Source organism: Sphingomonas echinoides ATCC 14820, from assembly GCF_000241465.1.
Taxonomy (GTDB): domain Bacteria; phylum Pseudomonadota; class Alphaproteobacteria; order Sphingomonadales; family Sphingomonadaceae; genus Sphingomonas; species Sphingomonas echinoides.
In genome coordinates this window covers 1,981,333-2,092,886 of record NZ_JH584235.1, presented here as the reverse complement: position 1 = coordinate 2,092,886, position 111,554 = coordinate 1,981,333, and the positions used below count along the sequence as shown (strand labels likewise).

Annotated in this window: 114 protein-coding genes and 1 tRNA gene (1 of these 115 running past the window's edge); 58 read left to right on the top strand and 57 right to left on the bottom strand. The window is 66.0% G+C overall.

The window, feature by feature from the left end; genetic code table 11:
• Positions 1-195 carry the 3' portion of a YnbE family lipoprotein gene (locus ON00_RS09825; RefSeq protein WP_010405417.1) on the top strand. Its footprint begins 39 nt before the window's first position, so only the last 195 of its 234 coding nucleotides appear in the window; its start codon lies off the left edge, out of view; it ends in the stop codon at positions 193-195.
• On the top strand, positions 195-569 hold the full coding sequence (locus ON00_RS09820; RefSeq protein ID WP_010405415.1) for a YdbL family probable chaperone protein: 375 nt from the start codon (positions 195-197) through the stop codon (positions 567-569). Before ON00_RS09825 ends, ON00_RS09820 begins: the two co-directional genes overlap by 1 nt.
• Positions 570-579: 10 nt before the next feature.
• On the opposite strand, the gene ON00_RS09815 is transcribed toward ON00_RS09820, so the two are convergent.
• Positions 580-1,143: a TlpA family protein disulfide reductase gene (locus ON00_RS09815; RefSeq protein WP_029622615.1), complete on the bottom strand. Its 564-nt coding sequence runs from the start codon at positions 1,141-1,143 to the stop codon at positions 580-582.
• A gap of 19 nt (positions 1,144-1,162) precedes the next feature.
• Here ON00_RS09815 and argH point away from each other — a divergent pair, with 19 nt between their 5' ends.
• Genes argH through ON00_RS09790 form a run of 5 tightly spaced genes read left to right on the top strand, consistent with a single transcriptional unit; the run spans position 1,163 to position 5,786 of the window.
• Positions 1,163-2,533, top strand: coding sequence for an argininosuccinate lyase (argH, locus tag ON00_RS09810; RefSeq protein ID WP_010405411.1), 1,371 nt, complete (start codon positions 1,163-1,165; stop codon positions 2,531-2,533).
• The gene (locus ON00_RS09805) at positions 2,530-2,784 is read left to right on the top strand and encodes a hypothetical protein (protein ID WP_010405409.1); all 255 of its coding nucleotides are present in this window, start codon (positions 2,530-2,532) and stop codon (positions 2,782-2,784) included. The genes argH and ON00_RS09805 overlap by 4 nt, the downstream gene beginning before the upstream one ends.
• A 14-nt stretch (positions 2,785-2,798) precedes the next feature.
• Complete coding sequence (gene lysA, locus ON00_RS09800) at positions 2,799-4,067, top strand: diaminopimelate decarboxylase (protein ID WP_010405407.1); 1,269 nt, start codon at positions 2,799-2,801, stop codon at positions 4,065-4,067.
• Positions 4,060-4,839: a precorrin-2 dehydrogenase/sirohydrochlorin ferrochelatase family protein gene (locus ON00_RS09795; RefSeq protein WP_010405406.1), complete on the top strand. Its 780-nt coding sequence runs from the start codon at positions 4,060-4,062 to the stop codon at positions 4,837-4,839. The genes lysA and ON00_RS09795 overlap by 8 nt, the downstream gene beginning before the upstream one ends.
• Positions 4,836-5,786: a zinc transporter ZntB gene (locus tag ON00_RS09790; protein WP_010405405.1), complete on the top strand. Its 951-nt coding sequence runs from the start codon at positions 4,836-4,838 to the stop codon at positions 5,784-5,786. The genes ON00_RS09795 and ON00_RS09790 overlap by 4 nt, the downstream gene beginning before the upstream one ends.
• Here the strand turns inward: ON00_RS09790 and ON00_RS09785 are convergent.
• From ON00_RS09785 to ON00_RS09695, 19 genes are all read right to left on the bottom strand, one after another.
• Positions 5,761-6,318, bottom strand: coding sequence for a response regulator (locus ON00_RS09785; RefSeq protein WP_010405403.1), 558 nt, complete (start codon positions 6,316-6,318; stop codon positions 5,761-5,763). The genes ON00_RS09790 and ON00_RS09785 overlap by 26 nt on opposite strands.
• Positions 6,315-6,719: a flagellar export chaperone FliS gene (locus ON00_RS09780; RefSeq protein ID WP_010405402.1), complete on the bottom strand. Its 405-nt coding sequence runs from the start codon at positions 6,717-6,719 to the stop codon at positions 6,315-6,317. The genes ON00_RS09785 and ON00_RS09780 overlap by 4 nt, the downstream gene beginning before the upstream one ends.
• Positions 6,716-8,182, bottom strand: a complete 1,467-nt coding sequence (gene fliD, locus ON00_RS09775; protein ID WP_010405401.1) for a flagellar filament capping protein FliD — start codon at positions 8,180-8,182, stop codon at positions 6,716-6,718. Before fliD ends, ON00_RS09780 begins: the two co-directional genes overlap by 4 nt.
• Positions 8,183-8,237: 55 nt before the next feature.
• Positions 8,238-9,365 carry an EscU/YscU/HrcU family type III secretion system export apparatus switch protein gene (locus ON00_RS09770; RefSeq protein WP_010405400.1) on the bottom strand — a complete coding sequence of 376 codons (1,128 nt, stop codon included), beginning with the start codon at positions 9,363-9,365 and terminating at the stop codon, positions 8,238-8,240.
• Complete coding sequence (gene fliR, locus ON00_RS09765; RefSeq protein WP_010405398.1) at positions 9,365-10,147, bottom strand: flagellar biosynthetic protein FliR; 783 nt, start codon at positions 10,145-10,147, stop codon at positions 9,365-9,367. Before fliR ends, ON00_RS09770 begins: the two co-directional genes overlap by 1 nt.
• A 127-nt stretch (positions 10,148-10,274) precedes the next feature.
• Complete coding sequence (gene fliQ / locus ON00_RS09760) at positions 10,275-10,544, bottom strand: flagellar biosynthesis protein FliQ (protein WP_010405396.1); 270 nt, start codon at positions 10,542-10,544, stop codon at positions 10,275-10,277.
• A gap of 123 nt (positions 10,545-10,667) precedes the next feature.
• On the bottom strand, positions 10,668-11,522 hold the full coding sequence (gene fliP / locus ON00_RS09755) for a flagellar type III secretion system pore protein FliP (RefSeq protein WP_010405394.1): 855 nt from the start codon (positions 11,520-11,522) through the stop codon (positions 10,668-10,670).
• Positions 11,519-11,779: a flagellar biosynthetic protein FliO gene (locus ON00_RS09750; RefSeq protein WP_010405393.1), complete on the bottom strand. Its 261-nt coding sequence runs from the start codon at positions 11,777-11,779 to the stop codon at positions 11,519-11,521. The genes fliP and ON00_RS09750 overlap by 4 nt, the downstream gene beginning before the upstream one ends.
• A 5-nt stretch (positions 11,780-11,784) precedes the next feature.
• Complete coding sequence (gene fliN, locus ON00_RS09745) at positions 11,785-12,075, bottom strand: flagellar motor switch protein FliN (RefSeq protein ID WP_010405391.1); 291 nt, start codon at positions 12,073-12,075, stop codon at positions 11,785-11,787.
• Positions 12,072-13,040 (bottom strand): flagellar motor switch protein FliM, encoded by a 969-nt coding sequence (locus ON00_RS09740; protein WP_010405390.1) that lies wholly within the window; start codon positions 13,038-13,040, stop codon positions 12,072-12,074. The genes fliN and ON00_RS09740 overlap by 4 nt, the downstream gene beginning before the upstream one ends.
• Positions 13,041-13,043: 3 nt before the next feature.
• A complete protein-coding gene (locus tag ON00_RS09735) occupies positions 13,044-13,634 on the bottom strand; it encodes a flagellar basal body-associated FliL family protein (RefSeq protein ID WP_010405388.1) in 591 nt (196 codons plus the stop codon).
• Positions 13,635-13,652: 18 nt separating this feature from the next.
• Positions 13,653-16,220 carry a flagellar hook-length control protein FliK gene (locus ON00_RS20160; protein ID WP_083834091.1) on the bottom strand — a complete coding sequence of 856 codons (2,568 nt, stop codon included), beginning with the start codon at positions 16,218-16,220 and terminating at the stop codon, positions 13,653-13,655.
• A gap of 51 nt (positions 16,221-16,271) precedes the next feature.
• Positions 16,272-16,697 (bottom strand): hypothetical protein, encoded by a 426-nt coding sequence (locus tag ON00_RS09725; protein ID WP_010405386.1) that lies wholly within the window; start codon positions 16,695-16,697, stop codon positions 16,272-16,274.
• Positions 16,690-18,018, bottom strand: coding sequence for a FliI/YscN family ATPase (locus ON00_RS09720; protein ID WP_010405385.1), 1,329 nt, complete (start codon positions 18,016-18,018; stop codon positions 16,690-16,692). The genes ON00_RS09725 and ON00_RS09720 overlap by 8 nt, the downstream gene beginning before the upstream one ends.
• 118 nt (positions 18,019-18,136) lie before the next feature.
• Positions 18,137-18,892 carry a FliH/SctL family protein gene (locus tag ON00_RS09715; protein ID WP_010405383.1) on the bottom strand — a complete coding sequence of 252 codons (756 nt, stop codon included), beginning with the start codon at positions 18,890-18,892 and terminating at the stop codon, positions 18,137-18,139.
• Complete coding sequence (gene fliG / locus ON00_RS09710; protein WP_010405381.1) at positions 18,885-19,892, bottom strand: flagellar motor switch protein FliG; 1,008 nt, start codon at positions 19,890-19,892, stop codon at positions 18,885-18,887. Before fliG ends, ON00_RS09715 begins: the two co-directional genes overlap by 8 nt.
• On the bottom strand, positions 19,889-21,628 hold the full coding sequence (gene fliF, locus ON00_RS09705; RefSeq protein ID WP_010405380.1) for a flagellar basal-body MS-ring/collar protein FliF: 1,740 nt from the start codon (positions 21,626-21,628) through the stop codon (positions 19,889-19,891). The genes fliG and fliF overlap by 4 nt, the downstream gene beginning before the upstream one ends.
• Positions 21,629-21,633: 5 nt before the next feature.
• Positions 21,634-21,996 carry a flagellar hook-basal body complex protein FliE gene (gene fliE / locus ON00_RS09700; protein ID WP_010405378.1) on the bottom strand — a complete coding sequence of 121 codons (363 nt, stop codon included), beginning with the start codon at positions 21,994-21,996 and terminating at the stop codon, positions 21,634-21,636.
• Positions 21,993-23,261: a sigma-54 interaction domain-containing protein gene (locus tag ON00_RS09695; protein WP_010405377.1), complete on the bottom strand. Its 1,269-nt coding sequence runs from the start codon at positions 23,259-23,261 to the stop codon at positions 21,993-21,995. Before ON00_RS09695 ends, fliE begins: the two co-directional genes overlap by 4 nt.
• A 254-nt stretch (positions 23,262-23,515) precedes the next feature.
• On the opposite strand from ON00_RS09695, the gene ON00_RS09690 reads away from it, so the two are divergent.
• Entirely contained in the window at positions 23,516-24,325 is an 810-nt protein-coding gene (locus ON00_RS09690; RefSeq protein ID WP_010405376.1) for a flagellin N-terminal helical domain-containing protein, read from the top strand.
• A 199-nt stretch (positions 24,326-24,524) separates the two neighbouring features.
• On the opposite strand, the gene ON00_RS09685 is transcribed toward ON00_RS09690, so the two are convergent.
• Complete coding sequence (locus ON00_RS09685; RefSeq protein ID WP_010405375.1) at positions 24,525-25,418, bottom strand: SDR family NAD(P)-dependent oxidoreductase; 894 nt, start codon at positions 25,416-25,418, stop codon at positions 24,525-24,527.
• 94 nt (positions 25,419-25,512) lie between these two features.
• Entirely contained in the window at positions 25,513-26,184 is a 672-nt protein-coding gene (locus ON00_RS09680) for a TetR/AcrR family transcriptional regulator (protein WP_029622606.1), read from the bottom strand.
• A 139-nt stretch (positions 26,185-26,323) separates the two neighbouring features.
• Here ON00_RS09680 and ON00_RS09675 point away from each other — a divergent pair, with 139 nt between their 5' ends.
• Complete coding sequence (locus tag ON00_RS09675; RefSeq protein ID WP_010405373.1) at positions 26,324-27,637, top strand: spinster family MFS transporter; 1,314 nt, start codon at positions 26,324-26,326, stop codon at positions 27,635-27,637.
• Positions 27,634-29,280: a carboxylesterase/lipase family protein gene (locus tag ON00_RS09670; RefSeq protein ID WP_010405372.1), complete on the top strand. Its 1,647-nt coding sequence runs from the start codon at positions 27,634-27,636 to the stop codon at positions 29,278-29,280. Before ON00_RS09675 ends, ON00_RS09670 begins: the two co-directional genes overlap by 4 nt.
• A gap of 54 nt (positions 29,281-29,334) precedes the next feature.
• Here the strand turns inward: ON00_RS09670 and ON00_RS09665 are convergent, their stop codons facing one another.
• From ON00_RS09665 to ON00_RS09655, 3 genes are all read right to left on the bottom strand, one after another.
• Positions 29,335-30,939: an AMP-binding protein gene (locus ON00_RS09665; RefSeq protein ID WP_010405371.1), complete on the bottom strand. Its 1,605-nt coding sequence runs from the start codon at positions 30,937-30,939 to the stop codon at positions 29,335-29,337.
• A 63-nt stretch (positions 30,940-31,002) separates the two neighbouring features.
• Positions 31,003-33,294 carry a TonB-dependent receptor gene (locus ON00_RS09660; RefSeq protein ID WP_010405370.1) on the bottom strand — a complete coding sequence of 764 codons (2,292 nt, stop codon included), beginning with the start codon at positions 33,292-33,294 and terminating at the stop codon, positions 31,003-31,005.
• 208 nt (positions 33,295-33,502) lie between these two features.
• Positions 33,503-34,339, bottom strand: a complete 837-nt coding sequence (locus tag ON00_RS09655) for a helix-turn-helix transcriptional regulator (RefSeq protein ID WP_010405369.1) — start codon at positions 34,337-34,339, stop codon at positions 33,503-33,505.
• Between the two features lie 95 nt (positions 34,340-34,434).
• Here ON00_RS09655 and ON00_RS09650 point away from each other — a divergent pair, with 95 nt between their 5' ends.
• Complete coding sequence (locus ON00_RS09650) at positions 34,435-35,322, top strand: SDR family oxidoreductase (protein WP_010405367.1); 888 nt, start codon at positions 34,435-34,437, stop codon at positions 35,320-35,322.
• Between the two features lie 127 nt (positions 35,323-35,449).
• Here the strand turns inward: ON00_RS09650 and ON00_RS09645 are convergent.
• Positions 35,450-35,524: transfer RNA gene (locus ON00_RS09645), tRNA-Thr, on the bottom strand.
• 82 nt (positions 35,525-35,606) lie between these two features.
• Between ON00_RS09645 and ON00_RS21320 the strand changes: the two genes are divergently transcribed.
• Positions 35,607-35,741, top strand: coding sequence for a hypothetical protein (locus tag ON00_RS21320; protein ID WP_281047990.1), 135 nt, complete (start codon positions 35,607-35,609; stop codon positions 35,739-35,741).
• Here ON00_RS21320 and ON00_RS09640 read toward each other — a convergent pair.
• Complete coding sequence (locus ON00_RS09640; protein ID WP_010405364.1) at positions 35,731-37,524, bottom strand: aminopeptidase P family protein; 1,794 nt, start codon at positions 37,522-37,524, stop codon at positions 35,731-35,733. The genes ON00_RS21320 and ON00_RS09640 overlap by 11 nt on opposite strands.
• A 233-nt stretch (positions 37,525-37,757) precedes the next feature.
• On the opposite strand from ON00_RS09640, the gene ON00_RS09635 reads away from it, so the two are divergent.
• The 4 genes from ON00_RS09635 to ON00_RS09620 all read left to right on the top strand — a co-directional run bounded on the left by ON00_RS09635 (position 37,758) and on the right by ON00_RS09620 (position 42,971).
• Positions 37,758-39,572 carry a methyl-accepting chemotaxis protein gene (locus ON00_RS09635; RefSeq protein ID WP_010405359.1) on the top strand — a complete coding sequence of 605 codons (1,815 nt, stop codon included), beginning with the start codon at positions 37,758-37,760 and terminating at the stop codon, positions 39,570-39,572.
• 53 nt (positions 39,573-39,625) lie between these two features.
• Positions 39,626-41,701 carry a S9 family peptidase gene (locus ON00_RS09630; RefSeq protein WP_010405357.1) on the top strand — a complete coding sequence of 692 codons (2,076 nt, stop codon included), beginning with the start codon at positions 39,626-39,628 and terminating at the stop codon, positions 41,699-41,701.
• A gap of 7 nt (positions 41,702-41,708) precedes the next feature.
• Positions 41,709-42,284, top strand: coding sequence for a DedA family protein (locus ON00_RS09625; protein WP_010405354.1), 576 nt, complete (start codon positions 41,709-41,711; stop codon positions 42,282-42,284).
• A 105-nt stretch (positions 42,285-42,389) separates the two neighbouring features.
• The gene (locus ON00_RS09620; RefSeq protein ID WP_010405351.1) at positions 42,390-42,971 is read left to right on the top strand and encodes a YbhB/YbcL family Raf kinase inhibitor-like protein; all 582 of its coding nucleotides are present in this window, start codon (positions 42,390-42,392) and stop codon (positions 42,969-42,971) included.
• Positions 42,972-43,032: 61 nt separating this feature from the next.
• Here the strand turns inward: ON00_RS09620 and ON00_RS09615 are convergent, their stop codons facing one another.
• From ON00_RS09615 to ON00_RS09595, 5 genes are all read right to left on the bottom strand, one after another.
• On the bottom strand, positions 43,033-43,584 hold the full coding sequence (locus tag ON00_RS09615) for a YcxB family protein (protein ID WP_010405348.1): 552 nt from the start codon (positions 43,582-43,584) through the stop codon (positions 43,033-43,035).
• A gap of 37 nt (positions 43,585-43,621) precedes the next feature.
• On the bottom strand, positions 43,622-46,321 hold the full coding sequence (gene ppc / locus ON00_RS09610) for a phosphoenolpyruvate carboxylase (RefSeq protein ID WP_010405347.1): 2,700 nt from the start codon (positions 46,319-46,321) through the stop codon (positions 43,622-43,624).
• A 55-nt stretch (positions 46,322-46,376) separates the two neighbouring features.
• Positions 46,377-47,213, bottom strand: a complete 837-nt coding sequence (locus ON00_RS09605; RefSeq protein ID WP_010405346.1) for a hypothetical protein — start codon at positions 47,211-47,213, stop codon at positions 46,377-46,379.
• A gap of 21 nt (positions 47,214-47,234) precedes the next feature.
• The gene (locus ON00_RS09600) at positions 47,235-47,780 is read right to left on the bottom strand and encodes a hypothetical protein (protein ID WP_154651306.1); all 546 of its coding nucleotides are present in this window, start codon (positions 47,778-47,780) and stop codon (positions 47,235-47,237) included.
• A gap of 115 nt (positions 47,781-47,895) precedes the next feature.
• Complete coding sequence (locus tag ON00_RS09595) at positions 47,896-48,462, bottom strand: HNH endonuclease (RefSeq protein ID WP_010405344.1); 567 nt, start codon at positions 48,460-48,462, stop codon at positions 47,896-47,898.
• Positions 48,463-48,597: 135 nt separating this feature from the next.
• Here ON00_RS09595 and gluQRS point away from each other — a divergent pair, with 135 nt between their 5' ends.
• From gluQRS to ON00_RS09560, 7 genes are read left to right on the top strand one after another with little or no spacing between them, the layout of a single operon-like run.
• On the top strand, positions 48,598-49,467 hold the full coding sequence (gluQRS, locus tag ON00_RS09590; RefSeq protein ID WP_010405342.1) for a tRNA glutamyl-Q(34) synthetase GluQRS: 870 nt from the start codon (positions 48,598-48,600) through the stop codon (positions 49,465-49,467).
• Positions 49,468-49,476: 9 nt separating this feature from the next.
• Positions 49,477-49,719 (top strand): twin transmembrane helix small protein, encoded by a 243-nt coding sequence (locus tag ON00_RS09585; RefSeq protein WP_010405338.1) that lies wholly within the window; start codon positions 49,477-49,479, stop codon positions 49,717-49,719.
• Between the two features lie 38 nt (positions 49,720-49,757).
• Positions 49,758-50,351, top strand: a complete 594-nt coding sequence (locus tag ON00_RS09580) for a cob(I)yrinic acid a,c-diamide adenosyltransferase (RefSeq protein ID WP_010405336.1) — start codon at positions 49,758-49,760, stop codon at positions 50,349-50,351.
• 34 nt (positions 50,352-50,385) lie between these two features.
• On the top strand, positions 50,386-51,645 hold the full coding sequence (egtB, locus tag ON00_RS09575) for an ergothioneine biosynthesis protein EgtB (protein ID WP_010405333.1): 1,260 nt from the start codon (positions 50,386-50,388) through the stop codon (positions 51,643-51,645).
• 1 nt (position 51,646) lies between these two features.
• On the top strand, positions 51,647-52,624 hold the full coding sequence (egtD, locus tag ON00_RS09570) for an L-histidine N(alpha)-methyltransferase (protein ID WP_010405330.1): 978 nt from the start codon (positions 51,647-51,649) through the stop codon (positions 52,622-52,624).
• Positions 52,621-53,388, top strand: a complete 768-nt coding sequence (locus ON00_RS09565) for a class I SAM-dependent methyltransferase (protein ID WP_010405328.1) — start codon at positions 52,621-52,623, stop codon at positions 53,386-53,388. The genes egtD and ON00_RS09565 overlap by 4 nt, the downstream gene beginning before the upstream one ends.
• A gap of 38 nt (positions 53,389-53,426) precedes the next feature.
• On the top strand, positions 53,427-54,296 hold the full coding sequence (locus ON00_RS09560) for a 3-hydroxyacyl-CoA dehydrogenase NAD-binding domain-containing protein (protein ID WP_010405327.1): 870 nt from the start codon (positions 53,427-53,429) through the stop codon (positions 54,294-54,296).
• 6 nt (positions 54,297-54,302) lie between these two features.
• On the opposite strand, the gene ON00_RS09555 is transcribed toward ON00_RS09560, so the two are convergent.
• Positions 54,303-54,932, bottom strand: a complete 630-nt coding sequence (locus ON00_RS09555) for a flavin reductase family protein (RefSeq protein ID WP_010405326.1) — start codon at positions 54,930-54,932, stop codon at positions 54,303-54,305.
• 96 nt (positions 54,933-55,028) lie between these two features.
• Here ON00_RS09555 and ON00_RS09550 point away from each other — a divergent pair, with 96 nt between their 5' ends.
• Genes ON00_RS09550 through ON00_RS09540 form a run of 3 tightly spaced genes read left to right on the top strand, consistent with a single transcriptional unit; the run spans position 55,029 to position 57,790 of the window.
• Positions 55,029-55,787, top strand: a complete 759-nt coding sequence (locus ON00_RS09550) for a cytochrome b/b6 domain-containing protein (RefSeq protein ID WP_010405324.1) — start codon at positions 55,029-55,031, stop codon at positions 55,785-55,787.
• Positions 55,784-56,545 (top strand): molybdopterin-dependent oxidoreductase, encoded by a 762-nt coding sequence (locus tag ON00_RS09545; protein ID WP_010405323.1) that lies wholly within the window; start codon positions 55,784-55,786, stop codon positions 56,543-56,545. Before ON00_RS09550 ends, ON00_RS09545 begins: the two co-directional genes overlap by 4 nt.
• An 18-nt stretch (positions 56,546-56,563) precedes the next feature.
• Positions 56,564-57,790 carry an SAM-dependent methyltransferase gene (locus ON00_RS09540; RefSeq protein ID WP_010405322.1) on the top strand — a complete coding sequence of 409 codons (1,227 nt, stop codon included), beginning with the start codon at positions 56,564-56,566 and terminating at the stop codon, positions 57,788-57,790.
• On the opposite strand, the gene ON00_RS09535 is transcribed toward ON00_RS09540, so the two are convergent.
• Complete coding sequence (locus ON00_RS09535) at positions 57,787-58,206, bottom strand: DUF1801 domain-containing protein (protein WP_010405321.1); 420 nt, start codon at positions 58,204-58,206, stop codon at positions 57,787-57,789. The two genes, ON00_RS09540 and ON00_RS09535, sit on opposite strands and share 4 nt — an antisense overlap.
• A 77-nt stretch (positions 58,207-58,283) precedes the next feature.
• On the opposite strand from ON00_RS09535, the gene ON00_RS09530 reads away from it, so the two are divergent.
• From ON00_RS09530 to ON00_RS09520, 3 genes are read left to right on the top strand one after another with little or no spacing between them, the layout of a single operon-like run.
• A complete protein-coding gene (locus ON00_RS09530; RefSeq protein WP_010405320.1) occupies positions 58,284-59,501 on the top strand; it encodes an argininosuccinate synthase in 1,218 nt (405 codons plus the stop codon).
• 46 nt (positions 59,502-59,547) lie between these two features.
• Positions 59,548-61,302, top strand: a complete 1,755-nt coding sequence (locus ON00_RS09525; protein WP_010405319.1) for a hypothetical protein — start codon at positions 59,548-59,550, stop codon at positions 61,300-61,302.
• A 9-nt stretch (positions 61,303-61,311) separates the two neighbouring features.
• Positions 61,312-62,928: a hypothetical protein gene (locus ON00_RS09520; protein ID WP_010405318.1), complete on the top strand. Its 1,617-nt coding sequence runs from the start codon at positions 61,312-61,314 to the stop codon at positions 62,926-62,928.
• Here the strand turns inward: ON00_RS09520 and ON00_RS09515 are convergent.
• The 15 genes from ON00_RS09515 to flgB all read right to left on the bottom strand — a co-directional run bounded on the left by ON00_RS09515 (position 62,925) and on the right by flgB (position 76,452).
• A complete protein-coding gene (locus ON00_RS09515; RefSeq protein ID WP_010405316.1) occupies positions 62,925-64,058 on the bottom strand; it encodes a GNAT family N-acetyltransferase in 1,134 nt (377 codons plus the stop codon). The two genes, ON00_RS09520 and ON00_RS09515, sit on opposite strands and share 4 nt — an antisense overlap.
• Positions 64,059-64,067: 9 nt before the next feature.
• Positions 64,068-65,462: a glycosyltransferase gene (locus tag ON00_RS09510; RefSeq protein WP_245535553.1), complete on the bottom strand. Its 1,395-nt coding sequence runs from the start codon at positions 65,460-65,462 to the stop codon at positions 64,068-64,070.
• On the bottom strand, positions 65,459-66,367 hold the full coding sequence (locus tag ON00_RS09505; protein WP_010405310.1) for a flagellar motor protein MotB: 909 nt from the start codon (positions 66,365-66,367) through the stop codon (positions 65,459-65,461). Before ON00_RS09505 ends, ON00_RS09510 begins: the two co-directional genes overlap by 4 nt.
• Before the next feature lie 253 nt (positions 66,368-66,620).
• A complete protein-coding gene (gene motA, locus ON00_RS09500; RefSeq protein WP_010405307.1) occupies positions 66,621-67,484 on the bottom strand; it encodes a flagellar motor stator protein MotA in 864 nt (287 codons plus the stop codon).
• A gap of 128 nt (positions 67,485-67,612) precedes the next feature.
• Positions 67,613-68,533 carry a flagellar hook-associated protein FlgL gene (gene flgL, locus ON00_RS09495; protein ID WP_010405305.1) on the bottom strand — a complete coding sequence of 307 codons (921 nt, stop codon included), beginning with the start codon at positions 68,531-68,533 and terminating at the stop codon, positions 67,613-67,615.
• Between the two features lie 8 nt (positions 68,534-68,541).
• The gene (gene flgK / locus ON00_RS09490) at positions 68,542-69,888 is read right to left on the bottom strand and encodes a flagellar hook-associated protein FlgK (RefSeq protein ID WP_010405303.1); all 1,347 of its coding nucleotides are present in this window, start codon (positions 69,886-69,888) and stop codon (positions 68,542-68,544) included.
• Positions 69,885-70,229: a rod-binding protein gene (locus tag ON00_RS09485; protein WP_010405301.1), complete on the bottom strand. Its 345-nt coding sequence runs from the start codon at positions 70,227-70,229 to the stop codon at positions 69,885-69,887. Before ON00_RS09485 ends, flgK begins: the two co-directional genes overlap by 4 nt.
• Positions 70,226-71,299 (bottom strand): flagellar basal body P-ring protein FlgI, encoded by a 1,074-nt coding sequence (locus ON00_RS09480; RefSeq protein WP_154651304.1) that lies wholly within the window; start codon positions 71,297-71,299, stop codon positions 70,226-70,228. Before ON00_RS09480 ends, ON00_RS09485 begins: the two co-directional genes overlap by 4 nt.
• Positions 71,300-71,448: 149 nt before the next feature.
• Positions 71,449-72,132: a flagellar basal body L-ring protein FlgH gene (locus ON00_RS09475; RefSeq protein ID WP_029622599.1), complete on the bottom strand. Its 684-nt coding sequence runs from the start codon at positions 72,130-72,132 to the stop codon at positions 71,449-71,451.
• 11 nt (positions 72,133-72,143) lie between these two features.
• On the bottom strand, positions 72,144-72,932 hold the full coding sequence (gene flgG / locus ON00_RS09470) for a flagellar basal-body rod protein FlgG (protein WP_029622597.1): 789 nt from the start codon (positions 72,930-72,932) through the stop codon (positions 72,144-72,146).
• A gap of 12 nt (positions 72,933-72,944) precedes the next feature.
• Entirely contained in the window at positions 72,945-73,688 is a 744-nt protein-coding gene (gene flgF, locus ON00_RS09465) for a flagellar basal-body rod protein FlgF (RefSeq protein WP_010405297.1), read from the bottom strand.
• 23 nt (positions 73,689-73,711) lie between these two features.
• Positions 73,712-74,959, bottom strand: a complete 1,248-nt coding sequence (locus ON00_RS09460; RefSeq protein ID WP_010405296.1) for a flagellar hook protein FlgE — start codon at positions 74,957-74,959, stop codon at positions 73,712-73,714.
• Between the two features lie 33 nt (positions 74,960-74,992).
• Positions 74,993-75,679, bottom strand: coding sequence for a flagellar hook assembly protein FlgD (locus ON00_RS09455; protein ID WP_010405295.1), 687 nt, complete (start codon positions 75,677-75,679; stop codon positions 74,993-74,995).
• Between the two features lie 3 nt (positions 75,680-75,682).
• A complete protein-coding gene (gene flgC / locus ON00_RS09450) occupies positions 75,683-76,093 on the bottom strand; it encodes a flagellar basal body rod protein FlgC (RefSeq protein ID WP_010405294.1) in 411 nt (136 codons plus the stop codon).
• A 2-nt stretch (positions 76,094-76,095) separates the two neighbouring features.
• Complete coding sequence (gene flgB, locus ON00_RS09445; RefSeq protein WP_010405293.1) at positions 76,096-76,452, bottom strand: flagellar basal body rod protein FlgB; 357 nt, start codon at positions 76,450-76,452, stop codon at positions 76,096-76,098.
• 235 nt (positions 76,453-76,687) lie between these two features.
• On the opposite strand from flgB, the gene ON00_RS09440 reads away from it, so the two are divergent.
• From ON00_RS09440 to ON00_RS09405, 8 genes are all read left to right on the top strand, one after another.
• On the top strand, positions 76,688-77,341 hold the full coding sequence (locus tag ON00_RS09440) for a motility protein A (protein ID WP_040601614.1): 654 nt from the start codon (positions 76,688-76,690) through the stop codon (positions 77,339-77,341).
• Entirely contained in the window at positions 77,338-77,889 is a 552-nt protein-coding gene (locus tag ON00_RS09435; RefSeq protein WP_245535552.1) for a flagellar motor protein MotB, read from the top strand. The genes ON00_RS09440 and ON00_RS09435 overlap by 4 nt, the downstream gene beginning before the upstream one ends.
• A 48-nt stretch (positions 77,890-77,937) precedes the next feature.
• Positions 77,938-78,477, top strand: coding sequence for a flagella basal body P-ring formation protein FlgA (locus ON00_RS09430; protein ID WP_010405289.1), 540 nt, complete (start codon positions 77,938-77,940; stop codon positions 78,475-78,477).
• 99 nt (positions 78,478-78,576) lie between these two features.
• A complete protein-coding gene (locus tag ON00_RS09425) occupies positions 78,577-78,864 on the top strand; it encodes a flagellar biosynthesis anti-sigma factor FlgM (protein ID WP_010405287.1) in 288 nt (95 codons plus the stop codon).
• On the top strand, positions 78,861-79,217 hold the full coding sequence (locus tag ON00_RS09420) for a flagellar protein FlgN (protein WP_010405286.1): 357 nt from the start codon (positions 78,861-78,863) through the stop codon (positions 79,215-79,217). The genes ON00_RS09425 and ON00_RS09420 overlap by 4 nt, the downstream gene beginning before the upstream one ends.
• A gap of 99 nt (positions 79,218-79,316) precedes the next feature.
• Positions 79,317-80,222, top strand: a complete 906-nt coding sequence (locus ON00_RS09415) for a hypothetical protein (RefSeq protein WP_010405284.1) — start codon at positions 79,317-79,319, stop codon at positions 80,220-80,222.
• Between the two features lie 48 nt (positions 80,223-80,270).
• Entirely contained in the window at positions 80,271-82,322 is a 2,052-nt protein-coding gene (flhA, locus tag ON00_RS09410; protein ID WP_040602005.1) for a flagellar biosynthesis protein FlhA, read from the top strand.
• Positions 82,319-83,062 carry a sigma-70 family RNA polymerase sigma factor gene (locus ON00_RS09405; protein WP_010405282.1) on the top strand — a complete coding sequence of 248 codons (744 nt, stop codon included), beginning with the start codon at positions 82,319-82,321 and terminating at the stop codon, positions 83,060-83,062. The genes flhA and ON00_RS09405 overlap by 4 nt, the downstream gene beginning before the upstream one ends.
• A 255-nt stretch (positions 83,063-83,317) precedes the next feature.
• Here ON00_RS09405 and ON00_RS09400 read toward each other — a convergent pair whose 3' ends face one another.
• On the bottom strand, positions 83,318-84,583 hold the full coding sequence (locus tag ON00_RS09400) for a NupC/NupG family nucleoside CNT transporter (protein ID WP_010405281.1): 1,266 nt from the start codon (positions 84,581-84,583) through the stop codon (positions 83,318-83,320).
• Between the two features lie 149 nt (positions 84,584-84,732).
• Here ON00_RS09400 and ON00_RS09395 point away from each other — a divergent pair, with 149 nt between their 5' ends.
• The 6 genes from ON00_RS09395 (at position 84,733) to ON00_RS09370 (ending at position 89,031) form a co-directional block, all read left to right on the top strand.
• Positions 84,733-85,404, top strand: a complete 672-nt coding sequence (locus ON00_RS09395) for a queuosine precursor transporter (RefSeq protein WP_010405280.1) — start codon at positions 84,733-84,735, stop codon at positions 85,402-85,404.
• Between the two features lie 134 nt (positions 85,405-85,538).
• The gene (gene argB, locus ON00_RS09390) at positions 85,539-86,438 is read left to right on the top strand and encodes an acetylglutamate kinase (RefSeq protein ID WP_010405279.1); all 900 of its coding nucleotides are present in this window, start codon (positions 85,539-85,541) and stop codon (positions 86,436-86,438) included.
• Between the two features lie 75 nt (positions 86,439-86,513).
• Complete coding sequence (locus ON00_RS09385) at positions 86,514-86,816, top strand: YggT family protein (protein ID WP_010405278.1); 303 nt, start codon at positions 86,514-86,516, stop codon at positions 86,814-86,816.
• Positions 86,817-86,846: 30 nt separating this feature from the next.
• Positions 86,847-87,719 carry a bifunctional methylenetetrahydrofolate dehydrogenase/methenyltetrahydrofolate cyclohydrolase FolD gene (gene folD / locus ON00_RS09380; protein WP_010405277.1) on the top strand — a complete coding sequence of 291 codons (873 nt, stop codon included), beginning with the start codon at positions 86,847-86,849 and terminating at the stop codon, positions 87,717-87,719.
• A complete protein-coding gene (locus tag ON00_RS09375) occupies positions 87,716-88,417 on the top strand; it encodes a Cif family virulence factor (RefSeq protein WP_010405275.1) in 702 nt (233 codons plus the stop codon). The genes folD and ON00_RS09375 overlap by 4 nt, the downstream gene beginning before the upstream one ends.
• Entirely contained in the window at positions 88,414-89,031 is a 618-nt protein-coding gene (locus ON00_RS09370) for a MarC family protein (protein WP_010405273.1), read from the top strand. The genes ON00_RS09375 and ON00_RS09370 overlap by 4 nt, the downstream gene beginning before the upstream one ends.
• Positions 89,032-89,154: 123 nt before the next feature.
• Here the strand turns inward: ON00_RS09370 and ON00_RS09365 are convergent, their stop codons facing one another.
• Entirely contained in the window at positions 89,155-90,930 is a 1,776-nt protein-coding gene (locus ON00_RS09365; protein WP_010405272.1) for a membrane protein, read from the bottom strand.
• Between the two features lie 62 nt (positions 90,931-90,992).
• On the opposite strand from ON00_RS09365, the gene ON00_RS09360 reads away from it, so the two are divergent.
• Entirely contained in the window at positions 90,993-91,421 is a 429-nt protein-coding gene (locus tag ON00_RS09360) for a GtrA family protein (protein WP_010405271.1), read from the top strand.
• A gap of 17 nt (positions 91,422-91,438) precedes the next feature.
• Positions 91,439-92,167: a class I SAM-dependent methyltransferase gene (locus ON00_RS09355; protein WP_029622592.1), complete on the top strand. Its 729-nt coding sequence runs from the start codon at positions 91,439-91,441 to the stop codon at positions 92,165-92,167.
• 157 nt (positions 92,168-92,324) lie between these two features.
• On the opposite strand, the gene ON00_RS09350 is transcribed toward ON00_RS09355, so the two are convergent.
• The 3 genes from ON00_RS09350 to ON00_RS09340 form a co-directional block, all read right to left on the bottom strand.
• Positions 92,325-93,416, bottom strand: coding sequence for a glycosyltransferase family 2 protein (locus ON00_RS09350; protein ID WP_050810909.1), 1,092 nt, complete (start codon positions 93,414-93,416; stop codon positions 92,325-92,327).
• A gap of 60 nt (positions 93,417-93,476) precedes the next feature.
• Positions 93,477-95,567 carry a RelA/SpoT family protein gene (locus ON00_RS09345; protein ID WP_010405268.1) on the bottom strand — a complete coding sequence of 697 codons (2,091 nt, stop codon included), beginning with the start codon at positions 95,565-95,567 and terminating at the stop codon, positions 93,477-93,479.
• 116 nt (positions 95,568-95,683) lie between these two features.
• A complete protein-coding gene (locus tag ON00_RS09340; protein ID WP_010405267.1) occupies positions 95,684-95,998 on the bottom strand; it encodes a CC_3452 family protein in 315 nt (104 codons plus the stop codon).
• A 118-nt stretch (positions 95,999-96,116) separates the two neighbouring features.
• Between ON00_RS09340 and ON00_RS09335 the strand changes: the two genes are divergently transcribed.
• The 7 genes from ON00_RS09335 to ON00_RS09305 all read left to right on the top strand — a co-directional run bounded on the left by ON00_RS09335 (position 96,117) and on the right by ON00_RS09305 (position 101,737).
• Positions 96,117-96,608: a winged helix-turn-helix transcriptional regulator gene (locus ON00_RS09335; protein WP_010405266.1), complete on the top strand. Its 492-nt coding sequence runs from the start codon at positions 96,117-96,119 to the stop codon at positions 96,606-96,608.
• A 63-nt stretch (positions 96,609-96,671) separates the two neighbouring features.
• Complete coding sequence (ccmC, locus tag ON00_RS09330; RefSeq protein ID WP_010405264.1) at positions 96,672-97,412, top strand: heme ABC transporter permease CcmC; 741 nt, start codon at positions 96,672-96,674, stop codon at positions 97,410-97,412.
• A 100-nt stretch (positions 97,413-97,512) separates the two neighbouring features.
• A complete protein-coding gene (gene ccmE / locus ON00_RS09325) occupies positions 97,513-97,947 on the top strand; it encodes a cytochrome c maturation protein CcmE (protein ID WP_010405263.1) in 435 nt (144 codons plus the stop codon).
• Between the two features lie 148 nt (positions 97,948-98,095).
• Positions 98,096-100,150, top strand: a complete 2,055-nt coding sequence (locus tag ON00_RS09320) for a heme lyase CcmF/NrfE family subunit (protein WP_010405262.1) — start codon at positions 98,096-98,098, stop codon at positions 100,148-100,150.
• Positions 100,147-100,674 (top strand): redoxin family protein, encoded by a 528-nt coding sequence (locus ON00_RS09315; protein WP_010405261.1) that lies wholly within the window; start codon positions 100,147-100,149, stop codon positions 100,672-100,674. Before ON00_RS09320 ends, ON00_RS09315 begins: the two co-directional genes overlap by 4 nt.
• Positions 100,671-101,078, top strand: a complete 408-nt coding sequence (locus ON00_RS09310) for a cytochrome c-type biogenesis protein (RefSeq protein WP_010405260.1) — start codon at positions 100,671-100,673, stop codon at positions 101,076-101,078. The genes ON00_RS09315 and ON00_RS09310 overlap by 4 nt, the downstream gene beginning before the upstream one ends.
• On the top strand, positions 101,075-101,737 hold the full coding sequence (locus ON00_RS09305) for a tetratricopeptide repeat protein (RefSeq protein ID WP_010405259.1): 663 nt from the start codon (positions 101,075-101,077) through the stop codon (positions 101,735-101,737). The genes ON00_RS09310 and ON00_RS09305 overlap by 4 nt, the downstream gene beginning before the upstream one ends.
• Here the strand turns inward: ON00_RS09305 and ON00_RS09300 are convergent.
• The gene (locus tag ON00_RS09300; protein ID WP_010405258.1) at positions 101,679-102,185 is read right to left on the bottom strand and encodes a TspO/MBR family protein; all 507 of its coding nucleotides are present in this window, start codon (positions 102,183-102,185) and stop codon (positions 101,679-101,681) included. The two genes, ON00_RS09305 and ON00_RS09300, sit on opposite strands and share 59 nt — an antisense overlap.
• A 78-nt stretch (positions 102,186-102,263) precedes the next feature.
• Between ON00_RS09300 and ON00_RS09295 the strand changes: the two genes are divergently transcribed.
• The 3 genes from ON00_RS09295 to bchO are packed head-to-tail and all read left to right on the top strand — an operon-like array spanning position 102,264 to position 105,801.
• Positions 102,264-103,241 (top strand): magnesium chelatase ATPase subunit I, encoded by a 978-nt coding sequence (locus ON00_RS09295; protein WP_010405257.1) that lies wholly within the window; start codon positions 102,264-102,266, stop codon positions 103,239-103,241.
• A complete protein-coding gene (locus tag ON00_RS09290) occupies positions 103,238-104,929 on the top strand; it encodes a magnesium chelatase subunit D (RefSeq protein ID WP_010405256.1) in 1,692 nt (563 codons plus the stop codon). The genes ON00_RS09295 and ON00_RS09290 overlap by 4 nt, the downstream gene beginning before the upstream one ends.
• A complete protein-coding gene (gene bchO, locus ON00_RS09285) occupies positions 104,926-105,801 on the top strand; it encodes an alpha/beta fold hydrolase BchO (protein ID WP_010405255.1) in 876 nt (291 codons plus the stop codon). Before ON00_RS09290 ends, bchO begins: the two co-directional genes overlap by 4 nt.
• Positions 105,802-105,932: 131 nt before the next feature.
• On the opposite strand, the gene ON00_RS09280 is transcribed toward bchO, so the two are convergent.
• Both ON00_RS09280 and crtD read right to left on the bottom strand, forming a co-directional pair.
• Positions 105,933-106,865 (bottom strand): hydroxyneurosporene synthase, encoded by a 933-nt coding sequence (locus ON00_RS09280; RefSeq protein ID WP_010405253.1) that lies wholly within the window; start codon positions 106,863-106,865, stop codon positions 105,933-105,935.
• Positions 106,766-108,328, bottom strand: a complete 1,563-nt coding sequence (crtD, locus tag ON00_RS09275; protein ID WP_010405252.1) for a 1-hydroxycarotenoid 3,4-desaturase CrtD — start codon at positions 108,326-108,328, stop codon at positions 106,766-106,768. Before crtD ends, ON00_RS09280 begins: the two co-directional genes overlap by 100 nt.
• A gap of 78 nt (positions 108,329-108,406) precedes the next feature.
• On the opposite strand from crtD, the gene ON00_RS09270 reads away from it, so the two are divergent.
• The 3 genes from ON00_RS09270 to ON00_RS09260 all read left to right on the top strand — a co-directional run bounded on the left by ON00_RS09270 (position 108,407) and on the right by ON00_RS09260 (position 111,516).
• On the top strand, positions 108,407-109,519 hold the full coding sequence (locus ON00_RS09270) for a methyltransferase (RefSeq protein ID WP_010405251.1): 1,113 nt from the start codon (positions 108,407-108,409) through the stop codon (positions 109,517-109,519).
• Positions 109,520-109,609: 90 nt separating this feature from the next.
• Positions 109,610-110,536, top strand: a complete 927-nt coding sequence (bchC, locus tag ON00_RS09265; protein ID WP_010405250.1) for a chlorophyll synthesis pathway protein BchC — start codon at positions 109,610-109,612, stop codon at positions 110,534-110,536.
• On the top strand, positions 110,533-111,516 hold the full coding sequence (locus ON00_RS09260) for a chlorophyllide a reductase iron protein subunit X (protein ID WP_029622590.1): 984 nt from the start codon (positions 110,533-110,535) through the stop codon (positions 111,514-111,516). The genes bchC and ON00_RS09260 overlap by 4 nt, the downstream gene beginning before the upstream one ends.
• Positions 111,517-111,554: the final 38 nt, after the last annotated feature.

Sequence of the window (111,554 nt, the reverse complement as noted above, 5' to 3'; positions counted from 1 at the left end):
AGCAACGGCGTGATGAAGAGACTGACGATCCTCGGCCTGTGTGCGGTGTGTCTTGCCCAGACGGCATGCGTCAACGTGACCGCGCCCGACAAACCGATCGTCATCAACCTCAACATCAGCGTCACGCAGGAAGTGGTCTATCGTCTTGATGGCCAGGCCAAGAATTTGATTCAGTCGCAACCGGGGATTTTCTGATGAACAGGCTCAAGATATCGATCGCGATGCTGCTGCTGGTCGGTGGTGCGACCGCGGCGCTGGCGCAGCGCGACCCGGCCTATCAGGCGGCGCGCGCGGCGGGCGAAGTGGGCGAGCAGCCCGATGGCTATCTCGGCGTGGTCGGCAGTGCGAGCCCGGCGGTGCGCGCGCTGGTCAACAACATCAACATCCAGCGCAAGGCGGCGTATACCCAGCAAAGCGCGGCGTCAGGTGCGACGGTCGAGCAGTTCGCCTTTACCAGCGGGTGCAATTTGATCCTGAAGACTGCGCCAGGCGAGAAATATAAGGGGCCAGACGGCGTTTGGAAAACGCGCACCGCCGCACCGCCGGAACGCGATTCTCGTTGTATCTAAGCGACGCGGGTTATTTGGCTTCGGCGAGCGCGGCCTTGGCGGTGGCGCTCGTCCAGTCCATGCCGCCGGTGCTGCGCCATATTTCGTGACCGGTTGAATCGAACAGGATGCTCATCGGCAAGCTGGCATTATAGGCGATGCTGAAGCCGACATCCTTGTCGAGATAGGGCTTGAGCCGCGCGAAGCTGTGCTTGGCGAAGAAGCCGGCGACGGTCGCGCGGTCCTTGTCCTGGCTGATCGTGGCGACGGTGATCGTTGCCGCAGCGGCATCGAGCGTCGGCATTTCCTTGACGCACGGGCCGCACCAGGTCGCCCACAGATTGACCAGCACTGGCTTGCCCTTGAACGCCGCGAGCGTCATCGGCTTGCCATCGGGGCCTTCGAAGGTGACGGTGGGGGCGGCTTCGCCCTTGTGGCTGCGGTCGATCGCTTGAGCGGCAGCGGGTTCGGCCGCCGCCTGGCTGGAATTGGCGGTGGGCGCGAGCGCGTCTTGCCCGTTGGACGAGACTTGCTTATCGCACCCCCCAAGCACTCCGAGCAGCAGGACCGGGACCATCACCGAGCGTAAAGACATATCGGGCGCATCCAATGCGATGTGGGGCGGTCGTTTTGCCGAGGGGCCGACCGCAGTGATGCGGGCGATAAATGCCTCGATCCCATTCGACAAGCGTTTGTGGCGGCAGGACATCGCCGGGTCCAAGGCGCATGTCGCGATGCTGGGCGCGACCGGCATCGTTTCGGCCGAGGACGCCGCCACGATCTCGGCGGGCCTCGACACCGTTGCCGCGCAGTATGCCGAGCATGGCGTGGCCGAGGACATGGTGCTCGAAGACATCCATATGCAAAGCGAGTCGCGCCTGGCCGAGGCGATCGGCCCGGTTGCCGGGCGGCTGCACACCGCGCGCTCGCGCAACGACCAGGTCGCGACCGATTTCAAACTGTGGGTGCGCGACGCGATCGACGAGGTCGATGCGGCGTTGGGGGCGTTTCAGGACGCCTTGCTCGCGCGGGCTGAGCAGCATGCCGACAGCGTGATGCCAGGCTTCACGCATCTTCAGAGCGCGCAGCCGGTGACGCTCGGCCACCATCTGATGGCCTATTATGAAATGATCGCGCGCGATCGCAGCCGCTTTGCCGATGCGCGCGCGCGGATGAACCTGTCGCCGCTGGGATCGGCGGCGCTTGCCGGAACCGGCTTCCCGATCGACCGCGAGATGACGGCGGCGGCGCTCGGCTTTGACGGGCCGACGCGCAATTCGCTCGATGGCGTGTCCGACCGCGATTTCGCGATCGATTATCTGACTTCGGCGACGCAATGTTCGCTGCATCTGTCGCGCCTCGCCGAGGAATTCGTGCTGTGGGCGTCGCAGCCGTTCGGCTTCGTCGCTCTGTCGGATCAATGGTCGACCGGCAGCTCGATCATGCCGCAGAAGCGCAACCCCGATGCCGCCGAGCTGGTGCGCGGCCATGCCGGGCGCATCCTCGGCTGCATGACCGCGCTGATGGTAACGATGAAGGGCCTGCCACTCGCCTATTCCAAGGACATGCAGGACGATAAGCCCCCGGTGTTCGAGGCGCATGATCTGCTCGGCCTGTCGATCGCGGCGATGACGGGCATGGTCGAAAGCGCGACCTTCCGCACCGACCGGATGCGCGGGCTTGCCGAGGCCGGTTTCGCCACCGCCACCGATCTGGCCGACTGGCTGGTGCGCGAAGCGGGCGTGCCGTTCCGCGAGGCGCATCACATCACCGGCCAGGCAGTGGCGCGCGCGGAAGCGCTGGGGGTAAAGCTCGACGCGCTGCCGCTCGGCGATTTGCAAGCGATCGATGCGCGGATCGACGATCGCGTCTATGGCGTGTTGTCGGTCGATGCGTCGGTCGCCAGCCGCACGAGCTTTGGCGGCACCGCGCCGTCGCGCGTGCGGGCGGCGATTGCGGCGGCACGCGAAGGGAAACGGTCATGACACTCATGCGGGTGCCGGGTTTGATGGTCCTCGGGTCGATCGCGCTGCTTGCGGGTTGCGGTTCGGCGACCACCTTGAAACCGCCCAAGGGCCAGCCATTGCCGGTCGCGCCTTATGGGGCGACCGCCACGCCGACGCCTGCCGATTTGATAAAACCGAGCAACCAGGCCCGCCCCGAGCGCAGCGACGAAGTGCTCAAGAACTCGCAGCAGCGGCGCGGCGACGATTTCGATTTGCCGCCCCCCAATTGATTTAGGCTGAAATTATGGATCATTTTTCGCTCGTCGATGGGGCGATGCACTGCGAAGGCGTGCCGTTGTCGGTGATCGCCGAGGCAGTCGGCACGCCGGTCTATGTCTATTCGACCGCGACGCTGAAGCGCCACGCGCGCGTGTTCCGCGAAGGGCTGGCTGGAGCGGGGGATATCCACCTCGCTTATGCGATCAAGGCCAATCCCAATCTCGCGGTGCTGCGCGTGATGGCGGATGCGGGCTATGGTGCCGATGTCGTGTCGGGCGGCGAACTGGCGCGCGCGCTGGCGGCGGGGATCCCGGCCAGCGACGTGGTGTTTTCGGGCGTCGGCAAGACCGTCGCCGAATTGACCACCGCACTGGAGGCAGGGCTCGGCCAGTTCAACCTCGAGCTGGAAGAAGAAGGCGTCGTGCTGGCCGGGCTGGCGGCGGCGCGCGGGTTGGTCGCCAATGCGACGCTGCGCGTGAACCCGGATGTCGATGCCGGCACCCACGCCAAGATTTCGACCGGCAAGCGCGAAAACAAGTTCGGCGTGCCGATCGACCAGGCTCCGGCGATTTTCGGGCGATTGGCGGGCCTGCCCGGCCTCGCGCTGCGCGGCGTCGCGATCCACATCGGTAGCCAGTTGAGCGATCTCGCCCCGCTGGAGGCGGCGTATCGGCGCGTTGGGGAATTGGTCGCGCACTTGCGCGGGCTCGGCTTCCCGATCGAACGCGTCGATCTTGGCGGTGGGCTGGGCGTGCCGTATCGCGAAGGGGATGTCTTGCCGAGCCCCGCCGAATATGGCGCGATGGTCGCCCGCGCGACCAAGGATTGGGGCGTGCGGCTGATGTTCGAACCCGGTCGCGTGATCGCGGGCAATGCCGGTGTGCTGCTGACCAAGGTGATCTGGGTCAAGCCCGGCGCGATCAATCCCTATGTCATCGTCGACGCCGCGATGAACGATCTCGCGCGCCCGGCGATGTACGACGCCTGGCATGATTTCAGGGCGGTCCATCCGACCGGCGACCGCATGATCGCGAACATTGCCGGGCCCGTATGCGAAAGCGGCGACACCTTCGCGATGGGCCGTGACATCGATGCCGTGAAGAGCGGCGACCTCGCCATCTTCCGCACCGCAGGGGCCTATGGCGCGACGATGGCGTCAACCTATAACAGCCGCGCATTGGTGCCCGAAGTGCTGGTCGATGGCGATCGGTTCGCGGTGGTGGCCGACCGTATCTTGCCCGAGACGATCCTCGCCGCCGAACGCATTCCGGAATGGCTCACGCCGGGTGACTGACGACGCTCGTCTGCACAGTCTGCCGCTGTTTGTGCGGCTGGCCGGGCGGCCGGTGATTCTTGTGGGAACGGGCGAAGCCGCCGACGCCAAGCGCCGCCTGCTGGAGCGGGCCGGGGCCGAAATCGTTGGCGAAGCGGCAACCGCAGCGCTGGCTATCGTCGCGGTGGAGGAGCCTGCACAGGCGCAAGCGGTGATCGCGCGGCTGAAGGCGCGCGGCGTGCTGGTCAACGCGGTCGATCGGCCCGATGATTGCGACTTCACGCTGCCCGCGATCATCGATCGCAACCCCGTGATCGTCGCGATTGGCACCGGCGGGGCCTCGGCCGGACTGGCGGCGGCGGTGCGGCAACGGCTCGAGACGCTGCTGCCGCAAACGCTCGGCCCCCTGGCGACCGCGCTGTTCCGCTGGCGGGCCGCGATCCGGCTCGCTTTCCCGTCGCTGGAGGCGCGGCGGCGCGCGCTGGGCGCGGCCTTTGCGCAAGGGGGAGCGCTGGATCCCTTGGCGGCGGGGCCAGACGCGGTCGAGCCATGGCTGCAGTCGCCGACCGCGCAGCGCGACCAACTGGTCCATATCCGTCTGGTCTCGGACGATCCCGACGATCTCACGCTTGCCCAGGCGCGCGCGCTCGCCTTGGCTGACCGGATTTATGCGGCGGCATCCGCTCCGTCTGCCGTTCTGGACCGCGCGCGTGCGGATGCGGTGCGGATCCTCTGCGCAGGTCCGCCCGTTACGCGCGAGCCGGGGCTTTCGGTTTGGCTGGAGAAACTATGAGCGGTTTTGCTTATTGCGTTGCCGACGGCAAGGCGGCGCGGATCGACATTGGCCAGGCCATCGCTACGACCGGCGACCTCGTCTGGGTGCATCTCACCTCGAACAATGAAGATGCGCAGGCGTGGCTGACCGACACCGCCAAGGCCCCCGATTATATCGTCGATGCGCTGACCACGTCCGAATCGCGCCCGCGCTGCGATGCGGTGGGCGATGGCGCGTTTCTCAATTTGCGCGGGCGCTCGAACGAAGCGATGACCACCTCCGATCCGCTCGCGTCGCTGCGGATTTGGGCGGTGGCGGGGCGGGTGATTTCGGTCACCCGGCGGGCGGTGACCGCGATCGACGATGTGGTGAAGCTGATCGAGGGCGGCCATATCCGCGATCCCGGCGATCTGATCGCGGAATTCGCGGTGGCGATTACCGAAGAGCTCGATCCCGAAGTTGCCGATCTCGGCGACCGGCTCGATGATTGCGAAGCCGATCTCGACGCCGACAAGGTGTTCGAACTGCGCCGCGGGGTGACCAAGGTGCGCGTCGCCGCGATCGGCTATCGGCGCTTCCTGCAGCCGCAGCGCGCCGCGCTGGAGAAACTCGCGGCGCTTCCCTGCGACTGGCTGCATGATGATGACCGGCTGCATCTCAGTTCTGCGGCCGACCGCGCGGCGCGCATGGCCGAAGAACTGGAAGCGATCCGCGAGCGCTCGGCACTGATGCATGAATCGCTGACCGATCTGCGTGCCGAACAGATCGATTCGCGCGCGCTGCTGATCTCGATCGTCGCGCTGATCTTCCTGCCTTTGACCTTCCTGACCGGGCTCTACGGCATGAATGTCGAAGGGTTGCCTTATGCCAAGGAGCCGTGGGCGTTCGATGCCATTGGCGGGATTTGCATCGCGATCACCATCGGCATCATCGGCTATTTCAGCGCGAAACGCTGGTTCGGCTGAGCCATTGGATCTTGTCGGTTAGCGTCTTGATCGAGGCGGTCAGGCGCGTGCGATCGGCCTGGGTGGCGGCGAGCGTGGCCTTGGTCTCGCCCAGTTCGATCGCGCGTGTCGCGACGCGGGCATCCAGCGCGGCATTGGCGCGCTTGAGGTCGGTAATCCGCCGTGCGCGGGCCAGCACGCGGGCAATGCGCGCCGCGAGGACATCAAAATCGAGCGGCTTTGCGACATGGTCGTCCGCACCCGCCGCCAGCCCGTCAATCGCGGCAGCGGGATCGCGGTGGCTGGTCATCATGATCACCGGCAAGTCCGCTGTATCAGGATTACTGCGGATTTCGTGCAGCACCTGAAGGCCCGACATGCCGGGCATCACCATGTCGAGCAGAACAAGATCGAACCCGCGCGCGGTAATCAGGTCGAGCCCTTCTGAACCGTTGTCGCTGAGCACCGTCAAATAGTCGAGCTGACCAAGCCGCTGGCCGAGCACGCTGAGGCTGGTGCGGCTGTCGTCAATCGCCAGGATCGTGCCGGTCACGCCGCGCGCACCGTACGCCAGGCCTGGCCGATTTCGTCGAGTGTCGCCGCGACGTCCCGGAACGGACCCGGATTGCTGCCGATGCTGGCATTGACGACGGTCTGCCGCGCCCCGGCATACAGGTTGGCGAGAGCCGGGGCGACGGTGCCGCCGGCGTCAAAATCCAGCCCCGCCTCCAGTGCGAACAGGATCGCGGTGGCGCGGGTGACCTTGTCGCTCTTCATCGCATAATTGCCATTTTCGGCCGCCCATGCCGCTCCGCGCAGCGCACGGATCGCCTCATCATACAGCAGCTGGACCAACGCCGGGCCATCGGCCTCGGCGGTCTGCCCGGCGAGTTCGATCTGCCGATAGGTCGTTTCCGGGTTGCGCCCGAACGCGGTTGCGTAGGCGGTGCTCACCCGGTTTTATTCCACTGCGCGATCTGGTTGGTCAGCGTGGTCTGCGATGCCTTGTATTTGGCCACCAAGGCATCGGACGCCGCATATTGCTTGGTCAAGCGCTCCTGATAGGCGGCGGTGTCGGTGGTGACCTTGGCTTCGGCGTCGGTCACCTTGGTCTTGGCAGCGGTATAAAGCGCCGTGCTGCCGACCAGGCCGATATGTTCGACATTGCCGTTGATGGTCACTTTCTGGTCGACCGCCGCGGTCGAGATCGCATCCAGCGCGGCGGCGATGCCGCCGCCTGTTGCCCCCGTGCCGTTGGCGAACAAGGCTTCCACTGCGTCGGGAGTTTTGGACAGAGCTGCGTTCAGCTTGGTTGAATCGACGCTGAGCGTGCCGTCGCGATTGGTCGACACCCCGATCGAAGCAAGATTGATCGGGTCGCCCGCGGCCGCGCCCGTCGCCAGCGTGGTCAGCGGCAGCGCCCGCAGCGCGCGCGCCAGGCTGGTGGCATTATTGTCGTTGCGCAGCGCACCGGTGGTGGAATCGGTCTCGGTTTTGAGCACCGCTTGCAGCTGATTGTAGGTATCGACGAAATCCGTCACCGCTTGCGACAGCGCCGCGGTCGGCTTGGTATTGCCCAAGGTGACCGGCTTGCCGACCGCCGTGCCGGTGAGTTCGAGCTTCACCCCCTCAATCAGGTCGGACACGCTGTTGCTCGAGCGCTCGACGCTAACGCCGTCCAGTTTGAGCTGGGCGTTGCCGGCCGCGCTGCCGATCGTGGTCGCGCTCTGGCCCACACCGACGTTGAGCGCGGACAGGGCGGGAGTGTCGCTGGAGAGGGTGAACGCCTGATTGGTGCCGGTCGCCCCCTTCAGCGTCAGGCGCGCCGTGCCATTCGCATCGGTGACGATGCTCGCGGTCACCCCGGCCGACGCGGCGTTGATCGCCGATGCGATCCCCGAAAGCGTCTGGTGCGCACTGTCGATGGCGATGGTCACCGGTTGGGCGGCACCGGCGGTAAAACCCGTCAACGCGCCGCTGTCGACGGTTGCGGTGCCGAAGGTGAGCGTCAGATTGCCGGTGCCGACGGTGGCATCGCGGCCGGAGAAGGACGATGCGCTGGTCGCCACCTGCGCGGTGGCGAGTTGGGTCACCTCGACCGACGCGGCCAGACCGGACAATTTCGCACCCGGAAGCGCGGTCGCGGTGAGCACGCTCGTGTTCGAACTGGTCGGCTGCGTCACCAGCGTGCCGCCCTGAACCAGCGTCTTGAGCCCGGAGGCAAAGCTGGTGATGCCGCTTTGCACTTTGGCGACCGAGGAGATTTGCGCGGTGAGCGCATCTTCCTGCTTGGTCAGCGAGGCGTTTTTTGCGGCGAACTGCGCTTGCACCAGCGAGGCGACCAATGACGCCGTGTCGACGCCCGACCCGGCCCCGAGCGAGGTGAGGATCGACTGGGTTGCGGTGGTGGTCACCATGGCTGTGGTCCTGCTCCAAAACTCATGTGTAAGAACGACGGGAGGGCGGTCATGTTTAGGATTCCTTCACGCCATTTTTGTCGAAGCGCGCGCTCGGCGGCACCAGCACCGGCGGCGGCGTGCCGCCCGCTGCGGCGTTGAGCCCGAACACGAAGGCAAGGATCGTCGCCAGCGCGACATAGAGGTCGTCGCGCACCTCCTGGCCCTCGCGGCTGGTGTAATAGACGGCGCGTGCCAGCGAGGGATATTCGAGCACGGGCACCCGCGCCTCCGCCCCCAATTCGCGGATCGCGAGCGCCACCACGCCGCGCCCTTTGGCAACGACGACGGGCACCTGGTCGGATTCGCGATTGTAGCGCAGGGCGACTGCAAAGTGAGTCGGGTTGGTCAGGATGACATGCGCTTCGCTCACCGCCGCACGCATGTTGCGCTTGGCCATTTCGCGCTGGCGCTGGCGCATCGCGCCCTTTGCCTCGGGTGAGCCTTCGGTTTCCTTATGCTCGTCGCGGATCGCCTGTTTGGACATGCGCAATTTGCGCAGCAGCTGGATCAATTGCAGCGGCACGTCGATGCCCGCGATGATCACGAGTCCGCCCGCCATTGCGAACAAAATCCCCATGAAGGTGCCGCCGAGCGCGGCGACGGCCGTGCCGATATTGGTCGAGGCGAGGCCGATCGTCATCTGCGACGCCTGTTGCAGCATGTACCAGCCGATGCTGCCGAGCAGCGCCACCTTAAGCAGCGACTTGCCGAGCTCGATCCACCCTTGCGGTCCGAAGATGCGCTGCAGGCCCGAGGCGGGGTTGATCCGCGATGCCTTGGGTGCGAGCAATTTGCCATTGAAACCAAGGTGGCCAAGCCCGGCCTGGCCAAGGATCGCCGCCGCCAGCGTGACCACCAGGAGCGAGCCGATCGCCGGTGCCAGCTTCCAACCGCTTTGCAGGAGCGGGCGGAAGGGAGAGAAATCCTCGATATCGCGCTGGTCGAACGAAAAGCTCGACGTCATGATCTCCTTGCAGGCGCCGACCAGCGACGGCCCCATCATCGCCAGCCAGGCGCACCCGGCGAGCATCACCAGCGCGGTTGCAAACTCGCGTGATTTGAGGATGTCGCCCTGTTCCGCCGCATCGCGTTTGCGCTTGGCGGTTGGGGCTTCTGTCTTTTCACCATATTCGTCTGCCATCAGCCGAGCACCAGGCTTTGGGTGGCGGCGAGGCCTTCGTTGATGATGACGAGCAGATAATCCCCCATCGCTGGGAAGCCGAGCGCCAGCGCGACGACGCCGACCGCGAGACTGGCGGGCAAGCCGACCGCGAACAGGTTGAGCGACGGTGCCGAGCGCGAGATCATGCCGACGACGAGGTTGAGGCACAGCAGCAGGAAGCCGACCGGCAGCGCCAGCAACAATCCCGCGAGGAAGGTATAGCCACCGAAAAAGGCGATATTTTCAAGTTGTGCGGGTTTGAGCCAGGCCGCCCCCGGCGGCAGCGCATCATAGCTTTTCACGATCATCTCGACCAGGATCAGGTGGCCGTTGACGCTGAGGAACAGCAAGGTCAGCATCATCGAGAAGAACTGGCCCAGCGCCGGGGTCGAGCGACCATTTTGCGGGTCGATGGCGGACGCAAAGCCGATTCCCATCGAGGTGCCGATCACTTCGCTCGCAATCATCGGCGCGGCGAAGGCGATTTGCAGGATGAAGCCCATCGCAAAGCCGACCAGCGCTTCGGCCGCGACCGCCAGAAAGGTGGTGAGCGCGAAGATCTGTGCAGGCGGCACCACCGGATGCACCGAGAGCACCAGCACGCCGATCGCACCCGACAGCGTGACGCGCACCGTGACCGGGATCGAGACCGCGCTGAACACGGGAGCCGCGATGAACGCCGCGCCAACGCGCACCATCACGAAGATCAGCGCCCAGAGTTGCGGCTCGATCGACAGGCCGAAGCCGAGCGGGCCGTTCATCTTCCCCTCCCGCTTGCGGGAGGGGTTAGGGGAGGGGCGTGGCGCGAGCATTGCGCGCAATAACGGAACTCCCCTCCCCCAGCCCCGCCCGCAAGCGGGAGGGGGGAGGAAAGGGCCAGGCCCGCGCTCATCGCACCAGATCCGGGATCCGTTCGAAAATGCCGATCGTGAAATCGGTGAGCAGCCCCAGGATCAAGCTGCCGAACACCAGGATCGACACCCCGACGACGATCAGCTTGGGCACGAACGACAAAGTCTGTTCGTTGATCGAGGTCGCCGCCTGGATCATGCCGGTGATCAGCCCGGCGAGCAGCGCTGGGATCAGGATCGGCGCGGCGGCGAGCGCCAGCACCCACATCGTCTGATTGGCGACGGTCAGGAAATATTCCGCGTCCATCAGAAACGCTCCTTTCCGTTCGCCCTGAGCCTGTCGAAGGGCAGCGCGCCACGGCGACCGCGGCAGGTGCTGCGCGCAGGCTTCGACAAGCTCAGCTCGAACGGTTGTGTGCTGCGCATCGCGTCAATTCACGAACGAATTGGCAAGGCTGCCCATCGTCAGCGCCCAGCCATCGACCAGCACGAACAGCAGCAGCTTGAACGGCATCGAGATGATCGTCGGCGACAGCATCATCATGCCGAGCGACATCAGCACGGTCGCGACCACCAGATCGATGACGATGAACGGCAGGAACACCAGGAAACCGATCTGGAACGCGGTCTTCAACTCGCTGGTGACAAAGGCAGGCAGCAGTACCGAAAAGGGAATGTCGTTCGCCTGTTTGTAAGGCCCGCTCTTGGCGATGCCAGCGAACATGGTGATGTCCTTTTTGCGCGTCTGCTTGGTCATGAAGGTGTGCAGTGGGATCGCGGCGGCCTTTATCATGTCGGTCGCGCCGATCTTGCTCTCGGCATAAGGCTGGATCGCGGTCGCGTTGATCTGGGTGATTGTCGGGGCCATCACGAAGAAAGACAGGAACAGCGACAGGCCGATCAGCACCTGGTTGGGCGGGGTTTGCTGCAGGCCCATCGCCTGGCGCACGATCGCCAGCACGATGATGATGCGCGTGAAGCTGGTCATCATCAGCAGGATGCCGGGCAGGATCGTCAGCAGCCCCATCACGATCAGGATCTGCAAGCTCAGCGCCATCGGCGCATTGCCGCCGCCAAGATCCTTCAACGCGCGGTCGGCGGCGTCGCCGGCTCCGGGGGTGGGCGCGGCGATCGGGGCGGCCTGGGCGAAGGCCGGGTGCGCAACCAGGATCGCGAACACCACGCCGAGCAGCATCAGCGCCAGCTTGCCCCACGGCAGCGCGCGCGCCACCGATGGCTTGATCAGCGCCGGGCCCGAGCCTTTGCGAATGACCTTGACGCTCATCGTGCGTCTCCACCGCGATCGACCAAGGCGACGCCAGTGCGGCTGACCGAGACGAGCAGCTTGCGCCCCTCGAAATCGATCACCGCCAGCCGGACGCTGGGCGAGATCATCATGGTTTCGGTGACCTTGAGCAGCCGGTTGGCGGGCTGACCCGGCAACCGCGACTCCAGCCGACGCCAGGCATAAAGGCACCCGATCATCAGGCCGCACACCAGCGGCAGCAGCACGACGAGCTTGAGGATATAGGACCACATCATGACGATCAGGCCCGCTTCTCTGGGCTGACCAATTCGGTCATGCGCACGCCGAAGCTGTCGCCGACCATCACCACTTCGCCGCGCCCGATCAGCGTGCCGTTGACCAGCACATCGAGCAGTTCATTGGCCTGTCGGTCGAGCTCGATCACGCTGCTTTCGCCAAGCGCGAGCAATTCGCGCAACGTGAGCGAGGTCGAGCCGATCTCGACCGTCAGCTTGACATCGACGTCCTGCAGCAGCCGGAAATTGGCGGCCAGGCTGGCATCGACGGGGAATCCGCCACTCAAGTCGGTCATTGCAATTCACCCCCGAAAGCACGGTCTAGGTCGTAGGAAATATGCGTGAGCTTGATCGCGGCCTTGCCGTTCGACGTGCCGACCGTGCCCGCGCCGAGCCGGTCGCGCCCGACCATCACCGGCACGTCGCCGCCGACCGAAATCGGGATCACGTCACCCGCCTTCAGTTCCATCAGCAAGCTCAGCGACACCATCGGTTCCGCCAGCACGGACCGGATCGGGAAGCGCACGTCCATCACCGCACGGGTGAGGCCGGTGCGCCAGGCCGGATCAGGCTCGGCAGTCTTGCCATGCACCTTGCCGGTCAGGGACGGGCCGTGCGGTTTCAACGCGGTGACCGGGTAGAGCAGGTCGAGAAACACGGGCTTGGCGGTCCCGGAGGCGATGCCGAAGCGCGTGATGACGACGGCGTCATCGGCGTCGAGATCGGTAATCAGTGCGGGGTTCGCTTCGACCCGGCCGGGCGTGAACTCGATCCGTGCGAGCGGCTCCCATGCGGCGCGCATCGGCTCGGCCAGCATCCGGCCGAGCTGGGCGATCATCGCCTCGGCGGCGGGGGTGAATTCGGCGGGCAAGGTGGCGGGTGCCGCTCCGGTGCCGCCAAAGAACAGATCGAGCAATTCCATCACGAAACGCCCGTCGAGCACCGCCAGCGCTTGCCCGGCTGCGGGTGTCCCCGCCGCCGTCATCGCCATTGGCAGCCATGCGGTCAGCCCGTCGGGGCGTTCGACCCGGTAATCGGCCAGGCGCTGCACCACCAGCGGCTCGGCCCAGGTGCGGCACTCGCGGCGCAGCAATGGCTCGAACACGGCGCGCACGCCGCGCGCGAGCCGCGCGGACAAATGCTGCACCGTATGCAGGTCGCCGAACGGGTTGAGGTTGGCCGTCCCCAGCGTGACATGCTCTGCTGTCCGCCGGGGCCGTTCCCGCCTGTCGCTCGCGCTGTGAAGGCCTTCGTTAACCATGCCTCACTGAACAACGAAATTGGTAAAGTAAACGTTACCGACGCCTCCAAAGCCTTCTTTTTCCTTGAGCGTATCGTTGATCGCTTTGGCGATGCGACGCTGCAAAACCTTCTTGCCGTCGCTGGTGAAGACCTGCTCCTCGGTGGTGTCGCCGAGCGCCATCAGGATGGCCGATCGCACCGCGATTTCGTTGGTCTTGATGTTCTCGATCACCGAATCGTCATAGGGCGTGGAGACGGCGACCCCGACCTGCACGAAATGGACGCTGTCCTGCAGGTTGGAGGTGAACTCCTTGTCCATGGCGTAGTAATTCGAGGCATATTTGTCGCCGCCGACCCCGATCGGTGGCTTGGTGCCGCCCTTGGCACCCTCGGCCCCTTCGCCCGAGCCGACGCGCTTCTGCTCGGCCTTGGGGACCAGCCGCGGGCCGGTTGGCTCGGGTGCGGCCTTGCTACCGCCAAGCAGCCCGGCGTGCATGGCGAACACCGCGCCGCCGACGCTGCCGCCGATGAGCACCAGGCCGCCGACGATGAGCAGCAGGATCTTCATCATGCCACCCTTCTTCTTGGGCGTTTCCTTGGGGGCGTCACTCATGGATACTGTCCTTCATCTTCAAGCAAGGCGGTGGTCGACGGGATCGTCAGTGGCGTCGGAGCGCGCGCGGGGCGGCGTTCGCGAAGGCTGCGGCGTTGGGCGCGGCTGCGGGGCGGCACCGTTGCCGCCGCCCGCGCTATCGGTGGTCACGCTGGTATCGCCGATGCGAACCCCGCGCGCGGAGGCCAGTTCGGTCAAGCGCGGCTGCGCCTCGGCGATCAGCGCGCGGGTGGCTTCATGTTCGGTGGTGAAGCGAACGTGGACGCGATCGCCTTCCTGCCGCACGGCGACGTCGACGCTCCCCAGCGCGTCGGGCGAAAGCTTGATGCGCGTGTCATGCGCATTGGCATCGTCGCGGAGCGTTTCGATGTGATCGATCATGCGCTGCAAGCCCGGATCCTGCCGCAGGTCGAGCGGTGCCGCGTTGGTGCTTCCGGTCGCCGCCACGGCGGTTTGATCGGGTAGATTGACGGCTGGTCCGGTGCTGAGCGCGGCGGCCAGTATTGCGGCGTCGCCTTGACCCGGGAGCGCAGGCTTGCTGCGCCATGACGTCGCCGCCGCGATTGCCGCCGCGAAGACTTGACCGGCTGGCTGCGGAGTCGTGCTCACGGTGATGGTTGGCACGGCGGCGTCGCGCTGGGCGACCCAGCTTGGCGGATCAGGCCGGTCTGCCACTGGCGTGGGTGTAGCCAATGGCGCGGATGTAGGTAGCGCGCTCGCGCTTGATGCGGCAACGGTCGTGAGCGGCGCTGCCGGTGCGGACGCTTGTCCGACAGGGGCTATGGCGTCCGAAACGCGCAGCGGTCGGGGCAATGGCGACGCGGCTACGGTGGTCGGGGTTGGAATAAGCGGAGAGGCGACCGCTTGCGCTGGGGCTGTTGGCAGAGGGGATTGCTCGGGAGCCGTCGCCACGATCGCGGGTTGCGGCGGTTTGGGCTGGCCAGTCGTGGCAGCCGAACTCGAATCCGGCAGCGTGATCGACAATGGCTGAGTCTCCAAACCGGTCGGCGCAATCGGGGGCTGCGCTGCGAGCATGTCGCCGAGAGGTGGGCGCAGGGACTGTAGGATCGCATCCGGCTTGGCAGCAGGCGTGCGCCCTGGCGGTGCAGGGCTGGGTGTCTCGGTGCCGTCGTTTGCCGTCTCTGCGGTGTCTGGGGTCTCTGGCGTCGCTATGCGGCCCGGCGTTGCGAACGATGATGGAGCGGCCGGTGCGATCGACGACGATGCCGACTCGAGCGTTGTGATCGAAACCGGGCGCTGGGCCCCACCAAGCGAGGCAAGGGTCGTCACCTCAGGCGATGCCGCTGCATTGGGATCAGCCCCGGTAACGGCGACAGGAGCGGGGGCGATCGTGGGCGCAACCAAGGGTGACGCCAGATTGGCCAGGGATGCGGGTGCCACGTCCTGCGCGTCCACGCGTACGGCTTTGCTCTGGTGGTCCGCGGAGCGTGCTGCTTTCGGTGAGACCGCGGCTGCAAGTGTCGAGGGTGCCGCCGTGGCGTCACGCCCATTTAGAAAGGCCGCCAGCGTCTGGACGCGTGGCCCAGTCGATGCCGCTTGGGCGCTGGCCGCCAAAGCCCCTATCGTCGCGACGGGGGACGCCTGGCTTTCCGCATTGCCGACCGTGAAGGAGGATGTCGGCAGCGACGATAGACTGTCCTCGTTCGTCCGCGTTTGCGACGTCGTGACCGTGCCCGGTGGCTGTGGCGTTGCGTCGGCGATGACCGCGCCAAGGCCTATGGAACCGAGTGCTGCAATTGTCGGCGCGAGCAGCTCTCCGCGCTGCGCAAGCGCGGGCTGCGGCGGGCCTTGCTCGTTAATTTCGGCCTGCGGGGCAGCCGTTTGCGCGGGCGCATTTGCCAGGGCCATTGCGGCGGAGGACGCGCCCGTCCTGAGATCTTGCGCTTTGTCGCGCCAGCCGGGCGTTGCCGGGGCGATCAGAGCGGTTGTGGTGCCCGCAGACCGAAAGGGCACCCCAGTGTTTCCGGTCGCCAAGGGATTGGTGGTCGTCACAGGCGTCGTCGGCGCGCTGGCGTCTTTACCAGTCCCGCTTTGCAGCGCCGCAGGCACCGTGAACGGCGTCGGTGTCGCGACCGTCGGAAAAGCGATCGGTGCCGCCCCGGTCGGTCCCGTGGCAAGGGATATGCCGTCAGCGTCGATCTTAGCAGATACGGATTCGGGGTCTCGATACCCCGCTTGCGGTACCACGTTTAGCGCGGGCCCTTCTGGCAGCGTTGCGGCAGGGGCCTGCACCGGCTGCGCGGCTTTGGATGCGGTCGCCAAGGGGAAGGCCGGGATCGTCGGATCAGCGGGAGACTGGACCGGGTTTTGGACGGCGACGGTTCCGTTTCCGTCAGCCGCGCCGGTTTTGGCGGGGACGATTTGGGGCAAGCCCTTGCCACCCACGGCAACCGCTTGCCGGGCAATCGCCGCCGGGGCCAACGCGGCTGCCGTCGTCGTATCGCGCGCCTCAACCACCGCGCCGAGCGTCTTCTCGAAATGGCCGGACGTGCTGCCCCTGCGGCCGGGGGCGTGTCCGTGGCCGGGGGCGGATGGCGCAGACGATAGGGGCAACAGATCGATCATGCAGGCTCCAACGGGGTCGATTCGCAGCTTCCGATCGACGTCGTCAGAGCTTCAGCAAGGATCGTGCCGAATTTTGCGCGTTGGCGGTGCGGCTTCCATCGCGCGGATCGCCTTGACCACGGCCTCGGCATCGGCGCGGGCGATCAATTTCTCGATCGCGCTTTGGTCGCGGCGAGCCTCGCGCGTCGCTTCGCTGGCGCGCGCGGCGGTTGCCTGGGCCGCGCGCAAGCGGCCTTCGGCGGCTTCGGCCGATTGGTGGAGGCGCTCGCGAAAATGCGCTGCGGCGACCAGCGAAAAGCCCGCAACCGGGGCCGCCGCCGGTGTCGGTGAGACGTTCGCGGTGAGCTGCGCAATGCGCGACCTGAGCATTTGTTCGCTGGCGGCGCGATCGTGCGCGCGCGCTTCCTCGGCCTGGACCAGGCCAAGCTGGAGTGTGCGCACCCGCAAAATGCGGTCGAGCTTGGAGGGCTTAGCCATCGCCGAACACGCCGATCAGCTCGGCGGCGGCATCGGGCAGCGAGACCATCTCGTCGGGGTCCTGCTTGATATATTCGAGCACCGCCGGATGGCAGGCGATGGCGGCGTCGATCGCCGGATCGGCACCCGAGCGATACGCCCCCATCAGCACCAGATCGCGATTTTCCTCATAGGTGGCGAGGTGACGGCGCAGCACGCGCGCGGCCATTTGGTGCGGCTTGTCGACAATGTCGTTCATCACGCGGCTGACCGAGGGGCCGATGTCGATCGCCGGATATACGCCGCGCTCGGCCAGCGCGCGGTTGAGCACGATATGCCCATCGAGGATCGAGCGCGCGCTGTCGACCACGGGATCGTTGCCGTCATCGCCATCGGCGAGCACGGTATAGATGGCGGTGATCGACCCGCCCGAGGCAACGTCGGTCCCCGCGCGTTCGATCAGATTGGGCAGCATCGCGATTGCGGAGGGCGGATAGCCGCGCGCGCTGGCCGGTTCGCCCAGCGCGAGGCCGATTTCACGCCCGGCATGCGCCACGCGGGTGAGCGAATCCATGATCAGCAGCACCTTCTTGCCCTCGGCGCGGAACGCCTCGGCAATGGCGTGGGTTCGCAGCGCGCCGCGAATGCGCAGCACCGGCGAATGGTTGGCGGGCACCGCGATGACGACGGCGCGCTTGCGCGCTTCGCCCGCCACCTTGGTTTCGAGGAAGTCGGCGACTTCGCGGCTGCGTTCGCCGATCAGGCCGATGACGATGACATCGGCTTGCGCTGCGCGCACGATCATGCCGAGCAGCACCGATTTGCCGACGCCCGAACCGGCCATGATGCCGATGCGCTGCCCTTGGCCAACGGTGAGCAAACCATTGATCGCGCGCACGCCGACATCGAGCGGGTGCAGCACGCGACCCCGGTCGAGCGGCGATTGCAATTTGCCCGCAAGCGGCCAGCGCGCCGCACCGCGGATCGGCCCCAGCCCGTCGATCGGCTTGCCCGCGCCATCGACCACGCGACCGAGCAGCGCCGCCCCGACCTCAGCCTCGCCCGGAGGTCCGAGCGGGCGCACCGGTGCTTGCGGGAGCAAGGCGGCCGGGCCGCCGAGGTTCATCAACAAGGTTCGGCCATTGCGGAAACCGATCACTTCGGCTTCGACACCAGATTGCCGGTCACCGACCTGGCACACCGTGCCGACCGGAAGCGTCAGGCCGACGGCCTCCATCAGCAGCCCGTCAAACGACGCCAAGCGCCCGGATACCTTGGGTCGCGGCGCGAAATCGGGCAGGCCGAGCGCGTCGAGATAGTCGCCGGTGAAGCGGTTCAGCATGGCATGCTCTTGGTGTTCCGTTGGTGCTGAGCCTGTCGAAGCACCTCACGCCCCACAAGCGGCGGTGCCACAAGCGATGGCCCTTCGACAGGCTCAGGGCGAACGGTGTGCAGGGCGGTCATGCCCCGGGCACCGCGACATGATCGATCGCTTGGGCCAATTGTTCGAGCCACAAGTCCGGTCCGTCCTCGACGATGGTCGACGCGCTTTCGAGCACGAACGATCCCCGCGCCACGCTGGCATCGCCGACCGCGAAGATCTGGCGGGGCAATTTGCCCTCGAGCAAGGCGACATCGTCGGGGTGAACCCGCAGCATCGCCGATTCGGTGGCATCGGTGAGCAAGTCGGCGGCGGCTTCGATCCGCTGGGCCAGCCGGTCGGACGAAATGCCGGCTTCGCCGACCAGCCGCGTGACCAGGAACAGCACGGTTTCGCGCAAGCGACGCGCAACCGCTTCGCGGTCGATCCGGTCGTTCGACTGCAGCGCCTGGCTGAGCGATTCGAGCAGGACGCGGTCGCGCTCCGCCAGCGCGGTCATTTCGGCGCGCGCGGCATCGCCGCCTTCGACATAGCCGATCGCATAGCCCGCTTCATGCGCGACCGCGACCGGGTCGACAAAGGGCGTTGTCGGCGGGGCCGGGTTGGCATCGAACGGATCCCAGCCTGCGGTCGGATTGGTGCCGGGGGCGGCGGGCGAGAAATGCCGCGGGCGTTCGCCCTCGCTGCCGTGCGGGGAGAAGGAAACCGGCCCGCGCTCGGCGCGCTCGCGCAAGTCGGCGGCGGCAAAGCCCGCGACCCGCGGCGCGAAGGCGGCCTGCAGCGCTTCGGCCACGCCCTGGCTGCGCGCGGAAAATCCGGCGGTGAATTCAGACATAATCGTCTTCACCCGCGCCCATTTGGATGGTGCCGTCCTTGGCGAGGTTGCGTGCGATCTGGATGATCACCTTTTGCGCGTCGAGCACTTCGCTCAGCTTCATCGGTCCGCGCGCCTCCATCTCGTCGCGAATGCCGTCGGCGGCGCGGCTCGACATGCAGCCGAGGAAGCGCCCGCGAATGCTTTCGTCCACGCCCTTGAGCGCGCGGGTGAGGATGTCGCTGTCGATGTTGCGGATGAGCGTGCCCAGATTCTTGTCGTCGAGTTCGAGCAGGTTTTCGAACACGAACATCGCTTCCTCGATCGCCTTGGCGACGTCGCGGTCGATCTTGAACAATTTCGGCATCACGCGCAGTTCGGTCGCCTTGCGACCGCTCGACAGGATCTTGGCGGCATCGCGCGTGCCGCCCAGCGTCACCCCGGCCGATGCCTGTGCGGCCCCGGCGCGGTTGGCGAGCATCGTGCGCAGCGTTTCGACCGCTTCGGGCGTGATCGGCCCCAGCCGCGCAAGCCGGTGCAGGATGTCGGGCTGTGCCGCATCGGGCATCAGTTCGAGCACTTGTGCGCCGACGCTCGGTTCCAGATTGGCGATCAGCACGGCGGCGATCTGCGGATGTTCCTTCTCGATCATCGCGGCGATTTCGCTGGCGTCGAGCCAGTCGAGCAAATCGAGCTGGCACGCATCTTCAGCGGGGACGATCCGTGCGAGCACGCTGTCGGCCTTTTCCTGCCCCAACGCGCGCGTCATCACCGCTTCGATCCGCGGACGCGGGTCGAAGCCGATCGCGGTGCGCTCGCGCGCCTTGCCGACGAAATCGTCGAGCGCATATTCGACCTCGACCTCGCTGACATCGGCGACCGCAAACATCGCCTTGCCAAGCTGCCGCACTTCTTCGGGGTCGAGCTTCTGCAGGATCGCGGCGGCTTCTTCCTCGCCGACCAGCATCATCAACACGGCGGCACGTTCGACGCCGGTAAAGGTGCGCATGGGAGCGTTCATGACTTGATCATGTCCCGAACGGCGAGCGCGGCGCGCGCCGGATTGTCGCGGGTGAAGCCGCGCACCATGCCGATGCGATCGTCATAGTTGCGGGCACTTTCCAGCGCGTCGATGCTGACGGGCTGGTCGGTCGGCGGCGGCGGAGCTTGTCCGCCACCCTGCGCTTCGCTCAGCAGATCGCGACCGAGCGCCGGGCGGTCCTGCGGCGCGACCGGTTCTGGGTCCTTTTTCATCAAGCTCTTGGCGAGCGGCCGGACGCCGAGGAACAAGACCAGCAAGGCGATCACCAGTGCCGTCGCGTTGCGCGCGACCACCGGCAGCCAGCCTGCTTCATACCAGGGCTGCTTGTCGTCCAGCGCGGTTCCGCCAGCGAATTTGCGGCTGATCACGGTGACGCGGTCGCCCCGGCTGGGGTTGAAGCCCACCGCCGTCTGGACGAGCTGGGTGACTTGCTGGATCTCCATGGTGCCGCGCGGCTTACCGGTTTCGGGGTCGCGCAGCAGCACCGCGACCGACAGCCGCGTGATCGTGCCGGGCGCGGTGCGGCTGACCGATACTTCTTTCCCTAGATCATAAGCGCGCGAATATTGGTCGCTCGCCTTCATCGCATCGCTGACCACTCCGGCAGCGGCGGCCACCACCGGTGCAGCGGCACCGGGGGTCGATACGCCCGAGCCTGCGGGCGGTGCCGGGGTCGGCGTCGCGGCGGGCTGCGGGGCGGACAGGGTGGATGCGGGCGGCGGCGTGTTGGACAGCGCGCCCGGAATGCCGCCGGGGGCTTGCGCGTCCTTGCCGTTGCCGGTCCACTGGCCCTGCTCGACGCGGAGCGCGCCTTGCTTGTCATAGCTTTCGCGCGTCGCCTGGGTTTCGTTCAGGTCGACATCGGCCTGGATTTCGGCGGTGAAATTGCCCGCGCCGATCAGCGGGGTGAGCAATTGCACGACCTGGGCACGGTACTTTTCCTCGACGCGCCGCTGGAAGGCGATGCGTTCGTCGCTGGCAATGCCGAGCTGGCTTTGGTTGGCCCCCTTGGTGAGCAACCCACCCATCTGGTCGACGATGGTGACGCCTTCGGGCTTCATGCCCGGCACCGAGGAGGCGACGAGGTTGACGATCGAGGACACTTGCGCGTCGCCGAGCGACCGGCCCGGTTGTAGCTTGACGATCACCGAGGCGGACGGCGCGGCATTGTCGCGCACGAACACCGATTGTTCGGGCGTGGCGAGGTGGACGCGGGCTTCGGCAACGGCGTCGATCTCCTGGATCGACCGGGCGAGTTCGGTCTCGCGCGCCTGGCGCAGGCGTTCGCCTTCGACGGCACGCGACACGCCCATCGGAAGATTGTCGAGGATTTGATATCCGCCGGGCGCAGCCTTGGGCAGGCCTTGCCCTGCAAGCAGAATGCGGGCGCGCGAATAATCGTCTTCCGCAACTGTCAGCGCGCCGGTGCCGGGGTCAATCCGCGAGGTGATGTTGGCCTGTTGCAAGGCGGCCGTCACCGACGCCTTGTCGCTATCGGCAAGGCCGGAGAACAGCGTCTTTTGCGTCGGCGTTGCAAGCATCATCCAGGCGAGCGCGGCAGCGGCGATCAAGCCGACGAGCAGTACCATCGGCAAGCTGCGGCGGACGGCTGGCTGCGCCAGCAGACCCTGGATCTGCTGCAAGGGGTTGGCGAAGCGTTCGGGCACCAGGGCGGCGACACCGGACTGCGGGGCGGGGGTGAGGGCGTTGCTCATCTATCTTAGACCGGCATGCTCATAATGTCCTTGTATGCGGACAACAGTTTGTTGCGGACTTGCAGCGTCGCTTCGAACCCGACCGAGGCTTGCTGACGCGCCATCATCACCTTGGCGATGTCGATCGTCTCGCCGCGTTCATAGGCTTCGGACAGCTTGCCGGCCTCGACCTGGCCCTGGTTCACGCTCTTCAGCGCGTCTTCCATGGTCGCGGCGAAGCTCGCGGGCTTGGCCGCAGCCGCCGGGGCGGCTCCCGATGTGGTGCCAGCCCGGGCCAGCGCCTGGTTGCGTTCGAGGATCTGCGCGCGCAGCGCCATCACCCGGTCGACGCCCATCGCGCCGCCACCGCCAATGCCGTCGATGCTCATGCCCAGGCCGTCCGGTTGGTGGCGGGCACGATGTCATCGCCCTGTTCGCGCGCCTTGGCGAGGCGGTAGCGCAGCGTACGCTCCGAGATGCCAAGCCGCTTGGCGGTTTCGGTGCGGCTGCCGTTGCACGCCGCGAGCGTTTCGCGGATCGCCTGGAATTCGTGCATCTGGACGATGTTGCCAAGCGTCGCGGGCTGCCCCGGCTGGTCGTTGGCGGCGCGCGCGGCGGGGCGATCGAACACAATGTGTTCGGCCGAAATCGTGTCGCCACCGGCGAACAGCAACGCGCGCTGCACGACGTTTTCCAGCTCGCGGACATTGCCCGGCCAATCGTGGCGGATCAGCAGATCGATCGCCGACTGGTCAGGCCAGGGGATCGTCATGCGATTGCCGGCATGGCGCAGGATCAGCGTTGCGGCGAGCGCGGGCACATCCTGCGGGCGATCGGCAAGCGGCTTGGTGGTGAGCGGGAAGACCGAGAGGCGGTAATAAAGATCGGCGCGGAAGCGGCCGGCCGCGACTTCATCCTGCAGATCGCGATTGGCGCAAGCGATGACGCGCACGTCGATCGCCTGCGGCGTGGTCGCGCCGATCGGGACGATCTCGCGTTCCTGCAGCGCGCGCAGCAGTTTGGCCTGCAATTGCAGCGGCAGTTCGGCGATTTCGTCGAGCAGCAGCGTGCCGCCATGCGCGGCGCGGAAAAAGCCTTCGCCGCCCGACGATGCGCCCGTGAATGCGCCCTTCTGATGGCCGAACAGCAATGCCTCCAGCATCGTCTCCGGCAAGGCAGCGCAATTGATCGCGACGAACGGCCCGGCGGCACGCGCCGATTTCAGATGAATCGAGCGCGCCAGCACTTCCTTGCCGGTGCCGGTCGGGCCGTTGATCAGGACGGTGATGTCGGCGGCGGCAACGCGATCGGCGAGCGCGTGGAGCGCCAGGCTTTCAGGGTCGGCGGCCGTCGGCATTTCGGGCTCGGCGAGCAATGCGCGGACGAAGCCCGCGCCAACCGCCGCATCGGCACCGGAAAACGCGATGCGGGCCGGATGGCCGTCACGCGAGGGCACGATGTAACGCCCCTCGGTGCCGATCACGACCGTTCGCGCAGCGGCGGGGGGCGTTTCGCCGTCCGCGACCAGATACAGGTCGCCGCTGCGCAGCTTGCCGTCTTCGAAGCTGCCGATCGCGAAGCCTTGCGCGCGCAAGGTCGAAACCAGCGCATAATGCTGGCGAAGGATCGCGGCGGATGGGATGATGGATCGCATGAAATTCCCCCTGGTCAATCCAGGGAATGCCCTACCCGTGGTAAACGACCCGTTAAGGACGTTGCAAAGCGGCAATATTTTTCCGGCGGCAATCGGCCGTCGCCGCAACATTGTGCACAAGGGTGTCGGTGCGGACAAAAGCGCGTGGTTTGCAAAAGTGCTTAATCCCTGCCGCGACCGGTCGTTACCTGTGATGGCGGCTCGGCTCTCCGATAGGGGGCGGCGGGATTGCCGAACCACGATGGAGACACATCATGACTGTTATCGGAACCAACGTCGCCGCACTGCGCGCGACCAATGCGTCGAACACCGCCAGCGCTGCGCTGGCAACCAGCATCGAGCGTCTGTCGACCGGCAAGCGCATCAACTCGGCCAAGGACGACGCGGCTGGCCTCGCCATCGCTTCCTCGCTGACCTCGCAGATCAAGGGTCAGAATCAGGCGATCCGCAACGCCAATGACGGCATCGCGCTGTCGCAGACCGCAGACGGCGCGCTCGGCGAAGTCACCAACATCCTGCAGCGCGTTCGCGAGCTTGCCGTTCAGTCGGCATCGGGCACCTATGCAGCGGGCGATCGTACCAACCTGCAGGCCGAAGTTACGCAGCTGACCGGTCAGCTGAGCGACATTCAGAGCAAGACCAACTTCAACGGCGTGTCGCTGCTCGGCACCACGGCCGCGACCGTGAAAATCCAGACGGGTTCGTCGGCAACCGATACGGTTTCGCTCGCCGTTGGCGGCCTGGATCTGTCCGGCGTGACCGGTTCCGACATTTCGACCGCAGCCGGTGCAACCACTGCGCTTGGTGCGCTCGACACCGCGCTGGCGGCTGTCAACACGACGCGGGCAACGCTGGGTGCGGGCCAAAGCCGCCTGAGCTCGGTGGTCAACAACCTGACGACCAACGTCGCCAATCTGACCGACGCCCGCAGCCGCATCGAAGACGTCGACTTCTCGACCGAGACGACCAGCCTCGCCAAGGCGCAGATCCTCAGCCAGGCCTCGACCGCGCTGCTCGCTCAGGCGAACCAGTCGCAGCAGGGCGTGCTGAAGCTGCTCGGCTAAGACGGACCGGCCCTGGCACCCGACCCCCTATACGGGTGTCGGGGCCGACCGGGATCTCTTGCGTACGCGCGGGACGGTCCAACGAAAACCCCGGCGATCCAGCAGGGTCGCCGGGGTTTTTGGTGTCGGGGTGTCGGACGAAACCGACGCTAGCGCTGGCGAATGGGCACTCTACCAGCTCCGGTTAAGCTCGTCGCCATCACCGAAGCGTTGCACGGACGCCGACCTCTCCACCCGCACTTGCCAACTCGCGTTCGGCTTGGATGAAGCCATAGGCCGGCACCACTTCTCCCGCGCGGTTCGCAACCGCCGCCCAGTCCTCTACCAGTTGCGCTCCGGCCGTATCGCGCGTGCCGATGTACAGGCCTTGCGACAGCGTGACGTGCGCGGTCGCAAAATGCCCGGCTCCGGCGCACAGGATGGTGCGCGTGGGGGCTTCCTCCCCGGTCAACGCCAACAGCCCGGGGCTGACAAAGGCCGGATCAAGCAGCGCCAGGCTCTCATCGGAGAGCACGCCGCGAGTCATTTGCGTCGCAGCGGTCGGGGCGAGGCAATTCACCCGAATACCGTATTTCTCCCCTTCAATCGCCAGCGTCTGCATCAGACCAACCAGCGCCATTTTCGCCGCACCGTAATTTGCCTGGCCGAAATTGCCGTACAGTCCGGAAGATGAGGTCGTCATCACGATCCGCCCGTAACGCTGCGCGCGCATCGTCTCCCAAACGGCTTTGGTGCAGATCGCTGCACCCATTAGATGCACGTCAACGACCAGCCGGAAATCGTCGAGGCTCATCTTGGTGAAGCTCTTGTCGCGCAATATGCCGGCATTGTTGATCAGAATGTCGATCCGCCCCCAGCGCTGCATCACCGTTTCCGCCATCGCGGCGACCGCGTCTGGCTCGGTCACCGAGGCCCCGATACCGATCGCATCGCCGCCCTCGGCCACGATCGCCGCAGCGACGCTCTCGGCCGCCTCGATCGAAACATCGTTGACGACGACGCGCGCGCCGTGCCGCGCGAGATAGCGCGCGTGCTCCCGCCCGAGCCCGCCGCCGGCACCCGTCACGATCGCAACTCGGTCCTGCAATGACATCCAACCCTCCTATGATTTTGCTCTGCATAGCCGCAGATAAAATCACTCTCAAGAGAGTTAGTGAGTTGTCAGAAAATGGGGTCGGCGTGGCCGCTCAGCGGCAGATTGCCAGGAAACCGCCGGCCATGAACTTGGCCATATGTTCCTTGACCGCGACGAAATCGTCCGAGCGGCTGATCCCGCCCGAGAGTTTGTCGATCCGCCCGGTCCGCGCGAGCGTCAGCATCAGCGAGCCGGTCACGAAGTGATATCCCCAGAAAATCTTGCGCTCGTCGCAATCGGGCAAGGCGCGCTTCAACAGTTCGATCAGCCGCAGCACGACCGGGTCGAAATGCGTGTCCATCAATTCGGCCCCCCATTCCGGCGTATTGGCGACCTGCGCGCCGAGCTTGGCATAGTTCCGCCAGCCTTCGCCTCCCTCGATATACAAATCGAGGTCGGTATCGAGGAATGCGTGCAACGCGCCCTCCACCGTCGGCTTGCCGCCACAGGCCGCTTCATAATCGGCCAGCGCCTTCATGCGCCGCTCACTCGTAACCACGGCACGCCGCGAGAAGACGGCATCAAACAGCGCTTTCTTGTCGGCGAAATAGTAATTGAGCAGCGTGTGATGGACCCCGACGCGCTTGGCGACCTCTTTCAGCGTTACGCCATATAGGCCGTGCTGCGAGAACAGCTCTTCCGCCGTATCGAGGATCAGCTCCATCGTCTCGGCGCGTTGTTCGGCCCTGCGCGGTCGCCGTACCGGTTTCGTCTCTTCGCTCACGAGGACCGTCCTTTCAGCCTCCACGCCGGGCGTCAAGGCGTGATCAATCATTCACACGCGTGAGAGTGAGAGTTGACAGCGCGAAGTGTCGCCCACATGATGCCCTCAACGATAAGACGCACGCCGACGGAGAGGTCGCATGGATATTCTGGCAGCGGAGCCGCGCGTTCGGCCGAACACCGCTGCGGCCGCACGGCGACGGGGCATCGTCCTCGTCACGCTGACGTTCGTCTATGTCCTGAACTTTCTCGACCGCCAACTGCTCGGGATCCTGGCCAAGCCGATTCAGGACACGCTGCACATCACCGACGGTCAGTTGGGGCTGATTGGCGGGCTGTATTTCGCCTTCTTCTACTGCTTCATCGCGATCCCCGTTGGCTGGTTCGCCGACCGGACCAATCGCGTGAGCGTGGTTGCGCTCGCCTGTGCGATCTGGAGCGGGGCGACGATTGCTTGCGGGCTGGCGGCGACCTTCCCGCAATTGGTGATCGCGCGGATGACGGTTGGGTTTGGCGAGGCGGGCGGGGTGCCGCCCTCTTATGCGATCATCACCGACACATTTCCGCCGGGCACGCGCGGGACCGCGCTCAGCATCTACAATCTCGGGCCACCGATCGGAGCGGCAATCGGCATTGCGTTCGGCGCATCGATCGCGGCGGCGTTCGACTGGCGCTACGCTTTTATCGCCATCGGTGGGATCGGCGTGGTCACCGCGATCGCGGTGCGGTTGCTGATCCGCGAGCCAGTCCGCGGTGCCCTGGACGATGCGGCAACGACCCGGCCCGCCGACGCGCTGCCCTTCTGGCGGACGGTCGGGGCGTTCTTCACCAATCCCGTATTGCTGCTCGTGTCGATCGGCAGTGGCGCGACGCAATTCGTGACCTATGGGCTCGGCAATTTCGCGGTGCTGTTCCTGATCCGCGAAAAGGGCATGACCCTGAAGGAAATCGCGGTGTGGTATGCGATCGCGGTGGCGCTCGGCATGGGCGGTGGGATGCTGATCTCGGGGCGTGTGATCGACCGCCTGATCAAGCGATCGCGGCGAGTCTATGCGATCGGGCCGGCCGTATCACTGGCGATCGCGCTGCCCTTCTACGTCGCGTTCGTTTGGGCTCCGACCTGGCCGCTGGCCTTGGTGTTGCTCACCGTGGTGATGCTGCTCAACTATTTCTATCTCTCGGCGTCGGTCGCGCTGGTGCAGGAAGAGGTGCGCCCCGATCAGCGTGTTCTGTCCGGGGCCTTGCTGTTGCTGGTGATGAACTTCATCGGGCTCGGGCTGGGGCCCACCTATGTCGGCGCGGCGAGCGATTATTTCGCTGCGCGCGGCGTGGCGCACGCTCTGCAGATCGCCCTGTACACGCTGGCACCCGCCTATCTGGTCGCCATCGCCTTGTTTTTGTGGCTCGGTCGCGTCCTGCGCCGGAGCGGTTTCGTCGGAAAGGTTGCCGCATGATCGCGTTTCGCCGTTTCAAAGTTCTTGCCGCCCTTGCGCTGGCGCTTCCTGCAGCGACGCATGCGAGCGAGACCGCGCCCATCGTCGCCGCCCCGGCGGGGGCGGTGCAGGGGGCGGCCGACGGGTCGATCCGCGTGTTCCGGGGCATTCCCTATGCAACCCCGCCGGTGCAATCGCTGCGCTGGCGACCCCCGGTAGCGCTGCCGCGCTGGCAAGGCGTCCGCCCCGCCACCGCGTTCGGGCCCGCCTGCGTCCAGCCACAGAGCAAGACGCCGTCGTCAATCTATAGCGGCGATCCGATGCCGGTGAGCGAGGATTGCCTGACGCTCAACATCTGGACGCCCGCCAAGGCGGATAAGGCACCGGTGTTTCTCTGGATTCACGGCGGTGCGCTGGTGGGCGGATCGAGCCGCGACCCGGTGTATGACGGCAAGCGTCTTGCCGAGCGTGGGGTGATCGTCGTGTCGATCAACTATCGGCTGGGCGTGCTCGGCTGGCTGGCCCATCCCGGCCTGAGCGCAGAATCGCCGCAGCATGTGTCGGGCAATTACGGTCTGCTCGACCAGATTGCGGCGCTGCAATGGGTGAAGGCCAATATCTCGGCTTTTGGCGGGGATCCGGCCAGGGTGACGATCGCGGGCGAATCTGCTGGCGGGCTGAGCGTGATGTACTTGCTCGAATCGCCGCTGGCGCGCGGCCTCTTCTCTCGGGCGATTGTCGAGAGCGGCTACATGATCTCGATGCCCGAACTCCGCAAGGCGGTGTACGGAGCGCCCTCGGGCGAGGGGGCGGGGCAAATGCTGGCTGCCGCACTACAGGCACCCGACGTGGCGGCGCTGCGCGGCATCGATGCGCAGACGCTGACCAATGCTGCGGCGGGCATGGGCTATGGCCCCTGGGGCACGGTCGACGGGCGCGTGCTGCCCGAGCAGATGGTCTCGGCCTTCGCCGCGGGCCGACAGGCGGCGGTGCCGCTGCTGGTCGGGTTCAATCAGGGCGAAATCCGGTCGCTGACGGTGCTTGCGCCCAACGCTCCGGCGACGGCCGCCGATTATGAAAAAGGCATTCGCGATCGCTATGGCGATCTCGCCGATGCGTTCCTGCGATTGTATCCGGCGGCCGGCTATAAGCAGAGCATTCTCGCGACGACGCGCGACGCGCTCTACGGCTGGACCGCGGAGCGCCTGGCGCGCACGCAAACCGCGATCGGGCAATCGGCCTATCTCTATCTGTTCGATCACGGCTATCGCGCCGCCGATGATGCCGGGCTGCACGCATTCCATGCCAGCGAATTGCCGTTCGTGTTCGGCACCTTCGATCGCACCCCGCCGCGTTGGCCGCGCGTCGAGGATGTGCCGGTGAACCGCGCGCTGTCCGACGCGATGGCGGATTATTGGGCGAGCTTCGCGCAGGGCGGCCAGCCGGTCGCGGCACAGGCACCGGCGTGGCCCGCGTTCGGCAGCGGCGAAAGCTATCTTCACTTCACCGATGTGCCGCGGGTCGAAACCAAGCTGATGCCCGGCATGTTTGCGCTCAACGAAACGGTGATGTGCCGCCACAAGGCGACCGGCAAGATCGGATGGAACTGGAACGTCGGGCTGGCCGCACCGAAGCTTCCGGCGGCGAGCGCGGAGTGTCCTTGAGCGTGCCGGCGCAGCCCCCGCTTGGGAGGCTGCCTTGGGCGGCTGCGCGCCTCGCTACCGCGCTACCTTGGTTAGCGGGATGGTCCCCGCGGCAAGCTCGGCATTAAGCCGCAGCTTGTCGATCTTGCCGGTCGCGGCGAGCGGCATGGCTTCGATTTGCGCGACCTGGTCGGGAATCCAGAAATCGGCGACCTTGCCGCGCAACAGCGCGATCAGCGTAGCGGGCGTTACGTCCGCCTCCGCCGTCTCGACGATCAGCACGGGGCGTTCGCCCCATCGCTCGTCGGCGCGCGCGATCACCGCGACGTGCCGCACCGCCGGGTGCATCCCGATCAGCGCCTCGATCTCGTTCGGGTTGATCCATTCCCCGCCCGATTTGATCAAATCCTTGGCGCGCCCGCAGATCGTAAGATTGCCCTCGCCATCGATCATCGCGAGGTCGCCTGTGTCGAAAAATCCCTCTTCGTCGAGCGCGTCGCTCTGCGCCTTGAAATAACGGTCGAGCACGCTCGCCCCGCGCACCTTGAGATGACCAAGCGTGTCGCGCTGGCGCGCGAGCGTTACCCCCGCTGCATCGGTCAGCTTCAACTCGACGCCAAGCGGGGGGCGGCCCGACGCGCCACGGCTCTGCGCGGTCGGATAAGGCGGCGATATCGTGCCGGTCGGCGACAATTCGGTCATCCCCCAACTCGTCTGGACATGCACACCCAGACGCTCTTCGATCCGGCGGATCAGCGCTTCGGGACAGCTCGATCCGCCGATCAGGACACGCTCAAGGTCGGGCAGCGTTTCGCCCGTGCGTTCGAGGTGATCGACCAGCCCAAGCCACACGGTCTGCACGCCGACCGCGATGGTCACGCGCTCGTCGCGCATCACCCGCGCGAGACTCGCGCCGTCGAGCATCCGCCCGGGCAGGACGAGCTTGGTACCCGCCCCCGGCGCGGCGAAGGGCAGGCCCCAGCCATTGGCATGGAACATCGGTACGCCGAGCAGCAGCACATCGCGCGCCGTCAGCGCCATCGCATCGGCCTGCAGCGCGCGCAGCGTGTGGAGATAGTTGGAACGGTGGGTGTAGACGACCCCCTTGGGTCGTCCGGTCGTGCCCGAGGTGTAGCACAGCCCTGCGGCGACGGTCTCCGCAAAGTCGCCCCACAGCGTTTCGACACCATGCCGTTCCAGCAGGTCGTCATAGGCCCAAAGCCGCGCCGGATGCGTGCCGATCGGGGTGCCCTGCGGCAGTGGAGCGTCGATCACCACCACATGCGCGACCTCGGGACAGTCGGCGAGGACGTCGCGCAACACCGGCAGCAGATCGGACGCGACGACGATCACGCGGTCCTCGGCTTCGTTGATCATCGTCGCGAGATGCGCGGGCGTCAGCCGTGGGTTGAGCGTATGGCACACAAGCCCGATGCCCATCGCGGCGTAATAGGTTTCGAGATGCGCCTGGGTGTTCCAGGCCAGCGTCCCGATCCGGTCGCCGAACCCCAGGCCAAGCGTGCGCAGCGCCCCCGACAGGCGGTTGCTCCGCAGGCGCAAGGCACCATAGCCGATCCGTCGGACCGCCTGCCCGGCATCGGCCTCTACGATCTGCGTATCACCGAACCACTGTGCGGCATGATCCAGGAACTTCTCGACGGTCAGGCCGTATGTTTGCATGGTGCTTTCGAAACTCGCGGGTAAGGGCCGCCGCCTGCACAGGCGACGGCCAGGCGGTACAGGTCAGAACGTTTTGAGCACCTTGACGCCGTACTGGCGTGGCGGCCCGGCGAAATCGAGGCCGCTGTTGAGTGCCGCGACATAATGCTGGTCGGTCAAATTGGTGCCATAAGCGGTGACGGTCCAGCTCTTGTGCTGGAACGCCACCTGCGCGCCGAGAATGTTGCGCTCGCCGAGCCGATCGCCCTGCGCTGCATTCTCGAACAGCGTTGCCCATTGCGCCGCGATATGTCCGAAATTGACGCGCGGGGTCAGCGTGTCGCCGCTCGCGAAACGATGTTCGTACGAGGCACCAAGGTTAAAGGTGAGGTTGGGCGCGTAGGTCTGCTCGCGCCCCTTTAAGTTGAGGCAGGTCGCGGTGGCGGGGCCGGTGGTTGGCGAACACGGCGCAAATGACCCGCCGGTGCGCGTGTCGAGCGCGTAGAACTGCGCCAACTCACTGTGCAAGGCGTTGATCCCGGCGTCGAAGGTGAAGCTCCCCAGCTTGAAATCGGCCTCGGCTTCGAAGCCATAGATCTTGGTCGTGCCGGGGACGTTGATCTCGAAGCCGAACACCGGCAGCGTCGGATACCCCACGATCACCTGGAAATTTTCATAGTCGTTGTAGAAGGCGTCGATCGTCGTGTGGATGCGGCCGCCGGCGAAATTCGCCTTCCAGCCGGCTTCATACGAACGCACCTTTTCGGGCTGGAATGGCGGTGTGGCCAGACCCGAGCCGACCGGCACGTTGATCCCGCCCGGGCGGAAGCCGGTTGCGACGAAGCCGTAGAGATAGTTGTTGGGGTCGATCACCCAGCCGAGCGATGCCTTGTACGAGAAATTGTTCGATTTGATCTGCTGGTCGTCGCGCAGCAGCAGCCCGTTCTGGTTGATGTCGACATGGTTGGTCGATTGGCTGGCGGTGTAGCGCCCGCCCAGATCAACCGTCAGCCGCGGCGTGATCTTGAAGCCGACCTGGCCGAACACCGCGAGCGACCGCTCGGGGTTGCGCCCTTGCAGTGTATATTGCCCGGCGGCGGTGCCGAGCGGCTGCCCGGCACCGGGCGCGTCGATCACGAATTGGTAGGGCGGCAGCCAGAAATAGGTATTCCAGAGCCCGAACGCGCCGACCAACCAGGTGAACCGCTGGTTATCGGGTGAGATGAGGTTGAATTCCTGGCTGAACTGCGTTTCGGTGGTGGTGTCGAAGAAGATGTAATTTTTCTGCGCGGGCGCAGTTGGCGTGGCGGCGACATTCGCGGTGGCGTTGGTGCCGTCGAGGTCGGCGCGGTACAGCGTGTTGCCGGTCTGGAAGCCGCTGATCGAGCGGAACTTGACCCCACCGGCAAATTGGTAATCGATCTTGAGTACGGTGCGGACGAATTTGTCGCGCGCCTCCTGCGGCATGTTGGCGGTGATATCGAACAGGTCGCGGTAATTGGGGTTGGCGACGGTGCCGCCCGCCAGCGTCAGGGTCTTGGAGCGATTGGTGAACGGGTCGGCCGGATAGGCCCCCATGTCGAGATAATCGAGATCGGTCTTGGACAGGATCGACAGGCGGTCGGTCGGCTTCCACAGGAAGCTGATCCGCCCCGCGATCGAGCGTACGCTGCCGTTATTGCCGGTATAGGCCGCGCCGCCGGGTCCGGTAATGTGGTAGAAGCCGTCGCGCCGCTCGCCCGAAAAGGCAACGCGCGCGGCGAAGGTGTCGCTGATCGGCAAATTGACCGCGCCCTGGCCGTTCAGATCGTTATAATTGCCGTAGCTCGCGGCGAGATAGCCGTGCGAGCCGCCGCCGATGATCGGATCGTTGGTGTTGGCGAACACCGCGCCGCCCGTGGAATTCTGCCCGACCGACGTGCCTTGCGGCCCGCGCAGAATCTGGATGTTCGCGATGTCGAAATAGGGTTCTTCCTGGAAATAGCCCGGAAAGGTCGGCACGCCGTCGCGATAGGTGATGACGCCGGTGGTGGTCTGTGAATTATGCTCGGCCTTGCCGATGCCGCGAATGTTGAACTCCAGCCCCTGGCCGAAATTGTTGACGACGACGCTCGGCACCGCAAATTGCAGTGCGTCGATATTGACGACGCCCTTATTGGCAAGATCCGCCCCGGACAGCACCGACGCAGCGATCGGCGTCTGCGACAGCTTGTCGTTGCGGCGCAGCGCGGTGACGACAATATCCTGGCTGCTATCGCCGGGCGCTTCCGCCGTTGTCGCGGTCCCCACCGGAGCCGGTACCGTTTGCGCGATTGCCGCGCCACTCGAGGTGAAGGCCAGCGCCGACGCGCTCAGCAACCAAGCACAGCTTTTCATAAGAAGACTTCCCCATCCTCATCCTGACGCGCTCTGCGGCGCGATGGTGATGGGATGCCTGAGTTTTTGCCTTAGTGCAACATTCATTCTCTGTAGAGTTAACGAAAATGCGATTTGACGGGCGGACGCGGTGAAGCGGTCTCCGAAGCTGGGAGCCACCTCGACCCTGCGAACCCTCAACACACGGGCCAGGATCGCCCGCGCCTAATCAGTCGTCCCTGGATTCGAGCAAGGTGCGGAGGCGCTCGGCATCCGCTGGCGAGGCGGGGTTATAGACAATCATTCCGAGCTCGGGCCGCCCTTCGACCGCGAAGGACGAGAACTCCATCGCAAGCGGTCCAGCGGTCGGATGATGGATGCGCTTCACCCCTTCGCCGTGCGCGGCGACATCATTGTCTTGCCACAGCGCTTCGAATTCCGGGCTGACCCGACACAACTCCGTCACCAGTTGGGTGACGGCGGCGCTGTCATTGGCCCCTGCGCGCGCTACGTCGGCGCGAAACGCACCGACGACAAAGCGGGCGATACGGTCCCAATCCGCATTGCGGGCGCGGACGTGGTTGCTGTTGAACATAAGGCGAAGGATGTTGCGCTGCTCGCGCGGCAGCTTGGCATAGTCGGTGAGCATCAGAGCAGCGCCGCGGTTCCAGCCAACGACATCCCACATCGCGGTCTTGATGATTGCGGGACTGAGCACCATCCCGTCCAGCACCCGCTGGAGCCGCGGCGAGATGCCGTCGACCGGCTGGTAGCGCGCTTCCGGCGGGCGGCCGAGGCCGAGCATGTAGAGATGCTCGCGCTCCGGATCGGTCAGCAAGAGCCCCTTGGCGATTCGGTCGAGCACATCGGCCGACGGCGCGCCCCCGCGCCCCTGCTCGAGCCATGTGTACCAGGTCGCGCTGATATTCGCCCGGCTGGCCACTTCTTCGCGGCGTAACCCCGGCGTGCGCCGTCGCCCGCCGCCGAATCCCAATGCCACCGGGTCGAGGCGTGTGCGGCGATCCCGAAGATACGCTCCGAGCAGAGAGGGCGCTTCGCTTGCCATGAGCATCCTGTTAGATGTTATACCCTGATACTGTCCCTACTTTAATACGGTAAGAAGCGCGACGATACGCCCCTTCGCTAGAAGGAGACTTTTCCATGCGCATATTCCTGACCGGCGCGACCGGCTTCATCGGCTCACACATTATCCCCCAACTGCTCGATCGCGGCCACCGCGTGCTTGGGCTCTCCCGCTCCGACGCCGGTGCCGAGCAGCTTGAGGCGGCCGGTGCCGAGGTCCACCGCGGCGACCTCGAACAGCCCGAGACACTCGCCAGCGGCGCTGCGGCGGCCGACGCGGTCATCCACTGTGCGTTCGATCACAATTTCGCGACGTTTTTCGAAAATACCAAGAAAGACGAACGCAACATCGCCGCAATGGGCGCGGCGCTGGAGGGGACATCGAAGCCGATCCTGATCACCTCTGGCGTCGGCATTGGCACGCCGTTGAACGGCGGCACTGCGACCGAGGATGTGCTCAACCCGCACCACGCGAATCCGCGCATTGCGACCGAGCTTGCCGGCGCTGCGCTGATCGCGCGACGGATCGACGTACGCACCATCCGGTTGCCGCAGGTGCACGACACCAGCCGGGCCGGGCTCATCACTCCGTTGATTGCCGAGGCCCGCCGCGCTGGAGCAGTGGCGTATCTCGGCGAGGGACAGACGCGCTGGTCTGCGGCGCATGTCCGCGACGTGGCGAAGCTTTACGTTCTGGCACTGGAGAAGGGCGAGCCCGGCGCGCGGTACAACGCCTCGGTCGAGGAGGGGGTGTCGGCACGCGCCATCGCCGAGGTGATTGGAAAGGGGGCCAATCTACCGGTCCGCTCGATCATGCCCGACGAGGTCGAGCGCTATTTCGGCTGGATGGCCCCCTTCGCAGGGCGCGACATGATCGCGTCGAACGCCTGGACCGTGGCGCGGCTGGGATGGGAGCCGACGGGGCCGGATCTGCTCAGCGATCTCGCGGCGCTCGACTATCGCTGATCCGGTTGATGGGGCGGTTCCCAATCAGGGACGAATCGAACATATCGGCCCAGACGCAAATCTGGCCGAAGTCGCTATTGCGAGCAGGGCACCACGAACCCTCTCGGTTCGTGGTTCTGCCCAAAACTGGTGCTGCCGGTGAGGATTGAACTCACGACCTCAGCCTTACCAAGGATGCGCTCTACCACTGAGCTACGGCAGCATGTCCACGAAGCGCCTTACGGCGCGGGCGGAAGCGGCCTAAGAGCCGCTGGAGCGGACATTGTCAAGGAGCGTGTGGCGAAGTGACGACGAAAGACGAGGAAAAAGCTGAACGGCTGGCGGCGGCGCTGCGCGAAAACCTGAAACGCCGCAAGGGCCGCGCCCGCGCCCTGGACGCGGGTGTGACCGCCAGCACTCCGGATGCACCTAAGCAATAGGCGCGCATTTCTCCGCCAGCCAGGCGCGCTCGTCGGCATCCAGATAGCCGCCGATCACCTCGACGACACGCGCATGATAGGCATCGAGCCAGGCGCGTTCGGCGGGGCTCAGCATCTCGGCGACGATCAGCGAGCGTTCGATCGGGCAGAAGGTCAGCGTCTCGAAGCCCAGCATCGTCGCACCGTGCGCGAAGGGGCGTTCCTCGACCAGCAGCAGATTTTCGATGCGGATGCCGTATTCGCCGGCTTTGTAATAACCCGGCTCGTTCGACAGGATCATGCCCGCGCGCAGCGGCTCGGCCGCACCACCGCCGGGATAGGTCGGCGGGGCGATGCGCTGCGGGCCTTCATGCACCGACAGATAGGCGCCGACGCCGTGGCCGGTGCCGTGCGCATAATCGAGCCCGATCTGCCACAAGGGCGCACGCGCGAACGAATCGAGCTGGCCGCCGGTGGTGCCGGCTGGGAAGACCGCGGTGGCGAGCGCGATATGGCCCTTCAGCACGCGGGTGAAGCGGTCGCGCATCTCGTCGGTCGGCGTGCCGATCGGCAGCACGCGGGTCAGGTCGGTCGTGCCATCGGCATATTGCCCGCCCGAATCGACCAGATAGAGCTGGCCCAGTTCGAGCGGCGCATTCGATTCGGGGGTCGAATGGTAATGCGGGCTCGCGCCATGCGCGCCGGTCGCCGAGATCGTGTCGAACGAGGTATCGAGCAACACGCCGGTTTCTTCGCGAAAGGCCTGCAGGCGATCGACGCAAGAGAGCTCCGACAGGCCGCCTTTGGGCGCTTCCGCCTCGACCCAGCGCAGGAAGCGCGCGACCGCCGCGCCGTCGCGCGCGGAGGCAGAGCGGTGGCCAGCGGTCTCGACCGGGTTCTTGATCGCCTTGGCCAGCACCACCGGGTCGCGCAGCGGCAGCACGGTGGCACCGCCCGCCGTCAGCGAATCGAAAATGGCGGACACCGCGCGCTCGGGGTCGGCGGCGATGCGCTTGCCGGAAAAGCCATGCAAAGCACCGGCAAAGGCGTCGCGCGGATGCAGGCGAATCGCATTGCCGAGATGCTGGCGCACCGCATCGGTCACCTTTTCCGGCGCGACGAACAGGTCGGCGGTGCCATCGGCATCGACGATCGCATAGGCCAGAGCGACGGGGGTGTGCGCCACGTCGCTGCCGCGCAGGTTGAGCGTCCAGGCGATCGAATCGAGCGCGGTCAGCACCACCGCATCGGCCTTGGTCTCCGACAGCCAGTCGGCGATCTGCGCGCGCTTGGCGGCCGAGCCGAGCCCGGCATGCACGTCATCCTGCACCGTCAGCACGGCGGTCGAGGGGGCAGGGCGGTCGCTCCACACCGCATCGAGCGGGTTGCGCGCGACCGCGACCAATTCGGCCCCGCGCGCGGCCAGTGCGGCGCGGGCGTCGGCGACCCAGGCGCTGGTGTGCAGCCACGGATCATAGCCGATCCGCCCGCCCGCCGGGGCATGCTCGCCCAGCCAGCGTGCGACATTGCTCGCGGGGACGGCGACATAGGACCAGTCGTCCGCCGACACCTGTTCGCGCACTTGCAGCGTATAGCGGCCATCGGTGAAGATCGCGGCGCTGTCGGCCAGCACCACCGCGCTGCCCGCCGACCCCTGGAAGCCGGTCAGCCAGGCCAGCCGCTGGGCATACGCCCCGACATATTCGGACATATATTCATCGGTCAGGGGCACGACGAAGCCATCGAGCCCGTCTTTTGCCAATTGGGCGCGGAGGGCGACGAGACGGGCGGCATAAGCGGACATGGGGAGCTTTCGGGAGCAGGAGGGTAGGCCAAGGTTAGGCCAAATGGGGGGTGTTTGTCAGGACAAAAGTCCGCAGCGATAGAAGCCGGGCAGTCCGGACGGTGCCATGCCCCGCGATCGCCGCGAAGACTGATCGAGGTCGGCACGGTAGGATGAGAGCCGATGCCCACCGTTCGCGCGCGCGTCGTCTATAATGAGGCGGCATCGCTTTTTCGCTGGAAAGTCGTCCCTTCATGTCCATTGCCAAGCGCCTTCGCATCGGCTCGGCCTTGATCACGGTCACCATGTTGCTGGCCATCGTGATCGCCGCATACGGCATCAATCTGGTCCGGATTGGGGGCCCGATCGGTGAACAGATCCAGGCGGAATCGGATTATGTCGCCGACATCCTGCCGCCGCCCGAATATGTGCTGGAGCCGTTTCTAGAGGCGACCTTGCTCGCCAACCATCCCGACCAGGTCGAGATGCGCGCGACGCGGCTGGCGGCGCTGCGCAAGGCCTATGACGAGCGCCACGCCTATTGGAAGGGGTCGACGCTCGACCCGGCGCTGGTGAACGCCTTGACGCGCGATGCCGATGCGCCTGCCCAGCGGTTTTGGACAGAGGCCGATCATATGATTGCCGCCGCCCGCGCGCGCGACGGTGCCCAGCTCGCCCGCAGCTATGCGAGTCTGTCGGAGGCTTATGCCGCACACCGTACGCTGATCGATGCCGCGGTGACGCTGGCGGGCAAGCAACAGGCTGATCTCAAGGCCCATTCCGAGACCACGCTGACAATTACTGCGATCGCCTTGCTCGCGCTGGCCGTCACGATTCTCGCGCTCGCGATCGGATCGCGTTTGTACCTGACGCACAAGGTCATGGCACCGCTGGCGGATTTGGTCGAGGCGACCGGCGCGTTGGCCGAGGGGGCCGACCGGAGCGTGCCGAGCCTCGAGCGGTCCGACGAGCTCGGCCAGATGGCGCGCGCGGTGGAGACCTTCCGTCGCGCCGCCGCCGACCGCGCCGCGCAGGAGGCGCAGGCCGCGTCTGAGCAAAAAGAGGTTGCGGAGGCGCTCGGCCAGGTGCTGCGGACGATGGCAGCGGGCGACCTGCGCAGCGGGGACGCATTGGCGTTTCCGCCGGGTTATGCGGAGGTCAATCGCGATCTCAATGGCGCGGTGGAAACGCTGCGCACGATGGTCAAGGCGGTGGTCGAGACGACCGCGCAGATCAACACCTCCTCGGAGGCGATGGCCCGCAGCACGGAGGACCTGGCCCGGCGGACCGACAGCAGTGCCGCCGCGCTCGAGCAGACGTCCGCCGCGCTTGGGCGCATGGAGGATCGCCTGCGCAGCACGGTGCAATCCGCCCGCAAGTCATCGGAGGGGTCGCAAAAAACGCTCGTCGCGGCAGGCGAAGTGCGCGCGCGCACCGATGGTGCGATTGCGGCGATGGAGCGCGTCTCCAGCAGCGCGGCCGGTATTGATGATGTGATCGGCGGGCTCGACAAGATCGCCTTCCAGACGCGCGTGCTGGCGATGAACGCGGCGGTCGAGGCCGGGCGCGCGGGCGATGCTGGGCGCGGCTTTGCGGTTGTCGCAGACTTGGTCTCGACCTTGGCGATGCGCGCGGAAGAGGAGGCCAAACGCGCCCGCACTCAACTCAGCGCCACGCAACAGGAGGTTGCGGTTGCGGTGGAAGCCGTCGGCCTGGTTGATGGCGCGCTTGAAACCATCACGACAAGCTGCTCCGAGGCGGTGGTGCTGACGCAAACGATGACGAACGATAACGTCGCTCAGGCCGATGCGATCGGCGAAATCACCAGCGCGGTGGCGCAGCTCGACCAGATCGTGCAGCAAAATGCCGCGATGGTCGGCGAAACCTCCGAAACAGCGGCGACGCTGGCGCGGGATATCACGACGTTGGCGGCGCGCGCAGCCGCGTTCCGGTATGAGGATCGGACAGAGGATGCGCCGAGCGCGCTCGAGCAGAATAGCCGTCCGGCGCCCCGCCGCGCGCCGACCGGGCGTGGGGTTCGCCTGGCACCGTCGCGGACGCTCCAGTAAGTCAGGCCACGCCACGCTCGACTTGGCGCGCGCCAAGCTTGTAGGGTGGGGGGATGACCGAACCGCTCTCGCCCCCCGTCGCCGCAACGCGCCCGCACAGCTTCACCGTCCATGGGCACACGATCGAGGATCCCTATGCCTGGCTGAAGGACCCGAACTATCCCGAGGTCGATGACGCGGATGTGCTCGCCTATCTTGCGGCCGAGAACGCCTATTTCGAAAGCGTGATGGAACCGCACCGGCCGCTGATCGACCGGCTGTATGAAGAGATGAAGGGCCGCATCAAGGAAGACGATAGCTCGGTGCCGCAAAAGGATGGCGACTGGGTCTATTGGACCGCGTTCGAAACCGGCGGGCAGTATCGCAAATGGTGGCGCCGCCCGGTTGCCGCGGGCGAGGACAAGAGCCAGGACGTGCTGATCCTCGACGAGCCGGCTTTGGCCGAGGGCAAGGAATATTTCCGGCTGGGGGCGTTTTCGGTCAGCAACAATGGGCGGCTGCTCGCTTATGCGATCGACGACAATGGTTCGGAACGCTTCGAGGTGCGCGTCAAGGATCTGATCACGGGCGAGCATTTGCCCGATGTCATTCCGGGGATGCTGTCCGAAATCGTGTGGACCGCCGACGACACGGGCTTTCTCTATGGCCTCGCCAACGACCAATGGCGCACCGACAATGCGCGGCTGCACTGGCTGGGCACGCCGATCACGCAAGATATCGAACTGTTCAAGGAAGCCGATGAGGGGTTTCGCGTGGGCGTCAGCGAGACCAGCGACCGCAAGTGGATCGTGCTGTCGAGCGGCGACCATGTGACCAGCGAAATCTATCTGCTGCCCGCGACCGACCCGCTGGCGACGCCTTTGTGCGTATCGCCGCGCAAGGTGGGGCGCGAATATGATGTCGACATGCATGGCGACACGCTGTTCATCCACACCAACGACACCGACCCCAATTTCCGGCTGTGCACCGCGCACATTTCGGCCCCGGGCGAATGGGTCGAGAAGATCGCGCCGTCGCGGCATTTCTACATGACCGGGGTGGATTGCTTCCGCGACTTCTTCATCGTCGACGGGCGCGAGGACGGTTTGGATCAGATCGAGATCCACCGCTATGAGGACGGCATCGCGCCGCAGCGCATCCGCTTCCCCGAGGCGAGCTATGATGCGGGGCTGGGCAACAACCCCGAATATGCGATGAACGTGCTGCGCGTCGGCTATGAATCGATGGTCACGCCGGGCACCGAATATGATTATGACGTGGCGACGGGCGAGCTGACCACGCTGAAGGTGCAGGAAATCCCGAGCGGCTATCAGGCGGCGAAATACCGCACCGAGCGGTTGAAGATCACCGCGCGTGACGGCACCGAGGTGCCGGTGTCGATCGTCTATCCGGCCGATTTTCCGCGCGACGGGTCGCGACCGTTGTTCCTCTATGCGTATGGCGCTTATGGCTATGCGATTCCGCCGGGCTTCTCGACCGGGCGGCTGTCGCTGCTCGATCGCGGCTTTGCTTATGCCATTGCGCATATCCGGGGCGGCGATGATCTTGGCCAGCAATGGTATCTCGACGGCAAGCTGGAAAAGCGCACCAACACCTTCAACGATTTCGTCGATGTCGCGAAGGGGCTGATCGCGGATGGCTGGACGTCGGCGGGCAAGATCGCGATCGCCGGGCGCTCGGCCGGGGGCGAGCTGATGGGGGCGGTGGTCAATTCCGATCCCGACTTGTGGGGCGCGGTGATTGCCGATGTGCCGTTCGTCGATGTGCTCAATACGATGCTCGATGCCGATTTGCCGCTGACGCCGGGCGAATGGCCCGAATGGGGCAATCCGATCGAGGACAAGGCCGCGTTCGAGCTGATCCGCAGCTATTCGCCCTATGACCAAGTGACGGCGCAGGCCTATCCGCCGATGTTCATTTCGGGTGGCCTCAACGACCCGCGCGTGACCTATTGGGAGCCGGCCAAATGGGCGGCCAAGCTGCGCGCCACCAAGACCGACGACAATGTGCTGCTGCTCAAGACCAATATGGGCGCGGGGCATGGCGGCAAATCGGGCCGGTTCGAGAGCTTGCGCGAGGGCGCGGAGGAGCATGCCTTCGTGCTGTGGCAGCTCGGCATCGCGGGGTGAGGCGCGCTTGAGCCTCGAAGCGCTGATCGCGCGCTACGGCCTGCTTGCCTTGTTCGCGGGGGCTGGCATCGAGGGCGAGACCGTGGTGATCGCGGGCGGGTTGCTCGCGCATAAGGGGCTGTTTCCGCTGCCCGGCGCGATGGCGGCGGCGGCGGCGGGGTCGTTCCTGGCCGACCAGATCTTCTTCGCGCTTGGCCGCTATTTCCGCGATCGGCCCTGGGTGCGGCGCGTGCGCCAACGCGCGCTTTTCGAACGCGCGCTGGGGTTGCTGGAGCGCTATCCGATCGGCTTCATCTTCGCTTTCCGCTTCCTCTATGGTTTGCGCACGATCAGCCCGGTGGCGATCGGCACGACCAAGGTTTCCGCGCGGCTGTTCGTGCTGGTCAACCTCGTCTCGGCGATGGTGTGGGGGGTGGTGTTCACGGGCATCGGCTATCTGTTCGGGCACGGTTTTGAAAAGCTGATCGAGCGCTATGTGCCCGATCGCCATGCAATCCTGATCGTAGCGCTCAGCGGCGTCGCGCTCGCCACCCTGGCCGGCGGATGGCATTGGTGGCGCACCCGCAAAAGCCGCGACGCATGAGGGTTTCTACGCATTTCGGCGCAAGGCGGCTTTTATCAGGGTCGCCGGGAACCTGTTGCCCGCTCCGGGGCTTCAAGGCGTAAACTCCAAGAAAAGGTCGCAGCAATGCTTGAACATCTTCCCGAATGGCTTGGCGCTTCGCTCAGCGGCGTGCGGGCCGGGGCGGAGCATCTGACGATCGTTCATCCGGCGCTGGGCATCGGTTTCGTGCCGATCGTGCTGAGCAGCCCGGCCTTTGCCGACTGGACCGAAATGCCGCTGCGCTTCACCGCGGACGGTGCAGGCGTTTCGCCGCCGCTGGCGTGGGACGATGTGCCGCCCGCCACGCAGAGCCTGGCTCTGATCGTCGAGGATGCCGATTCGCCCACCCCCGCGCCGCTGGTCCATGCGATCCTGTGGGGCTTGCCCGCGGGCATGCGCACGCTCGCCGAAGGCGCGATCGTCGCCGATGCCGCGACCGGCGAAACCGGCAAGAACTCCTACCTCTCGCAAAGCTGGCTCGCGCCCGATCCGCCCAAGGGGCATGGCGAGCATCGCTATGTCTTCCAGCTGTTCGCGCTCGATTGCCCGGCCGCTGATTTGGGCGACGCACCGGGACGCGGCGCGGTGCTCAACGCGATGGCGGGCCATGTGATCGGTGCCGGGATGCTGACCGGGTTGTACGCGCGGGGCGAGGTTGTGGGGTAGGGGATATGTCGCGACTAGAGGCCCGCCACTGCTCCAGAACGGCCTCGGACACAAGATCCTCCTAGCGACGGACAAACCTCGCTGCGTCAGGGCTCCTCGCAAGAGCCGCGTTTGTCATCCGCGACATCGCTGCAACTATAAAATCGCGCTCGGCTTCAGGCGTAGCGAAGAAACGGCGCGGCAGGACCATCGCGCTGCTTTGAACCAGAAAAACCCAATATTTGCGGGTTTGATAGAGATCTGTAACGCAAGGCCATCGAGCAGCCATCGTCAGGTCCCCCAGATCGTAGACGAGTGTCTCAGGGGTTAGGCGGAAGGTAAGCACTTGCTCGTATGCCTGCCCGCGCTCGGCGAGGGCCTTTCGCAACGAGGTGCCTGCTAGTCTTTGGATGATCAGCAAACCAAGGCCGAGGCCAACGAAAGCGAACTCGACCGATACCAGGGCGTCCAGCCATGATCCGGAAACCCATGCCCCGATAGGGATGCCGATAGCCAACATGCACACCAAAAGGATCGCCTTCATCTGGCGTGGCGATATGCCCCGGCGAGCCTTGATATAGGCCATCGCCGTGGTGCTTTCCCCCGCGCTCAGAAGTCCCGTCGCTTCCATCATAGTCCTTTGATCCAGCGTTAGGCAGGGGGGGTGAAGCTTACCCGCTATTCCTAAGCGCGGTCGCGATCGCGTTGATCGACAGCAGGATGCCCTCGCCGATCCGCGCATCTTCGTCGCCTGCGCGGCGGCGCTTGATCAGTTCGATCTGGAGCAGGTTGAGCGGCTCGATATAGGGCAGGCGCAGGCGGATCGAGGCGTCGAGCGCGGGGTGCGCTTCCAGCAGGCGCGACTGGCCGGTGACCTGCAGCAGCCCGTCATGCGTCTGCTGCCAGCCGCTTTCGATGCGCGGGAAGATCGCATCGGCGAGCGCACGGTCCTCGACCAGCCCGGCATAGCGCGCGGCGATGCCCATGTCGGACTTGGCGATCACCTGTTCCATATTGGCGAGGCTGGCGGCGAAGAACGGCCAGCCCTGCGCCATTTCGGCGAGCAGGCCCTTGTCGGGAAAGGCCGACAGCGCCTGGCCGACGCCGTACCAGCCTGGCAGCATCACGCGCGCCTGCGCCCAGCTGAACACCCAGGGGATGGCGCGCAGATCCTCGATCCGGTCGGATTTGGTGCGGCTCGCCGGGCGGCTGCCGATCTTGAGGCCGGAGATTTCGGCAAGCGGGGTCATCTGGCGGAAGAAGGTGCGGAAGCCCGCATCGTTGCCGTTGCTGCCGTACACCAGATCGCGATAGGCGGCGAAAGCGGAGGCGGAGAGCGTGTCCATCGCCGCCGAGAAGCGCGCGGTGTCCGCCGCGGACAGCGCGTCGGGCTCCAGGCTGGCGAGCAGGGTGGCCGAGGCCATTGCCTCCAAATTGGTCATCGCGCTTTCCCGCGTGCCATATTTGCCCGCGATCACTTCGCCCTGCTCGGTGATGCGGATGCGGCCCTGCACGGTGCCGGGCGGCTGCGCGCGGATCGCGGCGAAGGACGATCCGCCGCCACGCCCGACCGCGCCGCCGCGACCGTGGAACAATTGCATGCCGACGCCGGCGTCGGCGAACACGCTTTTCAGCGCGGTCGAGGCCTTGGACAGGCTCCAGGTCGAGGTGAGATAGCCGCCGTCCTTGTTGCTGTCCGAATAGCCGATCATCACTTCCTGGAAGCTGCGCGCGGCGGTGATGCCGCGCACTTCGGGCAGCGCGAACCATTCGGTCATGATGGCGGGGGCGGCCTCGAGATCGCCGATCGTCTCGAACAGCGGCACCGCCATGATCGCCGCGCTCGACGCTTCGCCCGAGGCACCGCCGGGGCGGTACAGGCCGACTTCCTTCAACAGGATGTTGAGTTCGAGCAGATCCGACACCGATTGCGCCATCGAGACGATATGCTGGGTGATGCAGGCCGGGCCATAGGTGGCGTGCGCCTGTGCGGCGGCGCGCAGGATGGCGAGTTCGGACTGCGTCTCCTCCGAATAGGCGGCGAACGGGCTGGCGAGCGGGCGCGCGTTGGACAGTTCGTGGCGCAGCAGCGAGACGCGCTGCGATTCGCCGAGGCTGAGATAATCGGCCTCGACACCGGCGACCTTGAGCAGTTCGGCGACGACGCGTTCGTGCACCGCACTGTTCTGGCGCAGATCCAGCGTCGCCAGATGGAAGCCGAAGGTCTCGACCGCGCGCACCAGCCGCCCGAGCGCGCCGCCCGAGGACAAGGCCCCGCCGCCCTGATGGTCTTCCTGCCGCAGCGCGCGCGCGATGATCACGAGATCGGCGCGGAACGCCTGCGGATCGGGGTAGCGTTCGCCCTTGAGCGCGCCGGGGCGGGGGGCGGGCTTGCCGGTGAGCGCGCGGTGCGTCGCGGCGAGGCGCGCGTAAATGCCCGACAGCGCGCGGCGATAGGGCTCGTCGCTGCGGCTTTCGGCGGTGTCGCCGCTCGCCTCGGCCAGCGCCTGCACGCCGGCATCGGCGGGGGCGAGATCGGTCGAGATCGACAGTTCGGCCCCGAGCGCGTGGACCGCGTCGAGATAATAGACCAAAACCGCTTCGCTGGCCTTGGCGAGCGCGGTGGTCAGGCTGTCGGCGGTGACGAAGGGGTTGCCGTCGCGGTCGCCGCCGATCCAGCTGCCCGGGCGCACGAAGCTCGGCACGCGTTCGCCCAGCGCGCGGTCCCAACGCTGGTAGAGCGCGGGGAGGGCGGGCAGGAACACCTCGCGCAAATAGCTGAGCGCGGTTTCGACTTCGTCGGTCACGTACAGCCGCTCGCGGCGCAGCACGCGCGTCTGCCACAGCAAGGCGATCTGGCGCAGGATCGCTTCCTCGACATTGTCGCCATCGGGGGTTTCGGAGGCACCGCCGTCGCGCAGCAGCATCAGCGCGGCGATGCGGTTGCGGTGGTCGATCATCGACTTGCGACGCACCTCGGTCGGGTGCGCGGTCAGCACCGGGGCGATCAGCGCGTGATCGAGCAGATGCATCACCTGCGCCTTGTCGATGCCCTCGCCCGCCAGCCGTTCGAGCGCTGCGGCAAGGTCCGCCCCGCGTTCGGCGGTGACGCCCTGGCGATCCTCGGCGAGATTGGCGAGCATCGAGAACAGCATGAAGCCGCGCACGAAATCGAGCGTTTCGTCGAGGCTGAGCCGATCGAGCCCGAGATCGACATCGGTCCCGCCGCGATGCCGGTCGACCGAGGCGGCGCGGATATATTCGGTCCGCTGATACAGCGTGTCGCCGCCATAAGCGCGGATGACATCGCCGAGCAATTTGCCCAGGAAACGGATGTCGGGATTGTTTGCGATACCGGGAAGGGTTGCCATTAACCCATGCTGCATTGCGGCAGCGCGGGGGTCAACGGTGCATATGGATCATCGCTCAATCGGGACGTGCCACCCTTGCCTTGGCTTCGAAAAAGTCACTGTCCTTTTCCAGCCGCTTGGCGGAGATGCCCTGGTCCTTGAAGCCTGCAGCGAGCGTTTCGTTCTGCGCGACCGCGCTGCTCATATCGGCGGCAAGCGCTGACGCGGCGCGAGAATCGTCGGCACCGGTCGCCAGCAAGTCACTATACAACCCCTTGGCCAGCGCGCTGCTCGCATTGTGCTCGGCCGCCATTGCGAGGGCGGGTGCGCTGCGGATGCCGCTGCGCAACAGGGCGGTTTTCGCCTCCGGGTCAATCGCGAACAGGCCGTTCGAATATTGGACAAGGTTCGCGTTGCGATCAAAGCGCGCCTTGATCGTGCGCGGTAGTCGATCGGCGACGCACTGGTCGTCCGGTGGAATTTTGAGCATCGCCGTTGCCCTCAACATCATCTTCAAGGCTTCTGTGATATTGTCGGTATAGGCCTCGACTTGGCGTACGAGCAGATCGGCACAGGATGGGGGGCGATCGGTGGTGACGGTAAATTCCACGCGGCTCAGACTTTTTCGAACGTTGAGGATCAATGCGAAGGTATCGTTGTCGAGGTTCAACAATAGCGTGCGTTGTTCGACCAGGCCGCTGGGAACGGCGAGCGTCCCGGTGAAAGTGGTCGAGCTTGCGTCATGCGTGAGCTCCGAAACGCCGCCATCATCGGTTAGCGACACCCGATGCGGCTGTGGCGCGCTCCAATGAACAATGAGGGGAATCGTTTGGGAGGTTTGTGCGCTGGCGGCCAGCGGCGCGAGCGCAGCAATCCAGGCGGCGATCCAGCGAAGGCATGTCAGCGCGCGCATCTCAGTCTCCGCAGGTTGATGTCACGAGGTAGGTGACGGGGTTGGCGTCGGCGTCGGAGCTGGCTGCTCCTGTTCCTTGGCGTCGGACAATCCGAGTTGCGTCGAAACCGTACCGATCAACCACAGACCCAACGGCACGAACACGCGCGGCAGGCCGTCGAAATACGCCTTGCTGGTTATAATGGTGGGGATCGTGCTGTGATCAAAAATGGCGTGCGCCACGTCCCGGTCGTGGAGCAGCACCAAAAGGATGATGCAGAGCACGATGCCGACCAGGCCGATGGCCACCACCGCATAATATAAGGCGTCGCGTCCGCGGGAGCGGGCCACGACGCCCGCGCCCAGCGCCAGCAGAAACAGCAAGCCCTTGCTCAGCAATTCGGTTGGCCGATAATCCATCAGCAGCAGCAAGCCGCGCGTCGGCCAGGTATAGCCGTCCAAGGTGCCAAGAGCGAAGCCGATGGTTAGCCACACAAGCAACGCGGTGGCGGCGGTCACGACGCTGACAGTGAACACCGCTAAGATGCGTGCCGATCGTGGATCGAGCGTAGGTACAACCCCTGCCATCGCAGCCCCCCTGCAAGTGCAGAAGGCTTACCACAAAAACAACAGTCGCGAAAGGCCGCCGCTTTTATCTTAATTTTGAACGCAGCAAGGCAGGAACACTGGAACGACCGTAGTCTCAGGCTTCCAGTTCAACATCCCAATACAGCCAGTCATGCCAGGTATCGTGCAGGAAATTGGGTGGATAACGGCGGCCATGTTCCTGCAATTGCCAGCTGGTCGGGCGGATCGCGTCTATGTGCAGCGGCATGCCCGCTTGCTTGGGCGTGCGGCCGCCTTTCTTGAGGTTGCACGGCGAACAGGCAGTGGCGACATTCTCCCAGGTCGTGCGCCCGCCTTGCGCGCGCGGCACGATATGGTCGAAGGTCAGATCATGCGGCGACCCGCAATATTGGCACAGGAATTTGTCGCGCAGGAACAGGTTGAAGCGCGTGAAGGCGGGGAAGGCCGACGGACGCACATAGGATTTGAGCGCGATCACCGAGGGCAGCTTGATGCGCTGCGTCGGGCTGCGCACTTCGCGTTCATATTCGGCGACGATATCGACACGGTCGAGGAACACCGCCTTGATCGCGGTCTGCCACGGCCACAGCGACAGCGGATAATAGCTCAGCGGCGTATAGTCCGCATTGAGCACAAGTGCGGGACAGCCATCCGGATGGCGGATCAGATCGGGATGGTACATCTGGACCCCCTTTTACCACTGAGTGGCGCTTCCTGCCGGGCTTCAAGCCCATTAGGATGACGCTGTGATGACACCGCACCCTGTCGTTAACGATTTCAGCACAGCGCGCGACTCGCGGTCAAGAGCGGTGTTGGGGTGATCGTGCGCGACGTCGTTACGCGCTTTGCGCCGAGTCCGACAGGGCGGCTGCATCTGGGGCACGCCTATTCGGCGGTGCTGGCGCACGATCTGGCGCGCGCCAGCGGCGGGCGCTTCCTGCTGCGGATCGAGGATATTGACGGCACGCGCAGCCGGCCGGAACATGTCGATGCGATCCTGGCGGACCTCGCCTGGCTGGGGCTGGAGTGGGATGGGCCGGTGCTGTTCCAGTCGACGCGAGAGGACGCCTATGCGGCGGCCTTGGCGCGGTTGCGCGCGATGGGGCTGCTCTATCCCTGCTTCTGCACCCGCGCGGAAATCGCGGCGAGCCAATCGGCACCGCATGGGCCCGAACCCGTCTATCCCGGCACCTGCCGCGCGCTGCCGGAGGCGGAGCGGACCGCGCGCATCACGGCGGGCGTCCCGCACGCCTGGCGGCTCGACATGGCGCGCGCGGTTGCGACTGCCGACACCGACCTGATGTGGACCGATGCGATCGCGGGCCCAGTCCGCGCTGATCCACTGGCGCAGGGCGATGTCGTGCTGGCGCGCAAGGATGCGCTTGCCAGTTACCATCTGGCGGTAACGGTCGATGATGCGGCGCACGGCGTAACCCATGTCGTGCGCGGGGCCGATCTGTTCGCCGCGACCGACGTGCATCGGTTGCTACAGGCGCTGCTGGGGCTGCCGACGCCACTCTATCACCATCATGCGTTGCTGGTCGGCCCGGACGGGCAGCGGCTGGCCAAGCGCAACGACGCGCCGACGCTCGAAAGCGTGCGGTTACGCGGCGAAGATGGGCGGGCGCTGGCAGACCGGTTGCGCGCCGGGGGCGCGGGCATTGGCATTGCCCCGCAAAGCGCCTAGATTAGGATCATGAGCACTTTCCTGACAATCCTGCTGGTCGCCGCGATGATCGCGGTGGTGGTCGTGCTGGTCCGCGGACTGGTGATCTTCCTGCTCGGCGCGAGCCAGGATTTGCGCGATGGGGCCACGCCCGGCGAGGCGCGGATCGCCGCCTCGGTGCGCTCCAACAAAATGATGCAATATCGCGTGATGTTGCAGGCGGTCGCGATCTTCCTGGTCGTGCTTTTGATGTGGCTGGCGGGCCGGGGCTAATCCCGGCTTTGTTCGCGGTTTGCGGGTTGGGATAAGCGATGGTCAAGCTCAACCGCATCTATACGCGCACGGGCGATGACGGCACGACCGGGCTGGTCGACGGCTCGCGTGTCGCCAAGGATGCCGCTCGACTGGCGGCGATGGGCGATGTCGATGAAGCCAATAGCGCGATCGGGGTCGCGATTGCGGCGACTGCGGCGGATGGCCCGGCGCCGCTGGCGGTAGCGCTGGAGCGCATTCAGAACGACCTGTTCGACCTTGGAGCCGATCTCGCCACGCCCAAAGCCGCGAGCGAGGGCGACGATTTCGCGCCGTCCGCGATGACGTTGCGGATCGTCGCGGCGCAAGTCGATCGGCTCGAAAGCGAGATCGACCGGATGAATGGGGATTTGGCCCCGCTGACGAGCTTTATCCTGCCCGGCGGAACGCCGGGCGCGGCTGCACTGCATGTTGCGCGCGCCACCGTCCGTCGCGCCGAGCGGATGGCGGTGGCGGCGGCCCGGACCGAGCCTTTCAATCCGCTGGCGCTCGCCTATCTCAACCGCTTGTCGGATTATCTGTTCGTCGCCGCGCGTGTGGTGAACCAAAATGCGGGTGGCGACGTTTTGTGGCGACCGGGTGCAACGCGTTAGCTCGGGCGTAAGTTGGGGAAGAGGGGACGAGACGATGCGAATGCGAGCGGTCCCCGATGCGGCGCGAAGCCCGCTGATCGCGCAATTTCGCGCGGTCCGTGCGCTGTCGGTGGCATTGGTCGCGCCTTTGTCCGATGCCGATGCGACCGCGCAGTCGATGGAGGATGCGTCGCCCGCCAAATGGCACCTCGCGCATACCAGCTGGTTCCTGGAAACCTTCGTGCTGCGCGATTTCGTGGCGGGCTACACGCTCTACGACGATCGTTTCCCGTTCCTGTTCAACAGTTATTATGAAGCCGAGGGCAAGCGCCACGCGCGGGCGCGGCGCGGGCTGGTGACGCGCCCGTCGCTCGATGAAATCCTCGCCTATCGCGCGCATGTCGATGCGGCGGTGGCGGCGGCTTTGCCCGATCTGCCGCAAGCGGCGCAGGATCTGGTGACGCTCGGCTGCCAGCATGAGCAGCAGCATCAGGAATTGCTGGTGACCGACATCGTCCATCTGATGGCGCAGAATCCGGTCGAACCGGCCTTGTGGGCGCCGCCGCGCAAGGTGCCGGTGGAAATGCCGGGGCGGCTCGGCTGGATTGAAGGCACCAGCGGGATCGTCGAGATCGGCCATGACGGCGGCGGTTTCGCCTTCGATGCAGAGGGGCCGCGCCACCCGGCCTTGCTCACCCCGCATGCGCTGGCCGATCGCACCGTCACCAATGGCGAATGGGCCGCGTTTATCGCCGATGGCGGCTATGCCGAACCGCGTCACTGGCTGTCCGACGGCTGGGCGTGGGTGCAGCGCGAGCGGATCACTGCGCCGCTTTATTGGGAGCGGGCGGATGGCGGCTGGACCCGCTTCGGGCTCGATGGGCGGCGCGCGATCGATCCGGCGGCACCGGTCACGCATGTCAGTTTCTACGAAGCCGATGCCTATGCCAGCTGGGCGGGCGCGCGGTTGCCGACTGAGGCCGAGTGGGAAGCGGCGGCGGCACCGTATGATCCGGCAGGCGGCAACCAGATGGATGCGGCGGGCCCGGTCGAGCCGCGTCCGGCGACGGGCGGCCCCGCTTTCTTTGGTGATGTGTGGGAATGGACCGGCAGCGCGTTCCGCCCCTATCCCGGTTTTCGCGCGGTCGAAGGTGCGGTCGGCGAATATAATGGCAAGTTCATGAGTGGGCAGTGCGTGCTGCGCGGCGGATCGTGCGCCACCCCGCGCGGGCATGTGCGGGCGAGCTACCGCAATTTTTTCTATCCGCACCAGCGCTGGCAATTCACCGGCGTTCGGCTGGCGAAGGATCTTTGAGATGTTGAAGCCCGAAATCGAGGACGGCCAGGTCACGCTGGCCGACCCGGCGTTTCGTAACGACGTGCTGCGCGGCTTTGCCAGCCGCCCGCGCGCGATTCCGGCGCGCTGGTTCTATGACCGGCGCGGATCGGAATTGTTCGAGGCGATCACCGATTTGCCCGAATATTATCCCACCCGCACCGAGACGGCGATCCTGCGCGCCTGTTGTGCCGACATTGCGCGCCTCGCCGGGGCAGGGCGCGCGGTGGTCGAATTCGGTTCGGGCTCGTCGACCAAGACGCCGATCCTGCTGCGCGCGGTCGACCCTTCCGCTTATGTGCCGATCGACATTTCGGGCGATTTCCTGCGCGAATCCTCGGCCGGGCTGGCGTCGGCCTTTCCCGGCTTGCCCGTGCTCCCGGTCGAGGCCGATTTCCTCCACCCGATCGCGCTGCCCGCGCAAGTGGCGGACACGCCCAAGCTCGGCTTCTTCCCCGGCTCGACCATCGGCAACATGATCCCGCATTCGAGCGTCGATTTGCTGCGCGCGATGAAGGCGTCGCTGGGCGAGGGCGCGATGCTGGTGATCGGCATGGACCGGATCAAGGATGTGGGCGTGCTGGAAGCCGCCTATGACGATGCGCAGGGCGTGACCGCGGCGTTCAACCGCAATTTGCTCGAACGGATCAATCGCGAATTGGGCGGCACGATCCCGCTCGATGCCTTCCGGCATAGTGCGATCTGGAACGACGATCGCGCGCGGATCGAAATGCATCTGGAAGCGACGCGCGACGTGGCGTTCACGATCGAGCGGCACCCGTTCGAAATGGCCGCGGGCGAGACGATCCACACCGAGAACAGCCATAAATATGGGCCGCGCGATGCCCGCATCCTGCTGCGCGCGGGCGGATGGACGCCGGTTGGGGAATGGACCGATCCCAACGGGCTGTTCGCGGTGATCCTGGCAGAGGCGCAACCCGCGCGGCACGCGCCGTGATCGCGCTCAACCCGACCGCCGCAACCGGGTTCGGGCGCGGCGCGGATGTCTATGCCGCGAGCCGGCCGGGCTATCCGGCCGAACTCGCCCGCTGGCTGTCCGACGATTTGGGACTTGGGCCGGACAGTGCGGTGCTGGAGATCGGCGCGGGGACGGGCAAGTTTACCAGCCTGCTGGTCGATAGCGGCGCGCAGGTGACGGCGTTGGAACCGGTGGCGACGATGCTCGAGCATCTCATCGCCGATTTTCCCGGCGTGCGCCCGCTTGCCGGGCAGGCCGAGGCGATTCCGCTGCCTGATGGCAGTGTCGATGCGGTGGTGTGTGCGACCGCTTTTCACTGGTTTGCCTCCCCTGCCGTGCTGGCGGAAATCCGCCGGGTGCTGCGCCTCGGCGGGGCGCTGGGGCTGGTGTGGAACCTGCGCGACCATGCGGTGCCCTGGGTCGAGCGGCTTTCGGCACTGACCATGGCGCATCAGGACCCCGCTCTGGCGGCGCAGGCGGATGCGTGGCGCGACGTGTTCCCGGCCGAGGGCTTCTCGCCGCTGCGCGAACGCGATTTCGGCTATCGCCATGTCGGCGCGGTCGAGGATGTGGTGGTCGGGCGCACGCTCTCGACCAGCTTCATCGCCGCTTTGCCCGAGGCCGAGCGCGATGCCGTGGTGGCGCAGGTGCGCGACCTGATCGCGGCGACGCCCGAGCTGGCGGAGGATCCGGTGACGTTTCCCTATGTCACCAAGGCCTATGATTGCCGCCGCATCGCCTGACCCCTAAAGCGTTCGCAGCAACGAATGAAGGACGGGATATGCAGACGGTAGGTGTCATCGGCGCGGGGCAGATGGGCGCGGGCATCGCGCAGGTTTCGGCGCAGGCGGGCTTCCACGTCCTGCTGAGCGACGTGTCGCGCGAGCGCGCCGAGGCGGGCAAGGCTGGCATCGCCAAGGCGCTCGACCGGCTGGTGACCAAGGAAAAGATCACCGCTGACGCCCGTGACGCCGCGCTCGCGCTGATCGAGCCGGTGGCGAGCGTTGCCGAGATGGGCCAAGCCTTCCTTGTCATCGAAGCGGCGACCGAGCGCGAGGAAATCAAGCGCGCGATTTTCGCGGAGGTCGGCAAGGTGCTGTCGGACACCGCGATCCTCGCGTCCAACACCTCCTCGATCCCGATTACGCGCCTCGCCCAGGCCGCGCCCGATGCGGGCCGGTTCGTCGGCGTGCATTTCTTCAACCCCGTGCCGGTGATGGGCTTGATCGAGCTGATCCGCGGGCTCGCCACCTCGGATGCGACGGTGCAGGCGGTCGAGGCGTTCGGGCAGAAGCTCGGCAAGGCGATCGTCCATGCCAATGATGCGCCGGGCTTTATCGTCAATCGCATCCTGATGCCGATGCTCAACGAAGCCTGCTTTGCGCTGGGCGAGGGCGTGGCGACGATCCGCGACATCGATCTGGCGTGCCAGCTCGGGCTCAACCACCCGATGGGGCCGCTGACGCTCGCCGATTTCATCGGGCTCGATACGTGCCTGGAAATCACGCGCGTGCTGTTCGAAGGGACGGGCGATCCCAAGTTCCGCCCGGCGCCCTTGTTGGTGAAATATGTCGAGGCCGGCTGGTTCGGTCGCAAGACCAAGCGCGGCTTTTACGATTATACGGGCGCGGAGCCGGTGCCGACGCGGTAAACCGGCTTACTCGGGCCGCCGCATCGCGAAGCGCGCGGCCTCGGCGATTTCGAAATAATCGGCCGGGCCGCCGCCGCGCAGGATCGGGTGCGCAGCGGCGGTGCGATAGGCACCGTCCTCGATCAGACCGGGCGCGATGTGGATGCCGACGACTTCGCCCAGCACCAGCCAGGTGTCGAGCGCCGCGCCGTCGGCACCCTCCAGCCGCAGCGTCTGCGTCAGGCGGCATTCGAAGCTTACCGGGCTGACGGCGACGCGCGGCGGCGCGACCATGCGCGACGGGGCGGCTTCGAGCCCGGCAAGATCGAATTCATCGACGTCTGCCGCAACCGTCGCCGCGCTGGCGTTCATCGCCGCGGCCAGCGCGCGCGTCGCGAGGTTCCACACGAATTCGCCCGTCGCGGTCGCATTGGCGACGCTGTCCTTCCAGCCGATCGAGGAAAAGCCGATGATCGGTGGGCGGTAATTGTACAGGCTGAAGAAGCTGTAGGGGGCCAGGTTGCGCACGCCCGCGGCGCTGAGCGTGCTGATCCAGCCGATCGGGCGGGGTGCCACAATAGCGTTGAGGGGATCGTGCGCCAGGCCAGGGATGGTCTTGTGGCCGTTGCGCGGCTCGTAAAAATGGTGCTCTGTCATCTCGAAGCAGACCTTCCGTGCGGGATTCGAATATCGTGCGCGATCGATCTCGCGTAGCTGTAACCACGCCGCTCCTTGGTTCGAATAGGGTTCTGTATGACCGACACAAGCCCGCCAGACTCGACCAACGCTCCGGCCGCTCCGGGCAGCGCGCTTTATCGCCATCGGCTGACGACGCGCCTGTGGCATTGGCTCAACGTCGTGACGATTTTCATCATGATCGGCAGCGGTTTGACGATCCTCAACGCACACCCGCATCTGTACTGGGGCCAATATGGCGCGAACCCGGATCATCCGTGGTTCAACCCGCCGCATGCGCCGTCGTTTCTCACCATCCCGGCGGGGTATAATCTGGCGATCGCGCGGCGCTGGCATTTGCTGTTCGCGCTGGTCTTCGCCTTCGGGTTGCTGGCGTTCATGGTGTCGAGCCTGATCAACCGGCATTTTCAGAAGGACTTGCGGATCCGGCTGAAAGAGCTCGCGCCCGCGCATTTGTGGTTCGACCTGAAGGAACATCTCGCCTTCCGCTTCCACGATCCCAAAAATCCCGGTGCCTTCAATATCTTCCAGAAGCTGTCGTACGTGCTGGTGATTTTCGTCCTGATCCCGATGATGATCCTGTCGGGGCTGGTGCTGTCGCCGACGATGGTTGCGGCGTGGCCGTGGATGCTCGATTTGCTGGGCGGGCGTGCCTCGGCGCGCTCGGTGCATTTCATCGCGGCGAGCGGCCTCGTGCTGTTCATCATCGTCCATCTGGTGCTGGTGATTCTGGCCGGGGCGTGGCCCGAGGTGAAATCGATGGTGACGGGCTGGTGGACCATTCCCGTCGATCATGACCAGGAGGAAGCGGCATGAGCGCGATCATCTCGCGGCGTGCGCTGCTCACCACGGGAGCCTTGGGCGCGGGCGCGCTGCTCAGCGGATGCGATCAGGTCGCGAACACGCCGTCGCTTCGCAAAATCCTGTTCTCCGGAGAGAAAATCAACCACGGGCTGGCCCGCGCGCTGACCGATCGCAACAGTCTGGCCAAGGAATATCGGCCCGACCAGATGTCGCCCCTTTTCCGCGTCAACGGCACCAGCAATCCCAACACGGCCAGCTATAACGCCATGGCCGCGGAAAATTTCGCGAACTGGCGGCTGGAGGTCGGCGGGCTGGTCAACCGCCCGCTTTCGATCTCGCACCAGGCGTTGATGGCGATGCCGGCGCGCACGCAGATCACGCGGCACGATTGTGTCGAGGGATGGAGCGCCATCGGCAAATGGCACGGGCCGATGCTGGGCACGATCCTGAAGGCAGCGGACGTCCGCACGACCGCGCGCTATGTCGTGTTTACCTGCGCCGATCTGTATTCCGGCCATGCGTATTACGAATCGCTCGACCTGATCGACGCCTTCCATCCCCAGACGATTCTGGCATGGGCGATGAACGACCGGATGCTGAGCGTCGCGCACGGTGCGCCGATCCGGCTGCGGGTCGAACGTCAGCTTGGCTATAAGAATGCCAAATATGTGATGCGGGTCGACGCGGTCGCCTCGCTCGCCGGAATCGGTCTGGGAAAAGGCGGATATTGGGAAGATCGCGTCGATTACGATTGGTATGCGGGCATTTAACGCGTTAGTGGCCTGCGCATGGCACTGCTTGATTTGTTTCTCGCCAAGCGCGTTCAGCGCGGCACGCTCACCGTCCACCACGCCGATGGCAAGACCCTGAACTTCGGCACAGCCGAACCCGGCTTTCCCGATGTCGCGATCCGCTTCACCGACGCCGGTGCTGCTGCTGCGATCGTGCGGGATCCGGGGCTGGGCGCGGGCGAAGCCTATATGAACGGGCGGCTGGTGGTCGAGCGCGGCGACGTTCGCGATCTCGTCCGGTTGCTGATGATGAACGATCCGTGGGAGGCCGGGCAGAACGGCCTCGCCCCGTCACCGCTGCGCCGCATGGTCCAGGCGGTGACGCATCGCATCGGCCGCATCAACATGGCGCGCCGATCGAAGCGCAATGTTGCGCACCATTATGATCTGTCGGACCGGCTGTACGATCTCTTCCTCGACGCCGACCGCCAATATAGCTGCGCCTATTTCACCGATCCGTCCAACAGCCTGGAACAGGCGCAGGACGACAAGAAAGCGCATATCGCGGCCAAACTCGCGCTGAAGCCCGGCATGACCGTGCTCGACATCGGTTGCGGCTGGGGCGGCATGGCGCTGTACCTGCACCAGATGACGGGTGCCAAGGTGCTGGGCGTGACGCTGTCGGAAGAGCAGTTGAAGGTGGCGCGGGAGCGTGCGGCGGCGGCGGGCGTGGCCGACATGGTCAGCTTCGAGCTGATCGATTATCGCCAGGTGCAGGGCACGTTCGACCGGATCGTGTCGGTCGGCATGTTCGAGCATGTCGGCCCGGCGCATTACAGGACTTTCTTCCGCAAATGCCGCGATCTGCTGACCGAGGACGGCGTGATGCTGCTCCACACGATCGGGCGCGCGGGCGGGCCGGGCGTGACCGACAAATGGACGGCGCACTATATCTTCCCCGGCGGCTACAACCCGGCTTTGTCCGAGATCATCTCGGCCAATGAAAGCCTGCGCTTCATGGTCACCGATGTGGAAGTGTTGCGGTTGCACTATGCCTATACGCTCGATGACTGGTACGATCGGGCGGTTGCAGCGCGCGAGCAGATCGTGGCGCTGTATGACGAGCGTTTTTTCCGCATGTGGCAATTCTATCTCGCGGGCGCAGGCGCTGCGTTCCATTTTGGCGGGATGGTCAATTACCAGGTGCAGTTCGCCAAGAACCGCCACGTTCTGCCGATCACGCGTGATTATATGATCGAGCGCGAACGCGCGATGCGCGGTTAGGCAGCGCTGGCGATCCGATTGTCCCACGCGGTCTGCACGATCTCGGTCAGCACCGCAGCATCCACGTCCGCGAGTCGCTTCACATACAGGCACCCCTTGCCGGTGCGATGCTTGCCGAGGCCGGGCAGCAGCGCGGCGATATTGGGCGTGCTCGCGCCGACATAGAGCACCAGCTCGGCCTTGCGCGGGGCGAAGGCGATCGCGGGCGTGTCGCCCTCGCGCCCGCTTTCGTAGCGATAGTGTACGCTGCCGAAGCCGACGATCGAGGGGCCCCACAATTTTGGCTCCAGCCCCGACACCTGCCGCATCACATCGATCAGGGCGTGGGCGTCGGCTGCACGCTCGGTCGGTTCGACGCGCGCCAGAAAATCTTCGACGCTCGCATCGCTCTCGACAGTCTTGTTGCTTGCCGCCATTTGCACTCTCCGAGTCGCTTGCGCGATCGGGCCTCTCGCCCCTAAAGCGCACCGCTGCGGTTCCTCAGGAGTATGCCATGACCGACCAGATCAATCGAGTGGTTCTCGCCTATTCGGGCGGGCTCGACACATCCGTCATCCTGAAATGGCTGCAGCAGACGTACCAATGCGAGGTCGTCACCTTCACCGCCGATCTCGGCCAGGGCGAGGAGCTGGAGCCCGCGCGCAAGAAGGCCGAGCTGGCTGGGGTCAAGCCCGAGCACATCTTCATCGACGATCTGCGCGAAGAGTTCGTCAAGGATTACGTGTTCCCGATGATGCGCGCCAATGCGCTGTATGAGGGGCTGTATCTGCTCGGTACTTCGATCGCGCGGCCGCTGATCGCCAAGCGCCAGATCGAGATTGCGCGGATGGTCAATGCCGATGCGGTCAGCCACGGCGCGACCGGCAAGGGCAATGATCAGGTTCGCTTCGAGCTTGGCTATTATGCGCTGGCACCCGACATCAAGGTGATCGCGCCGTGGCGCGAATGGGATCTGACCAGCCGCACCAAGCTGATCGAATTCGCTGAAGCGCACCAGATTGCGGTGAGCAAGGACAAGCGCGGCGAGGCCCCGTTCTCGACCGACGCCAACATGCTGCACACCTCGTCCGAGGGCAAAGTGCTCGAGGATCCGTGGGATGAAGTGCCCGATTACGTCTATTCGCGCACGGTCAACCCCGAGGACGCGCCCGACGCGCCCGAGACGATCACGATCGATTTCGAACGCGGCGACGGCGTCGCGGTCAATGGCGTCGGCATGTCGCCGGCGACCTTGCTCGAAACGCTCAACGAAATGGGCCGTCGCCACGGCATCGGGCGGCTCGATCTGGTCGAGAATCGCTTCGTCGGCATGAAGTCGCGCGGCATGTATGAAACGCCGGGCGGCACGATCTATCATCTGGCGCATCGCGGGATCGAGCAGATCACGCTCGACCGGGGTGCCGCGCACCTCAAGGACGAGCTGATGCCGCGTTATGCGGAACTGCTCTATAACGGCCTGTGGTTCAGCCCCGAGCGCGAGATGCTGCAGGCGGCGATCGACCATAGCCAGGAGAAGGTCGCCGGGACCGTGCGGCTGAAACTCTATAAGGGCTCGGTGATCGTGACGGGGCGCAAATCGCCCTTCTCGCTCTATTCCGAGAAGGTCGTCACCTTCGAGGACGATCAGGGTGCCTATGACCAGCGCGATGCGGCGGGCTTCATCAAGCTCAATGCGTTGCGGCTGCGCTTGCTCGGACGGCGCGACCGCTAACGCGGGTCTACACGCTGTTTTAACGGCCTGCGTCTAAAGCGCGGGCATGGACTTGGTCGAATTCCGTCGGACGCGGCTGGGCGACGTGCTTTGCGCGTTCGCGCTTGCTGTCGTGCTGTGCGCGGGCTGGGCGTGGCGCGACTGGGCCGCGCTATCGGCGCTGCAATTGACCGATACCGACGATATGATGCGCCTCCAGCAGATCCGCGATTGGATTGCGGGGCAAGGCTTTGCCGATCTTGCCCAACATCGCCTGGGCTGGGGCGCGGGATTGGAAATGCACTGGTCGCGCCTGCCGGATCTGGTTCCGGCCGCGTTTATCGTGTCGCTGACGCCGGTTGTGGGCCGATATTGGGCCGAGCTGATCGCCGTCATCACCTGGCCGACGGTGCTGTTTGCGGGCGCGCTGTGCCTGACGACGCGGATCGCGCGGGTGCTGGGCGGTGCGCCGATCGCGCGGACCGCCGCCGTCGTCGCCGCTGTCGCCTTTCCCGCCACGACGATCTTCGTGCCGGGCCGAATCGACCATCACGGCTTCCAGGTGTTTCTGCTGTTGATCATCGTGCGTGCGCTGGTGGCGCGTCCCGCCATGGAGCCAGGGCTGATCGCTGGCCTGGCCGCCGCCGCCAGCGTCGTCATCGGGCTTGAAACCACGCCGCTGATCGCGGCGGCGGGTGTCGCCATGACGATCGGATGGTTGCGCGCCGGTGCCGGGACCGACGACCGGATGATGGGCTTCGGGATCGGGCTTGGTGCCGGGCTGCTGGCGGCGTCGATCGTGTTCCGGACGTCCTCCTGGGGGTATCCCGGCTGCGATGGCTTCACGATGGTCGCATGGCGCGCCGCCGTGATCGCGGCCTTTGCGCCGATGGGCATGGCGCTGGCGGCGCGCGATATCGCACGCCCGGCGACCCGCGCGATCCTGGGATCGATCATCGTCATCGTGGTCGGCGTCGGCATGGTGCTCGTCGCGCCGCAATGCCTGTCGCCATACGGCATGGTGGATCCCGCGCTGGCCCGCTTGTGGCTGGCCAAGGTTGGGGAGGCGCAGCCGCTGTTTGCGACGCCGTTGCCGATCGCCATTGGCTATGCGGGTGTGATGGTGGCGGGCGTGGTGGCGAGCGCCTGGCGGGTGTCGGTCACGCGCGACCCGCGCTGGGCCAGCCTCCTGTTGGTGCAGGTCGCGGCCTTGCTGGTAACCTGCCTGCAATTGCGCGGTGCCTATGCCGGTGCGATTCTGGCGGCCCCCGCGCTGGCGGCGGTCATTGCGGCGGCGCGCGCGCGCGGTTCGCTATCGTTGGCGGGGGCGTGGGTGGCCTCGGCCGGCATGCTGTATCCGATGGCCGCGCAAGCCGTGGCGGCGCGGACAAGCGCCGCGCCGCCGGGCACGCATGCCGCCGATGCGGCAGCGGCCGCCACCGGCGAAAAGGGGCTCGCCGATCTCGCCATGCTGCCACCGGGGCGGTTGCTGGCCCCGCTCGATCTTGGGGCCTATGCGATCGGCGCGACGCGCTTGCAGGTGGTCGGCGCGCCGTATCACCGCAACAATGCCGGTAATCTGGCGGTCTATCGCTTCTTTCTCGGCCCACCCGACCAGGCCGCACGCGTCGCGCAAACCTGGCACCTGCGCTATGTCGCGCTGCGCGCCGATGATCTTGGCGGGGCAGCGGCAGGGACGCTTGCCGAGGCGCTGAAACGGGGAGCGCCACCGCTGTGGCTGCGGCGCATTCCCACGCGCGAGCGGGCGCTGTTTCTGTATCGCGTTCAAGGCGGCTTGTTTCCGAAGCAACCTGCGCGGTAAGAGCCGCAAATGCAGGGGGATCTCGAAAAGCTGCACTGGTGGCAGACACGCACGTTCGTCGCGCTGATGGCGCTGGTGGCGATCATCCCGTTATTGCGCCCGGAAATCCCGCCCTTGGTCGATTTGCCGGGCCATATGGGCCGCTACCGCGTGCAATTGTCGCGCGATGCGTATCCGTGGCTGTCCGACTGGTATAATTTCAACTGGCAGTTGATCGGCAATCTCGGGATCGACATCCTGATCATCCCGCTGGCCAAGCTGTTCGGGCTGGAACTGGCGGTCAAGCTGATCGTCATGACGATCCCGGCGCTGACCGTTACCGGTTTCCTGTGGATCGCGCGCGAGGTGCATGGGCGCATTCCGCCGACCGCGCTGTTCGCGCTGCCGCTGGCGTACAGTTACGCCTTCCAGTTCGGGTTCGTGAACTTCGCGCTGTCGATGGCATTGGCGCTCAACGCCTTTGCCTTGTGGTTGCGGCTGGCGCGGACCGGGCATTTCCGGTTGCGCGCGGCGATCTTTGTGCCGCTGTCGTGCCTGATCTGGGTGTGTCACACCTTTGGCTGGGGCGTGCTCGGCGTGCTCGCCTGTTCGGCGGAAATGGTCCGCCAGCATGATGCGCGGACCGATCGCGGGCCGATGAGCTGGATCAAGGCGTGGGTTCGCGCCGGGCTCGGCTGCATCCCGCTCGCGTTGCCGATCATCCTGATGGTGGTGTGGCGCAGCGGCGAGCATGTCGGCGGGGAGACTGGTGACTGGTTCAACTGGCGCGCCAAAATCGGCTGGCTGACGATGGCATTGCGCGATCGCTGGATGGCGTTCGATATCGCGTCGATCGCGGTGCTGTATTTGATCCTGTTTCGCGGTTTTCGCGATCCCAATGTCGAATATTCGCGCAACCTCGGGCTGTCGGCGCTGTTCCTGCTCGTCGTGTTCATCGTGTTGCCGCGCATCGTGTTCGGCTCGGCTTATGCCGATATGCGGCTTGCCCCGTTCATGCTCGGCATCGCGATCATCGCAGTGCGCCCCAAAAAGGGCTTGTCGATTCGCGGCAGTGCGACGCTGGCGGCGGCGGGGCTGGCGTTTTTCCTGGTGCGGATCGCGGCGGGGACGGTCAGCTTCTGGATGTTCGCCGATGATTATGATCGCGAGCTGAAGGCGCTCGATCATCTGCCGGTCGGCGCGCGGCTGGTCACCTTCATCGGCACCGAATGCGGCAGCCCGTGGACGATGACGCGGCTCGAACATTTGTCGGCGATCGCGCTCGAGCGGAAGATGGCCTATACCAACGACCAATGGTCGATGGCGGGCGCGCAATTGCTGACGACGCGCTATCTGCCGGCCGGTCGCTTCTCGCACGATCCGTCGCAGATCGTGACCAGCGTGCAATGCCCGCGCGAATGGTGGCGGCCGATCAGCCGCGCGATGGCGCGCTTCCCGCGCGACGCCTTCGACTATGTCTGGCTGATCCGCCCGCCCGCTTATGATCCCAAGTTCAACGCCGGGCTGGTGCCGATCTGGCGCGACGGGACGAGCGTGCTGTACCGCGTCGATCACGGTGCGCCGGGGATCAAGATCAGCGACGAAGCGCTGCGCCCGCGCATTCGCCCGGTGCCGACGCCGTTCTAACCGCGCTTGAACGGCGTCATCGCGCCAAGGAATTCCTGGTCGGATTCGACCGACTCGCGCTCGCGGACCAGAAAATCGGCGATGGCGCGGCGGAAGCCCAGGTCCGGAATATAATGCGCTGACCATGTCGGCACGGGCACATAGCCGCGCGCCAGCTTGTGTTCGCCTTGCGCCCCCGCCTCGACCGTCTTGAGCCCGCGCGCGATGGCGGCATCGATCGCCTGATAATAACAGAGTTCGAAGTGGAGGAAGGGCACTTCCTCGGTACAGCCCCAATAGCGGCCGTAGAGCGTATCGGTGCCGATCAGGTTGAGCGCGCCCGCAATCGGTCGCCCGTCGCGTTCGGCGAAGATCAGCAGAACTTGGTCGGGCATGGCCTCGCCCAGCAACGAGAAGAATTGGCGTGTCAGATAGGGCTGGCCCCATTTGCGCGCGCCCGTGTCCTGATAGAACACCCAAAAGGCATCCCAATCGGCTTCGGTGATGTCGCTGCCGGACACATGGCGGATCGTCAGCCCTTCGATCGCGCCGCTGCGTTCCTTGCGGATCGCCTTGCGCTTGCGGCTGGCGAGCTCGCCCAGGAAATCGTCGAAGGCACCGTAGCCCTGATTCTGCCAGTGGAACTGCGTGCCCTCGCGGATCAGCCAGCCTGCCGCCTCAAAGGCGGGGAGTTGATCGGGACAGACGAAGGTCGCATGCGCCGAGGACAGGCCGTGCTGGTCGGTCACCGCCTCGATCGCGGCGATCAGCGCGGGGGCTTGTGCGGGGTCGCGCAGCAACAGCCGCGGGCCCGGCGCGGGGGTGAAGGGCACCGCGACCTGCAGCTTGGGGTAATAGCTGCCACCCGCCCGCTCCCATGCGTCGGCCCAGGCATGGTCGAACACATATTCGCCCTGGCTGTGGCTCTTGGCATAAGCCGGGGCGATCGCGGCGGGTTGGCCATCAGCCCCATCGACGATGATCGGAATGGGTTGCCAGCCAGTGCGCGCGCGGGCGCTACCCGAGCGTTCGAGGATCGACAGGAAGGCGTGGCTGATGAACGGATTGTCAGGGCCGGCGCACGCATCCCATGCCTCCGCCGGGATAGCGCAGACGCCATCGGCGATACGGGCGGTGACGGCGTTGCTCACGCGCTTAAGCTAGGGCTTTGCGCGCAGCTTCTCAACCGGCGTCGCGGCGAACGACCAACACAAAGCCAGCAACAGGAAGGGCGTGGCGAAGTCGCGGTGGCGTTCGCCAAATTCGAACCACATGCCGAACAGGCCGCATTGCAGTCCGCAGGCGGCGATCAGCAGGATCAACGTGAACGGAACTCGCCCAAGCCGCAGCGCGGCGACGGCGAGCATCGCCAGATGCGCCCCTTGCGCCAGCGGCCACAACGCCGCCGCCAGCGCACGTGGGAAGGGTGGGCCCATTGCCACCAGGCGATTGATCCCGAATTCGGCAATGCCGCAGGCGCGCAACAGCTTGGTGACGGTCAGCCGGAGAAAGGCGACCGGATGCGTTTCGATCCAAATGCGTGCGAGTGCGCTGATCCGCTTGCCATAAGCGAGTTCGGGTATGCCCTTCAGGCTGGCGGGTGGCGGCTCCCAATTGCCCGTGGCATCAGGGTTGTTGCCGATCCACAGGCTGGCACCGCCGGCGGTGGTCAGCGGCACGAAGGCGTGGAAGACGATTGCGTTGCGGATCCACCATGGCAGCAGCACCACCACGGTGACGAGCGCGCCGCGCAGCCCCGCCGCAAGCATTGGCCACAGCCCGATCCGGCGCACCAGCACCAGGCCGAACAGCGCGGCGAGCGGGGCTTCGCCCGGCTGGGTCAAAGCGAGCAGCCCGGCCGGAAGCCCCAGCGCGAGCGCGCCGCGCCAGCCGGATCGACGATCGATCCACGCCAGCGCCAGCGCCAGGATCAGCAGCACGCACAGCCCCTCCTTTTGCGCGAGCGGTGCCGAAAACAGTACGGACGGCCACAGCAGATAAAGCCACGCCGCACGTCGCCCCGCGACCGCGCTGCCGAGCCGGTTCCCCAATAGGACGATCAACCACGCCGCAGCGCCATCGATCAGGGTGCCGAGCGCGAGCACCGAAGGTGTGGCGAACCCGGCAAACGCGCCCCATCCGGCTAAAAGGAGGGGATAAAGCGGCGGAAACAGCGCATACCAGGCACTGCCGAAATACGGCTCGTGAATGACCAGGCCCTCGCCCGCCAGCAGGCCCTTGGCCAAATTGAGATAGCTATTCGGGTCGCCCGTCGAGGTCCGCCCAACGGCGAATAAGGCAAAGGTCACGCGAACGACGATCAGCGCCGTCGCCAATGCGGTGACCGGCAGCCGCGCAGGCGGATCGCGCAACAGCTGAAACCCGACTGCCGCCAGCACGATCCAGCCCAGGGCCACCACGATACTGGCGAGCGAAACGCCCCAGCGCGCGTCGAAATCGGGCAGTGCAGTCAATCCATAGAGAAGAAACACGCCGAGCGTGGCCTGCACGCCCCATGTGACACTCTTCTGGGTCGGGTTCGCTGCGACTGTCACTGACCGAAGCTGGTTGCGCGGTACAGCAAGGTGATCGCAACGCGGCGATTGCGCGGATCGGCAGCGTTGCCCTTGATGATCGGTTCGCGGTCGGCAACGCCCTCAATGCGATTGAAGCGCGTTTCGCCAATACCGCCTGCGGCCAGCCGTCGCCGCGTTGCCTCGGCGCGCGCACTCGACAGCATCCAGTTGTTCATCGCCAGCGGATCGCCATAGCCGAGGCTGTCGGTATGGCCGCGGATCATGATCGGGTTTTCGGTGTCCTTGATCGTTTGCGCGACCAGACCGATCAGCGCCGAAGCGCGCGGTTCAAGCTGCGTCGTGCCCAGGTCGAACATCGAATAATCGGCATCGTCGAGCAGATCGATCCGCAAGCCATCGCGCGTCTGGACGAAGCGGACATGGTTGGACAGCTTGGCGAGATTGGGCGTCGCCGCCATTGCGCGCGCCATCTGGCGCTTCATCGTCTCGAAATTCTTGCGGTCCTCGGCCGACAGCGCGGCGCGATCCTTGAGTGTGCCCTTCTGTCCGGTGCCGACCTGTGCGCCACCGACCGCATCGGCCGGCACCGTCATGGAGCGCGTGCCGGTCTGCGATGCCTTGTGCTGGTAATTGTCCTGGTCGGTGATCGAAGATCCGCCGAACAGGCCCATCGAGCCCGCGCTGTTTTCCTTCAGCTGCACCAGCGTCGGCGAGAAATAGTCGGCGAGCGCCTTGCGCTGTTTTTCGTTGGTTGCGCCAAGCAGCCACATCAGCAGGAAGAACGCCATCATCGCCGTCACGAAATCGGCATAAGCGACCTTCCACGCCCCGCCGTGATGACCGCCATGCCCTTCGATATAGATCTTCTTGTAGATGATCTTGGGCGGCAAATTGGTGCCATGCGGCGCGCGTGCGGTGGCCATTAGCGGGCCCCCGGCGCGGAGACGGTGGGTTCACGCGGAGGCGCGGAGGCGCGGAGACCGAAGAATGGGTTCGCGCAGAGGCGCAGAGGACGCAAAGGCGCGCGCCCGCGCGTTAGCGCGGCTCCACCTTTTTGACCGGCGTTTTTATGCGCCGTTGGCGCGACGGCGAGCATCCTCTCGGCGTCCTCTGCGCCTCTGCGCGAAACCCCCTTCTTCTCCGCGTCTCCGCGCCTCCGCGTGAACCGGGCCACGCTTACCGCCCCCGCAGACCGTCGAACACTTCGGCGAAGCCGGGTTGGTTCGAGTGCGCGATGCCCGAGCGGGCGGCTTCGATGACGAGCGGTTGCGGGTGACCGTGGAGCGAGGCGATGATGATCTGCTTGACGACGTGATAGATTGCGGCATCGGCCTCGATGACCTGCTTCAGCCGGTTGGCGAGCGGGGCGACGATACCGTATGCCAGCAGCACGCCCATGAAGGTGCCGACCAGCGCCGACCCGATCATCGCGCCCAGGATCGCGGGCGGTTTGTCGATCGAGCCCATCGTCTTGACCACGCCCAGCACCGCCGCGACGATGCCGAGGGCGGGCAGCGCATCGGCCAGCGTCGCGATCGTGCCCTGCGGGCCTTCGACTTCGTGGTGATGCGTCTTGATCATATTATCCATCACGTCCTCGACCGCATGGACGTCGAGCGTGCCCGACGAGACGACGACGAGCCGCAGCGTGTCGGCGATCAGGTTGACCAGCGTGTGGTCGGCGAGCAGGCGCGGATATTCGGCGAAGACGGCGGAGGATTTGGGATCCTCGACATGCGGCTCCAGCGCGATCGGCCCTTCGGTGCGCAGCATCTTCATCAGCTTCGACACCAGGAAGATGACGTCGAGATAATCCTGTTTCTTATATTTGGGGCCCTTGAACACCTTCATCAGGCCGCCGCCCAGCGCCTTCAGTTCCTTCATCGAATTGCCGATGATCAGCGCGCCGACCGCGGCACCGCCGATGATCAGCATTTCGTGCGGAATCGCTTCCATCACCGGGCCGAGCGCGCCGCCGGTGATCGCGAAGCCGCCGAAGATCATCACAAGAAGGACGACGATGCCGATGACGGGAAACATGAGTCGCGGGGTACCCCTTTTTGGCCCGCCCTACAGAAGGCGTGCGGTATTTCTGAGGGTTAGCGCGGATACGTCGCCAATCGGTTAACCACGCAGGGTATTTTTGTTCGACCGCGCTGCGCGCGCCGTCATTTCAGATAGTCGAACAGCGAAAGCTGGCCGAGCTTGGTGAAGCTCGCCTGCGTTGCCTGCAGGATCGTCATCGTTTTTTGCAGGTCGACGATCGCGGTGGAAATATCGGTATCCTCAAGCGCGGTGCGGTCCACTTCGCGTGCGCCTGCGGCATCGGTCGCTTGCGACGAGACGATATCGAGCCGGGCGGCGCGCGCACCGACCGAACCCTGCACGTCCGATACCTGGTTGAGCGCCGACTGAATCGCGGTCGCGGCGGTGCCCGATGCGGCGGAGGCGGTTGCCGTGCCACCCGCGTTGAGCGCCGAGATGTAGGTCGACAAGACCGCGAAAATATCGGTCGTGCCGCCCTTGCCGTCTGAGATCCCGCCAAACACGCGCTGCGCGCTGTCGGTCGCGCGGACATCGGTGCCGTCGCCCACGGGAATCGCGGGGACTTCGCCGGTTCCATCGAACGTGACGGTCCCGTCCGCCGCCTGGGTGACCGCGCCCTTGCCCGTCGCCGCCGCGAACAGCGGCTGGCCGCGCGCATCGGTCGTTCCCGCCAAATTCACCAGATCGTCGCGGATGCTTTGCAACTCGGTCGCGATCGCCTTGCGATTGGCGTCGTTCAGCGTGCCGTTGGCCGCCTGGGTGGTTAGCTCGGCGGCACGCTGGAGCTGCGAGGTGACGGCGGTGAGCGTCGTGTCGGATTGCTGCAGCAACGACTTTGCGAGGCTGATATTGCTGGCATAAGCGGTGTTGTCGGCATTGGCCTGTTTGATCGAGCTGAGGCGATTATAGGCCACCACGTCCTGTGAGGGCGCGGTGATCTTCTTGCCCGTCGCGATCTGGGTGTTGAGCGTGTCCGCCTGCGCTGACAGCTTGCCGAGCTGCGATGCGCCGGTGGCGTAGAATTGGCTGGTCCCGATTTGCATGGCGGCCTCTAGTGGATATCGAAAATCGACTGCAGCGTGTCGCGCGCGACCTGGATCACCCGGCTCGATGCCTGATAGGCTTGCTGGAAGCGCAGCAGGTCGACCGCTTCGCTGTCGAGATTGACGCCCGACACGGCATCGCGCGCGGCAACCGCATTGTCGCGAATCGCGCTTTGCGCATCGGCGACTTGCTTGCGATTGGCGAGCGTCGATGCGTTGCTGGAAATCAAAGCGGTCGTGTTGGCTTCGAACGCGCCGCTCGTGCGCAGCGTATCGAGATTGGCGAGATTGCTGTTGTCGCGCACGCCCTTGCCCGCCCCGGCGGCGGCGACACCGCGCGGATCGGTGAGCGACAGCGAAATGTCGGTCGGCGTGGTGCCAACCGTGAACAATGCAGCCCCGCTTTTGCCATCGAGATCGTTGCCCTGCGCCTGCACGGCATTGACGCCATCGGTAAAGGCGGTGGCGATGGTGTTGAGCTTGGTGCGGGCATCGGCAATCCGGGCCGCGCCATCGATGACACCGGCGAGCGCGCCGCCATTGGGCGTGACGGTCGAAACCGCTTGCTGCGTATGGACGGCAAAGGACACCGTGCCATCGGTACCGCGCGCGAAGGTGACGCTGGCCGCCTGATTGGCTTCAACGAAGGTAGGACCCCCGGCATTGCCGAGTTTGACCGTTGCGCGCCCGACCGAATCGGTCGTCACCGTGATATCGGAGATGGCGCTGATCTGATCCAGGATGGCATCGCGCTGATCGGCCAATTGCGCGGCACCATTCGATCCGGGCGTGACGCGGCCGAGCCCCTCATTCACCTTGGCGAGCGAGGCACCGAGCGTGTTGAGCGTGGCAACGGCATTGTCGGCCGTGGCGTCCACATCGGCATCGAGATTGTTGAGCGCCTTGCCGGTCGCGGTAAAGCTGTTCGCAACCGCGCTGGCCTGTTCGAGCAGCGCGCTGCGCGGTGTCGTCGAGGTCGGGTCGGCGGCGACGGCTTTGGCGGCATTGAAGAACCCGGTCAGGCGATCGCCCAACTGGTTGCCGGTCAACGCCGTCTCGATCCGGTCGAGCCAGGCAATGCCGGTTTCGCTCCGCGCGAGGTCGGCACTTGCGTTGCGCACATCGGCCGCGCGCAGCGAATCCGCCGCGCGCGTGACCCCGGCGACCGAAACGCCCTGCCCGGTCGTGGTCGCATTGTTGGCGGTGAGGCTGTTGGCCGGGGCGATCTCGCGCAAATCGGTCGTGCGCTTGGCATAGCCGGGCGTACTCGCGTTCGAGATGTTCTCGGAGACGGTGGTCAGCGCGGTCTGATACGCGCGCACGCCACTTGCACCGATGCCGAGCAGATCACTCACGGCTGATCACCCGGCGGATCGGCCTGCAATCCCTTTTGCGACTTCGCGAGGAAATCGGTCATCGCCTTGCCGATGCCGAGCGGCGCATGCTCGGCCATGCTCTGCGCGAGTTGCGTGCCCTGCATGTCCTTGAAGGTGTCCATGCCCTTCGATCCGAACAGCGTGTCCTCGGCGAGATGCGTCGAATGCATCGCCTTCACCATCATGTTGGTGAAGACGGCTTCGAACTTCTTGCCGGCCGCTTCCAGATTGGCGCGGCTTTGCAGGCGGCTGGTGTCGACGCCTACGCCCGCCGAAATGGCGGGTGCCGCGACTGGCGTGATGGCGGGGATGTCGCTCATAGGATGATCAGCTCCGCCTTCAGCGCGCCGGCTTCCTTCAACGCTTCCAGGATCGCGACCAGATCGGCGGGCGATGCCCCAATCGCATTGACCGCCTTGACCACGTCGGAGAGCTTGGGGCCGGGCTCGATCAGGAACATCGGATGCTTTTCCTCGTCGACGGCAACCGCCGATTTCTGTTCCTTGGTCGTCTGGCCCTGGCTGAACGGGGCAGGCTGGCTTGCCTTTTCGGTTTCGTCGATGCGGACGGTCAGCTTGCCATGGGTGACGGCGGCGCTGCCGACGCGGACGGTCGAATTGATCACGACGGTGCCGGTGCGCGCGTTGACGATGACCTTGGCCGAAGGTTCGGCCGAGACCACGTCGAGATTTTCGATCTCGCTCATCAGCGTCGCGCGCACGTCACCACCGATCGGCGCGCGTACCGATACCGACACGGCATCCACCGCCTGCGCGCTGCCCGCACCGAGCCGCGAATTGATGGCCGCTGCGACATTCTGCGCGGTGGTGAAATCGGCGCGGGTGAGGTTGTAGGTCAGCACCGGCGTGGTTTCGAACCCCGTCTGCACCGCGCGTTCGACCGTCGCCCCCTCTGGGATACGCCCCGCCGAGGGAATGTTGACGACGATCTGTGAGCCGTCCTTGCCCTCAGCGCCAAGCCCACCGACCGCGAGGTTGCCCTGCGCCATCGCGTAGATCTGGCCATCGGCACCGAGCAGCGGCGTCAGGATCAAGGCACCACCGCGCAGCGACTTGGCCTTGCCCATCGAGGCGACGGTGATGTCGAGTTTCTGGCCGGGCTTGGCGAAGGGCGGCAAATCGGCGGTGATCAGCACGACGGCGGCGTTCTTCAGGCCGGGGTTGACGTTCGAGGGGAGTTGCAGGCCGAAGCGCGAGGCGACCGCCTTCATCGACTGGATGGTATATTCGAGATTGTCGTCGCCGGTGCCGGGCAGCCCCACGACAATGCCATACCCGGTCAGCTGGTTCGAACGGATGCCCTGGAAACCGCCGAGATCCTTGATCCGGTCGGCGGAGGCGGGTGCCGCGAGCGTCAAGGCTGCGAGCATGGTCAGCAGGGCCGCGATGACGCGCGCACTCCAAATCCGTTTGCCCTGAGCCTGTCGAAGGGCCAGTGCCGCACGCGACGCCGCGCCTTTGGAACGCGGTGCTTCGACAGGCTCAGCACGAACGGATTTGGGATGCAGGACTGTCAGCATCAGAAGGGACTCACCACCGAGAAGAACCGGCTGAGCCAGCCCTGGCGGCTGGCACGTGCGACATCGCCCTTGCCGGTATAGGCGATCTGCGCATCGGCGACGCGCGTGGACTGGACGCGGTTGTCGGCGTCGATGTCGGCGATGCGGATCAGGCCCTTGATCTGCACGAACTCGTCGCCGCGATTGAGCGTGACGCGCTTCTGGCCCTGGACCAGCATCGTGCCATTAGGGAAAACCTGGCTGACGGTGACGCTGACTTCGCCCGACAGCGTGTTCGACTGGTCGGTCGCGCCCTGGCCGGTGAAGCTGCGCGTGCCACTTGCGCTGGCATCGGTGCCCTTGAACAGCGATAGGCTGCCGGTGGTGGGCGGGGTGATGCTGAGGCCGCCGCTCGAATCGAGTTTCGAGCTGGCCGATTTGGAAGCCGCGGTGCGCTCGACCAGCACGATCGTCAGCGGATCGCCGACGCGGCGCGCGCGCGTGCCTTCGTACAGCGCTGCATAGCCTTGCGAGACCTGGAAGATCGATCCGGTCGCGACCGGAGGAGCGGCGGGCGGTGGCGGCGGGAAGGCCGCCGAGAAATCGACCGGCGGCTTTTTCTTGCCGAACAGATTCGCGTTGGCGGCGCTGGGGGCCAGCACGACGGCGACGATCAGGCCGATTCGGAGGGCGGATGGTTTCATCGGATTAACCATCAGATATTTTGGTTAACATATTTCAGCATTTCGTCGGTCGCCGAGATCATTTTTGAATTGACCTCATAGGCGCGCTGCGTCTCGATCATGTCGACCAGCTCCTCCACGACGTTGACGTTGGAGCCTTCGAGTTGCCCCTGGCGAATGTTGCCGCGCCCATCCTGCCCGGCCACGCCGAGATTGGCGGCACCGCTGGCCGAGGTTTCGACCAGGTAATTGTCGCCCTTGTTGAGCAGCCCGCCCGCATTGGGGAAGCTGGCCACCTGGATCTGGCCGAGCTGGGTCGAGCCGGTCTGGCCCGACACGATCGCCGAGACGGTGCCATCAGTCCCGATGGTGATGCCGCTGGCATTTTCGGGAATGGTGATGCCGGGCTGCACTTGATAGCCCTCGCTGGTGACGAGCAGGCCTTCGGGCGAGCGCGAGAAATTGCCGGCGCGGGTGTAGCCAAGCGTACCGCCCGGCATCTGCACCTGGAAATAGCCGTCGCCATCGAGCGCGAGGTCGAGGCTGCCATTGGTCTGCTGGAACGACCCTTGCGTGTCGATCCGCGCGGTTCCCTGTACCCGTACGCCGGTGCCGAGGTTCAGCCCGGTGGCATATTTGGATTCGGCGGTGCTCGGCGCGCCGGGCGCGGTAACGGTCTGGTATGCCAGCGTCTCGAACGCCGCGCGATCCTTCTTATAGGCGGTCGTGTTGACGTTCGCGAGGTTGTTCGAGATGACGCGCATGCGCATGTCCTGGGCATCGATCCCAGTCCGCGCGATTTGCATGGCTGCACTACCCATGGTCTATTCCCTTCAAGACGGCAGCCGCATCACAGATGCGGAGCTTTCATCCATGTCCTTGGCCGATTTCATCAAATTGGCCTGGACTTCGTAGCTGCGCTGATTCTCGATCATATCGACCAGCGCTTGCGTCATGTTGACGTTGGACCCTTCGAGCGCACCGGTCTCGACCTTGGCGTCCAGGTCGCTCGGCAGCACGCCGCCGCCCTTGACGTGGAGCAGGTTGTCGGTGCCCTTCACGGTTTCCGACCCCTTCGGGCTGGCGAGCTTCAGCGTGTCGATCACTTGCGGGTTGCGGGCGTCGCCGCCCAGCGGGACGATCGACAGCTTGCCATCCTCGGAGATCGAAATGCTCTGTGCCGGAGGGACGGTGATCGGGCCCCCCGACCCGATCACCGGGAAGCCGTCACCGGTCTGCAGCACGCCCGATGGCGCAACCTGCAAATCGCCGCGGCGGGTATAGGCTTCGCTCCCGTCGGTCGCTTGCACCGCGAGCCAGCTTTCGCCGGTGATTGCGATGTCGAGCGACCGCCCGGTCTGCTGGATCGCGCCGGGCTTGCGATCGGCATCGACCACTTCGGCCGAGGCCGGGGTGCGGGTGTCGAAATCGGAGCCTTGCAGCGACAGCCGGTCGAACACGACGCGATCGGCGCGAAAGCCGGTCGTTGACGCGTTCGCCATATTGTTGGCAATCGCCGCCTGCGACGCGAGATGCGCCTTGAGGCCCGAGGCCGCCGTATAGACCAGCTTGTCCATGCTATGCTCCGATTAGGCTCCTGTCAGGCGCGCAGGTTGACGATCGTCTGCGTGATCTGGTTGCTGGTATCGAGCGCCTTGGAGTTCGCCTGGAAATTGCGCTGTGCTGCAATCAGGGCGACCAGTTCCTCGGTGATATCGACGTTCGACCCTTCGAGCGTGCCCGAAAGCAGCGAGCCGAACCCGTTTTCCTTCGCCGAGCCAAGCGACGCCTGGCCGGACACACCGCTGGCCGACCAATAGCTGTCGCCATCCTGGCGCAGGCCTGCGGGGTTCGAGAAGTTGGCGAGCGCGACCTTGCCGAGCGCGGTGGTATCGCCATTGGAATAGGTCGCGGTGACCATGCCCTCGGAATTGACGGTAACGCCGGACAGATCGCCGACCGACGAACCGTCGGAGCTGCGCGCATTGACCGAGAAAGCGGTGGAATTCTGGGTCGATCCGGCGAGATCGAACTTCAGCGTCTGCGAAACGCCACCCGTGGTCGGCGTGAAGGCATCATAGGATACCGGCGTGGTCGGCGCGGTGATCTTGCCGCTTGCATCGAACGTCACCGGAGTACCGGCGGTCGAGCCGCCAACGCTGAGTTCCTTGTCGCCGACAAAGCTGTGGACGGTCCACGCATCGGTGCCGGTGTGGACATAGTAATTGGTCAGCGTGCTCGCTTTGCCCGACGAGTCATAGATCGTCGACGTCGTCGAACTGTTGTAGCTGGACGCGTTGGCCGGATCGAAGGTGGTCGTCGGGATCGACGCGGCCGCGTAGAGGTTGACCTTCAGCGCGACATTGCCGGTCGGTGCCGGGGTTCCGCTGGTCTGCGGCAGGTTGATCGGCACCAGGCCATCGGCACCGCTTGCGGTCACGTTGCCCTTGGCATCGACCGGATAGCCGAGCAGCGTCGATCCTTGAGCGTCGACGATGTTGTGCGTGGTCGGATCGATCTGGAAGGCACCGTTGCGGGTATAAGCGGTGCTGGTGTTGAGGCCGCTGGTCTTCACCGCGAAGAAGCCATCACCGGCGACGGTGAGATCGAGCGCGGCGCCCGTGGTTTTGAGGTTGCCTTCGGTGAACTGCTGCTTGTTGGCCTTCACCACCACGCCCGAGCCGACGATCTTGGTCGGATCCGTCGAGATGCTCGATGCGATCACGTCGGCGAAATCGGTGCGGCTCTTCTTGAAGCCGTTGGTCGAAACGTTGGCGAGGTTGTGCGAAACGGCCGAGAGTTCGGTCTGGGCCGCCTGCAGGCCGCTGAGCGAGGTGTAGAAAGACATTGCGGTGCTCCTTGGACGATGGGGATGAGGGGATCAGCCGACCTGGCGGACGGCAGTGATGGGGACTTGCCCGACGCCGGGCACGGTGAGGACAGGGGTACCTGAGCTGGGCATCGATACCGCCGCGACGGGGGCCCAGACGAGGTTGCGACTGGTAACGCTGGTGCCGTTCGCGGCGGCGGCGACCGACACGGTGAACGGGCCGGTGCCGGCGTCGGCACCGCTCGCGGTCTTGCCGTCCCAGTCATAGGATACGGTGCCGGCCTTTTGCGCGCCGAGCGACAGCGTCTTGAGCGTCTGGCCGTTGGCATCACGGATCGAGACGGTGACGTCGGTCGCATCGGCATCGAGCTCCGCCGCGCCGGCCAGGCCGCCCGAGGTGCGGCCATAAGCGGTCGAGCCTTCGGTCAGCACGGTCTTCCCGACATAAGACAGCGCGTCACTGGAAGAGGTCGAGCCGAGCTTGTCCTGAATGGCCTTCAGCGTCGTGTTGATGTCGCTGATGCCCGATGTGCTGGTGATCTGCGCGAGCTGGGCGACCATCTGATTGTTGTCGACCGGCGCGAAGGGGTCCTGATTCTGGAGCTGGGCGGTCATCAGCTTGAGGAAGTCCGACGTGCCGAGCGACTGCGAGCTCTTGGCCACCGCCGAACTTGTCGTATTGGCGGTGGTGGAGTTTATGCCGAGGCTGCTCAGCGTGGAATCGAAGGTCGAAGCCATGGTTTAACGTCCCATCTTGAGGGTATCGAGGATCAGCGATTTCGCGGTCTGCATGACCTCGACATTGTTCTGGTAGCTGCGCGCGGTCTCCATCATGTCGACCAGCTCGCGCGTTTCATCGACCGCCGATTCCCACACATTGCCGTCTTTGTCGGCGAGCGGATGCGACGGATCGTAGCGCTTGTTTGGGGTCTCGCCGGCCTGGACGATGCTTTCGACATTGACCGTGGCGAGCCCGGTCGCCTTGTCGAACTGCGTGCGGAACACCGGCTTGATCGTGCGATAGGCGGTGTCGGCGCTGGTCGCGACGGACCCGGCATTGGCGAGGTTCGACGCGGTCGTGTTCATCCGCACGAGCTGCGCCGACATGGCGCGCCCGGCGACCTGGAAAATGGTGAGCGGCTGATCGGCCATGCTTATTCGCCTTTCAACGCGCGGGTGATTTGCCCGATGCGCCCGTTGAGGAAGGACAAGGTCGTCTGATAGGCGACGGCGTTTTCGGCAAAGGCGGTCTGTTCGGTCGACAGTTCGACGGTATTGCCATCGAGCGACGGCTGCGACGGCACGCGATATTGCAGCGCGCCCTTGATGCTGACGTCGCCGCCCGTGTTGGTCGCATTTTCCACCGCCGCAAGCGCGGTGTGGAAATCCACGTCCTGCGCTTTGAAGCCCGGCGTGGAGGCATTCGCGATGTTCGAGGCGAGCACACCCATGCGCTGCGAGCGCACTTCGAGTGCGGCACCATGAACTCCGAAAAGGCCTTCGTTGGGCATTGCCCGTCTCCTGCGCCGGATTGCGCAACGGGGTATCAGCAAAGGGCGTGCCAAATGCGCTGGAGCGGCAGAAAAGGGTCTGCGGCACGCGTGACCGGCAAGGGCTTGCCGCCTGGCGGCAATGCGGTTGCCGGTTTTGCCTCCGGTGCGGGCGGAGACGGCGTGGACGGTTCGTATCGCTCGGCGTGTCGTCAATCCCGGGCAATCTGGCCCGCGCCTTGCAGTGTCGAGGTGGATGATAGCCTTGCTCGCCCCATTCCTTGATCCCATCGCCTTCGCGATCGTTGGCGGCGGCACGCTTGCCGCGATGATCCTGCGCACCCCCGCGCGCGATCTGGCGAATGGCGTTGCGGCCTTGCGGATCTTGGGGCGGCGGCATTTTGTTGCGGACGGGCTGCTCGACCAGATCGTCGCTTTTGGCCGGATCGCTCGCCGCCACGGCGTCATGGCGCTGGATCGTTCGGTCATCGCCGATGCCGATGTCGCCGCCGCAGTCGCGCTGATCGTCGATGGCGGCGCGCCGGAGGAGGTGGCGGATCTGCTCCGCCAGCGCCGCCGCGCGCGGAGCGAACGGGCCGTGGCGGCCGCAGAACTGTGGGCCGGGGCGGCCGACACCGCCCCTGCGATGGGGATGATCGGCACGCTTATCGGCCTGGTCGGCATGTTCGTCAAAATGCGCGATCCCAGTGCGATCGGGGCGGCAATGGCGGTCGCTTTGCTCGCCACGCTCTATGGCGCGGTGCTGGCCAATCTGGTCTTTGCGCCGATTGCGGCACGCTTGCGCCGCCACGCGCGGGATGCAGCGGTGGAGCGTTTGCGGCTCGACGCGCCGCTGATCGCCTTGGCCGCGCGCGAGGCCCCGCGCGCGGTGATGGCGGAGGTGGCATGATGTCGCTCGCGCTCGAGGATGATCTTCCCGACCTCGCGCCCACGCGACCGATCTGGCTGATAACGCTTGCCGATCTGGCGTTGTTGCTGGTCGGTTTCTTCGTGTTGTTGCAGGCAAGCCAGCAGTTGGACCGCGCCGCACTCGCGCGCGGGCTGCGCGCGGGTTTTGGCGTGCGGGATGTGGGGGCTCCTTCGGCAATCCCGACGCCTGAGCCGATGGCGGTGTCGGCGGGCGCGATGCGCGGCTTTGAGCCGGGCTCGGCGGCGCTACCCATCGCTCCCGATGCTTTGATCGGCTGGGCCCGCGATGCGGCCCGTGACGATCGGGTGCTGTTGCGGGTTGCCGGTGCGGTCGACGGCTCTCCGGGCGACGTTGATCCTGTGACCGGCAGTGGTGCCGTGCTCGCTGCAGACCGCGCGCGTGCGGTGGCGAGCGCGCTGCTGCTGGCGCATGCGGTTCCCGCCAACCGTATCACCATCGTCGCTGCCGCCCGCCCGGGGCAGCGCAGTGTCACCGTTTCCACCGGCTATGCGGGAGGGCGGCAATGATGTGCTGCCCGGCAACCGCGCTTTGCCGCTTTTGCAGAGGATAATGCGATGTTGCGTCATCTCCCCTTGGTGTTGATCGCGGTGGCCAGCCCGGCGGCTGCGGCACCAGCCTTTCAGGATACCGCCACGCTCGATCGCGCGGTTGCCGCCTTTGCGGGCAAGGCGATCGGCGAGGAAGGGGGCGCGCGGACCCCGGTCGACAGTCGTCTGAAGCTGGCGGCCTGCCCGATGGTGTCGATGGCGTGGCGATCGGAGACGCATGACGCCGTGGTGGTGACCTGCACCGGGCCGCAATGGCGGCTGTTCGTGCCGATCCGCACCCCGGTGGTCGCGCCAAAGGGCGCGGCTCCGCTGGTTATCACGCCCTCGGAAGTGGCCCCGCTTCGGCCGGTCTACGTGATCAAGCGCGGCGATCCGGTGACGATCAGCGCCGGATCGCCGGGCTTTTCGATCACCCGGGAAGGGATTGCAGCGGGCGATGCGGTCGCCGGAGGGCGCTTTCTGGTGAAGATCGACAGCGCGCGCGCGCCGATCCAGGCGGTCGCGATCGCCAATGGCCGCGCCACACTGCCCGGTTGGACCGAATGAGTCGGCACCGCCTCTGCCGATGGATAGAATAATTTCTTAAGGTCCGTCGCGATCGGTCGTTCTTCCATCATGTCAGCGGAAACCGCAAAGGTGCAGGCAATGGTGGAACCGATCGGAGCAAAGGCTGTCACGACCCAAGACCGTCTGGTCGTGCCGGTGGCAGCATCTGCGCAGACCGCAAAGGCGGCAGCGCAGCCGAGCGAGGCGGCGGCCAAGCAATTGGAGCTGTCCGCGCTCGCTTTTGACTTTGGGAAGCAGGCCCCGGTCGAAAGCAAGCGGGTGGAACAGGTGCGCCAGGCCGTGCGCGACGGCAGTTATCCGCTCTTCCCCGAAACCATTGCCGATCGGATGCTCGCCCTGAAACTCTATTGGAGCCCGAAGAAATGACCTCTCCCGGTTCCTCGCGGCGGGATGCGCTGATCCGCGTCATCGAATCGCTCCATGCAGAGATTGCCGCGCTCAAGACCAATGACGTGCTCGCGCTTGAGGCGGCAACGCAGGAAAAGCTCGGCGCGATCGAAGCGATTGCCGCATTCGGCACTGGGCCCGCCAGCCCGGAATTGCGCGCGCTTGCCGATGAGGCGCATCGCCTGAACGAGACGTGCCGCATCTACGTCAACCTGATGGCGGCAAATGTTCGCCGCCGCCTGCAAACCTTGACCGGATCTGCCGGTGTCGCGGTCGGCTCCGCCCCGGGGACGGTGTATCGCCCCGGCATGGGAATCGCGGCCTACGCTTGACCCAAACGCGGGTTACGCCTCATTAAGGATAACTGGCACGGCTCTTGCTGATGTTCGCCTGACTATTCGCTCGAATAGCCGCGACGCAGCCGGGGACCGATGCCTTTCAATCCACTCTCCATTCTGAACGGTGCCGCCAGCGAGGTGAAAAGCCTCGGCGGCGGGGCGATTCGTACCGCGATCGCCAATGCCAGCCAGCGGACCGGGATCGATTTCAACTATCTGCTGGGCCAGGCCAAGCTGGAAAGCGGCCTGCGCGCCGATGCCAAAGCGGGGACGTCGAGCGCGACCGGCCTGTATCAATTCGTCGACCAAAGCTGGCTGCGTGTGGTCAAGGCGCATGGTGCCGAACACGGGCTTGGCTGGGCGGCCGATGCGATCGGCGTTACGTCGACCGGTCGTGCGACCGTTGCCGATCCGGCGACGCGCCGCGCGATCCTGGCGCTGCGCAACGATCCCGGCACCGCCTCAATGATGGCGGCGGAACATGCCAGCGATAACAAGAGCGCGCTGGAAAGCGCGACCGGGCGGACGGCGACCGGCACCGATCTCTACATGGCGCATTTCCTGGGCCTTGGCGGCGCTCGGTCGTTCCTGACCGCTTTGCAGACCTCCCCCGACAAGAGCGGCGCGGCGATGTTCCCCGCCGCCGCCCATGCCAATCGCAGCGTCTTCTTTGCCGCCAATGGCGAGCCGCGCTCGCTTGCCGACATATACAGCCGCTTCTCGGCCAAGCTCGACCAGAGCGCCGCCGGGGCCAGCGCGCCGGTTGCGGCGACGTCGGGGCTCGCGGCAACGCGGCTCGGGAGCTGGGGGGCGGATGTCATCCCCGGCAATGACGAAACCTCGACCGCCGATGCGGCCGTGTGGGCGCAATCGACGCTCGACCGGCTGAGTGGATCCGCCAGCGGCAATGGCACCCGTGTCGAAAGCGCCAGTCTGCTGCGCCCGACGCCGGCCAATGCCCGGCTGGCCTACATGATGCTCGCGCAGATGGGAGCGTAAGTGGTGGCGATTGCGGTGAAGTCGGGTGCCCTGAAATCTGGTGGCGTGTTGCCGCTGTTGCGTTCCGCCGCTTTGCCGGTGGCGATTCTGCTGCTGGTCGTGCTGATGGTGGTGCCGATCCCGTCGGCGCTGCTCGACGTGTTCTTCATCATGAACATCACGATCAGCCTGGCCGTGCTGATGGTGTCGCTCAACGCGCAGAAGCCGCTCGATTTTTCGGCCTTCCCGACGGTGTTGTTGTTCGCCACGCTGTTCCGCCTGAGCCTCAACGTCGCCTCGACGCGCGTGGTGCTGGTGCATGGGCATGAGGGCGAAAGCGCCGCGGGCCATGTGATCGAGGCGTTCGGCACCTTCCTGATCGGCGGCGATTATGTCGTCGGCCTGTTCGTCTTCGCGATCCTCGTCATCATCAACATGATCGTGGTGACCAAGGGCGCGGGCCGCGTGTCCGAAGTGTCGGCGCGCTTCACGCTCGATGCCTTGCCCGGCAAGCAGATGGCGATCGACGCCGATCTCAACGCCGGCCTCATCACTCCCGAAGAAGCCAAATTGCGCCGCGTCGAAGTGGCGACCGAGGCCGATTTCTACGGCTCGATGGACGGTTCGTCCAAATTCGTGAAGGGCGACGCGGTTGCGGGCCTGCTGATCCTGGCCGCCAACATCATCGGCGGCCTGATCCTGGGGCCAGTCAGCCACGGCATGACAATTTCGGCTGCGGCGCACAATTATGTGCTGCTGGCGATCGGCGACGCGCTGGTCGCGCAGATCCCCTCGCTGATGCTGTCGATCGCGGCGGCCGCAATCGTGACGCGCGTGACCTCCAGCATGGATCTGGCGGGGCAGATTGGCAGCCAGTTCGGCTCGGCGCGGACGTGGACGCCGGTCGCGATCATCCTGGCTTTGCTGGGTATGATGCCGGGGATGCCGCATCTCGTCATCCTGCCCGCCGCCGCGCTGGCTGGCTTTGCCGCGTGGAAGATGCGCCAGGCCGCCAACCGCCCGGCACCGGTGGAAACCGCGCCCGCCGAGCCGGTCGACCATTCCAAGATCGGTTGGGACGAAGTCGCCGATACGATGCAGGTCAATCTCGACATCGGGTACGGCCTGGTGCCGCTGGTCGATGAGCGTCGCGGTGCGCCGCTGATGGGGCGGATCACCGGGGTGCGGCGGCAGCTCTCCAAGGAAATGGGTTTCGTCATCCCGCAAGTGCGGGTGCGCGACGACATCAATTTGTCGCCTTATGCTTACCGGATCATCGTCGGCGGCGTGGTCGTCGGCGAGGACAGCGTCTCGCCCGAGGAAATGCTGGCGCTCGACACGGGGCAAGCGGTTGGCGGCCTGATGGGCAAGCGCGCCAAGGACCCTACCTTCGGGCTCGACGCGGTGTGGATCGCAGCCGGAGACGCCGATGCGGCGACCGGCGCGGGCTATCTCGTGGTCGATCCGGGCACCGTGATGGCGACGCATCTCAACCATCAATTGGGCGTGCATGCCGCCGAGCTGCTCGGCCCCGACGAAGTGCAGGCGCTGCTCGACGGGCTGAAGGAGCGCGCCGCCAACCTCGTGGCGTCGCTGTCGCCCAATCCGCTGCCGCTGACCACGCTGACGCAAGTGCTGCGCGGGCTGCTGGCCGAGAACATCCCGCTCAAGGAGTTCCGCCGCATTGCCGCCGCGATCGCGGTCGCCGCGCAGAAGACGCTCGACGCCGACGAGATCATCGAGGCGATCCGCCCCGATCTGGGCGGGCTGATCATCGGCAAATTGTGCGGCGTGCGCGAGCCGTTGCGCGTGATGACGCTGGAGGGCGGGCTCGAAGGCCTGCTCGGCCAGGCGATCCGCAGCGATCCGTCGCGTCGCCACACGATCGAGCCCGATCTCGGCCGCCGCATCGTCGATGCGCTGCAGCGCGCCGCGCAACCCTTTGTCGACGAGGCCAAGCCATTCGCGCTCGTCGTCCAGCCCGCAATCCGCGTGGCGATCCGCAAACTCGTCAAAACCTGTCTGCCCGACATTCCGGTGATGAGCTTCTTCGAAGTCCCCGAGGACAAATCGGTCGAAGTCGTCGCCGTGATCGGTGCCCCTGGAGCTCTGCCCGCATGACCGCGCAGCCCGATTTCGCGACCTTCACCGAGGCGATGCCGCTGGTCTATCGCCGCTCCGGCGCGCCCGACCTGTCGCTGCTGGCCAAGAAGCACTTGCCGCTGGTGCGGCGGATCGCGTGGCACGTGCATGGCAGCATGTCGTCCGCGATCGAGATTGAGGATCTGGTGCAGATCGGGCTTGTCGCCTTGGTGGAAGCGGCCAGCGCCTTTGAGGAACGCGGGCAAGTGACCTTCGAGCAATATCTGGTCACGCGCGTGCGCGGATCGATGATCGACGCGCTCCGCCGCAGCGCCACGATCACGCGCGGCGCGATGCAGCGCAAGCGCCTCTATGCCGACACGGTCGCTGCGCTCACCACAGAACTCGGCCATGCGCCGGAGGAAGCGCAGGTCGCCGCGCGGCTCGGCGTGACTCCGGACAAGCTGCGGCTGGACTATGCCAATGCGCAGCCGGTGCGCTTCGAGCCGATCGAGGATGTTTATTCAGACGAAGGGCCGTGGTTTGCGAGCGATGAGCCCGACGCCTTCGCGCAACTGTCCGAAGGCGAGGAACGCGACACGCTGATCGCGGCAATCGCCAGCTTGCCCGAGCGCGAGATGCTGGTGGTGCAGCTCTATTATGTCGAGGAAATGAACCTTGAAGAGATCGGCCAGGTGATCGGCGTTGGTGCGGCGCGGGTGTGCCAGATCAAGGCCTCGGCACACGCCAAGCTGAAAAAGGCGATGCTGCGGCGCTGAGCGCGACCCTGTTCTTTTTCACGCGAAGGCGCGAAGGCGCGAAGAGAAGAAGGTTTGTTCGCGCAGAGGCGCGGAGGACGCAGAGAAGATGCGCCCGGTATCCATCGGCAGACCGACAAGGCGCGGATTTTCGGGCACGAGGCTGCGCTACGTCCCTCTTTCTTCTCCGCGTCCTCCGCGCCTCTGCGCGAACCAATTCTTATCTCTTCGTCGCGGCTTCGCGCCTTCGCGTGAGAAAAGCCCCTCGCGATCCCCTCATCCCAGCAGCAACCCCGCCAAAGCCGCCGACATCAAATTCGCCAGACTCCCTGCCGCCAGCGCGCGCAGGCCGAGCTTGGCGATCATCGGGCGCTGGTTGGGGGCAAGGCTGCCGGTCGAGGCCATCTGGATCGCGATCGAGGAGAAATTGGCGAAGCCGCACAGCGCAAAGGTCACCACGGCGGTGGTGTGTGGCGACAAGTCCTTCATCTTGCCGAGATCGATAAAGGCGACGAATTCGTTGAGCACGATCTTCTGCCCGAACAATTGCCCGGCGACGCGCGCTTCGTTCCACGGAATGTCGAGCAGGTACATGACCGGCGCGAAGACGAAGCCCAGAATGCCCTGGAAGCTGAGGTCGGGATAGCCGAACCAGCCGCCAATGCCGCCGAGCATCCCGTTGGCGAGCGCGACCAGCCCGACGAACGCCAGCACCATCGCGCCGACCGCAACCGCGATGCGCACGCCGGTCTGCGCGCCGTTGGCCGCCGCCATGATCAGGTTGGCGGCGCGTTCTTCCTCCAGTGCCTGTTCGGCAACGTGGAGCACGGCTTCTTCGGGATCGTCGCCCAGCGGCAATTCGCCGACGGGGGTGTGCGACACGTCGGGCATGATGATCTTGGCCATCAACAGTCCGCCCGGTGCCGACATGAACGACGCCGCGAGCAGATAGGGCAGCGCGCCCTGGCCGAGGAAGGTCGCGTAAGCGAGCAGGATCGTGCCCGCGACGCCCGACATGCCGACCGTCATCACCGCGAACACTTGCGGCGGGGTGAGGCTGGCGAGATAGGGGCGGATCACCAGCGGCGATTCGCTTTGGCCGACAAAGATGTTGGCGGCGGCGCACAACGCCTCGACCTTGGACACGCCGATCACCTTCTCGATCGCGCCGCCGACCCAGCGGATGACGAACTGCATGATGCCGAGGTGATAGAGGATCGAGACCAAGGCCGCGAAGAAGATGATCACCGGCAGTGCCGAAAAGACGAAGGCGCTGCCGAAGGTGGGATCGCTGGCGAGACCGCCGAAAATGGTCATCGTGCCGGCCTTGGCATAGCCGAGCAGCGCCCAGACGCCGCGCGACATGCCCTCGATCGCGCGGCGGCCGATGTCGCTGCGCAGCACGATGAAGGCGATCGTCACTTGCAGCGCGAACGCCGCGCCGACGACGCGCAGCCGGATCGCACGCTTGTTGGTCGACAGCAGGAAGGCCAGCCCCAGAATGACGAGGATGCCCACAATGCCGATCGGAAAAGTACCCACATGTCCCCCGCAAAAACGCCCAAGCCGCCGAAATCGGCGCGCACGGCGGTCCACCATACACGCGGGTTTGGCGAGCGATAGGGGTTTGCGGCGGCCTGTCGCGCGGCACCTGCTTTGACGTGGGCGCGAAACCGGCTAGCGTTGGTGCGATGAACACCCCTGCTCCTGCGATCCCGCGTTCGCTTTTCGCCTTTTCGATCTTTTATGGCGGCATGGTCTGCATTGCCGGCGTGCTCGGCAACAAGCAGGTGTCGCTCGGGCCGATTTCGACGCTGGGCACGTTGGTCGGGATCGGGCCGCTGGCGGTGGAATCGGGGATCTTCGCGTTTCTGCTGCTGGTCGTGGTGTCGAGCGCGGTTGCCGAACTGCATGGCCGAGTGATCGCCAACCGGCTGGTGCAGATCGGCTTTGCGCCGCTGATCGCCTCGATCCTGCTGTCGATCGTCGTGCTGTCTGCTCCCGCCGCGCCCGCGATGGATCCGGCGCGGCGTGATGCCTTTGCGCTGATGATGGGGGCGACGCCGCGGATCTGGTTTGGCGGGATCGTCGCTTATGGCATTTCGCAGACGCTGAACGTGACCATCTTCAGTTGGTTGAAGCGGGCGGAAGGCGGCGGGCTGTTGTGGCTGCGTGCGGGGATTGCCAGCGTGCTGAGCCAGATCGTCGATACGCTGTTGTTCGTCAGCATCGCCTTTTGGGGGGTGTTCCCGATCGGATCGCTGCTCGCCGGGCAAATGCTGGCCAAGGTCACGCTGTCGGCAATTCTGGTGCCGCCGCTCATCTATCTTGCGGTCGGTATCGGGCGGCGGCTCGACCGCTGAATGTATCCGCCGCCGCTGCGCGCGGCGTTCCGCCTGTTGCGCCGCTGGCGTCGGGAGGGCATGGAGCGCCACGCGCCCCGAGCGACCCTCCACCGACCCCTTCCGCCTGGCGGGAGGGGAGAAGAAGGTTTGGCATGACCGATCATTCCCCCGCCCCCGAATTGCTCGCCAAGGCTGAAATCCTGGTCGAGGCGCTGCCCTATATGCAGCGCTATGCCGGCAAGACCTTTGTCGTGAAATATGGCGGCCATGCGATGGGCGACCCCGAACTCGCGCGCGATTTCGCCGAGGATGTGGTGCTGATGAAGGCGGTCGGCATCAACCCGGTGGTGGTGCATGGCGGCGGCCCGCAAATCGGCGCGATGCTCAAGCGGCTGGGGGTCGAATCGCGCTTCGTCGATGGCTTGCGCGTGACCGATGCCGAAACCGCGCAGATTGCCGAAATGGTGCTGGCAGGATCGATCAACAAGGAAATCGTCGGCTGGATCGGCCAGGCGGGCGGCCGCGCGGTCGGCATTTCGGGCAAGGATGGCGGCTTCGTCACCGCCGCCAAGGTCGGGCGCGACACGCCGGACCGGCTGCAGGGGATCGAACGCCATGTCGATCTGGGCTTTGTTGGCGAACCGGTCGGGGTCGACCGGCGGATCATCGATACGCTGTCGCAAGCCGGGATCATCCCGGTGGTCGCGCCGATCGCGATCGGGGCCGACGGGCACACCTATAATATCAACGCCGACACGATGGCGGGCGCGATCGCGGCGGCCTTGGGCGCGGAACGCCTGTTCATGCTGACCGATGTTGTCGGCGTGCTCGACAAGACTGGCGAACTGGTCACCGATCTTGATCCGGCGGGCGTCGCGGCACTCCGCGCCGATGGCACGATCAAAGGGGGCATGATCCCCAAGCTCGAAACCTGCGTCCATGCGGTCGAGGGCGGGGTGGACGCCGCCGTCATCCTCGACGGGCGCGTGCCGCATGCGATGCTGCTGGAAATCTTCACCCGGCGCGGGGCGGGCACGCTGGTGCGGCGCTAAGCACTGTTCGTCGCCAGGGGTGGTCGCATCGGCGCGATCGCGCTAGAATAGCATCACCAACGTCGGAGACGCTTTTTGCATACGATCATCCAACTCTTGCAGGTCCTGATCGACGCGGTGACGCTGATCGTGCTGGTGCAGGTCATCCTGTCGCTGCTGGTGTCGTTCAATGTGATCAACACCTATAACGAGTTCGTTCGGGCGATTTATACCGGGCTCAATCGCGGCACCGACCCGCTCTACCGCCCGCTGCGCCGCGTGCTGCCCGATTTCGGGGCGCTCGATCTGGCACCGTTCGCCGTGCTGCTGATCCTGCGGCTGATCAGCATCGTGCTGGTCAATCTCGATGCGCATCTGCTCCTCGGAGCCCCGCTTTAAATTGCCCGTTCCAAACTGAAAGTTCCTGGCATGACCGCCGCGTTGATTGATGGAAAAGCCTTTGCGGCTGGCGTGCGCGCGCGCATTGCCGAGCGGGTCGCGGCGTTCGTGGGCCAGGCCGGGCGCGCGCCGGGGCTGGCGGTGGTGCTGGTCGGGGAAGATCCGGCCTCGGCGGTGTATGTCCGCAACAAGGGGCGCGCGACGCGTGAGGCCGGGATGGTCAGCGTCGAGCATCGCCTGCCCGCGGATGTGCCGCAGGACGCGCTGCTCGATCTGGTCGATGCGCTCAACGCCGATCCCGCGATCGACGGCATCCTGGTGCAATTGCCGCTGCCGGGGCATATTGACGAGCGCACCGTGCTGACCCGGATCGACCCCGACAAGGATGTCGACGGCTTCCACCCGGTCAATGCCGGGCGGCTGGCGACGGGGCTGCCGGGCTTCGTGCCGTGCACGCCCTTTGGCTGCGTGATGCTGCTGAAGGATGTGCTGGGCGATCTCTCCGGGCTCGACGCGGTGGTCATCGGGCGCTCGAACATCGTCGGCAAGCCGATGGCGCAATTGCTGATCGCGGAAAGCTGCACCGTGACGGTCGCGCATTCGCGCACGCGCGACCTGTCGAGCGTGATCAAGCGCGCCGATATCGTCGTGGCGGCGGTCGGGCGGCCCGAAATGATCAAGGGCGAATGGCTGAAGCCCGGCGCGACGGTGATCGATGTCGGCATCAACCGCACCGAGACCGGGCTGGTCGGCGATGTCGATTTCGCGGGCGCGATGAGCGTTGCGGGCGCGGTGACGCCGGTGCCGGGCGGCGTCGGCCCGATGACGATCGCCTGCCTGCTGCGCAACGCGCTGCTCTCGGCCGAGCGGCGCGAAGGCGTGGTCGGCAAGGGTGATTTGTGATCGCAGCGTTGCTGCTGGCGGCGGCCTTCCCACCTCCGTTCGTTTCGAGCGAAGTCGAGAAACCCGTCACGGGCGCAGGTTTCTCGACTTCGCTCGAAACGAACGGGCAGGGGAGAGCGGGTCAGCCTGCGTCGGTTACCGCCCTCGACGCCGAACGCGCCTTTGCCGCCGATGCGCAGAAGCTCGGGCAATGGACCGCCTTCCGTAAGTGGGCGGCGAGCGATGCGACGATGTTCGTGCCGCAGCCGGTCAACGCGCAAGCGTGGCTGAAGGACCGCGCGGACCCGGCCAAGGCGATTAGCTGGTGGCCGACCGCAAGCTATGTGTCGTGCGATGGGTCGCTCGCGGTCAACACCGGCGGGTGGAAGCGGCCCGACGGGTCGGTCGGCTATTTCTCCACCGTGTGGCAGCGCCAGCCGGATGGCGGCTGGAAGTGGATCGTCGATGGTGGGGATGATTTGAAGGTCGGGCGCGATAAGCCTCGGATCATCCAATCGGAGGTTGGGTCCTGCGCGGGAACACTGACTCAAGACCCAATTCTTTCATCGGATAATGCTGGCGGCGGTCGTGCGTCTGATCGTACCCTTGGTTGGATGTGGGAGACAGCACAGGACGGATCGCGCCGGTTCTGGGCTGCGATATGGACCGGCAAGCGCTGGAAAGCGGTAGTCGACGACAAGATTGCTGCGCCCAAATGATCGAACTCTACATCTCCTCGCTCATCACCTTTTTCGTGGTGATCGATCCGCCGGGCTGCGCGCCGATCTATGCCGGGCTGACGGCGGGGGCGACGCCGGTGCATGCGCGCGCGATGGCGTTGCGCGCGGTGCTGGTCGCGGCGGGCATTTTGCTGGTGTTCGCGTTGTTCGGCGAAGCGTTGCTGCATGGGCTGGGGATCAGCCTGGCGAGCTTTCGCATCGCGGGCGGGATCATGCTGTTCCTGATCGCGCTGGAAATGGTGTTCGAAAAGCGCACCGAACGCCGCGAGGACCGCGCCGCCAAGATCGCTGCCGAGCCGCATGACGATGTGTCGATCTTCCCGATGGCCATGCCGATGATCGCGGGGCCGGGGTCGATCGCCTCGGTCATGCTGCTGATGGGCCGCAATGAGGGGATCGAACGCTCGCTCGTCGTGCTCGGTGCGCTGGCGACGATCCTGCTGCTGACGCTGGTCTCCTTGCTCGCGGCGGGGCCGATCATGCGTGTGCTGGGGGCCAAGATCGAAGCGGTGATCACGCGGCTGCTCGGCGTGCTGCTGGCAGCACTCGCGGTGCAGTTCGTGATCGACGGGGTAAAGATCAGCCTCGGCTAAGCCGACCGCAGGTCAGCTTTTTCTGATCTTCTTCGTGCCTTTGCGTCTTTGTGCGATCAAAGAAATTTTCTCGCACGAAGACGCAAAGGCACAAAGGAGAAGGCGGAAAGGCTGCGCTTTGCGCTATTTGATCCGCCACAGCCGCAGCGGCGATTTGGCAGGCAGCGGCAGCGGTTCGAGCCAGTCGAAGGTCTTGCGGTGCGCGAGCTGGTCGTAGAACCCGCCGGGCGCGCGCACGCGGTAGATCGTCGATTCGGCCATGTTCGGGCAAATCAGCAACAGGCTCGCGCCGTGGCGCTTGGCGATGGCGCGGAAATTCTCGGGCGTGCCGGAAAAGGCGTGCTGCACATCCAGGATCGCATCGCCATTGCGGTGATACGGCCCCGCCACCGCATTGTGATGGGTGATGGTGATGATGCGCGGCCCCAGATCGACGAAGCTGAAGATCGTTTGCGCCGGATAACGGTTGAGCGGGCTCAGCGCCGTCATCGTCGGGCACGAACCGCTGGCGCGATCGATGATCTGGACGCGCTTGGTCGGTCGATCGATCGGCAAGAAGCGAAAAGCGAGACCGGCGAACAGGCCTGAGCCGACCAGCAATATCACCGCCACCGTCCCGAGCACGCGCACCAGTGGTGAGCGCTGGGCTTGCAGATAGGGGATTAACAGCCATGCCAGCGCGACCGCGCCGGGCACCGCCAGCATCTGTGCGGCCGGCCCCGCGCGCGCTTGCCATAGCAGCAGCAAGGCGGCCCCGGTGACGAACAGCAAGACCGTCGCCCACGCCGCGCCGAGCGCAGTGCCGCGCGCGCGCCACGTCGCCACGATCGCGCCGATCACCCCGACCACCGGCATGATCGCCACCGGGAAGGCGACGCGGAACGGGTGGACGTAGATCGGCCGCGCCTCGCGGATCATGTTGAGCCAGTTCTTCTGCAATTCGGGCGACGCCTGTTCGGGGCGGCCGAGGCATTGCGGGAAGACCAACGCGAAGCCGATCACGATCACCGCGCCCGCCGCGATGGCGAGCGCGAGCCGCACCCAGCGATTGGCGGGATTGACCCAGGCGAGCGCGAACAGCAGCGCGCCCGCCATCACCATCACGCTCAGCCATACCGGTGTCAGCGCGTCGCAGCGCGGGACGGCGTTGCCGTAAGAGGCGAACAGCGCGTAGCCCAGGCCGCTCCCCGCCCCCAGGCACAACGCATAGATTGACAAGCGCTGCGCTTCGGCGCGATCCCAGATCCAGCGCAGCGCGAGGATCGCACCGGCAATCGCGGCATAAGGCAGCATTTCGAGCCCGATCGCCAGCGACACTGCGCTCGCCAAGCCGACGATCGCACCGCCGCGCACGCCCTTGGGGTCGGACAGGCCCGCCACCGTCAGGCTGAGCATAGCGAGCTGCCAGCCGTGATGATCGATGCGCTCGGGCATGTACATCAACAGCGTCGCCGAACAGCATAGCAGCAGGGCGATGGCGAGCGGCCAGGCATAGGGGCTGACCAGCCGCCGGACGGTCGCACCCAGGCCGAGGATGGCGATGCTGAGCGGCAGCAGCGGGGCAATGCCGCAAGCGAGCATCTCGGCCTCGCGCGCGCCGACGAACGGGCGCAGCAGCACGATCAGCCCCGCGATCGGCAGATCGACGATGCGCGTCCAGTGAATGTCATAGCCGCTGGGCGGGTTCAGCCGATATTGGCGCAGGTCGTACCAGCCCTGCCCGCTCAGCCAGGCGCGCACCTGCATCAGCCGCATATTGTCGTCGGTGTCGCCAAGCTGCAGATAATGGATACCAACCCAGCGATCGTGCACGAAATAGATGGCGATACAAAGCCAGGCGATCAGGCTCAGGCGGACCCAATCCCGCTCCACACTGCGCATCAGCGAACCACCCGTCATCCAAACCGCTTTCCTAGACCGAGATCGCGCTCTACTGCGGCTCGCGTAAAGGGCAAGCAAACGTGACGACACTCCTCCAACACGTCGATCGCTGGCGGTCGAACCCGCTGTTCGGCCAGATGCTGCGGTTCGGCATCGCCGGCGGGCTGTCGACGGTGCTCTATTCGGCGGTGTACCTGCCGCTGACGCTGTATGTGTTCGAGCGGCAGCATGCGGTCTATGCGGTGCCGTTCGCATTTGCGGTTGCGGTGACGGCGGGGTTTTTCCTGCACAGCCGCTGGAGCTTCAAAGGGCATGGCACGGGCGCGCGGGGGGCGGCGCAGCAAGTGCAGTTCGTGCTGGTGCAAGCATCGGGGATGGCGCTGAACGCGCTCATCACCTGGATCGGCACCGCCAAGCTCGGCTATCCCGGCTGGGTGCCGCTGCTGCCCGCGATCGTGCTGGCGACGGGGATGACCTTCGTGCTCAACCGCTATCTGGTGTTCAAATAAGATGGGATGCGTCGACCTTGGATAGAATCGTTTACGACCGCATGGCGGCGCATGATTCGACGCATTGGTGGTATCGCGCGCGGCGCGACATCCTGGCCGACTATCTGGCGCGCGAAGGGCATTTGCCCGCCGATGCGCGGATCCTGGAGATTGGCTGCGGCACCGGCCACAATCTGCCGATGCTGAGCGCTTTCGGCAGTGTCGAGGCGATCGAGATCGATCCCGCCGCGCGCGCGATTGCCAGTGAACGGCTGGGCAAGCCAGTTGGCGCGGCCCCTTTGCCCGAGCTGACCGGGGTCGAGCGCGGTGCCTATGATCTGATCGCGGTGCTCGATGTTGTCGAGCATATCGAAGACGATGTCGCGGCACTGAAGGCGATGGGCGACTGCCTCAAGCCCGGCGGCAAGATCCTGATCGCGGTGCCCGCGCATCAATGGATGTGGAGCGCGCACGATGTCGTCAACCACCATCACCGCCGCTATTCCAAGGCGACGCTGGCGGCGGCGATCGGCAAAGCCGGGCTGAAGCATAACGGCTTGCGCTGGTTCAATTCTCTGCTGTTCCCGCTGGCGGTGGCGTCGCGCGTCGCCGGGCGGATTCGCGGCAAGGACGATAGCGACGATTCGCCGCCGCCCGGGCCGGTCAACGCGCTGTTCGAGGCGATCTTCCGCCTCGAGCGTCATTTGGTCGGCCGGGTGCCGCTGTCGCCGGGCGTGTCGATCGTGACGCTCGCGTCCCCGAAATAGCGCGGCGGATCCTTTCCATCGTTCGGAGCGTGCTCAAGCCCTGATCCGCTATGAGCGTTCGCTTGCGTGGAGGGGTGCCCTTCGACAGGCTCAGGGTGAACGGGGAGGCTTTGGGGCTTGGCTTCGGCTCCATAGCCGTGCCGAGATCGCGCGAGGCTTAGATTTCCGTTCGTGCTGAGCCTGTCGAAGCACTGCTCGCACCTTGATCAGGTGTCTGAGTGGCAAGGTGCCCTTCGACAAGCTCAGGGCGAACGGGTTGGGTCTCGGCTTCCGCGCGATAGCCGAGCGTCGCGCGGCCCTGGATCGGCCCGACCACATCGGCGACCAGATAGAGCGGGCGGCGCTTGGATTCGACATAGAGCCGCCCGATATATTCGCCGATCATCCCCAGCACGAACATCTGGAACGCGCCGAGCAGCACGACGACGAGCATCGTCGAAGTCCAGCCGGCAACCGCGCTGCCGCTGAAAAAGCCGACCGCGATGTAGAGGAACAGCAGCAGCGACGCCGCCGTCAGCGCGAGGCCCAAATGGCTGGCGAAGCGCAAGGGCGCGGTTGAAAAACCGGTGACCGCATCGAGCGCGAGGCGGATCATCTTGCCCAGCGGATAATTGGTTTCCCCGGCCAGGCGCTCGGCCCGGTCATACGGGAAGGGAATCTGCTTGAAGCCGACCCAGGCGACCATGCCGCGAATGAAGCGCGCCTGTTCGGGCATCGAGAGAAACGCATCGAGCGCGCGCCTGCTCATCAAGCGGAAATCACCGGTGTCGAGCGGGATGGCGGTGTCGGTGACGCGGTCGAGCAAGCGATAGAAAGCGGCGGCGGTGGCTTTCTTGAACAGTGTCTCGCCCTCGCGCTTGCGGCGCACGGCATAGACGACATCGGCCCCCTGCGCGGCCATTGCGGCGCGCATGTCGCTCAGCAATTCAGGCGGGTCCTGCAAATCGGCGTCGATGATCAGGATCTGCGCGCCCGAGCACAGATCGAGCCCGGCGGTGAGCGCAAGCTGGTGGCCGTGGTTGCGCGACAGGTTGATGACGACCAGCCGTGGGTCATCGGCGGCAAGGCGCTGCATCTCGCCCCAGCTATCGTCGCGGGAACCGTCGTTGATGAACAGGATTTCGTAATCATCCCCGACCGCAGCGCGCGCGGCGGCGGTGACGCGCGCGTGCAGCACGGCAAGGCACGCGGCTTCGTTATAGCAGGGAATGACAACGGATAACGCTGGGGGGGATATGGGACGCGACATGTGCGCTGAATAGCGTGTCGTCACGGCCCCGTCATGGAGAAGTTGCGCGGCGGGGAAAGATCAGACCCGCACCACGCTGTTGACCGCGTCCGCCGCGCGCAGCGCCCCGATGACGTGCATCAGATGGTGGACATCATGCACTTCCACATCGATCGTGTTGGTGTGAAAACCGGTGTCGCGATTGTCGAGCCGCAAATTGACGATATTGGCCTTTTGCGCGCCGATGATCGTCGCGATCGTGCCGAGCGCGCCGGGCTCGTTCTTGACCTCGACCGAGATGCGGCCGGTCGCGCCTTCGGTCTTGTCGCCCCATGACAGATCGACCCAATCGGCATCGTCGGCGGCGGCGAGGATCGGGCAATCGATCGTGTGCACCTCGATCCCCGCATCGGGGCGGCGCAAGCCGACGATGCGGTCGCCGGGCACCGGATGGCAGCATTCGGCGAGATCGAAGGCGACCCCGGCGGTCAGCCCGCGAATCGAGATCGCGCTCGATTGCGGCGGCAAGTCGCGCAACGCATCGGCACCGGCCGAACCCGGCATCAGCGCCTCCATCACCGCCGCATCGGGCAAGCGACGGCGCGCGATCGCTTCGAGCAAGGCGGCTTCGTCCGCGACCTTCAGCCGCTGCATCGCCATCGCTTGCGCATTGCCGGCGAGCGGGGCGGGCAGGCGCGAGACGAGCTCGTCATACATCTTGCGGCCGAGCGCCTGCGTCTCGACGCGTTCCTTGTGCCGCAAATGCCGCCGGATCGCGGCGCGCGCCTTGCCCGTGATCGCGAAGTTCAGCCAATTGGCCTGCGGCTCCTGCGCCTTGGAGCGCAGGATCTGCACCTGATCACCATTTTCGATCGTCGTGCGCAGCGGCACGACGCGGCCGTTGATCTTGGCCCCGACCGCCTGATCGCCGAGATCGGTATGGACGGCGTAGGCAAAGTCGATTGGCGACGCGCCTTTGGGCAGTTGGTGCAATTCGCCCTTGGGGGTGAAGGCGAAGATGCGATCCTGGTACATCGCCATCTTGGTATGTTCGAGCAGCTCCTCAGGGCTCTCGGCATTGTCGAGGATTTCGACCAGATCGCGAATCCAGCTGACCTGTGCGTCGGGCCGGACCTTGTCCTGTTTGTAAGCCCAGTGCGCGGCGAGGCCGAGTTCGGCCTCTTCGTGCATGCCGTGCGTGCGGATCTGGATCTCGACGCGGGTATTGTCGGCGTGGATCACGCTGGTGTGGAGCGAGCGATAGCCGTTGCGCTTGGGGGTCGAGATATAATCCTTGAAACGCCCCGGCACCATCGGCCAGCGGCGATGGATCACGCCCAGCGCCGCATAACAGGCTTCCTCGCTCGGCACGATCGCCCGGAAGGCCATGATATCGCTCAATTGTTCGAAGCTGATATGGCGCTCGGCCATCTTTTTCCAGATCGAATAGGGATGCTTTTCGCGGCCCGAAATTTCCGCTTCGATCCCTGCGCGCGAGAGCAGCAGTTTTAGGCCCGATCCGATCTTGGCGATGCGGTCGCCGCCGCCTTCTTTCAACTGGGCGAGGCGCTTGGTGATCGATTCATACGCTTCGGGTTCAAGCTGTGCGAAGGCGAGCGTCTGCATCTCCTTCATGAATTCATACATGCCGATCCGCTCGGCGAGCGGGGCGTAGATGTCCATGGTCTCGCGCGCGATGCGTTTGCGCTTGTCGGGATTCTTGATGAAATGCAGCGTGCGCATATTGTGCAGCCGGTCGGCGAGCTTGACCAGCAGCACGCGAATATCGTCCGACATCGCCAGCAGGAATTTGCGCAGATTCTCGGCGGCGCGTTCATTCTCGGTCTGCGCTTCGATCTTGGACAGCTTGGTGACGCCATCGACCAGCCGCGCGACCGAGGGGCCGAACAGCCGGGTAATCTCTTCAGGCGTGGCGACGGTATCTTCGATGGTGTCGTGCAGGATCGCGGTCGCGATCGTCTCATCATCGAGATGCAGATCGGTCAGGATGCCGGCCACCTCGATCGGGTGGCTGAAATAGGGATCGCCATTGGCGCGCTTCTGGCTGCCATGCGCCTGCATCGAAAACACGTAAGCGCGGTTGAGCAGTGCCTCATTGGCGGTGGGATCGTAATCGAGGACCCGATCGACGAGTTCATATTGACGTAGCATCTAGCGCCCAAGATGGCGTCGGAGGCTGTTGCTTTGCAACATGTTTAGCCGACGGGCCAAAAAAAGCCCCTCCCGCGCGGGCGCGGAAGGGGCAATGCACCTCTCGGGGAGGATGCTTATTTGGCGCGAGCGTTGCACTTGGCGAGCGCATCGGCGTCAAAGGCCTTATCCGCAGCGGTGAAGGCCGAAAGCTTGCCAGCGCGCTGTGCCACCATTTCGCACACGATGACGTCGCGCTGCGGGCCCTTGGCGGCGGTGAAGGCGGTGTTGTTCCACTTCCACAGCGTTCCGCTGGTGATGAGCACGGTCTTGGTGGGGGCGGCGACCGGGGTGGCGGCGTAATATGCGGCGTCGTCGGCGGCATGGGCGGCCATCGGCGCGAGCAAAGTGGCCGAGGCCAGAACGGCGGCGGCGGCGAGCGTACGAATCATGGCGACGGTCCTCATAAATCAGTTGCTAAGGGCCACCTAAATGCTGCACATGCGAGTTGCAAGTAGAAACGTATATTTCAGTCCCATGACGGGTGAAGATGGGATAAGGTTGACGATTATGGACGAAAAACTGCGCGAACCCTTGCGGGAACTGGTCAAGTGCAGCCTGCCCGCGGCGCTGGAGGCGATGGGGGAACGCTGGAGCTTCATGATCCTGCGCGCCGCGTTTAACGGCTTGCACCATTTCGAGCAGTTCCAGTCCGAACTGGGCATTGCGCGCAACATTCTCGCCAACCGGCTGGGGCGACTGGTCGATCATGGCATCTTGACCCGCACGGCGATGCCCGAGGATCGGCGCAAGATTCAATATGAACTGACCGAAAAGGGCACGGCGTTGCTGCCGACGATGCTCGCGCTGCGGCAATGGGGCGAGCGCTGGGAAACCGGCTTTCGCGCGAGCCCGGTGCTGGTCGACAAGCGCGACATGCGCCCGATCGCGCCGATCGAGGTCCGTGCCTGGGATGGCCGGGTGCTGACCAAGCCCGACTTACTATGGGCGCTGCCCGAAGACGTCAATTATGACGAACAGGCGTTGCGCGCCGCCGAGTAAGTCGCGGGGGCTGCGACGAAACGCCCTGTAGATTCGCCGATCGATCTTGCGTATCGGTGCTGCGTGGCAAGCCTTCACACCTTAGCCAATCCGGCGCGTTTCCTCAAACTGGCGCGTCCGTTGACGCCGCCGCTCTTCTGGGCGGGCGTGCTGTTGATCGCTTACGGCGTGTGGGGCGGGCTGGCGCGGACTCCGCCCGATTACCTGCAGGGCGAGACGGTGCGCATCCTCTACATTCACGTGCCGACGGCATGGCTCGGCATGGCCGGGTGGAGCGGGATCGCGGTGTCGTCGCTGACCTTTCTGGTGTGGCGGCATCCGCTGGCGATGATCGCGGCGCGCGCGATCGCGCTGCCCGGTGCGGCGTTTGCCGCCTTGTGCCTGGCGACCGGATCGATCTGGGGGCGACCGACCTGGGGCACGTGGTGGCAATGGGACGGGCGGCTGACCTCGATGCTGCTGCTGTTCTTCGTCTATCTGGGGTTCATGGCGCTGCTGCGCGCCGATGACGATCGCGGCGGCGACGGCCGTATTCCCGCCATTTACGGCCTGGCGGGATCGGTGCTGTTGCCGATCATCCGCTATTCGGTGGTGTGGTGGAACACGCTGCATCAGGGGCAGAGCATCGGCCTCACCTCCTCCAAGATCGATGCGACGATCCTGTGGCCGTTATGGTTCACGCTCAGCGGTTTCACCTGTTTCTTCGCCGCGATCGTGCTGATGCGGATGCGCACGATCCTCGCGCGGACCAAGGCCGAGGCGCGGATGCGGCGGATGGCGCATGTCGTGGAGGTGGGCGCATGAACCCCTGGCCGTTCGTGATCGCCGCTTACGTCCTGACCGGCGTGGTCGCGGTCGGGCTGGCGGTGTGGAGCTATGCCGCGATGCGGCGGAGCGAGAAACGATGAAGGCCAAGCATCAACGCCTCACGCTGGTGGTGCTTGCGCTCGCGGCCGTTGGCGGGGCGAGCGTGCTGGCGCTGTCGGCGCTGAAGGACCAGGCGGCGTTCTTTTATGCGCCGGGCGATGTGAAGAAGGACGGGCTTCCGCTCGGGCGCGCGGTGCGGCTGGGCGGGATGGTGGCGGATCATTCGATCCAGCGTTTGCCCGATGGCGTTTCGATGCGCTTTGTCGTGACCGATGGCGTGGCGACGGTGCCGGTCGCGTTCAAGGGCATTGCGCCCGATCTGTTCCGCGAGAAATCGGGCGTGGTGGCGGAAGGATCGTTCAACCCCGATGGCAGCTTCACCGCGACCAATTTGCTCGCCAAGCATGACGAGAAATACATGCCGCCGGAAATTGCGGGCAAGATGCACGAAACCAAGACGCTGAAACAATGATCGGTCTGGCAACGCGCACTTGTCTTGCTCCGTCACCCCGGGCTTGTCCCGGGGTCCACCGCGCCGCGTGCCGTGTCCATGCGGTTGGGTGGACCCCGGGACAAGCCCGGGGTGACGCGTACGGCGTAATGCGCGGGTTGCCAGAGCAATGATCGCCGAAGCCGGTCTTGCCGCCTTGTGGTTCGCCGCCGCGCTCGCGCTGTTGCAATTGGTGCTGGCGGCTTTGGGCGTGTGGCGGAGCAGTCGTTTTTCCGTTCGCCCTGAGCTTGTCGAAGGGCACCGCGCAGCGGGCGAGCGGCCTCCCGTTGCGCAGGGGGCTTCGACAGGCTCAGCCCGAACGGCGGAAGAGGGCGACGCCGCGAAGCGCGTGCTGACCGACGAGATCATGGCCGCCGTGCGCCCGGTGGCGGTGGTGCAGGGGCTGCTGGTTTTGCTGGCGATGCTGCTGCTGATCACCGTGTTCGCGCGCAGCGACATGTCGGTGCTGCTGGTCGCGGAGAACAGCCATTCGGACAAGCCGATGCTGTACAAGATCGCCGGTGCCTGGGGCAATCACGAAGGCTCGATGCTGCTGTGGGTGACGATCCTCGGCATGGCCGGGGCGGCGGTGGCGTTGCTCGAACGCACGCTCGCCAAGCCGACGCTGATCGCGACGCTGGGCGCGCAAGCCGCGATTGCGCTTGGCTTTTACGCCTTCCTGCTGTTCGCCTCCAATCCGTTCGCGCGGATCGATCCCGCCCCCGCCGATGGCAATGGCCTCAACCCGTTGCTGCAGGACCCCGGCCTCGCCTTCCATCCGCCGACCTTGTACATTGGTTATGTCGGCATCTCGATCGCGTTCTCCTTCGCGGTCGGCGCGATGATCACGCGCGATGTTGGTCCGGCCTTTGCCCGTGCGATGCGCCCGTGGGTGCTGGGGGCGTGGATATTCCTGACGCTTGGCATCACGGCGGGCTCTTACTGGGCCTATTATGAGCTGGGCTGGGGCGGCTGGTGGTTCTGGGACCCGGTCGAGAATGCCTCGCTGATGCCGTGGCTGGCGGCAACCGCGCTGCTGCATTCGGTGACGGTGCTGGCGACGCGCGATGGCTTGCGCGCCTGGACGCTGATGCTGGCGGTGGTCGCTTTCTCGATGTCGATGATCGGCACCTTCCTGGTGCGGTCGGGCATCCTCACCAGCGTGCATGCCTTTGCGGTCGATCCGACGCGGGGCAGTTTCATTCTGGCATTGCTCGCGCTCTATATCGGCGGCGCGATGCTGTTGTTTGCGTTGCGCGTCGGCACGGTCAAGCAAGGCAATGGCTTTGATTTCGTCAGCCGCGAAGGCGCGTTGATCGCCAACAATCTGTTGCTGACGGTGATTTTGGGGATCGTGCTGATCGGCACGCTCTACCCGATCGTGGCGGCAGCGTTCGGCACGCAATTGTCGGTCGGCCCGCCCTTTTTCGACAAAGCTGCGGGGCCGGTGGCTTTGGTGCTGGTGGCGGTGATGGCGGCGGGGCCGCTGCTGCGCTGGCGACGCGATACGCTGGCGGCTTTGTTCGCGCGGATGACGGTACCGGTCGCCGCGACGGGGGTGATGCTGATCCTGCTGGCGACGATCGGTGGGGTCGCCTTGCTGCCGATGCTCGGGCTGGCACTGTCGGCGGGGCTGGCGGTGGCGAGCGTCGCACCTTTGTGGAAGCGCAACCTGCGTCGCACGCCGCTGTTCACCTATGGCATGGTGGTGGCGCATCTCGGCATTGGGGTAAGCCTGGCCGGCATGGCGTGTGATACTGCGTTTACGCAGGCGACCTTGGTCGCGGCGCGCGTCGGCGAGCCGCAGCATGTCGGGCCGTTCACGGTGACGCTCGACGGGATCAAGCCGGTGATCGGGCCGAACTGGTCGGCGCTGGAGGCGCGGCTCAGCGCGCGGCGGGGTGAGGATGGCGCGGTCTTCTATCTGCGGCCGCAGTCGCGCTATTTCGCCAATCCGGTGACGGTGACGAGCGAATCGGCGATCGCGACGCGCTGGGACGGGCAGCTTTATACTGTGCTGGGCGAGCCGGACGGGACCGGACGCTGGCAATTGCGGCTGTGGTGGAAGCCGTTCGTGACGCTGATCTGGTTTGGCGGCGCGTTGATTGCGATCGGCGGCGCGCTGTCGCTGCTCGGGCGGCTGGCGCGCGGGCGGCGCGCGGCGCTGCGCGAGGCGTACGCATGAAGCGGCTGCTGATCTGGGTGCCGTTCCTCGCGGTAGTGGCCGTGTTCGCGGTGATCGGCTGGGGACTGTACAAGCCCGCCGACCGCACCGTCCATTCGGCCTTGGTCGGGCAGCCTTTGCCCAAATTCAATTTGCCGCCGATCGTGCCAGGCAAGCCGGGGCTGGCGACGACCGCCTTCGCCACGGGCAAGCCGCGGCTGCTCAATGTGTTCGCCAGCTGGTGCATCCCGTGCATCGCCGAGGCCCCCAAATTGCTCGCACTCAAGCAAGCGGGCGTCGAGATCGACGCCGTCGCGATCCGCGATACGCCCGCTGCCATCGCCGATTTCCTCGCGCGCAATGGCGATCCGTATGCCGCGATTGGCGACGACAAGGTGAGCGCGGTGCAGCTCGCGCTCGGATCATCGGGCGTGCCCGAAACCTTCGTCATCGGTGGTGATGGGCGGATCGTGCTGCAGCATGTCGGCGATATTCGCGACGAGGACGTGCCGGGCTTGATCGCTGCCGTCAGGAACGCGCGGTGAGGTGGCTGGCGCTCTGGCTGCTGGTGCTGGCAGGGCCTGCCTTGGCCGACAGCAAGCAACCGCCCGCGCCGCTTGCCAATGTCCAGCTCAAGGACCCGGCGCAGGAGGCCAAGGCGCAGGCGCTGATGCTGACGCTGCGCTGCGTGGTGTGCCAGGGCCAGTCGATCGCCGACAGCAATGCCGAGATGGCGGGCGATATGCGCTCGCTGGTGCGCACGCGCATCGCTGCCGGGGAAAGCCCCGAGACGATCCGGGCGTGGCTGGTCGCGCGCTATGGCGATTATGTCAGTTACGATCCGCCACTGAGCGCGGTCACCGCGCCGCTGTGGATTACGCCGCTGGTGCTGCTGGCGCTTGGCGCATGGCTCGCGCGGGCGAGCTTCAAGAAGCGGCGGCGGGTATGAACTGGGTGATCCTGCTGCTGGTGGGGATTGCCACGACCGGCCTGTTATGGGCGCTGGGCGTATCGCGGCGCTTGTGGACGATTGCGGGCGCGGCGCTGATGCTGGGGGCTGCAGGCTTTGCCGCGCAGGGGCCACGCCATCTAACGGGCAAGCCGGTTGCGGCCAATGTCGAACCGATCGTGATCGATCCCGGCATGGTGGCGTTTCGCGACGCCGTATTCGCGCCGTCGCCCGCCGACGGCCTGGCGCTGGCGAGCGCCGATGCGCGGTTGCGCGAGGGGGATGCGCGGGGCGCGATCGCAGGGTTGGCGCGCGATCTCGCGGCACGGCCCGACGATGCGGTGCTGTGGACCGCGCTTGGCTATACGCTGGCGCTGCACGATCATGGGCTGTCGCCGTCCGCCAAATTCGCCTTTCGCCGCGCGGTCACGCTGGCCCCGGGAACGCCCGGCCCCGCCTTCTTCCTGGGCATGGCGCAGGTCGATGCGGGGGATGTGGCTGCGGCACGCCCGGCCTGGGCTTATGCGCTCTCGGTGACCCCGGCCAACGCGCCCTACCGCCCCGATATTGCCGAGCGCATCGCGGCGATCGACCAGTTTATCAAGATGGCGGCGGTGCGGCGGGCGCTGAGTGGCGATCCTCGCCAAACGGGCCGTTAAGCCGGACGATCGCGGCGTTGAGCACCGCAGCAAAGCTGACCCACAGGAAATAGGGCAGGATCAACACCGCCGCAAAAGGCGAGATCGGCCATAGCCCGACGAGCAATGCGACCAGCGAGCCCCACAGGAACACCACTTCGACCAGCGCCCAATCCGGCCGACGGAGGGCGAAGAACAGCGGGCTCCACAGGAAATGGAACACCGCGTTGACCGCGAACAGGATGATCACCGCTTGCCGCGTCGCGGCATCGGGCGCGATCACCCAGGCGGTGGCACCGGACCAGGCCGCCAGCCCGAGAATCACCGTCCAGGCCGGGCCGAACAACCAATTGGGTGGCTGCCATGGCGGCTTGCGCAAGGCGTGATACCAGGGGCCGATCGGGGTGGCGAGGCCCCCTACGACCAGCAGGACGACGGCACAGCCCAAGGCGACATAAAGCGGATTCATCGGCGTCCCGTCGTGTTTGGACGTGCTAACGCAGCACTGTCCACTTGTCGCGTGTCAAGCAAGTGGTACACATGGCGTATGCGCATGTCTTTTCCTTTTTCCGCGATCGTCGGCCAGGACGAGATGAAACTGGCATTGCTGCTCGCCGCTGTCGATGCGCGAATCGGTGGGGTGATGGTGTTCGGCGATCGCGGCACCGGAAAATCCACCGCAGTGCGCGCGCTCGCGACGCTTTTGCCGCCGGTGCCTGCGTCGCAAGCGGGGTTTCAGTCGAGCGAGCTGCCACCGCCCGCGCCCAAGGCGATGGTGCCGGTGCCGTTCGTCGATTTGCCGCTGGGCGCGACCGAGGACCGGGTGGTCGGCGCGCTGGACCTGGAGCGCGCGTTGGGGGCGGGGGTCAAGGCGTTCGAGCCGGGTCTGCTCGCGCGGGCCAATGGCGGGTTCCTCTATATCGACGAGGTCAATCTGCTCGAGGATCACATCGTCGATTTGCTGCTGGATGTCGCGGCGTCGGGTGAGAATGTCGTCGAGCGCGAGGGGCTGTCGGTGCGGCATCCGGCGCGCTTTGTGCTGGTTGGCAGCGGCAATCCCGAAGAGGGCGAGTTGCGGCCGCAATTGCTTGATCGTTTCGGGCTCTCGGTCGAGGTGCGCACGCCGCAGGACCTCGCGACGCGCGTGGAAATCCTCAAACGCTGCGACGCGTTCGAACGCGCGCCCGAGGCCTTCGTCGAAAGCTGGCGCTCGGCCGAGAAGAAAACGCTCAAACGCATCGCGCGCGGGCGCGCGGCGGTGGGGCAAGTCACGATGCCCGATGCGATGCTGGCGCGCGCCTCCAGCCTGTGCATGGCGGTGGGGGCGGATGGTTTACGCGGGGAATTGACCCTTATGCGGGCGGCGCGCGCCTTGGCGGCGCTGGACGGTGCTGCGGCGGTTACGACGGATCATATTGCGCGCGTGGCCCCGCTGGCGCTGCGCCATCGCTTGCGGCGCGGGGTGCTGGACGAGACCGGATCGACGGTGCGGATCACGCGGGCGCTGGAGGAACTGGCGGCGTGACCGATGTCGCGCCGCCGCACGCGGGGGCGCTCGACGACGCACTGCTCGCCGCGCGGCTATGTGCCTATGATCCGGTCGGCCTGGGGGGGATGATCCTGCGCGGCGGGGGCGACTTGCGCGATGCGGTGGTGGCGGCGCTGCGCCAGGCGTTGCCAGAGGGCGCGCCGCTGCGACGGATTCCGCCGCATGTCGACGATGCCGCCTTGCTCGGTGGGCTCGATCTTGGCGCGACGCTCGCGCACGGGCGACCGCTGCGCCAGCAGGGCGTGCTGGCGGCGGCCGATGGCGGCGTGGCGGTGCTGCCGATGGCCGAGCGGATGGGCGATGCGACCGCCGCGCGGATCGCGGCGGTGCTGGATCAAGGCGAGATCGACGGCGCGCCCGCGCGCGTGGCGGTGGTGGCGTTTGACGACGGCGTCGAGGATGAAGCGCCGCCGATGGCGCTAATCGAGCGGCTCGCGTTCCGGATCGATCTTGGCGACTGTCGGCCTTGCCCGATTGCGCCGGGGCAACCGGTTGCGCGGGCGGCGTCGGTGGCAGTGCCGACGGACATGCTGGAAGCGATTGCCGGGACGGCGCTGGCGCTCGGGATCGATTCGGCGCGCGCGCCTTTGTTTGCGTTGCGGGCGGCTATGGCGGCGGCTGCGCTGGACGGGCGCGATGTGGTTCGCGAGGCCGATGTGATCGTGGCGGTGCGGCTGGTGCTCGCCCCGCGCGCGACGCGGATGCCCGCGCCGCCCGAGCAGGAGCAGGCGAGCGCGCCGCCGCCGCCCGACGATGGCGGGCAGAGCGATTCGGGCGAGGAGGAGCAGGCCGCGCGGCAAGCGCTCGACGACGTGGTGCTGGCGGCGGCGCTGGCGGCGTTGCCGCGCGATGTGCTGGAACAGCTTGCCGCCGGGCGCACGCGCAGCCGTGCGGGAGGCGCGCGGGGCGCGGGGGAGCGTCGCCAGTCGGCGCAGCGCGGTCGACCGCTGGGCGCGCGCGCCGGGGTTCCGCGCGGGGGGCTGCGCTTGAGCGTAATCGATACGCTGCGCGCCGCGGCACCCTGGCAGCGCCTGCGCGCGCGCGGCGATGGGCCGGTCCGCATCCGCCGCGCCGACCTGCACATCCGCCGTTTTGAAACGCGCGCGGAAACGCTGACGATCTTCGCGGTCGATGCTTCCGGATCGTCGGCGGCGGCGCGGCTGGCCGAGGCGAAGGGCGCGGTCGAGCTGTTACTGGCGGAGGCCTATGTCAAACGCGCGCAAGTGGCGCTGGTGGCGTTTCGCGGGATGGCGGCGGAGACGCTGCTGCCGCCGACGCGATCGCTGACGCGCGCGCGGCGCGCCTTGGCCGAGCTGCCGGGCGGCGGCGGCACGCCACTGGCGGCGGGGCTGGCGGCGGCGCGGGGCTTGGCCGAAGCGGCACGCACGCGGGGCCGCACGCCGTTTATCGTGGTGTTGACCGACGGGCGCGCCAATGTCGCGGCGGACGGATCGACCCAGCGCGAGCAGGCCGAGCGCGATGCCGAGGATGCTGCGCGCGCGATCGGCCAGGCCGCGATTGGCGCGGCGTTCGTCGATACCTCGGCGCGGCCACGGCCCGAGGGTGCGCGGCTCGCGCTGGCGATGGGCGCGCGCTACCTGCCCTTGCCGCGCGCCGATGCCGCAGCGATGCACCGCGCCGTCACCGCAGCGCAGGCACGATGAGCCGCGCGCAGTGGGAGCAAGAGGGCCGCGACTGGCCCAATCGCGGCACCAGCCGGTTCGTCGACACCGGGCGGATGCGCTGGCATGTGCAGATGATGGGGGCGGGGCCGGTGCTATTGCTGCTGCACGGCACGGGAGCGGCGACGCATAGCTGGCGTGATCTCGCACCGGTGCTGGCGCGGCAGTTTACCGTGGTGGCATTCGATCTGCCGGGGCACGGCTTCACCACCGGGCGGCCGTCCGGTGGGCTGTCAATGGGGGCGATGGCCAAGGCGGTAGCCGATCTGCTGGGGCATCTGGGTATCGTGCCCGATGCTCTTGTCGGCCATTCGGCAGGTGCGGCGATCGCGCTCCGGATGGTGTTGGACGGCCATGCTGCTCCAGCGGCGGTGGTGGGGCTTGGCCCGGCGCTGATGCCGTTTCCGGGCCTCGCGGCGACGCTGTTTCCGACGCTTGCGCGGCTGGTGTTCGTCAATCCGTTTGCGCCGCACATCTTCGCGGCAATGGCGCGCACGCCCGGCGAGGCGGGGCGCTTTCTCGAGCGCAGTACGGGCTCGCGGATCGATGCCGCCGGGGTCGAATATTACCGGCGGCTGTTCGCCACCTCCGACCATTGCGCGGGGGCGATCACGATGATGGCCGATTGGGATCTGGCGTCGCTGGCGCGCGATTTGCCGCGTGTGGAAACGTCCGTCTTGTTGCTCCACGGCGCGCAGGATGCGGCGATCCCGCGTTCGTCGGTCGAGGCGGCGGCGGGGCTGATGCCACATGCCCGGCTCCAGATGTTACCGGGCCTCGGCCACCTCGCCCATGAAGAACACGCCGAGGAGGTCGCGGCGATCATCACGCGGTTCGCCGGGGCGGCCGCGTGAGGCACACCGCCTTCGCCTTGCTCGACATGGTGATCGTCGGCGTCCCCGCGCTTGGCTGGGGCATTTGGCAATGGGTGTCGACCACGCGAGAGATCGCGCGCGACCGGGCGAGCCAAAACGATGAAGGCCCCTCACCAGAGCGCTCGGGGCATCCGATAGGGGAGCATCGACTGGACGATCGGTGAGCGGAAGCGGCCGAGCGACAGGCTCTCATGCACCGCGCGCACCTCCTCCCCAAACAGCCGCGTCTGCAATGCCGAGCGCGCGTAAAAGGGCGCGTCGATCCAGGTCTTGACGATGCGCGGCGTCGCCCCGGCATCGGCGCGGGTTGCGCGATCGACCAGCCAACCGGTGCGCGGGAGCCGCACGCGTGGCGGCGGCGCGACATCGTGCCAGCGCCCTTGCCGGTCGAACTTCAGCGCCAGCTCGAACGGATCGCCGCCGCGCCTGCGCCCTTCATAGAGCACCGCGACATCTTCCTTGAGATGCGCGCGCGCCCAATGCCAATCGTCAAAACCGGTTTCGAGCGGCTCGTCGCCGAAGTTCGAATCGAAATAGCCCGCGCCGGTCCAGTGCGTGTCGGGGTGGGTCATCGCGACCTCCACCCGTGCGCGCGGCGCGACCGGGTGCCAGCGGTGGCAGGCGGCGGGATCGAGCGCGAAGGCGGTGGTGCCGATCGCGCCGGGGCGCAGCTTGATTTGGCCGCGCACCTTATAGGGCAGGGGCGCGGAAATTTCGGCAATGTCGATGACGAGCGTGTCGCCATCCCAGTGCAAGGCACTTGGCCCCACCGCGAAGCAATCGCGGTCGCGCGACACGCGCGCTTCGCCGCGCTCGGTCATTGCCCAGGCCCCAGCGCGGGGGCCGGTGAGCGAGATGTTGATGGCGCAGTGATTGTCGGGGCGTCGCCGGCCCGACAGGCGGTAATAAGGCGAGAAGACCGAACCGACAAAGGCGATGACGGTCAGGCCGAAACGGCCGTCGTCGCTGGTCGCGTCGACATACCACCAGGCATAGCCGCCGGGCTCGACCGCGCCGTCAAAGCGTGGTCCTTGAGCAGGCATGCGACGGCTAGGCGGGCGGACAAGGCCGCCATCGGGACGCCCGCGCCCGGATGGGTACTCCCGCCCGCGCAATAAAGCCCAGGGATCCGTGTCCGGCTGCCGGGGCGCCGGAAGGACGCCGCCCACCCGTGCGAGGCCGGTCCATAAAGGGCTCCACCCGTCCGTGGGAACAGTGCTTCGAAGTCGCTCGGCGTGGTCAGCACCGTTGCCGAATCGGGGCGGTCCAGCGTCAGGCCAGCGCGCTCCAGCATGGCGTGCATCAGCTTCGTGCATTGCTCTGTCTCCGCTTGGGTGAGCCGGTGGGTGTCGCCATTGGGCGGCGCGTTGAGGATGATCTGCAGGCGTTCGGGGCCGCCGGGATGCGCAGGGGCTTCATCGCCACCCCGGTCCTGCGCGCAGACATAGAGGCTGGGCGCGGCGGGGAGCCGCCCGCGCGCGAGGGCGGTGAATTCGGCGGGGTAATCGCTGGAGAAGAAGACATTGTGGCGCGCGAGCGGGAAGCCGCTGGTGCGCGCGGTCGCGCACCACACCAGGGCCGAAAGCGAACGTCGCGCGGGGGGCAGGGCTGGCACCGCGCGGCGCACCGCCGGGCCGAACGCCCCTGCGGCCAGTGCGGCCGGATCGGCATTACACACCACGCTATCGGCGGCGATACGCTCGCCCGAGGCGAGCACCACCCCGGCGGCGCGGCGGCGTTCGACCACGATCTCGCGCACGGGGGCCGCATAGCGGAAGGTGGCGCCGTTTTGGCGGGCGAGCGCCTCCAGCGCGCGGGCGAGCGCGTGCATCCCGCCGTCGACCAGCCACACGCCGCTCGCCTCGACATGCGCGATCAGCATCAGCGTGGCCGGGCAGGCGAAGGGCGAGGAGCCGCAATAGGTGGCGTAGCGCCCGAACAATTGCCGCAAGCGCGGATCCTGAAAATGCTCGCTCAGCGCGCGCCACAGCGACTCATAAGGGCGGATGCGGGTGAGATCGGCAAAGCCGCGCAGCCCCATCCGCCAGGTCAGCCCGAGCGGGTTGGTCTGCGGCGCGTGCAGGAACGGGCGGTCGAGCGTGTCGAAGATGCGCTTGGCCTCGGCGCGGAACGCGCGATAGCCGCGCGCTGCGTCCGCTCCGGCAAAGGCGCCGATCGCGGCTTCGCTGGCCTCCGCTTCGGCGAACAGGTCCAGCCGATCCTCCCCCCAGGCGTGGCGCGCGAGGATGGTGGCGGGGCGCAACGAGACGTGCGCGTCGAGCGCGCTGCCGCAGGCGGCGAAAATCTCGTCGAACACCGCGCGCAGCGTGAACACCGTCGGCCCGGCATCGATCGCACGGCCACCTGCGGTGACGGTGCGCAGCTTGCCGCCGGGGGCGTGCGCCGCCTCGACCACCGTCACCCTTTGCCCGCGCGCGGCGAGCAAGGCGGCACTGACCAGGCCACCTATGCCTGCGCCGATGATCACCGTGCCGTGCGTCGCCATAGCCTGTCCCTCGCGACGGTTGACGGATTCGTTTATGTCCAGTCAACTGGACACTAAGTGTTGTCCAGGATGGTGCGCATGTCAAAGGGTCTCGTTGTTGGGCTGCACCATCGCTTCGTCGCGGCGCGCAACCGCGTGCTCGCCTCGCCCGGCTTCCAGCGCTTTGCCGCACGCTGCTGGTTGACCCGCCCGGTGGCGCGGCGGCGGGCGCGGCGGCTGTTCGATCTGGTGGCGGGGTTCGTTTATTCGCAAACTTTGGCGGCGTGCCTGGAGACTGGGCTGATCGCGCTGCTCGCGGAGGAGACGCAGGCGAGCGCGGCGATCGCCGCGCGCATCGGCCTGTCGCACGAGGCCACGCTGCGGCTGTTGCGCGCCGGGGCGGCGATCGGGCTGGTCGAGCGAGTCGGCGACCGCTGGACGCTGGGCAGCGACGGCGCGGCGCTGCGCGGCAATGGCGGGATTGCAGAGATGGTGGCGCATCACCGCTTGCTCTACGCCGATCTCGCCGATCCGGTGGCGCTGCTGCGCGGGGAGCGCGCGGGCACGCTGGCGGGCTATTGGGACTATGACAAAGCAAGCGACTCGGATGCGGCGGTGGCGGCACCCTATTCGCGGCTGATGGCGGCGTCGCAGCCGCTGGTCGCCGCGCAAATCCTCGATTGTTATCGCTTTGCGCGGCATCGGCGGCTGCTCGATGTCGGTGGCGGCGAGGGGCGTTTCCTCGAGTCGGTCGGGGCGCGTGTCGCGGGGCTGGAGCTTGCTCTGTTCGATTTGCCAGCAGTCGGTGCACGTGCGCAAACGCGCTTGGACTCGGCGGGGCTTGGCGATCGCGTGACGATCCATAGCGGCAGTTTTCTGGTCGATCCGCTGCCGGCGGGGCATGATCTGATCACGCTGGTGCGCGTGCTGCACGACCATGACGATGCGCCCGCGCTGGCGCTGCTGCGCGCGGTCCACGCTGCGCTCCCGCCCGGCGGACGGCTGCTGATCGCCGAGCCGATGGCGGGCACACCCGGCGCCGAGCCGGCGGGCGACGCCTATTTCGGCCTGTATCTGCTCGCGATGGGATCGGGCCGTCCGCGCACGCCGCGCGAAATCGGCGCGATTCTGGCGGCGGCGGGGTTCCGCACCAGCCGCCTGGTCGTCACCGCGCTGCCGCTGACCTGCCGTGTCATGATCGCCTGTCGTTGACCTTCGTCAATTCACATTGACATTCAATAGTGTCCATATAAACTGACACTCTAAGCAGGACGTAGCGGCGCGCGACGGGGAGGATGCACGGTGGAAACACTGGCGGTGGTTTTGGAGGCTCCGGGGGACATTGCCCTGCGCAGCCTCACGCTCACCGCCCTCGGCGCGGGCGACGTGCTGATCGATGTCGCCTGGAGCGGGATCAGTTCGGGCACCGAAAAGCTGTTCTGGTCGGGCCGGATGCCGTCTTTCCCGGGCATGGGCTATCCGCTGGTGCCGGGCTATGAATCGATCGGGCGGATCGTCGATGCCGGGGGCGAGGTGCGCGGGCGGCTGGGGGAATGGGTGTTCGTGCCCGGCGCGAGTTGCTACGCCGATGCGCGCGGGCTGTTCGGCGGTACGGCCCGCCGCGTGATCCTGCCCGCCGCGCGCGCGCTGCCGGTCGACGAGAGGCTTGGTGCTGACGGCATCCTGATCGCGCTGGCGGCGACGGCGCATCATGCGGTGGCCGGGGGCGCGGTGCCGCAGCTCGTGATCGGGCATGGCATTCTTGGTCGCCTGATCGCGCGGATCGTGATCGCGCTCGGGGCTCCGCCGCCGACGGTGTGGGAAACCAATGCCGATCGCCGCGCGAGCCAGGGTTATGCGGTGCTCGCCCCCGAGGCCGATGCGCGGCGCGATTATCTCACGGTGTGCGACGCAAGCGGAGCCGCCGATCTGCTCGACACGCTGGTGCCGCGAATCGCCAGGGGCGGCGAGATCGTGCTGGCGGGCTTTTACGACCGCCTCTCCTTCGCCTTTGCCCCCGCTTTTCAGCGCGAGGCGCGGTTGCGCATTTCGGCCGAATTCACGCCCGCGGACGTGGCCGCGGTCAGCACCTTGATCGCAAGCGGCGCGCTCCGGCTCGACGGGCTGATCAGCCATGTCCGCCCGGCCGAGGAGGCGCGCACCGCTTATCCCGCCGCGTTCGATGATCCCGCCTGCCTGAAAATGGTCCTCGATTGGAGACACGTATGAGTATGCTCGATCCAGGCGTGTTGCGCGACGAGGCGCAGGAGGAGCCAGACCCCGTGCACAGCGGGCCGGTGACCAAGGAAACGCAGATCATCGCGATTTACGGCAAGGGCGGCTCGGGCAAATCCTTCGCGCTGGCCAATCTCAGTTACATGATGGCGCAGCAGGGCAAGCGCGTGCTGCTGATCGGCTGCGACCCCAAGAGTGACACCACCAGCCTGTTGTTCGGTGGAAAATCGACCCCGACGATCATCGAAACCTCGTCGCGCAAAAAATTGGCAGGCGAGGAAATCGGCATCGAGGACGTCTGCTTCCAGCGCGACGGTGTGTTCGCGATGGAATTGGGCGGGCCCGAGGTCGGGCGCGGCTGCGGCGGTCGCGGCATCATCCATGGTTTCGAGACGCTCGAGAAACTTGGCTTCCACGAATGGGGCTTCGATTACGTTCTGCTCGATTTCCTGGGCGACGTGGTATGCGGCGGCTTTGGCCTGCCGATCGCGCGCGACATGTGCCAGAAGGTGATCGTGGTCGCCTCGAACGACCTGCAATCGCTCTACGTCGCCAACAATGTGTGCAAGGCGGTCGAATATTTCCGCAAAATGGGCGGCAATGTCGGCGTCGCGGGGATGATCCTCAACAAGGATGACGGCACGGGCGAGGCCAATGCCTTTGCTGAGGCCGTCGGCATCCCGGTGCTGACCGCGATTCCGGCGAACGAGGATATCCGCAAGAAAAGCGCCAATTACCAGATCATCGGCAAGCCTGGCGGGCAATGGGCGAGCCTGTTTGAACAGCTTGCGATCAACGTTGCCGAAGCGCCGCCGCTGCGCCCGACCCCGCTCGATCAGGATGGCCTGCTCGGCCTGTTCTCGGCGGATGTGACGGGCGCGGACTACGCCCTGCGCCCGGCGACGCAGGCCGACATGCGCGGCGTGGCCTATGTGCCCAAGCCGACGCTGGAGGTGGTGTACGATGCCGTCTGAGGTGGGCCTTGTCTCTGCTCCCCTCCCTGGAAGGGAGG

Excerpts from the sequence above, each read along its gene's own strand:
- ON00_RS09820 (WP_010405415.1), top strand. The coding sequence starts at position 195 with ATGAACAGGCTCAAGATATCGATCGCGATGCTGCTGCTGGTCGGTGGT.
- ON00_RS09815 (WP_029622615.1), bottom strand. The coding sequence starts at position 1,143 with ATGTCTTTACGCTCGGTGATGGTCCCGGTCCTGCTGCTCGGAGTGCTT.
- argH (WP_010405411.1), top strand. The coding sequence starts at position 1,163 with ATGTGGGGCGGTCGTTTTGCCGAGGGGCCGACCGCAGTGATGCGGGCG.
- ON00_RS09805 (WP_010405409.1), top strand. The coding sequence starts at position 2,530 with ATGACACTCATGCGGGTGCCGGGTTTGATGGTCCTCGGGTCGATCGCG.
- lysA (WP_010405407.1), top strand. The coding sequence starts at position 2,799 with ATGGATCATTTTTCGCTCGTCGATGGGGCGATGCACTGCGAAGGCGTG.
- ON00_RS09790 (WP_010405405.1), top strand. The coding sequence starts at position 4,836 with ATGAGCGGTTTTGCTTATTGCGTTGCCGACGGCAAGGCGGCGCGGATC.
- fliD (WP_010405401.1), bottom strand. The coding sequence starts at position 8,182 with ATGGTGACCACCACCGCAACCCAGTCGATCCTCACCTCGCTCGGGGCC.
- ON00_RS09770 (WP_010405400.1), bottom strand. The coding sequence starts at position 9,365 with ATGGCAGACGAATATGGTGAAAAGACAGAAGCCCCAACCGCCAAGCGC.
- fliR (WP_010405398.1), bottom strand. The coding sequence starts at position 10,147 with ATGAACGGCCCGCTCGGCTTCGGCCTGTCGATCGAGCCGCAACTCTGG.
- fliQ (WP_010405396.1), bottom strand. The coding sequence starts at position 10,544 with ATGGACGCGGAATATTTCCTGACCGTCGCCAATCAGACGATGTGGGTG.
- fliP (WP_010405394.1), bottom strand. The coding sequence starts at position 11,522 with ATGAGCGTCAAGGTCATTCGCAAAGGCTCGGGCCCGGCGCTGATCAAG.
- ON00_RS09750 (WP_010405393.1), bottom strand. The coding sequence starts at position 11,779 with ATGATGTGGTCCTATATCCTCAAGCTCGTCGTGCTGCTGCCGCTGGTG.
- fliN (WP_010405391.1), bottom strand. The coding sequence starts at position 12,075 with ATGACCGACTTGAGTGGCGGATTCCCCGTCGATGCCAGCCTGGCCGCC.
- ON00_RS09740 (WP_010405390.1), bottom strand. The coding sequence starts at position 13,040 with ATGGTTAACGAAGGCCTTCACAGCGCGAGCGACAGGCGGGAACGGCCC.
- ON00_RS09735 (WP_010405388.1), bottom strand. The coding sequence starts at position 13,634 with ATGAGTGACGCCCCCAAGGAAACGCCCAAGAAGAAGGGTGGCATGATG.
- ON00_RS20160 (WP_083834091.1), bottom strand. The coding sequence starts at position 16,220 with ATGATCGATCTGTTGCCCCTATCGTCTGCGCCATCCGCCCCCGGCCAC.
- ON00_RS09725 (WP_010405386.1), bottom strand. The coding sequence starts at position 16,697 with ATGGCTAAGCCCTCCAAGCTCGACCGCATTTTGCGGGTGCGCACACTC.
- ON00_RS09720 (WP_010405385.1), bottom strand. The coding sequence starts at position 18,018 with ATGCTGAACCGCTTCACCGGCGACTATCTCGACGCGCTCGGCCTGCCC.
- ON00_RS09715 (WP_010405383.1), bottom strand. The coding sequence starts at position 18,892 with ATGTCTGAATTCACCGCCGGATTTTCCGCGCGCAGCCAGGGCGTGGCC.
- fliG (WP_010405381.1), bottom strand. The coding sequence starts at position 19,892 with ATGAACGCTCCCATGCGCACCTTTACCGGCGTCGAACGTGCCGCCGTG.
- fliF (WP_010405380.1), bottom strand. The coding sequence starts at position 21,628 with ATGAGCAACGCCCTCACCCCCGCCCCGCAGTCCGGTGTCGCCGCCCTG.
- fliE (WP_010405378.1), bottom strand. The coding sequence starts at position 21,996 with ATGAGCATCGACGGCATTGGCGGTGGCGGCGCGATGGGCGTCGACCGG.
- ON00_RS09695 (WP_010405377.1), bottom strand. The coding sequence starts at position 23,261 with ATGCGATCCATCATCCCATCCGCCGCGATCCTTCGCCAGCATTATGCG.
- ON00_RS09690 (WP_010405376.1), top strand. The coding sequence starts at position 23,516 with ATGACTGTTATCGGAACCAACGTCGCCGCACTGCGCGCGACCAATGCG.
- ON00_RS09685 (WP_010405375.1), bottom strand. The coding sequence starts at position 25,418 with ATGTCATTGCAGGACCGAGTTGCGATCGTGACGGGTGCCGGCGGCGGG.
- ON00_RS09675 (WP_010405373.1), top strand. The coding sequence starts at position 26,324 with ATGGATATTCTGGCAGCGGAGCCGCGCGTTCGGCCGAACACCGCTGCG.
- ON00_RS09670 (WP_010405372.1), top strand. The coding sequence starts at position 27,634 with ATGATCGCGTTTCGCCGTTTCAAAGTTCTTGCCGCCCTTGCGCTGGCG.
- ON00_RS09665 (WP_010405371.1), bottom strand. The coding sequence starts at position 30,939 with ATGCAAACATACGGCCTGACCGTCGAGAAGTTCCTGGATCATGCCGCA.
- ON00_RS09660 (WP_010405370.1), bottom strand. The coding sequence starts at position 33,294 with ATGAAAAGCTGTGCTTGGTTGCTGAGCGCGTCGGCGCTGGCCTTCACC.
- ON00_RS09655 (WP_010405369.1), bottom strand. The coding sequence starts at position 34,339 with ATGGCAAGCGAAGCGCCCTCTCTGCTCGGAGCGTATCTTCGGGATCGC.
- ON00_RS09650 (WP_010405367.1), top strand. The coding sequence starts at position 34,435 with ATGCGCATATTCCTGACCGGCGCGACCGGCTTCATCGGCTCACACATT.
- ON00_RS09640 (WP_010405364.1), bottom strand. The coding sequence starts at position 37,524 with ATGTCCGCTTATGCCGCCCGTCTCGTCGCCCTCCGCGCCCAATTGGCA.
- ON00_RS09635 (WP_010405359.1), top strand. The coding sequence starts at position 37,758 with ATGTCCATTGCCAAGCGCCTTCGCATCGGCTCGGCCTTGATCACGGTC.
- ON00_RS09630 (WP_010405357.1), top strand. The coding sequence starts at position 39,626 with ATGACCGAACCGCTCTCGCCCCCCGTCGCCGCAACGCGCCCGCACAGC.
- ON00_RS09620 (WP_010405351.1), top strand. The coding sequence starts at position 42,390 with ATGCTTGAACATCTTCCCGAATGGCTTGGCGCTTCGCTCAGCGGCGTG.
- ON00_RS09615 (WP_010405348.1), bottom strand. The coding sequence starts at position 43,584 with ATGATGGAAGCGACGGGACTTCTGAGCGCGGGGGAAAGCACCACGGCG.
- ppc (WP_010405347.1), bottom strand. The coding sequence starts at position 46,321 with ATGGCAACCCTTCCCGGTATCGCAAACAATCCCGACATCCGTTTCCTG.
- ON00_RS09605 (WP_010405346.1), bottom strand. The coding sequence starts at position 47,213 with ATGCGCGCGCTGACATGCCTTCGCTGGATCGCCGCCTGGATTGCTGCG.
- ON00_RS09600 (WP_154651306.1), bottom strand. The coding sequence starts at position 47,780 with ATGGCAGGGGTTGTACCTACGCTCGATCCACGATCGGCACGCATCTTA.
- ON00_RS09595 (WP_010405344.1), bottom strand. The coding sequence starts at position 48,462 with ATGTACCATCCCGATCTGATCCGCCATCCGGATGGCTGTCCCGCACTT.
- ON00_RS09585 (WP_010405338.1), top strand. The coding sequence starts at position 49,477 with ATGAGCACTTTCCTGACAATCCTGCTGGTCGCCGCGATGATCGCGGTG.
- ON00_RS09580 (WP_010405336.1), top strand. The coding sequence starts at position 49,758 with ATGGTCAAGCTCAACCGCATCTATACGCGCACGGGCGATGACGGCACG.
- egtB (WP_010405333.1), top strand. The coding sequence starts at position 50,386 with ATGCGAATGCGAGCGGTCCCCGATGCGGCGCGAAGCCCGCTGATCGCG.
- egtD (WP_010405330.1), top strand. The coding sequence starts at position 51,647 with ATGTTGAAGCCCGAAATCGAGGACGGCCAGGTCACGCTGGCCGACCCG.
- ON00_RS09560 (WP_010405327.1), top strand. The coding sequence starts at position 53,427 with ATGCAGACGGTAGGTGTCATCGGCGCGGGGCAGATGGGCGCGGGCATC.
- ON00_RS09555 (WP_010405326.1), bottom strand. The coding sequence starts at position 54,932 with ATGACAGAGCACCATTTTTACGAGCCGCGCAACGGCCACAAGACCATC.
- ON00_RS09550 (WP_010405324.1), top strand. The coding sequence starts at position 55,029 with ATGACCGACACAAGCCCGCCAGACTCGACCAACGCTCCGGCCGCTCCG.
- ON00_RS09545 (WP_010405323.1), top strand. The coding sequence starts at position 55,784 with ATGAGCGCGATCATCTCGCGGCGTGCGCTGCTCACCACGGGAGCCTTG.
- ON00_RS09540 (WP_010405322.1), top strand. The coding sequence starts at position 56,564 with ATGGCACTGCTTGATTTGTTTCTCGCCAAGCGCGTTCAGCGCGGCACG.
- ON00_RS09535 (WP_010405321.1), bottom strand. The coding sequence starts at position 58,206 with ATGGCGGCAAGCAACAAGACTGTCGAGAGCGATGCGAGCGTCGAAGAT.
- ON00_RS09530 (WP_010405320.1), top strand. The coding sequence starts at position 58,284 with ATGACCGACCAGATCAATCGAGTGGTTCTCGCCTATTCGGGCGGGCTC.
- ON00_RS09525 (WP_010405319.1), top strand. The coding sequence starts at position 59,548 with ATGGACTTGGTCGAATTCCGTCGGACGCGGCTGGGCGACGTGCTTTGC.
- ON00_RS09520 (WP_010405318.1), top strand. The coding sequence starts at position 61,312 with ATGCAGGGGGATCTCGAAAAGCTGCACTGGTGGCAGACACGCACGTTC.
- ON00_RS09505 (WP_010405310.1), bottom strand. The coding sequence starts at position 66,367 with ATGGCCACCGCACGCGCGCCGCATGGCACCAATTTGCCGCCCAAGATC.
- motA (WP_010405307.1), bottom strand. The coding sequence starts at position 67,484 with ATGTTTCCCGTCATCGGCATCGTCGTCCTTCTTGTGATGATCTTCGGC.
- flgL (WP_010405305.1), bottom strand. The coding sequence starts at position 68,533 with ATGCAAATCGGGACCAGCCAATTCTACGCCACCGGCGCATCGCAGCTC.
- ON00_RS09485 (WP_010405301.1), bottom strand. The coding sequence starts at position 70,229 with ATGAGCGACATCCCCGCCATCACGCCAGTCGCGGCACCCGCCATTTCG.
- ON00_RS09480 (WP_154651304.1), bottom strand. The coding sequence starts at position 71,299 with ATGCTCGCAGCCTTGACGCTCGCGGCACCCGCCTCCGCCGACCGGATC.
- ON00_RS09475 (WP_029622599.1), bottom strand. The coding sequence starts at position 72,132 with ATGAAACCATCCGCCCTCCGAATCGGCCTGATCGTCGCCGTCGTGCTG.
- flgG (WP_029622597.1), bottom strand. The coding sequence starts at position 72,932 with ATGGGTAGTGCAGCCATGCAAATCGCGCGGACTGGGATCGATGCCCAG.
- flgF (WP_010405297.1), bottom strand. The coding sequence starts at position 73,688 with ATGGACAAGCTGGTCTATACGGCGGCCTCGGGCCTCAAGGCGCATCTC.
- ON00_RS09460 (WP_010405296.1), bottom strand. The coding sequence starts at position 74,959 with ATGTCTTTCTACACCTCGCTCAGCGGCCTGCAGGCGGCCCAGACCGAA.
- ON00_RS09455 (WP_010405295.1), bottom strand. The coding sequence starts at position 75,679 with ATGGCTTCGACCTTCGATTCCACGCTGAGCAGCCTCGGCATAAACTCC.
- flgC (WP_010405294.1), bottom strand. The coding sequence starts at position 76,093 with ATGGCCGATCAGCCGCTCACCATTTTCCAGGTCGCCGGGCGCGCCATG.
- flgB (WP_010405293.1), bottom strand. The coding sequence starts at position 76,452 with ATGCCCAACGAAGGCCTTTTCGGAGTTCATGGTGCCGCACTCGAAGTG.
- ON00_RS09440 (WP_040601614.1), top strand. The coding sequence starts at position 76,688 with ATGATAGCCTTGCTCGCCCCATTCCTTGATCCCATCGCCTTCGCGATC.
- ON00_RS09435 (WP_245535552.1), top strand. The coding sequence starts at position 77,338 with ATGATGTCGCTCGCGCTCGAGGATGATCTTCCCGACCTCGCGCCCACG.
- ON00_RS09430 (WP_010405289.1), top strand. The coding sequence starts at position 77,938 with ATGTTGCGTCATCTCCCCTTGGTGTTGATCGCGGTGGCCAGCCCGGCG.
- ON00_RS09425 (WP_010405287.1), top strand. The coding sequence starts at position 78,577 with ATGGTGGAACCGATCGGAGCAAAGGCTGTCACGACCCAAGACCGTCTG.
- ON00_RS09420 (WP_010405286.1), top strand. The coding sequence starts at position 78,861 with ATGACCTCTCCCGGTTCCTCGCGGCGGGATGCGCTGATCCGCGTCATC.
- ON00_RS09415 (WP_010405284.1), top strand. The coding sequence starts at position 79,317 with ATGCCTTTCAATCCACTCTCCATTCTGAACGGTGCCGCCAGCGAGGTG.
- ON00_RS09405 (WP_010405282.1), top strand. The coding sequence starts at position 82,319 with ATGACCGCGCAGCCCGATTTCGCGACCTTCACCGAGGCGATGCCGCTG.
- ON00_RS09395 (WP_010405280.1), top strand. The coding sequence starts at position 84,733 with ATGAACACCCCTGCTCCTGCGATCCCGCGTTCGCTTTTCGCCTTTTCG.
- argB (WP_010405279.1), top strand. The coding sequence starts at position 85,539 with ATGACCGATCATTCCCCCGCCCCCGAATTGCTCGCCAAGGCTGAAATC.
- folD (WP_010405277.1), top strand. The coding sequence starts at position 86,847 with ATGACCGCCGCGTTGATTGATGGAAAAGCCTTTGCGGCTGGCGTGCGC.
- ON00_RS09370 (WP_010405273.1), top strand. The coding sequence starts at position 88,414 with ATGATCGAACTCTACATCTCCTCGCTCATCACCTTTTTCGTGGTGATC.
- ON00_RS09365 (WP_010405272.1), bottom strand. The coding sequence starts at position 90,930 with ATGACGGGTGGTTCGCTGATGCGCAGTGTGGAGCGGGATTGGGTCCGC.
- ON00_RS09350 (WP_050810909.1), bottom strand. The coding sequence starts at position 93,416 with ATGTCGCGTCCCATATCCCCCCCAGCGTTATCCGTTGTCATTCCCTGC.
- ON00_RS09345 (WP_010405268.1), bottom strand. The coding sequence starts at position 95,567 with ATGCTACGTCAATATGAACTCGTCGATCGGGTCCTCGATTACGATCCC.
- ON00_RS09340 (WP_010405267.1), bottom strand. The coding sequence starts at position 95,998 with ATGATTCGTACGCTCGCCGCCGCCGCCGTTCTGGCCTCGGCCACTTTG.
- ON00_RS09335 (WP_010405266.1), top strand. The coding sequence starts at position 96,117 with ATGGACGAAAAACTGCGCGAACCCTTGCGGGAACTGGTCAAGTGCAGC.
- ccmE (WP_010405263.1), top strand. The coding sequence starts at position 97,513 with ATGAAGGCCAAGCATCAACGCCTCACGCTGGTGGTGCTTGCGCTCGCG.
- ON00_RS09320 (WP_010405262.1), top strand. The coding sequence starts at position 98,096 with ATGATCGCCGAAGCCGGTCTTGCCGCCTTGTGGTTCGCCGCCGCGCTC.
- ON00_RS09315 (WP_010405261.1), top strand. The coding sequence starts at position 100,147 with ATGAAGCGGCTGCTGATCTGGGTGCCGTTCCTCGCGGTAGTGGCCGTG.
- ON00_RS09305 (WP_010405259.1), top strand. The coding sequence starts at position 101,075 with ATGAACTGGGTGATCCTGCTGCTGGTGGGGATTGCCACGACCGGCCTG.
- ON00_RS09300 (WP_010405258.1), bottom strand. The coding sequence starts at position 102,185 with ATGAATCCGCTTTATGTCGCCTTGGGCTGTGCCGTCGTCCTGCTGGTC.
- ON00_RS09295 (WP_010405257.1), top strand. The coding sequence starts at position 102,264 with ATGCGCATGTCTTTTCCTTTTTCCGCGATCGTCGGCCAGGACGAGATG.
- bchO (WP_010405255.1), top strand. The coding sequence starts at position 104,926 with ATGAGCCGCGCGCAGTGGGAGCAAGAGGGCCGCGACTGGCCCAATCGC.
- ON00_RS09280 (WP_010405253.1), bottom strand. The coding sequence starts at position 106,865 with ATGCCTGCTCAAGGACCACGCTTTGACGGCGCGGTCGAGCCCGGCGGC.
- crtD (WP_010405252.1), bottom strand. The coding sequence starts at position 108,328 with ATGGCGACGCACGGCACGGTGATCATCGGCGCAGGCATAGGTGGCCTG.
- ON00_RS09270 (WP_010405251.1), top strand. The coding sequence starts at position 108,407 with ATGTCAAAGGGTCTCGTTGTTGGGCTGCACCATCGCTTCGTCGCGGCG.
- ON00_RS09260 (WP_029622590.1), top strand. The coding sequence starts at position 110,533 with ATGAGTATGCTCGATCCAGGCGTGTTGCGCGACGAGGCGCAGGAGGAG.